This is a genomic window from Rathayibacter sp. VKM Ac-2929, from assembly GCF_022815495.1.
In the GTDB taxonomy this organism is placed as follows: domain Bacteria; phylum Actinomycetota; class Actinomycetes; order Actinomycetales; family Microbacteriaceae; genus Rathayibacter; species Rathayibacter festucae.
Map to the genome: position 1 here is coordinate 455322 of NZ_JALGRV010000004.1, position 112470 is coordinate 567791.

The window sequence follows — 112470 nt, forward strand, 5'->3', positions numbered from 1 at the left end:
CTTCCATCACCGAGAGCCGGGAATCCCCTGATGCCGAAGTACATGCTGATCTGGCGCGCGACCGACGAGTCGCTGGCCGCGATGATGAACACCGATTTCAGCCAGATGCTGGAGTCGATGGGGCGCTTCAACGACGAGCTGATCCGGGCCGGAGTGCTGCTGGCCGCGGAGGGGCTGGACGACCCGAGCCAGGGGGTCGTCGTCGACTTCAGCGGCGAGACCCCGGTCGTCACGGACGGGCCCTACGGGGAGACGAAGGAGCTGTTCAACGGCTACTACGTCCTCGACGTCGCCTCGATCCAGGAGGCGGTCGAGTGGGCCAAGCGGGCGCCGATGACCGGCGGCGGCAAGGCCGAGATCCGCCGGATCCCCTCGATCGACGAGTTCCCGCAGGACAACGAGTACGTGCAGCGGGAGCGCGCCTGGCGTGAGCAGACCGGCCAGCTCTGACGCGAGGGCCGCCGTCGAGACGGTCTGGCGGATGGAGTCCGCCCGCATCGTCGGCGCCCTCGCCCGCTACACCGGCGACGTCGATCTCGCCGAGGATCTCGCCCAGGAGGCGGTCGCGGAAGCGCTCGTCTCCTGGGCGGTCGGCGGCGTGCCGGCGGAGCCCGTCGGCTGGCTGCTGACCACGGGCCGGCGCCGCGCGATCGACGCGTTCCGCCGGCGCGGGGCGCGCGACGCGCGGTACGCGCTGCTCGCCCGCGATCTCGACGAGGCGGGCCCGGGTCCGGATGCGCTCTTCGATCCCGACGCCATCGAGGACGACGTGCTCGCGCTGATGTTCACGGCCTGCCATCCGCTGCTGGCGAAGGAGGCCCGGATCGCGCTGACGCTGCGGCTGGTCGGCGGGCTCACCACGACCGAGATCGCGCAGGCGTTCCTCGTTCCGGTGGCGACGATCCAGGCCCGGATCACGAGGGCGAAGAAGACCCTCTCCGCCGCCCGGATCCCGTTCGCCGTCCCCGACGCGGAGGAGCGCCCCGCCCGCCTGGGCTCGGTGCTGCAGGTGGTCTACCTGATCTTCACGGAGGGCTCGTCCGCCACCGCCGGGGACGACTGGATGCGCACCGACCTCGCCGACGAGGCCCGGCGCCTCGCGCGGGGACTGGTCGCCCTCGCACCCGAGCCCGAGGTGCTCGGGCTCCTCGCCCTGCTCGAGCTCACCGCCGCCCGGTTCCCCGCCCGGCTCGGAGCGGACGGGCGCGCGATCCTGCTCGAGGACCAGGACCGGCGGCTCTGGGATCGGAGCGCGATCCGGCGCGGGCGCGCCGCTCTCGCGCAGGCCGTCTCGCCGCGCGGTCTCGGCGCCTTCGGTCTCCAGGCGTCGATCGCCGAGTGCCACGCGGTCGCCCCGTCGGTCGCGGAGACCGACTGGCGGCGGATCGTGGTCCTCTACGAGGCGCTCGGTCGGCTGACGCCCTCGCCGATCATCGAGCTCAACCGGGCGGTCGCCGTCGCGATGGCGACCGGACCCCGGGACGCGCTCGCCCTCGTCGACGACCTCGACGCGCGCGGGGTGCTCGCCGGCAGCCACCTCCTCCCCGCGGTCCGCGGAGAGCTGCTCGCCCGGCTCGGCCGCACCGCCGACGCGCGCGCCGAGTGGACGCGGGCGCTCGCGCGGTGCACGAACGCGGCGGAGCGCACCGTCCTCGAGGAGAAGATCGCCTCGCGGTAGAGGATCGCCGACCAGGCGAGGGGCCGGACGGTCGCTGCACGCACGTGCTTAACGGGGGGTACCCCGGTCCGCGGGCGATCGAAGGGGATGCGTCACACTGAGCCCGTCGAGGATCGCGTCCCCATGCCCTTCGACCGGACCGCGGCGACGCTTCGCGGCACCGATGCCGGCCCGGCTCCCTCCCCGGCCGGCACTCCTTCCGATCCCTCGTCGGACCGACCGCTGCGGAGCGCCCCATGACTGAGCACGACCACACCGCCATCGACCCGACCGGCCCTTCGCGGCGCCGCGTCGCGCAGGCCGCCGGCTGGTCCGCGCCCCTCCTGATCGCTGCAGTCGGCGCTCCTGCCGCTCATGCGAGTGCGACTCCGCCTGCGGCGTTCGAAGGTCTCACGGGATTCTGGGGTGCCGTCTCCACGGAGCGCAGGATGTTCGACACCACCTTCACCGTGGTCAACACCGGCACGAGCAATTACGACTTCAACTCGATGACGATGTTCAGCCACAACTCCGCCGAGAGCGGCGACCAGGGGGCTCTCGTCATCATGGGCCTCAGTGGGTACATCCAGACGAACGAAGCCACGTACACCGGTCGATTGAACCGCTCGGCCGGGATCCCCTGCGTGCTCTACAGCCAGGAGGAGTCCGGCGTCATCGTTCCCGGCGGACAGCTCGTGATCGATGTCTCCCTGGGGCAGGCCCCCGGCAGCGTCGTCGAACTCGTCCCTGTCCTCGCCCCGTTCGCCATCTTCAACACCAGACCCGCACCGACCAGTTTCCCGACCAAGGTCTTCCGCTCCTGACCCTCGGATCCTGCCCGACGCCGGACGCCGCACTGCTGATCCGCGGGCTGGGAGTGCGGATCAGCGTCGACACCGGCGCCCTCTCGACGACCGACCGGGGTGCGCTCGAGGCGCTCTGGCGTCGCGCACGTCTCGCAGACCTCGACACGACGGCGGAGAGCTCCTTCTCGATGGCCGGAACAACGGATCCGTTCGAGCACAGTGCCGCCCTGGCGATCGCGGAGGTGACGCTGCGGGCGATCGAGGCCGCGCAGGGCTCGCTCCTGATGCTGCACGCCTGCGCTCTCGCGGACCCGACCGGCGCGGCGATCGTGCTCGTCGGACCCTCCGGCCGCGGGAAGACGACGGCCGCGGCGACCCTGGGCCGCTCCTACGGGTACCTCACCGACGAGACCACCGGCATCACTCCGGACGGGCGGATCCTCCCCTACGAGAAGCCCCTCCTGCTCCGCACCGCGGAGGGCATGCCCAAGCGGCCCTTCTCCCCGGACGAGCTCGGCCTCCTCCCCGCACCCGCCGACCCGCGGCTGGCCGCGCTCGTGATCCTGGACCGCGACCCGTACCTGATCGGGCCGGCCCATCTCGAACGCCTCGACCTGGCCGACGCGATCCCGCTCCTGGTCCCGGAGACGAGTGCCCTGCCGGCGCTCGAGAACGGCGTCCCGATCCTCGCCCGCCTCGCCGCCGGCATCGGCGGCGTGCACCGGGCCCGCTACCGCGATGCCGAGCAGCTCGTCCCGATCACCGCCGGGCTGCTCGCGGCGCCGCCCGCTCCGGACGAGAGCTGGCGGGAGGTCGAGGACCGGAACGCGGTCACGGACGGGCAGCGGGTCGTCGTCCTCGCCGCCGGCACAGTGCACGTGCTCGACGGGATCGCCGCGACCATCTGGCAGCACCCGCACCTGCGCGGCGACGCGCTCACCGCGGCCGTCACCGCACAGCACGGGCACGCCGACGACGCGCCGGATCGTGTTTGTGACGCGGCGGCGTCCCTGGTCGCGATCGGGCTGCGCGACGAGGCGTGAACACCAGCTACTGCTCCGCGGGCCGCGCGAAGAGCCGGGTCACAGTGCCGAGCCGGCGAGCTCCGCGCGGACGATCGCCGCACCGGCGGTCAGCGCGCTCAGCTTCCCGAGCGCGACCCCGCGCGGCAGGGGAGCCAGGCCGCAGTTCGAGCTCGGCAGGAGATCCGCCGGGTCGACGAACTGCAGGGCCTTGCGGAGGGTGTCGGCGACCTCCTCCGGGGTCTCGACGGTCTCGCTCGCCACGTCGATCGCGCCGAGCATGACCTTCTTGCCGCGGAGGAGCTCGATGAGCTCCATCGGGACGCGGGAGTGGTGGCACTCCAGCGACACGATGTCGATCGTGGAGCGCTGCAGCAGCGGGAACGACGTCTCGTACTGGCGCCATTCCGGCCCGAGGGTCTGCTTCCAGTCGGTGTTGGCCTTGATCCCGTAGCCGTAGCAGATGTGCACGGCCGTCTGGGCGCGCAGCCCCTCCGCCGCCCGCTCCAGGACCGCGACCCCCCAGTCCCGCACGTCGTCGTGGAAGACGTTGAAGGCCGGCTCGTCGAACTGGACGATGTCGACGCCGGCGGCCTCGAGCTCCCGCGCCTCCTGGTTGAGGATCGCCGCGAACTCCCAGGCCAGCTCCTCCCGGCTCCCGTAGTAGCGGTCGGCGAGGGTGTCGATCATGGTCATCGGACCGGGGAGGGCCCACTTGATCGGCTGCGACGTGTGCCGGCGGAGGAACGCCGCGTCGTCGACGAACACGGGCCGCTCGCGGCTCACGGCGCCGACGACGGTCGGCACGCTCGCGTCGTACCGGTCCCGGATCCGCACGGTCTCGCGGTTCACGTGGTCCACTCCGGCGAGGTGCTCGATGAAGGTCGTGACGAAGTGCTGCCGGGTCTGCTCGCCGTCGCTGATGATGTCGATGCCGCGCCGGTGCTGCTCGTGGGCGGCGATGCGCAGGGCGTCCTGCTTGCCCTCGACCAGCTCGTCGCCCTCGAGCTTCCAGGGGGACCAGAGGGTCTCCGGCTCGGCGAGCCAGGAGGGCTTGGGCAGGCTGCCGGCGATGGAGGTGGGCAGGAGAGTGTTCACGGGTGGCGATCCTTCTCTGATCAGCGGGCGGGGGTCCGGTGCTTCGACACCCAGGCGTCCAGCAGCTCCCGGTGCGGCTCGATGAAGTGCTCCGCCGTGTACGCGCCCTGCTCGACGGCGAGCCGATCGCGCTCGGCACGGTCGTAGTCGATCTGCGTCCGCGAGTAGTCCTGCTGCTGGAGGCTCGGCCGGAAGACGTCCGCCGCGGCGGAGTTCGTGTTGTAGATCTCCGGGCGGTAGATCTTCTGGAACGTCTCCATCGTGCTGATCGTGCCGGCCAGCTGGAGGTTCGAGTGGTCGTTGAGCAGGTCGCCGCGGAAGTAGTACGCGAGCGGCGCGACGGAGCCGGGCGCCAGGAAGTACCGGACCTGCAGCCCCATCCGGCCGAAGTACTCGTCGGTCAGGGACCGCTCGTCCTGCCGGTACTCGACGCCGAGGATCGGGTGGTGGTTCGAGGTCCGGTGGTAGGTCCTGCTCGTCGACACGCTGATGCAGATGACGGGCGGCGCGGAGAAGCGCTCCCGATAGGCGTCGGAGTCGAGGAAGCTCTGGAACAGGGCGCCGTGCAGGTCGCCGAAGTCGTCGGGAACGGTGAACTCCGTCGCGCCCTTGTTCGCCGCCGGCAGCCGCACGCTGAAGTCGAAGTCGCGGACGTAGGACGAGAAGTTGTTGCCGACGATCCCGTGGTGGCGCACGCCGGTCAGCTTGTCGCAGATCGTGACGTCGAGGACCTCGAGGAGAGGGAAGTCGCGGACCGCCTCCTCGGCGGGGAACCGCACCTCGACCGAGACGATCTCGAGCTCGACGGCGTAGCGGTCCCGGCCGGGGTTGTCCCAGTGGGCGAGGTCGTTGAACCGGCGGTCGATCATCGTCAGGGCGTTGCGGAGGTTCTGCCGGCGGTGCTCGCCCCGGGCGAGGTTGGCGAAGTTCGTGGTGGCCCGGGAGCTCGACGACGGCGAGTAGTGCTCGTCGAAGCAGGTCGTGGTGATCCTGAAGGTGACGTCGTTCGCCATGAGCGCCCAATCCGATGATCAGCAGGCCGCACCGGCCCTGGTGGAAGCGTGCGGGACCAGAGTGCCCGTCACTGGGAGGCATCGAAGAATCCGGCGCGACTATGCCGAGGTATAGTCCCGACCTATGGCACGTCGAACGGGCGGGATCTCGCTCCAGCAGCTCCACTACTTCGTCGAGGTCGCCTCCGAGGGCTCGATCTCCGCCGCCGCCGATCTGCTCTACGTCGCCCAGCCGACCATGTCCGCGGCGATGAAGGACCTCGAGACCCGGGTGGGACGCGCCCTCCTCGTCCGCGTCGCGCGCGGGGTCACCCTCACCACCGAGGGCACCGAGTTCCTCGGCTACGCCCGGCAGGTCATCGAGCAGGTGGCGCTCCTCGAGCAGCGCTACCTGGGGCGGCCGCCGTCGCGTCGCCTGCTCGGGGTGTCCACGCAGCACTACTCGTTCGCCGTCGACGCCTTCGTGCGGATGGTCCGGGGCACGGAGGGGGAGAAGTACGAGTTCTCGCTGCGCGAGACCCGCACCCGCGACATCATCGAGGACGTCCGCACTCTCCGCAGCGAGCTGGGGATCCTGTACCGGAACGACTTCAACCGGGACGTCATCGACAAGATCCTCCGGGACGCGGGGCTCGCCTTCCATCCCCTCTTCCTCGCCCTGCCGCACATCTTCGTCTCGCGGAGGAACCCGCTGGCCTCGCGCGAGCGGGTCACCCTCGCCGATCTCGCCGATCTGCCGCGGCTCACCTTCGACCAGGGGGCGGACAACTCCTTCTACTTCGCCGAGGAGATCCTGTCCACGCTGTCGAGCGACCGGGAGATCCGCGTGTCGGACCGGGCGACGATCTTCAACCTCATGATCGGCCTCGACGGCTACACCATCTCGACCGGGATCATCAGCGACGACCTCGACCCCGCCATCGTCGCCGTCCCGCTCGACGTCGACGAGCGCATCGAGATCGGCTGGATCGGGCACTCCGCCATCCCCCTCACCGAGCAGGCCCGGCGCTACCTGACCGAGGTGCGGGCCGTCGTGACCGAGGGCGGCCTCGACCTGCTCGGCTGAGCGGGGCTCGGCGGCGGCCCCGCCCAGCGGCGGGGACGAGGAACAGGCCTCCGTCCTGCAGGATCGGGTGGACCATCACGCCAGCGACGAGGTCGAGCGTCAGCCGGTCTGGAGCAGCTCTCGGTCCGACGCCGCGTCGATCGCGTCGATGTAGCGCGAGATCGCGTCGCGGTTCTGGATCAGGAAGTCGATCTTCTCGCTCATCCGGTCGCGCTCGGTCGTGAGCAGGTCCCGGAGTCCCGGCTCGGCGTTCTCGACCACGATCGTCTGCGGCTTGTCGAGGCAGGGCAGGATGTCGACGATGATCCGGGTCGGGATCCCGGAGTCGACGAGGCCGCGGATCTTCTTCACGCGGTCGACGAGGTAGTCGTCGTAGTCGCGGTAGCCGTTGTCGAGGCGGGTCGGGCGGATGAGGTCGTGCTCCTCGTAGTAGCGGAGCATCCGCGCCGCGACGCCCGTCTTCTTCGAGAGCTCTCCGATGCGCATGTCCGTCTCCTCCTGATCGCTTGACCTTCACACTAGTGCGAACGTTCAGGATGGAGGGAGGACTCAGCAGAAGGACGGACGGACATGAAGATCGGCATCATCGGCGCGGGAATGATCGGCACCACACTGGCGCAGCGGCTCGGCGAGGCCGGCCATGACGTCGGCATCGCCAACTCGCGCGGCCCCTCGACGATCAGCGCAGCGGCGCTGAGCGGGGGCGCGAAGGCCGTCGAAGCGCGGGACGCTCCTCTCCTGGCCGACGTCCTGATCGTGACGGTCCCGATCAGCCGCATCCCCGATCTCGCGCCGCTCGTGCGCGCCGCGCCCGCCGGCGCGGTGATCATCGACACCGGCAACTACTACCCGCTGCGCGACGGACGCATCGCTGAGCTCGAGAGCGGCCAGGTGGAGAGCCTCTGGGTGCAGGAGCAGCTCGGGCGCCCGGTGCTGAAGGCGTGGAACGCGATCACCTCGCAGTCCTTCAGCGAGCACGCCACGGCCGCGGGCACGCCCGATCGCATCGCGATCCCCGTCGCCGGGGACGACCCCGACGGCAAGCGCCTCGCGATGACCCTCGTCGAGGAGACCGGTTTCGACGCCTTCGACGCGGGTCCCCTCGCCGACTCCTGGCAGCAGCAGCCCGGCACCCCCGCGTACTGCACCGAGCGCACGGCCGCCGAGCTGCCGGGCTCTCTCGCCGCGGCCGATGCCGCTCGCTCCCCCCGCCGGCGGGATCTCGCGATCGCCGTCGTGACCGAGCGCGCCGAGGCGGAGGGCTCGATCAGCGCGGACTACCTCGTGCGGCTCAATCGCGCGATCTACTGAGCACCGATTCCGCGGATATCGCTTGACATTGCCACTGATGTCAAGGTTGAGCATGGAGTCATGACCACCTCCACGCGCCCGCTCGCACAGCCTCCGCACTCCGACCGGCTCAGGAAGGGGGACGGGCTCGTCATCGGTCTGCTGATGGCGTCAACGTTCCTCGTGCTGCTCAACGAGATGCTCCTCGGTGTCGCCCTGCCGACCCTCATCGCCGATCTCGAGATCAGCCCGGCGGCCGGCCAGTGGCTGACGACCGGCTACCTGCTGACCCTGGCGGTCCTCATCCCGGCCACCGGCTTCGTGATGCGGCGCTTCCACCTCCGCACGATCTTCCTGACCGCCCTCTCGGTCTTCATCGTCGGAACGGCTCTCGCCGCCGCCGCTCCGGGCTTCGAGCTCCTGCTCGTCGGGCGGATCGTGCAGGCCGTCGGAACAGCGGTCTTCGTGCCCCTGCTGATGACCACCGCGATCCGGCTCATCCCCGAGTCGCGGCGCGGCCGCATCATGGCGATCGTGACGGCGGTCCCGGCCATCGCTCCGGCCGTCGGCCCCGCCGTCTCGGGCCTCGTGCTGACCTACCTGCCTTGGCGCTGGCTCTTCCTGCTGGTGCTCCCGCTCGCGGTGCTCGCCCTCGTCGCCGGCGCGCTGAAGCTGAGGAACATCACCACGCCCGAGCGCGCCTCTCTGGACCTCCTCTCCCTGGTCCTGTCCGCGCTCGGCTTCGGCGGACTCGTGCTCGGGCTGTCCCTGATCGGCGAATCCGTCTCCGGTCACGCGCCGATGCCTCCGCTCCTGCCCCTCGTGATCGGGGTCGTCGGGGTCGGCGCGTTCGTCCTGCGCCAGGTGGCGCTGCGCCGACGAGGGAACGCGCTCCTGGACCTGCGCATCTTCCGCAGCCGCACGTTCGTGGTCGCGGTGGTGATCATGCTGTTCGTCGCGATGAACGGCTTCGGCGTCGCCCTCGTCCTCCCGTTCGTCCTGACCGGAGCGCTCGGGCTGAGCACCCTGTCGATCGGCCTGTTCCTCCTCCCGGGAGGCGTGATCATCTCGGTCGTGTCCGCGCTCGGCGGCCGTGTCTACGACCGCTTCGGTCCGCTGCCCCTGACGATCCCCGGCGCCGTGATCTGGACGGCGAGCATCTGGTTCCTCAGCACCCTCACCGACGCCGACAGCGTGTGGATGTACCTGACCGGCTACCTCGTGATGACGGCCGGGCAGGCGATGATCTGGGCGCCGGTGACCACCCTCGCCCTCTCCTCCCTCCGCTCGGAGCTCTACCCGCACGGCAGCGCCGCCTTCACCACGGTGCAGCAGCTCGCGGGCGCCGCGGGCGGCGCGGTGCTGATCTCCGCCTACACGATCGGCTCGAACGCCGCGGACGCAGGGCAGCTGAGCGTCGCCGAGACCGTCTCCGCTGGGCAGGCCGCCTTCATGACCGGCGGGATCCTCGCGATCGCAGGGCTCATCGGAACACTGTTCATCGGACGCCGGCGCCGCGCCGACCAGCCCGAGACGGCATGACGCGATGCGGTCGGCAGGGGAGGAGGGCTCCCCGGTCGTCGACGGGGCGTCTCACGCCGGGCAGTACGGTCGGACGATGACGCCCTTCACCGTTCCCCTGGCCGAGCGGTACTTCGACGACTACCGTCCCGGACTCGGAGGCACCTCCGGGCCGATCGAGGTGACCGAAGCCGAGATCATCGCCTTCACCACGGCGTTCGACCCGCACAGCATGCACACCGACCCCGAGGCCGCCCGTGCGGGCGACTTCGGCGGCCTGATCGCCAGCGGCTGGCACACCACGGCGATGACGATGCGGCTCCTGGTCGACACCTTCCTCAACGAGCGCGCCAGCATCGCCTCGCCGGGAGTGGACGACCTGCGCTGGCACCTCCCGGTGCGCCCGGGCGACCGGCTGCGTGGCCGCTTCCTCGTCCTCTCCGCGCGCCCCTCCACCTCACGACCCGACAGGGGCCTCGTCCGCATCGGCATCGAGCTGCTCGACCAGCACGACGAGACGGTCATGTCCCAGACCCTGCTCGTCCTCCTCCGCCGCGGACCCCGCGGCAGCTGATCCCGCGCGATCGCTCAGGAGATCTGCGCGGCCTCGTGCTGCGCCTCGCGGGGGCGGTGGCCGGCTCGGCGCTCGGTGAGGAGGAAGACGACGAGGAGGACGACTCCGACCAGGATCACGACGATGTTGCCGAGCTGGGCGAGGGCGGAGAGGGCGCCGCCGGCCGGGTAGGTGCCCTGCATGAAGATGCTGGGGTCGGTGCTGGCGTGCAGCAGGATCGGCGCGATGATCGTGCGGGTCACGCGCATCGCGAGGTACATGCAGAAGCCGAAGAAGAACGTGTAGAGGATCTGCAGCAGCGTCGGCAGGAGCGGCTGGCCGACGAAGAGGTTGGTGGCGTGCAGCAGGGCGAACAGGGCGGCGGAGACCAGTCCGACGGCGATCTCGGAGCGACCCGACGAGCGCATGATCCGCACGACGTAGCCGCGGGTGAGGAGCTCCTCGGAGAAGCCGATGACGAGTCCGGCGAGCAGCCAGGCGGCCACCCAGTCGAACCCGGCCGCGGAGTAGTCGATGCTCGCGAAGCGCATCACGTTGAAGAGCAGGACGACCGCGATCGCGATCCACATCCAGCCGCCGCCGCGAGGGGACTGCCGCTCGAACGTGCTCCGCAGCCAGCCGAGGCTCGCGCCGAAGCCGACCAGGAGGAGACTGCCGATGAGGACCGGGACGACGATGAGGACGACGACGTAGCTCGCGGAATCCGCGTCACCGATGAAGGGCACAAACGGAGCCATCAGCAGTGAGGCCGGCTCGTAGATCGCGAGGTAGCCGACCGCGAGGATCAGAGCCTTCCACCACCGCCCGTGGTCCCAGAACCGCGCCCACGCCGACCGTTCCACCGTGCTGTTCATCGCTCATCCCCCCGGATCGAGACCAGTAGACCACACACGACGACCGCTCGAGGGCCGCCCGCTCGTGGCGAGGAGCTCGGTCGCTTCCCGGAACTCTGCTCACCGACGCCGCCCGAAGGACCGGGGTCGCCGGCTACCCGGGTGACGGCGAGCAGCGCTGGCCGGCCGTCCACGCCCGGGACGCCGCCTCGCTCTTCCGGATCGCGCTCGAGTCCGTGCCGGGCGGCACCGCCTGGCACGCCGTGGCCGACGAGGGCGACCGCGTGCTCGACATCGCCACCGTGGTCGGGCGCCGCCTGGGGCTGCCCGTCGAGTCCGTGCCGGACGACACCTTCGGCCCCTTCGGGCCGATCCTCGCGATGGACCAGCCGTCCTCCAGCGCACGCACCCGACAAGCGGTCGGATGGGAGCCGACGCACTCGAGCCTCCTCGAGCACCTCGAGGCACTGCAGTCCTAGCCGATCGCTCCGCGCCGATGGAACGTCGGGATCTCGTCTCGGCAGGGAGGGAGCGCCGGCTGCATCCTCAGCCGAAGAGATCGTTCCGCGACCGTCGCGATCCGGTCGTCACACTGGCAGGCTGAGGCCGGACGTGGAGGGAACCGGTGATCACCGACGCTGAGCTTCGTGAGGCGCTGAGCCCGGTCTTCGAGGAGATGCTCAGCGAGCACGAATTCGCCTCGCTGCGCCTCTTCTTCACGCGCCTGTTCATCGACGGCACAGAGCGTCCCCTCAACGGCGGCGAGAGCCTGGACGATGGCGACGTGCGCGTCCACCGGGAGATCCTCGGTGAACCGGGATCGGCCCGCGGGTTGCAGCGCGGCGTCGATCCTGCTGATTTCGCACTCGCGGTCCGGAGCGATCTCCAGGACTTCATCGCGGAGAGCTCGTTCGGGTGGGGTCAGCTCAGAGGCCCCCGATCTCTGCTCTGACCCGTCCTTGTGAGCAGGTGGGGTCCAGCAGGGGGTCGGGGCAGGAACGCGAGTGGAGGAGCGACGGGTGCTCGACGTCGGCGTCGGGTAGCTTCGGGATATGGATGAGGCCACTGAGCCGTCTGCTCGTGGGTGGCGAATCGATCTCAGCGACCCGCCGAGGCTTCTGGCAGGCGAAGAGGAAGCGGCTCTCGTGCACGCCTCGGAGGAGAGTGCACTTCTTCGCAGTCAGCTCTCGGGATCCGGTGAGTGGGAGAAAGTCCTCTCTGCTGCGCGCTCCGCTGCTTTTCTCGGTGCCGACGAGCACGAGCTCGCCGTCGCGACCGGGTTCACGCTCGAGGCCGTTCGGTCGATGCTTCGGGAAGCGTGAACCTCGGTCCGGATCGTCCCGTCGGGGTCGGCCCGCCAGGTCGGCCGGCGGCTCTGGTTCGAGCGTCGGCCTGCGGTGAGTCATGAGCAGTCCGCTGTCGAGTGCGTCAGGGAGGGCGCTAGCTGTCCGTCGCTCGGAGCGTCGCCACGAGCTCCTGCAGTTCGGCTGCGTGGGCCCGCTTCCACTCGCGGATCACAGGGGTCGCGAGCGGATCCGTGTCCTCCGACAGGGAGACGTACTCCAGCACGGCCACCTCGAGAACCGTGGCGAACACGTCGTCGTCCGGCTCCTTGAGAGTGCCGACCAGGGCGACGGTCGCAGTGTGAGCGATACCTGCTCCGGAGAGGGTGACCGTCCACGCCTGGACGGGAGTGTCGGCTGTCCGAGTCGCGTCATCGGTTCTCGCGTGAGTGATCTCGATCACTACTCCGCCTACTGCGCGCTGCACGGCCCGATCGTACTCAGCTGCTCTCTGCGCAGCCGAGTGTCCCGTGAAGGGATCGTCTGAATCGTCTGCGGGCCGAAACCGTCGCCGTCAGCGTATGGATGCAGTTCGCCGCAAAGGCGGGAGGGTCGGCTCACCGGACCGCTTCACCCTCACTCCGGTGCGTACGACGCGATGGTGAACGTCGTGCCTCCCGGCGTGAAGTCGCCCGCGAGACGGATGAGCTTGCGGTGGTCGAGCCAACCGTGGGCTCTCGACTCGGCGCGGTCCGTGGTCTCCACGGAGAGCTCGAACCGGCGCTCCTCCTTCACCTCGTGCACCCACTCGAGCACCTCCGCGACCGAACCCGCACCGGTGATCCGCTGCGGGTCGTGGCGCGCCGATTGCTCGATGTCGTCTCCGGTCCAGAAACAGACCCAGTAGATCGACGGGTCCTCCCGCGGTGCGTCGAAGTACGACTCGTCCCATTCGGCGTGCATTCGCCCTCCTCGCCGGTCCCACGCTAGCCCCGTCCTCGAGTCGGAGGCCGTCCCGTGTGGAGGTCGGTCAGCCAGGTGGCGTTCCGCCGCTCCAGGCGTCCCGAACGGGAACGGTCCACAGCCGGTCCTCACTCCCCGAAACCGGCTCCCGTCGGTTCTTCGGCGTTTCGGATGACAGAGAGCAGGAGCTCGTTCAGCTGTCCGGCGGCCGCCGCGCTGAGGCCGACGTCGCTCAGGTCATTGGTCGCCATCGCGACCGCGCGGGCCGCGGTGACCATTCGCCCCCCTTCTTCAGTGATGCGCACGGGGTTGCGTCGGCCCTTGCCTCGGATCCCGACGCGCTCGATCAGCTCTCGCCGCTCCATGCCGTCGAGGACCTCGGACATCGTCTGCGGGCGGACGAAGACCGCGCGGGCGATCTCGGCGGACGTCAGCTGCACTCCACCGGTGAGGCAGGAGAGGACGCCGAACTGCACCAGGCTCATGTCGTGCTCCGCGAGCCCGGCAGTGATCCGTGCGCCGATGATCCGCGCGACCTTGACCGCGTTCCAGCCGAGGACGGCGTCGAGTCCCTCGTCATCGCCCATCCCGATGTCCTCTCCCATGACGCAGAAGCAGGAACCTGGTTTAGGGTGACCTGCAGGAACCTGCTACCGCAGATCCTTCCTTGGAGTGTGCACCACTCCTCGGGCCACGTCGATTCGACAGGACACCCCATGACCCGCACGCCGATCCCCGACAACCGAGGCCGATGGGGCGCCGACGACGACCTCGGCACTCTCAACCTCATCGACGACGCCGCTCGCCGGCGTGCAGCGGAGGAGGTGCGGACCGGCCGTTGGGCCTCGCTCGCCCTGCCGGTCGCTCCCGCATCCATGCTCGGCGGGCCGTTCGCCCCGCCGTCCCCGCCGTCGCCGCCCGTGCAGCAGGCGCTGCTTCACACCGGTACGCCGCCGATGGGCATGTCCGAGGTGCTCGTCGTGACGCCGCACCACCCGGCGATGACCCACCTGGACGCGTTCGCCCACCTGCCTGTCGAGGACGGAGTCGTGTACCCGGGCCGGCCTGTCGGCGAAGCGGTCACCGCCGGCGGTGTGCAGCACGGATCCACCACGTCCTTCGCCGCGGGCATCGTCACGCGCGGCGTCCTCCTCGACCTCGCGCCGCAGGGACGGCTGCCCGCAGCGCACGCGATCATCGCCGCCGACCTCGACGCGGCCGAGGACCGCGCAGGCGTCGCTCTGCAGCCCGGTGATGCGCTGGTCGTGCGCAGCGGATGGGGCTTCTCCTGGAACTCGGAGGAGCAGGGGCCCGGCATGACCGTCGATGCAGTGACCTGGATGCACGACCGAGGTGTGGCGCTCTACGCCGGAGACGTCGGCGACAGCTTCCCGCCTCTCGACCCGGAGATCCCGATGCCGATGCACATGGTCGCGCTCGCGCGACTGGGCATGCCGCTCATCGACAGCGCGAACGTCGAACAGGTCAGTGCACTCTGCGCGGAGCTGTCACGCTCGTCGTTCCTGCTCAGCGTGGCTCCGCCCCGCCTGCTCGGACTCACCGGTGTTCCGGTGAACCCGATCGCCGTCTTCTGAGGATCCGGTACCCGCTTCCGACGAGGTTCGCGGACGCGACCCTGCGGCGGACGGCGTGCCGCGCTCCTCACCCTCCCTGGGTGAGGCCGGTGATCAGGTTGATGGCGACGGCGACGACGAAGGTGCCGAAGAAGTAGGACAGCAGAGCGTGGGCCAGGGCGATGCGACGTGACGGGGTGGAGGACTGGGTGATGTTGCTCGCGCTGTAGGCCATCCCGATCGAGAAGGCGGTGTAGGCGAAGTCGCTGTAGGACGGGTCCTCGTCCTGGTCGAAGTCGAAGCGGTGGCGGTCGTCGAGGTAGTACATGCGCGCGTATTTGAAGGCGTAGACGGTGTTGAGGAGCGCCCAGGCCGCGACGACCCCGACGACCGCGAGGATCGCGGCCGCGGATCCGACGGGGTCCTTCTGCTGGCTGCGGAGGAGTGCGATGACCACGAGGACGAGGCTGAGGAAGGTGGCGGCGATGATGAGCGAGTCGACCAGCTTCCGGGACCGGTCCTCGTGGCGGGCGAGGTCGCGGGTGCGCTCGGGGCCGGCCGGCCACGCCGTCGACCAGGCCCAGACGAGGAACACCGCCGCGGCGATCGCCCAGCCGAGCAGAGGCGACAGATCGGGGACACCGAGGAGCGCGGCGATCGCCGCGACGACTGCGCCGACGAGTGCGGCGACGCCGGCCTTGACGGACAAGTGGGACATGACGGTTCCTTTCTGATCGATGGTTCGTCGTCCGGTCGCGCAGTGCCGTGATGCCCCGCGCGGAGCTCGTCCGGGCCGGCTCACCCGGCCCGGGCTCGCGAGAGGGGGACGTAGAGGCCGGCGCGCTCGGCGCGGACGGCCGCGAGCGTGCGCGACGTGGCGTCCAGCTTGACCAGGATGTGCTCGAGGTGGGCGGCGACCGTGCGGGGAGCGACTCTCAGCGCCCGGGCGATCTCGAGATTGGAGCACCCCTCGATCACGTGGCCCAGCACCTCGAGCTCCCGCGGTGTCAGGCCCCGCAGGCCCGTCGCGGGGGAGAGCACGACGACTCCGCGGGTCACTGCGGCGAGTTCTCTCTCGCAGGCCAGCACGGTCACCCGCACGTAGCCATCCGGCGACTGCCGGCGTCCGCGGGGCCAGAGGAACGAGGCGTAGTTCCGCCCCTCGGCGAGGGCGTCCCTCGCGGCGTCGATCAGAGCCGAATCGGCGGCGAGCAGCTCGTCCGCGGAGAGGCCCGGAAGGGAGGCGACGCCGTGGTCGGGGAGGAGGACCACGCCTGCTCCGGCTCCGTTGACGACCGAGGCCGACGCGGCGAGCGAGCGGACGGGGTCGATGCCCGAGGTGAGCGTCGGCACGAGTCGAGCGAGGCGTCGGCGGACCGCCTGCGACGGCGGTTCCGCGCTCCGGAACAGCACCGTCATGAAGCCCACGTGCCGGCCCCCGTCCTCGAACAGGGCGACGGACAGGGTCTCGTGGAATCCCGCGGGGAGCAGGCACTCCGCCCAGGTCTGCAGGTCCCTCGGCGAGTAGGGGACGTCCGACAGGCTGAGGGGAGGCCGCTCGCGATCGGCGCCGGTCCTCTCGATGTCGAGCGCCATCTGCGGGCCGCTGAGGTAGCGGACGCAGGACTCGTCGAGGTCGGTGCTCGCGACCGAGCGGTACCCCGTGCCGTTCGGCTCGGCCAGTGCCAGCCACGCGCCGTCGAAGGGGATGTGCTGGTGCAGCTCGTCCAGCATCGCCTGCGCCCGCTCGCGGATCGGGCCGGGGCGCGCGGCCGTCTCGGCGAGCTGGAGCGCAGCAGTGCGTGACACGGGACTCGACCACCTCAGGACCGGGGGCAGGGGAAACGAAGGGATTGTCCGGAGACCGTTGCTACTGGAGTACCACCAGGAGCCCCTTCACGGGGACCCCCTCGAAGGAAGACCGCATCGGCAGGTCTGCCGATGGTGCCTCCCGGTCCGCGGGGCGTGAGATCGGCGTGTCGCCGGGTCGACCGACCCGCGGCGGCGTCGACGGAACGTCGCGCACGGGAGGGAAACGAGCATGAGAGCAGTCGTCTACGAGGGGCCGCGCACGGTCGCGGTGAGAGACGTCCCGGATGCGCGGATCGAGCGCTCCACGGACGTGCTGGTGCGCATCACGACCACGAACATCTGCGGGTCCGACCTGCACATGTACGAGGGGCGCACCAGCTTCGAGACCGGGCGGTGGTTCGGTCACGAGAACATGGGCGAGGTGATCGAGGTCGGCGACGGCGTCGACAAGGTCGCGGTGGGGGATCACGTCGTCCTGCCGTTCAACGTGGCGTGCGGGCACTGCAAGAACTGCGAGCGCGGGCTGACCAACTACTGCCTCACCGCTCAGCCCGTCCCCGAATGGGCCGGCGCGGCCTACGGCTTCGCCGACATGGGACCGTGGGCCGGAGGCCAGGCCGAGCTGCTGCGGGTGCCCTGGGGGGACTTCAACTGCCTCCGCCTGGGAGAGGACGCGGAGGAGAAGGCCGCCGATTACGTGATGCTCGCCGACATCTTCCCGACCGGCTATCACGCGACGGAGATGGCGGGGGTGAAGCCGGGGGACCAGACCGTGATCTACGGTGCCGACCCCGTCGGACTGATGGCCGCGCTGTCCGCCACCATCAAGGGTGCGAGCAAGGTCATGGTCGTGGATCGGCACCCGGACCGTCTTCGACTGGCGGAGTCCCTCGGCGCGATCGCCATCGACGACTCGAAGGTCGATCCTGTGGAGGCCGTCCTGGAGCACACGATGGGGCTCGGCGCCGACAACGGCTGCGAGTGCGTCGGCTACCAGGCGCACGACCCCGGCGGCGACGAGCAGCCGAACCTCACGCTGAACCGCCTGGTCCAGTCGGTGCGCTTCACCGGGCGGATCGGCACCGTCGGCGTCTTCGTCCCGCAGGACCCCGGTGGCCCCGACGAGCTCGCGAAGCAGGGGCGCATCGCGTTCGATGCGGGACTGCACTGGTTCAAGGGCCAGACCATGGGCACCGGGCAGGCGCCCGTCAAGAAGTACAACCGCCGGCTCCGCGATCTGATCGCCGCGGGCAAGGCGACGCCGTCCTTCCTCGTCAGTCACGAGCTGCCGCTCGAGCAGGCACCGGACGCCTACGAGCACTTCGACAACCGCGACGACGGCTGGACCAAGGTCGTCCTCAAGCCGGGAAAGGCGGCGTGATCATGGCCGGAAGAGCGGCTGCGGCAGTCGGAGTCGGCATCGCAGGGGTCGCGGTGGGCCTCGTCGCCCGTTCCCTCGTGAAGAAGGAACGGGAGTCCGACGGGGACGGGGCCCACCCGGAAGGGTGGAAAGCGGTCACCGTCCTGGGCGAGGCCCGGGACTTCGAGAGCGGCGGGTATCCCGAGCCGTTGGCGCGTCTGGCGGAGTCGCTCGAGATCCGGATCGATCCGGCCCCCGGGGACAAGGGCTTCGAGGTGCACGCCCGGGTCCGCGAGGGTGCCGATGCCGGGGTGGGCGACGACCCGGGCAAGGCGCTGCGCGCGGCTCTGCGCGACGCCAAGCAGATCTTCGAGACGGGCGAGGTGCTGCGGGCGACCCCGAGACCGCACGGAGAACGACCGCGCACCCTGCTCGGTGGCGCGGTCGACGAGGCAGAGGACGAGGCGAAGGGCGAGGGTGTGCTGTGAAGGCTCTGTGCTGGACCGGAGTGAACGAGCTCTCGGTCGAGACCGTCGAGGATCCCGGGATCCTCAATGCTCAGGACGCGATCGTCAAGGTGACCCTGAGCACGAGCTGCGGCTCGGATCTCCACCTGCTCGGCGGGTACGTCCCGACCATGCGAGCGGGCGACGTGCTCGGGCACGAGTTCCTCGGCGAGATCGTCGAGGTCGGATCCGCCGTCACGAAGCACCGGGTCGGCGACCGTGTCGTGGTCTGCTCGTTCATCAGCTGCGGGAAGTGCTGGTACTGCCGCAACGAGCTCTACTCCCTGTGCGACAACGGCAACCCGAACGCGGGGATCCCCGAGATGCTCTGGGGGCAGGCGCCCGGCGGCTGCTACGGCTACTCCCACGCGCTGGGCGGGTGGGCCGGCAGCCACGCCGAGTACATCCGCGTGCCGTACGCGGACCAGGGCGCCTTCCCCGTTCCCGACGGGATCAGCGACCAGCGGGCGCTCTTCGCCTCCGACGCCGCTCCGACCGGATGGATGGGAGCGGACCTCGGCGGCGTCCGGCCCGGAGACACCGTCGCGGTCTGGGGCGCCGGCGGTGTCGGGCAGATGGCGGCGCGCGCGTCGCTGCTGCTCGGCGCCGAGCGCGTCATCGTGATCGACCGCTTCCAGGAGCGGCTGACCCAGGTCGAGCAGGTCATCGGCGCGGAGACCATGAACTACGAGACCAGCGAGGTGACGGCCGAGCTCCGCGAGCTGACGGGCGGACGCGGCCCCGACGTGTGCATCGAGGCGGTCGGCATGGAGGCTCACCGCGACGGACCCGACTTCGCCTACGACCAGCTGAAGCAGCAGCTGCGGCTGCAGACGGACAGGCCCACCGCCGTGCGTGAGGCGATCTTCGCCGCGCGCAAGGGCGGCAGCGTCTTCGTGCTGGGCGTCTTCGGCGGCTTCGTCGACAAGTTCCCCCTGGGGGCGGTGATGAACAAGGGCCTCACGCTCCGGTCCGCTCAGCAGCACGGGCACCGGTACATCCCGATGCTCCTCGAGCGGATGGCGCGGGACGAGATCGTCACCGAGCACCTCGCCACGCACGTCCTGCCGCTGGAGGACGGTCCCGCCGGCTACGCCATGTTCAAGGAGAAGACCGACGGGTGCGTGCGGGCGGTCTTCCGCCCCTGAGCATCGAGGTGCTCCGGCGGTTCCGACGGAGGACGGTGAGGGAGGCGGGTGGTCGGCGAGGACCGCCCGCCTCCCTCGTCCGCCGAGGTTCAGCGCACCGTGGTGGCTGCGGTGTCGGCGTTGTTGCGGATCGACGGATCGGGGGTCCTGACCGAGAACGTCGTCGCGAGCGCGGTGCCCTTTCCGGTGGCGGTCGCCGTGACCGTGATCTTCTCGATGACGCTCTGCCCGTTGGTGAGCTTCGAGCGCTGGAAGACGACGAGGTTCCCGACGCGGGTGTACGTGCCGGTGGCGGACACGAACTGCGTGTTCGGCGGGAGGACGACCTTCGAGAAGACGCTGCTCGAGGTGGACGGCCCGGCGTTCGTCGTGGTGAGGGTGTAGACGGCGGTCCTCCCCTTGACCGCGGACGTCGGCCCGGCGAGGTCGACGCGCAGATCGGCGCGCGCGGTCACCTTCTGCGGCGACACGGTCAGCGTGCTGGTCGCCGTCGCGCTCCCGGTGGCGTTGGTCGCCTGGAGGGTGAACACGAAGATGCCCGCCGTGGTGGGCGTGCCGGAGAGGCGGCCGGTCGGCTCGAGGGTGAGACCGGGCGGGAGCGTCCCGGACTTCAGTGACACGGCCGGGGCGGGGAAGCCGGTGACCGTGTAGGTGTAGTCGTACGCCGAGCCGACCATGCCGGCCGCGACCGTCCCCGAGATGCCCGGCGCGACGGCCGCCGGTGTGATCGTGACGGAGTCGGCGAGCTGCGCGGAACCCGCGCTGCTCGAGACCTGGACGGTGAACGAGGACGTCCCCGCCGCTGTCGGGGTGCCGGTGACGCGACCGCTCGGGCTGAGGGACAGGCCGGGCGGAAGGCTGCCGGACAGCAGGGTGGCGGTCGGCGCCGGTGTGCCGGTGATCGTGTAGCCGAAGTCGTAGGCGGTTCCGACCGTGCCGGCGGGGGCGTCTCCCGAGAGCGCGGGAGCCACTGCGGTCGCGGCGACGCGGATCGTGTGCTGGGCGCCGCTGGTGCTGCCGAAGCTCGTCCTCGCCGCCACGGTGAAGGTGGAGTCGCCCGGCTCGGTCACCGCGCCCGACAGCTCGCCCGCCTGATCGAGGGTCAGGCCGGGCGGGAGGCTGCCGGAGGCGAGGGAGAACGTGGCGGAGGCGGAGTCCGCCGCGAACGTGTACGAGTAGGGCGCCCCGACCTCCGTGGTCGCCGGGGGAGCGTCCGCCGTGAGGGCCGGTCGGGCGCCGAGCGCCATGCTGTGGTAGCCGCCGGCGACGAGCGCGGTGGGGCGGGCGCCGACGACGCCGATGGGCTGATCGAGCTGCCCGTCCTCGTTGCTGCCCCAGCCGACGACGCTCCCGTCCTTCCGGAGGGCGAGGCTGTGTCGCGCGCCGCCGGACACCGCGACGACGTCCGTCAGGTTCGCCGGGACATCGGTCTGCCCGTACTCGTCCGACCCCCACGCGACGACGGTCCCGTCGCTCGTCACCGCGAGGCTGTGGTACCAGCCGGCCGAGATGCCGACCACGCCACTGAGGCCGGCCGGCATGCCCGTGACCTGCGCTCCGGTGCCCCAGGCGACCACCGTGCCGTCGTCCTTCAGCGCGAGGCTGTGATCGAAGCCGGTCGCGATGGCCGTGACGCCGGTGAGGCCCGCCGGGACGGCGTTGCTCGTCGTCGCATCCTGCCCCCAGCCCACGACGGTGCCGCTCTTCTGCAGCGCGAGGCTGAACTGCTCGCCGCCGGAGACGGCGACGACGTCGGTCAGGCCCGCGGGAGGGACGATCTCTCCCGATCCCTGGCCGCCCCACGTGATGACGGTCCCGTCGTTCTGCACGGCGAGGCTGTGGATCCATCCCGCGCCGACCGCGACGACCGGCTTCAGGTCGCCGGGGACAGCGGTCTGGCCCGACCGGTCGTTCCCCCAGGAGACGACCGTCCCGTCGTCCCGCAGGCCGACGCTGTGGAAGCCGCCCCCCGAGACGGCGACGAGGCCGCCCACGTCGGCGGGGACGTTCTTCTGGCCGTAGTAGTTCCAGCCCCAGATCGCGATCCCGCCCGCGGGCGCCGTCGGCGGTGTCTCCGCGGCGGCGGCGGGTCCGACGCCGGTGAGGAGCAGCGCGACCGTCGTGGTCACGGTGGTGAGCACGGCTGCCAGTCGCCGGGGAGTGCGGGACGGAGGGATGTCGGCGGTGGTCGGGAGGGAGGCGGAGCGCATGGGCGGCTTTCAGGTCGGGTGGGGCCGACCGTCATCGGTCGCTCTCGAACCGTGACAGCTGCCCGATCCGGGCCGCAACGTCCTCTAGCGGTCATGTCCGGAAGAGGGCGTCGGAGGAGGTCCGGTGCGGGCGGGCCTGCTGAACAGATTGACGACGTTGCCGTCCGGGTCGCGCACGAGGGCGGAGCGGTTGCCCCACGGCATGGTGGTCGGCGCGAGCACCACGTCCTCGCTCCCGGTTCCGAGCTCGGTGAAGGCGCGGTCCACGTCGGCCACCTCGAACTCGAGCAGGACGGAGTGGTTCGACGCAGGGGCGACGGCGCCGTGGAGCATCCCGACCGTCGCGGTGCGAGCGATGGCGAGGGTCGCGCCCGCTCCGGTGAACTGCGCGAAGACCGGCGCCGGGCGCTCGGCCGGCCGGCCGATGACCTTCTCGTAGAAGGCGACGAGGCCTTCGAGGTCGTCGGTGACGATGCGGAGGGAAGTGAACGACATGGAGCTCCTTCAGTGGTGCGGGTGAGGCCGGTGAGGGTGAGGCCGTCGCACCAGGCTCGTCGGTCGTCGCGACACCGTCCTGTCGGTGTTTCCGGCGATCGTCGGCGTCTCCGGGAGATCCGCGCGCCGGATCAGCCGTCGATGACGGACCGCAGCCGTCCGTACTGGAGCGCGAGGTCCTCGGCTCGGAGGGTGCGCTGCGGGGTCCGCTCCTCGGTCACCTCCACCGACAGCATGCGGTCGCCGCGGAACGCGCGGACACCCTCGCGCAGCCGGCACCAGGCGATCAGGTACCAGTGCTCCTCCTTCCCGATCGAGCCCAGCGGTTCGACCTCGCGCACGGACTCCGCACCGCTGCTGTCCCGGTAGCGGAGCCGGACGACCCGATCCGCTCGGAGGGCCGTCGCGAACTCCGCCGGAACGACCGCTTCCTCCTCGCTCTCGAGGAAGTGCACCCGCGAGGCGACCGCGCCGACACGGGCGGCCTCCCCGTCCGGCAGGACCGCGAGCGTCTTCCGGGCGGCGGTCCGGGCTGCGTGCCGGAAGGGACTGCCCTCCAGCGCACTGAGGCCGATCAGCACGGCGAGGGCCTCGTCGAGGGTGAGTCCCGCCGGGCCGAGGGTCGCGGTCGCGTCGATGACGTAGCCGCCCGTCCGGCCCGGCTCCGCCCAGATCGGCAGTCCGGACTGCTGCAGCGCGGACAGGTCCCGCTCGATGGTCCGCACGGACACCTCGAACCGCTCGGCGAGGCGCCGTGCGCTCCGCGGCCGCGGCGAGACCGCTCGCAGCTCCTCGACAAGCCCGTAGAGACGATCGGTGCGGTTCACCCGACCATCATCCGCCCCACCCCGTCGGTCTCGGACAGGGGGGGTCGAGAGGGTCCGGGACGAGGGAGTCGACGCTCTCGACCCCGAGAAGCTCCGCGCGGCGGCGCTCAACTGCTGCGGAAGCCGGCGCTACGCCTCGGGCGGCTGGTCGACGCCGCGGTCGGCGCCGCGCTTCTCGCGGCGCAGCTGCGCGCCGCCGCCCGCGATCAGCACGAGGGCGAGCGCGATGCTGCACAGGCGCAGCGGCCAGGGCAGATCCGGGAACAGGATCATCGGCAGGGCGGCGACGAACGTCGCCCCCACGAAGTACCAGACCGCGACGGGCGCAGCGGGATTCTCGTTCGAAGCCATCCCTCCACGGTAGCCGCGGGGCTCGGCGCGAGCCTCCCCCTCAGGTCGCAGACCTCTCGGAGGACGGGCGCGCCCCGCGGGACGCGGCCCGACCCGGCGAACGGGCGGCGCGCGACCCGCTCAGCGCCTCGCCCGCTCGCCGCTCACGGTCGTCCCTCCAGGAGGCGGGTCGTCCACCGGGCCAGCGCGGTGACGGCGGCGCGGGACAGCTCGGCGCCGGGCAACATGCTGGTGAAGCCGTGGAACGCTCCGGGCCAGACGTGGAGCTCCGCCTGGACTCCGGCTTCCCAGAGGCGGCTCGCGTAGGTGACCGTCTCGTCCCGGAACACCTCGGCGCTGCCGCAGTCGAGGTAGGCCTGGGGGAGTCCGGACAGGTCGCCGGCTCGTGCGGGCGCGGCGTAGACGGAGACGTCCTCGCCGCCGCGCCTGGCGCCGAGGTAGGCGTCCCAGCCGAACCGGGTCATGGCTCGGTCGGCGACGCCGATCCCGTCGATCTGCCTCGTCGAGACGGTCGAATCGCTGTCGTCGAGCATCGGGGAGATCAGGATCTGGGCCAGGATCGACGGTCCCCGGCGGTCGCGCGCGAGCAGGGCGGTGCCCGCGGCGAGTCCGCCACCGGCGCTCTGGCCGACCAGGACGATGCGGTCGGGGTCGACGCCCAGTGCGTCGGCGTGCTCGGCGGTCCAGACGAGACCGGCGTAGCAGTCCTCCACGGGGTAGGGATCGGGGTGCTCGGGGGCGAGGCGGTAGTCGACGGTGACGAGGACGACGTCGTGGGTGAGCAGCCAGTCGTCGTAGGAGTCGAGGTTCCCGAGGTAGTGGCCGAACATCATGCCGCCGCCGTGGATGGTGAAGAAGCAGGGGGCGGTGCCGGTGCGACCGGCGCGCTGGAGGATGCCGAGGTCGATCGGATCACCGTCGTGCCCGGGGACGGTGACGGTGCGCCGTTCGAGGCCGCGGGCGCGCAGTGCGTCGTCGAGCTCCTGCTCCGTCGTCTCCAGCTCGCGCATGCGCGGGAGCATCGCCGTGGTCAGGGTGAAGGGTCCGCGCTCCTGCAGCCGGTCGAGGAAGGTCGCGAGCTCGGGGTCGAAGGGCGGCGGCGTGAGGATGTCGGACATCGGTGGTCTCCTGGGTCGAGGTGGTGCGGGAACGGAGGGCGTCGGCGGCGACGAGCACCGCGGCGGCGAGAGCGAGGGTCAGGGCGGCGACGGTGATCGCGTCCTGGAAGCGGAGGAGGTCGGGCGGTGCGCTGACGGATCACGAAGCCGGTCCCCGCGAGGACCGCGGCCGCCGGACGCGACCGAGGAGGCGCCGGTCACCCGCTGCAGGCCCGTGGTCGACGGGTGCAGGCCGCGGCCGAGGGCGGGCAGGGCGACGGTGAGGATCGAGCTGTCGAGCATCCCGAGCAGGGACGCGGCCGACAGGCCGGTGAGGGCGACCCGCTCCTCGCGCAGGCGGCGTGGGGCCGTGCCTCGCGGGGCGGATCGGGGGCGTCGATCACCATGGGCGCACTCCTTCACGGGGAAGAAGTGGCGGATCACTCGATGCCGCGTGTGCGCACAGACCGCGGACGAGCGCGGACTGCTTTTTACCTCAGATGAGGAGAGAGTACACCCGGGCGGAGGCCCGGCGATCGGAACCCGGCGTCGAGCAGGGCGGCTCCGGCGTCGAGTGAGCGGTTAGGCCCCGGGCTCGGAGGAGCGGTTCAGCTGCGCGGCGATCGGCACGGTGCCGGCGACGACCACGTCGCCGGTGTGAGCGGTGGTGACGGTCTCGATCAGCACGATCTCGACCTCCTCCTCGGCCACGGGATTGTGCCGCACACCGCGGGGGACGACGAAGAACTCACCGGGAGCGAGATGCACGTCGGGCCGGTTCTCGAGCTGGATGCGCAGCCGGCCCGAGACGACGAGGAACATCTCGTCCTCCTCGTCGTGCGAGTGCCAGACGAGCTCGCCGAGGAGCCTGGCCACCTTCACGTACTGATCGTTCACCCGTCCGACGACCCGCGGCGTCCAGTGCGACGACACCTGGGCGAGCTCGGAGGAGATGCTGACGCTGTCCTGATCCATGCCTCCAGTCTTCCGGGCGGACCCGCGGCATGGTCTTCACTCAGGTCACCGACAACCGCCCTCGGTCTTGTCGCTGTCCACGAGCCGATCCTCCGGGCGGTCCTCGAGGCGGTCCTCGAGCGGGTCGCCTCGGCTCAGAGGGCTTCGAGCACGTCCAGCGCCCGCTGGACCCCGTGCTCGCTCCGCAGGAGGCGGCCCACCTCGGCGGCCCGCTCGCGGCGGGACAGGGCGTCGGTCATCGCGGGCACGAGGGTGCCGGCCGAGAGCCGGCGCAGCGGGACCGGGGCGGCGGCGAGGCCCTGCCGGTGCAGCTGCGCGGCCCAGAACGGCTGGTCGGCGGTGACGGGCACGACGACCGCCGGCACGCCGGCCCGCGCGACGGTGTGGGAGGTGCCGGCCCCGCCGTGGTGCACGGCGAGCGCCGCGCCCGGCAGCACCGCGTCGAACGGCGCCGACCGCACGGCCAGCACATCGTGACCGCGGGACTCCGCCGGCAGCGCGAGGCCGCCCCAGCCGGTGACGAGCAGCACCCGCAGGCCGTGCGCTCGCGCGGCGGCGACGATCGCGCCCCCGCGGGCCGCCGCGTCGCCGGCGGCCATCGAGCCGAAGGAGGCGACGAGGTACGGGCCGGCGGCGAGGAATCCGGCGACCCCCGGGTCGACGGCGGCCGCCGGATCCTCCCCGTGCCACGCCCCGGTCTGGTGCACCCGCTCCGGCCAGTCGTCGGGGCGCGGCAGCAGCGCGGAGCTGACGGCCATGAGCGTCGCGCGCGACGGCGAGCGCTGCTCCGGACGGCGACCGCCCGGCAGCTCGGCGGCGGCACGGGCGACGTCGGCCTCGAAGAGCCGCGCGGCACTGCGCGGCACGGCGTAGGTGTGCCGGTTGTAGGCGCCGAGGTCGCGGGTGGCCGTGGGGCCGCCGGCGGCGGGGAAGCGCTCGCTCGGGGTGGCCACCGGAGCGAACTCCACCAGCACCCGGGGCACGCCGAGCGCGTCCGCCGCCATCGGCGCGCTGAGGATCAGCGGGTGGTGGACCACCACGTCGGGCTCGAAGGCGATCGTCTCCCGCACCGCGGTGGCCAGCATCCGCCGCATTGCGGGCCGCACCTCCCGGCGCAGATGGTTCGCGAGCGCCCACGGGGTGCGGCCGGCGGGGGAGAGCATCCGCCGCGCGTCCAGGCCGAGCGCCACGGTGTCGACGCCCTCGGGGGCGTCCGCGTCGTCGGGCAGGGCCAGCAGGACCTCGTGACCGCGGGCGACGGCGTGCCGGGCGAGGGCCGCGAAGGGCTCCACATCGCCGCGGGTGCCGGCGGTGGCGAGCATCATACGCATCCCCCCAGTGTGGCCCGCAAGTCATCACCCCGCGTCGAGGGGCCGGGTAGCCTCGGGCGAGTGACTGATGGCAGTGAGCGGACGGCGAGCACCGCACCGCTCGCGATCGGCGCGGTCGTGCGCCGCCTCGTGCACATCTCGCGCCCGGTGCTCTGGATCAACACCATCGGCTCCGGACTCGTCGCCGTGTGGCTCACCGGCGCGCTGTTCGACCTGCGGGCGCTGCCGATCATCCTGTGGCTCACGCTGCCGTTCAACGTGCTGATCTACGGCGTCAACGACATCTACGACCAGGACACGGACGCGGCCAATCCCCGCAAGGGCTCGATCGAGGGCGCGAGGATCCGGCAGTCCGAGGTGCGGCTGATCGCCTGGGCCGTCGCGGCGACCAACGTCCCGTTCCTGGTCTACTTCCTCCTCGCGCTGCCGCCGCTCGCGAACGCCGCGATCCTGCTCTACGCCGGCGTCTTCGTCTTCTACTCCGCGCCGCCGCTGCGCTTCAAGGCGCGGCCCTTCCTCGACTCGCTGAGCAACGCGGCCTACGCGCTGCCGCTGGTCATCGTGCCCGCCGCCTTCGAAGTGTCGCCGGTCTGGCCGGCCGCCCTCGGGCTGATGGCCTGGAGTGTGGCCAAGCACGCCTTCGACGCGGTGCAGGACATCGTGGAGGACCGCGACGCGGGCATCACCACCACCGCGGTGCGGCTCGGGGCGCGCGGGACGGCCCTGTGGAGCGGGGCCTGGTGGCTCGTCTCCACAGTGCTGTTCGCCCTGGTGAGCGTGCCGGTCGCCGCGGTCAACCTCCTGATCGCCGGTGTCCTCGTCGTGCGCCTGCTGCGCGACCCGACGCCGGAGACCGGTCACCGGCTCTACCGCCTGTCGGTCGCCTTCCCGTACATCGCGGGCTCCTTCACCGGGGTCCTGCTGCTGGTCTCGATCGTGCTGGGAGGCTCCGCATGAGCCGCGTCGTCGTCGTCGGCGGCGGGATCGGCGGGCTCACCGCGGCCGCGCTGCTCGCGCGCGCCGGCCACCGGGTCACCCTCCTGGAGGCCTCCGCCGAGCTCGGCGGCAAGAGCCGCCGCCTCCAGCTGGGCGAGGACCGCATCGACACCGGGCCGTCCCTGGTGACGTTCCCGGCGGTGTGGGACGAGCTGCTGCGGCGCCTCGGCGACGGCGACCGCGCCCCCGAGCGCGTCCGGGACGCCGGCCGGCTCGACCTGGTGCGGATGCCCGAGGTGGGCCGCTACTACTACGACGGGGAGGAGACCTCGCTGCCGGTCGCGCCGGAACACCCCTGGTACCCGGCCTGGCGGCGCTTCTCCGAGCTGCACGCGCCCCTCGCCGACGACGTGACCGAGCTGCTGCTCGCCGACCCGCTCGACCGGGCCGCGCTCCCGGCGCTGCGCCGGCTGCTGGCCGTCTACGGCTCGCGGCTCACCACGCGCGCCTACCTCGACGGCCTGCCCTGGCTGCCGGAGGGGCTGCGCGAGATCATCGCGATCCACACTCTCAACGCGGGCGTCTCGCCCGCGCGCACCCCCGCCCTCTACGCGAGCATGCCGGCGATCATGGCCGAGACCGGGGCCTGGGTGCCCCGCGGCGGCGTGTACGAGATCGTGCTGGCGCTGAGCCGGCTGGCCGAGGCGGCCGGCGTCGAGGTGCGCACCGGCGAGGCGGTCATCCGCATCGAGCGCGGGTCGGTCACCACGGACACCGGGCACTATCCGGCCGACCTCGTCGTCAGCGCTCTGGACGCCGACCGGCTGGAGGTGCTGACGGGTCCGTCGCGGCTGCCGGCGCTGCCCCGCCTGCGCCCCCGCACCCTCTCCTGCTCGGCGATCGCGCTCTACGGCGTGCTGCGGGAGGAGCTGCCGGCGAGCATCGCGACGCACAGCGTGGTGCTGCCGACCCGGCCCGCCGCGCTGCACCGCAGCCTCGAGGCGGGCGACGAGCCGGCGGACACCATGGTGTTCGTCAACCAGTACCGCGCGGGCGAGGTGTACCCGAATCCGCACAGCACCCTCGGCGTCCTGCTCACCGCGCCCGCCGACGGCGGCCGGTACACCGCCGAGCACCCCTTCGTGCGGCGCGAGGTCGAGCGCGTCTCGCGGGCGATGAGGCTCGACGGGCTCCTCACCGACCTCCTCGACGAGCAGACGGTGCTCGATCCGCAGTACTACGGCGAGGGCGGCGAACCGCACGGCGCGCTCTACGGCGCGGCGCGGCCCTCCTGGCAGAGCGGGCCCTTCCACCGGCCCGCGTACCACGACCGCCTGCGGCCGTGGCTGTGGCGGGTCGGAGCGTCGGTGCACCCCGGCGGCGGGATCCCCGCGGTGGTGGGCGGCGCGATGATCGCGGTGACCCGGCTGCTGAAGTCGAACCCGGCCTAGCCGGCGGAGGGGTGCGCCGCAGCAGGCGGAGGCGGAGCCCTCTGCATGCTGGTCGAGTAGCGCCGCAGGCTCGTATCGAGACCCGCTGTCGCCTGACGTGTCGGTGATGGTGGATCTCGATACGCCCGCTGCGCGGGCTACTCGATCAGCATGGGTGCGCTGCCTGCTGCGTGCGGCTCCGCGCCCTGCATGCTGGTCGAGTAGCGCCGCAGGCGCGTATCGAGACCCAGCGGCAGCCGTGCGCCGGCGGCGCCGCGTCAGGCGGGCGTGAGCCGGAGGGGCGGGCGGGGCTGGATCGGCGTCGTCCCCGGTGCCGTCGGGGAGATCCACTGCACGACCGGGCTGGTCGTGGTCGAGCCCGGGCCGAAGGTGAAGGCGAAGTCGGCCGCACCGGCGACGGTCGGACCGGTGAGGTACGCGAACGCGGCGCTGTCCTCGTCGACGACGCTCCAGCCCGCGGGCAGGGCGATCGTCGACGCGTCGAAGAGCTCGGCGGGGATCAGCAGGAGTCCGGGGTAGCCGATCGCGTAGCAGTCGGCGGGCACCAGCAGCCGGAGCGTCGACGTCCCGCCGAAGACGGCGGGGTTCGTCAGCCACTCGAGCACGGGGAAGCCCCGCGGCCCGACCTCGATGGTCGACGAGACGGAGCCGGTGACCTCGCTCTCGGTCCAGGTGGCCGTAGTCGTCCAGTTGCCGGACAGCTCACCCCACTCGACGTTGAAGCCCTTGGTCCCCGCGCTCACGCCGTCGGGGGCGAGGATCGTGATCGTCCGGCCGTTGTCGTTGATCACCGTCCACCCCGCCGGCGCGACGACCGACTTCGCGGGGGAGAAGGCGTACTCCTCGAGGACGGTCAGGGTGAGACTGCCGGTCCCGCGGACGACCGGAGTGCCGCGTGAGGGCGACTCCAGGGTGAGGAACAGGAGGGACGACTCCGTCTGGACGCCCCTCGGGCCGTCCCAGGACAGGCGGGCCGTGAGCCCGGCGGTGCTCGCCGCGGCCATCGGCGCGGCCGTCGCGACCGCGACGACCGGGGTCGACCAGGCCGCCCCGAGCACGGTGCGCCTCGCGACGTCGGAGGGGCGGGGGTCGCGGACGCCGTGTGTGCTCATCGGGGCGAGTGTCGCAGTGGGGGAGTGTCCGCGGCAAGATCCTCTAGCGGACATGTCCGCTAGAGGACAGGGATGCGGGGCAACAGACCCGTGCCGCGGACCCGGCCGCTCGTCGATCCGACCGGTGTGCCCCGCCGTCCGCCCGCCGGCCCCTCATTCGGGTGCGGGGATGGTCCGGCGGAAGGTGATCACCTCGGAAGCGACCTCCCGCAGGTCGAGGGTCAGCGCTCGGGCCTCGTCGCGCAGAGCGGCGAACGCCGCGTCCGCGCTCAGGCGCAGGCTCACGCTGAGGAAGCCGACCGCCTGCAGGACCGGCACGTCGTCGTCGCCCACCTCCTCGAGCGCGCCGACCCAGGACAGGAAGGGGCCCGGCTCCTCGCCCGGCTCAGTCACGGCGGTCTCCGCCGCCGGCCGGGAAGGAGCTCCGGAGGGCGTTGCTCAGCTGCTGCACCGTTCCATGGTCGGCGATGCGTCGCCCGGGCGGGGACGGGGTTGCCGGGACCGGCGAGCAGGAGGTAGCCGACCGCCGCTCGTCCTGCGGAGCGAGGCGCTCCGCGCGGCCGCGCAGGTCGGGCCGGCTCCGCACTGCGGCGCCTGTCGGTCACGCCGGAGTGCGCGCAGCCGACGGGAACCCGCGCAGAGGCGGCGCCGCCAGGACAGTGAGCCCCCTCCTCACGGCCTCCGATCCGGATCCGGAACCCCGTGTGTCTGCAACCCAGACCTCCCGAGTCGCTCTGGGAAGCGCTCGGGGGGGCCAGGAGCGGGATGTCGCACCGATATCGACGAAGCGTGAGGATTCCGGCCCGTTCGGGCGTAGCCTCCGTTCCGACCCCATCAGGACCCCTTTCGCGTGGCCACGGCATCCATTCCGGATGCACCCGACGTCAGGATCCCCATGGGACGACTCGTCTACGACTCGCGGCTCGACGTGGACTTCGAGGACCGCCTCCTCGGTCACCTCCAGGTCGTCATCGGCACCAAGCTCGGCCGAGGCGAGAGCTTCTACCTCTCCTGGAAGGACCTGCCTGCCGTGGGCAGCGGTCGCACCTCGATCTGGCTGCATCCCGCCAGCGCGCTCCGTTTCCGGTACGCCAGTGTCGATCGCGTCGTCCTCAACCAGGCCTGGGTGCGGCGCTGGATCGCGGACTCCTACGCCCCGGGCGGGCTGCGCCTCACCGACGAGCCGGAACCCGAGGGGGACCGTCCGACGAGGACCGTGACTCCGGCATCGTCCCCGCGGGCGCCGCGGCTCTGACATCGTCCCGGGGACCGTCAGTCGCGCGCCCCGAGGGCGGACTCGGGTGTGCTGCCGTCCCAGGCCGCGAGCAGGCGGAGGCGGTCGGCGCTGTCGCCGTGCTCGTCGGGGTAGTAGATCACCAGGACGAGCCCGTCGACCGGCAGCTTCTCGCGGTGCAGGTCGAGGGGGCCGACCCGGGGGTGGTCGATCGTCGCGGTGCCGCCGCGGAGCGGGCGGACGTCGTGCCGGGCCCAGAGGGTGCGGAAGCGGGCGCTGGCGAGGGACAGCTCGCCGACGAGCTCGACCGCGCGGGGGTCGCTCGCGTCCTGGCCGAGGGTCTGCCGGGCGACGCCGACGAACGACTCGACCGCTGTCTCCCAGTCGCGGTGGAACAGGCGCTCCTCCGGATCGAGCAGCAGCGACCGCAGGCGGTTGTGGCCGGGAGCGAGCCGCGGCGAGAGCGACACGGCCGCCCGGTTCGAGGCGAGGACGTCGAAGTAGCGGCCCTCGACGAACGCGGGGACCTCGAGTGCGGCGAGGAGGTGGTGCAGCCGCGCGGGGACCTGCTCCGCCGACCGCGCGCGCCGCCGCACGCGGGGCTTCGGCGCGGCGAGGTCGTGCAGCCAGGCCGTCTCGACGTCGTCCAGCTGCAGGACCCGGGCGATGGCCTCGAGCACCTGCGCGGAGGGGTTGTCGTCGCGGCCGCGCTCGAGGCGGACGTAGTAGTCGGCGCTGATGCCGGCGAGGAGGGCGACCTCCTCCCGGCGGAGGCCCGGCACCCGCCGCCGCGTCCCCGGCGGCAGGCCCACCCGCTCGGGAGCGACGAGCGCGCGCCGGGCCTGCAGGTACTCGCCGAGCGCGTTCGCCGGTGCGTCGACATCCATGGGGCCGACGATACCCACCCCGTCGCCCGCGGAGAGAGGCCCTGCCACTCCCCGGATCCGCCGGGACCTGGCTGCCCCCGGCGGCGGCGACGACCATCGAGCCGAGCCGCTCACCGCGGACCCGTTCCCCCAGGAGGAGACACCATGGACATCACCGACCGCACCGTCCTCGTCATCGGCGGCACCTCGGGCATCGGCCTCGGCCTCGCCCGCCGCTTCGCCGCCGCCGGCAGCACCGTCGTCGTCGGCGGACGCGACACCGCCCGGGTCGAGGACCTCGAGACCGTCCGGATCGACGTCACCGACGCCGACTCCGTGACCCGGGCCAGGGACGAGGTGCTGGCGGCGCATCCCGGCCTCGACACGGTCGTCACCATGTCCGGGGTCCTGCTCCAGGAGGATCTCCGCGACCCCGCCCACTTCGCCACCGCGGAGCGGACCGTCGCCGTCAACCTGCTCGGCACGATCCGCGCCGTCGACGCCTTCACCCCGCACCTCCTCGGCCGGGGCGGCGGCGACATCGTCACCGTGTCCTCGGGGATCGCCTTCCTGCCGTTCCCGCTGATGCCCAGCTACGGCGCGTCCAAGGCGGGCGTCCACGCGTACACCGAGTCGCTGCGGGCGCAGCTGGCCGGCACGGGCGTCCGGGTGACCGAGCTCGTCCCGCCGGCCGTCGCGACCGCGGGCCAGGAGGCCGTCAACCCGGCGGCCCTGCCCCTCGACGCCTACCTCGACGAGGTCCTCGAGCTCCTGACGCAGGAGCCGACCCCGGACGAGATCGTCGTCCGGGCCGCGCAGCGACTGCGCTGGGCCGAGCGGGACGGCACCTACGCCGAGCTCCTCGCCGCCCGGTCCCGGGCGCTCGACACCCTGCCGGGGCGCTGAGCCGGCGCCGGGAGACCGGAAGACGGCGATCACGGGGAGGCGCGAGCGGCCCGGCAGTCCTATCGTGATGGAGGAGGTCGTCATGGTTCGATCGGCAAGCAGGAAGACCCGTCCGTTCACGCCCCGTCTGCTCGTGCTCTCCGTCGCGGTGATCGGCGGACTCGCCGGCGTGACGGGCTGCTCGACGGGGGCGGCTCAGGAGACGCAGGCGTCGACGGCGCCCTCGGCGTCCACGTCGACGGCCGCGTCCAGCGCGACGGCCGCACCGGCGAGCCCTTCCGCGTCCGCACCGTCGTCCGCACCGCCCGCGTCCTCGGCCGGCTGCACCCCGAACGACACCCCCGTCCCGGCCGGCGTCGCGACGGCGGAGATAGGCGACATCGACGGCGACGGCCGGGCGGACCAGGCGTTCTACGACGAGGACGGCGGCTTCGACTACGGCATCCGCACCGCCTCGGGCGCGACCTTCCTGCAGCAGGACACGCTGGCGGGCCCGGCGACCCACCGCGGCTGGACGGTCGCGGTGAGCCCGACCCTCGCGGCGACCGTCCTCAGCGACGGCAGGACCGCCGCGCTCTTCGCGTTCACCGACTGCGCGTTCGTGACGCCGGTCGGCGTCGACGGGGAGCCCTACCGATTCGTGCTCGCCGGGTTCGGCGACGCCGGAACGGGCGTCACCTGCGGTACGGCCGACGCCGACGGCCACCATTCGATCTCCGGCGTCCTCGCCGCGCGGGACGCCGATGGGCGCTACAGCATCACCTCGACGCAGGTGGAGCTCTCGGCCGACGGGCGCACCGCGACCAACGGCGCCGTCACGAGCGGCGGCGACGACCTCGCGCAGGACGACCCCGCGGTCGTCGCCGCGATGACGGCGACCTGCGACGGCGTGGCGAGCGTTCAGACCAGCGGGGAGTGACCGCCCGGAGTTCCGCTCGGTCCGAGCGGGGCGCCCGGACCGCGGAGAGCGACAGCACTCGACCACCTCGCCTCCGGCGGTGGTGTCGAGGCGTCACCGACGCGGCGCTCGAGGACGGCGCGCCTCGGTGGCATCGGGGGTCAGGCGGGGTCGTACCCGCCCTCCTCGTCCCACTGGTCGAGACCCTCGCGGGCGGGCGACCGGGGGGCCGGGGCGGGGCGCCGCCACGTCGACAGAGCGGCGTCGGCCCAGGCGGTGACCGACCCGGGTGCGGCGTCGTACGAGGCCCAGAACCGCGTGTGGCGAGCCGCCTCCTCCCGCAGATCGTCCGCGGGGAGGACCGGCACGGCGGTGCGCGGTCGAGGTGCCACCGGGAGGCGTGTCATCGGGGATCCGGTCGTCGGCGCCGTGCTGATGAGTGCGGTCATGGCCGGACCATACGCCCTTCTCGAGGCCTCGAACGGAGGAGCCGGGAACCGGTCGGCGCGGGTGACTCGAAGTCGGTCCGCCGCACTCCTCCGCGGCGGCTCCGGTCCTGGCTCCGGGTGCTCCGGTCCGCCTGGTGCTCACCGGTCGCGCTGCCGTCGGCAGCCCGCCGCCTCTGCGACGCGGGTCGGCCTCCGCCGCCTGCTGGGCGACACGTCAGGACGAGGTCTGAGCGCACCGCGGGAGCGGAGCACGGTCGGCGAGGGGCCGCGAGGACCCGCCCGTCGCGGGGCTCCGTCGTCGGGGCGTCAGTGGGCGTCGTCGTTGCCCATCTCGTGCACGATCCGGCCCTGGCAGCCGGCCTGCGTCCAGTCGTAGGGGCCGGTCGAGGTGAGGTTCGTGCCGTAGAGGGCGGCCATGGCCTCGCTGTCCTCCGCGAGGGGCTCGGAGCCCCGGTCCTCGGGCGAGCGCTCCCACCACAGCTTGAAGGTGTAGTCGAAGCCCTCCTCGCGCATGCAGCCGGCGATGCGCAGCTGCATGTCGACCCAGCTGACCGCGTTGCCGAGCTCGTCGCCGACGAGGCTCGCCGGGTAGGTGATGTCGTCCGGTGCGTCGGAGACGTCGTAGAGGCGGACGCCCCACTGGTCGTAGCGGTGCCCGTCGGGGGCGGCGGTCGGCGTCGCCTCCTCGAACGGCGTGCCCGGCTCGTGGGCGGCGGGGGTGATCGAGGGGAGCGGCGACGAGGCGACGTCGTCCTCGACGACGGGCGGGTCGGCCGCCCGCGCGGCGGCGAAGCGGTCGTCGTAGTCCTGGACGGCCGACGCCGTGGTGGCGGCGAGGACGGCGCCGAGGCCTGCCGTGAGGAGCAGTCCTCCCGCGGCGAGGGCGATCGTGGCGCGCAGCCGGGTGGTGCCTCGAGGGCGGGGATCCGTCATGTCGTGACCTGGCTTCCGGTGGGGCGTCGGGCGATGGACCAGCAGAGGGCGGCGGCGAGCAGGACGAGTCCTTGCGCGTTTCCCAGCAGCAGGAGAAGGAGGTCGAGGGAGGGCACCGAGGACACGAGCACGGGGACCGTGGCGCTGATGTACCAGAGCGCGTCTACCGCGACCGTCGGGAGGACCGAGACGGCGACCGCTCCCAGCACGGCGCCGGCACGGCGGGTCCGGTGGTGCAGGAGCAGCAGCAGAGCCAGCGCGGCGACGGCGGTCGCCGCGAACACCGGTGCCGTCGTCGCGAACGGCACCGGACTCTCCGTGACCAGGCGGGTGCTCGCCCACCCGCCGACGACGACGGAGGCCAGGACGAGCACGAACACGACAGCCCAGAGGGCGGTGGAGAGCGACCCCACTCGCGCGTCGAAGAGCATCTCCGCGCTTCCCTCGTGGAGTCGGGCGCGGCGCCACAGCAGATCCGCCCCGGCGCCCCGGACCGTGCGCGAGGCGATCTGCCGAGCCGTGCGGCGGGGAGCCTGCTCACTCTCCTCGGCCCACCGGGTGTGCTCGAAGAGGTCGGACGCGATCTCCTCCGCCCGCTCGGTCGCGAAGTGCGGATCCAGTCCGCGGGTGTAGAAGCGGCACCAGCGCAGCGCGGCGACCGTGGAGCGGCGCACCGCCGCCGACGATCGGGCGCTCACGCCGTTCCACCGAGGACGAACGGGGCGCGACCGGCAGCGCTCGAGCGGGCAGCGGCGGCCGCGTGGGCGACGGCGCGTCCCTCGCCGGTCACCTCGTAGCGGCGGCGCGGAGGGCGGCCCTGCGCGTTCGCCTCCGCCTTGTCCTCCCAGGACGACGAGACGAGACCGCGCTCCTGCATCCTCCCCAGCGCCTTGTAGAGCGTGCCGTGCGCGGTGAGCGGCCGGCCGTCTCCACTGGCGAGCGATGCGGCGAGAGCGAAGCCGTGCGTCGGCTCGCCCGCATCGATGAGCGCGTCCAGGAGGTCGAGCTCGAGGGGGAGGACCGCTCCCTGCTTCCGTCTGGGCATGACCGAAGAATAGGAAGATAGGGGAGGGAGGTCAAGGGCGGCGCGGGATCGCGGTCGCCCGACCGGCGCGCTCCTGCTGAGGTGACTCCGTGCGGAGCGTCCGTCAGCGCCTGCGTTCCGGCCAGGCCTGCCACGCCCGGCTCCAGGGCGCGGACAGCTGCTGCCCGTCGTGACTGGTCACCTCATGCACGCCCTCCTCGTTGGTGTAGCCGCTCGACATGCCCAGCTCACCACCGCCTCCGATGCGGTAGGCGACGGTGATGCCGCCGTCGTGAGCGGTGATGCTCTCCTCGTAGCGTCCCGCGACGACGTCGAGGACGGTTCGCTCGAGGTCGTCCGCGAGGGCGGTCCAGTCGTCGTCGCAGGCGTCGCAGCCGCAGACGGGGTAGTTGAACCGCTGCAGTGCTCCGGCGTGGAGGAGGACGCCGGGGAAGACGGTCCAGACGATCGTCAGCGGGGCGGCGTCGACCGATCGCGGGGTGACGCGGACGGCGCGGGCGGCCCAGGAGATCTCGGCTTCGTCCCGGGCCGCGAGGGCCGGGTCGTCCTCGATCGTGACGTCGTAGCTGCGAGCGAGGTACTCGAGCAGGGCGTCCGCGATCGTGTGGACGGGTCGGAACCGCTCGGTGTCGCGGGTGACGGAGTAGCTCTCGTCCGGAGGTGGTCCTCCTCGCCAGCGGTTCCCGTAGGGGATCGGCCGGCCGTCCTCGTCGGTGAAGACGCGGTCCTCGACAGCGGGTCGGGCGTAGTCCGTCATGGGGGAGAGAGTACGGCGGAGCGCCGACCGGATCTCTCGTGTTCTTCCGCAGTGGCTCCCGGCCCGGACCTGCGCTCCGATGGCGTGCTGAGCCGCGCTGCGCGGCCTGCGGCGAGCCCGATCGTCCGAGCTCAGCGTCACCTGCGATCGACGCGGGCCTCTCCCCGCATCGTGAGCCGGAGGATCAAGGTGAGGACGAGGCCGAGGATGCCGCTGACGAGCAGCGCTGAGACGGCGACAGCGGAAGCGCCGAACGACCCCTGAGCATCGTTGCTCGTGTCCACCGGCACGAACCAGAGGACGACGGCTCCGACGACGAACAGCATGCTGACGACAAGGGCGCCGATGCAGGTGTCTCGCCGCACCTTCTCCTGGGACCCGTCTCCTGACAGGTTGACGAGCCAGAGGACCCCGATCACGGCGGGAGCGCCGGCGAGGAGCGCAAGGAACACGGGTTCTCCTGGTCGGTCTAGTGGGCGTCGTCATTGCTTTCGGTGAGTTCCAGTGTCGAGGGGCCCCTCTTGAAGGTGCGGGCCGACTACTGGTCCCAGGAGTACGTCCCCTAGGGACGCGTGCAGCGTTCTCGAGTTGACGGTGCCGGCGCCCCGACCGTCCCGCCCCGCCTGTCCCGCTCGAGGTGAGTCGATCGTCGTCGTTGCGCCGTCGACGTTCATCGCGCTGATGCGATCGACACGATGGAACGCTGAGAGGTCCACCAGCTCCATCCCTTCAGCACGAAGTCGTAGCCGGCAGAGGGGGTCAACGACTGCGCCTGCTCCGTCACCCATTGATCGGACGCACCGTTCCCGCCCGAGAGGAAGAGGGTCCCGCATTCAGTCGTCTCGACCTCGAACTTCGGGGTGTAGCGGGCGTGGATGTCGACGACCTCCGTCACTGTGCACCGAGCCGACGAGATCGTGTTCTCCCAGAGGACGCTCCAGGCGGTGATCGGCGCTGCTACCGCCAGGACCACGAGCGCTGTGACCGCCACAGCCTTTCGTCGCATCGAATGGACCAACCTCTCGAGCCCTCGAGGGCTCGGTCGTTTCCCGATCGTAGGACAGACGGTGTTCTTCGTAGCGCTCGACCTAGGCATGTGGGTGCGAGCGGCGGTCCAGGTGGTGGGATTGTCCGCAGCCAGGATCGCGCTATGACTTCACTCTCCGAGGTTGGAAGCTGCTTCTCTACCATCGCCAGATCGTAGGCGCCGACAGAGCGGAAGAGCTTCCGCTGCCGTGACCGCGCTGCCACCGTTGTCGCCCCACGGACCGAGCTGGAATGAGCGCATCGACCGTCTCGCCGGCGAGCTGATCGGCGCCGAGTGCACTGATCACCGCCGACCAGGCCCGCAGGCGACCGCCTCGGAAAAGGGGGATCACGCGGGCGGATCGTGGGAGAAGTCGAGCGATCCGGCGAGGACGAGTGCGGCCACGTCGCGCACTCCGATGCCTTCCGCGAAGGCGTAGGCGCGGATGATCGCGAGGGCGTCCGCCGGTGTCGACCGGGTCTGGCCGATCACCATCCCGGTCGCCTGGTGCACTTCCCGGCGCGAGAGCGCGGGATCACGAGCGAGCCTCCCGTTCTCCGGCAGGGTGATCGCCTGATCGACCACGGCCCTGGCGAGCGCTCCCGAGAGTCGGCCCGCGAGCTGCAGCTGTTCGGCGTCGAGCCGCATCGAGGCGCTGCTGTACAGGGTGACCGCGCCGATGCTCGAGGTGCCGATGACCAGAGGGACGGCGAGGACCGTCCTCGTTCCTGCCGCCTCTGCGGAGAGCGCGAAGACGGGCCATGCGGCGAAGTGCCGCTCGTCGTCGACCTGCATCTCGACAGGGCGGTAGGCGCGGTACGCGCTCCAGGCGGGCCCTTCGCCGAGGTCGATCTGCGTCTCGTCGAGAGTCGCCGCTCGACGGCTGGTCGCCGCGAGAGTCTGCATGTCGAAGGGAGCGCCGAGCACGGAGGTGGCCGCGTCCTCGCCGGGCAGCATAGTGGTGATGGAGGCGAGGAGCCGGTCGATCTCCTCGCCGAAGGCGCCGCCCGGCCGACTGGTGCTCACAAGAAGAAGCCGGGTACGCGCGTGCACTCGCTCGTGCCGAGCTCCGTCCCGATCACGAGCTGCAGGGGAGCGAGGAGCCGGTCGTCGACGTCGGTCCCGCGGCCGGAGTCGTCCTGCAGCCTGCCCATGGGGGTCCCGCCGTCGTGTGCGCCCGGGAAGGGTGCGGTTCGCCACGCGAGGTCTCGGATGGGCTCTGAGACTAGCCCCGTTCCGCACTGCTCGCACCGATCCGGGACGATCGGTCGCGCAATCGCCCGGACGGAGACGCGCAGGGCTGTTTCTGCGGTGTCACCGGGATATTCGTGAAACACCTCTTCGGGGTCGTCCGAGGCGTACTGTGACGGATGCCGGCCGCGTCGCGGAGGTGCACGACCTCTCTCCCGCCGATGGGTGACATCGCTCGGCCGAGCGGGCTTCTCCTAGCGATCCGAGCCGCCATGACCCCGCGGGACGAGAATCAGCACGACTCCGTCCGTGCCCTCCAGGACCTGATCTCCGCCTTCTCCGGACCGCACTGGGTGCACCCCGCCTACGTCGAGCACGTCCTCGCGCACGCCGCGGACCTGCTCGACACAGCGCTGGCCATCGGCGGGCCCGAGCAGATGCGCATGCCGACGCTGATGTGGCCGCGCTCGGCCGTCTTCGAGATCCCGAACCCGCCACCGGTGCCACCCGCGGCCCTCTGAACGGCAGGCTCTCCCGCCCTCGCTCGTGACGTCCCGGTTGAGCCGGTGCGCAGGGCAGCGCGACCGACGTCCGAGCAGGGGAGGGTCACCAGCGCCGCCGGTCGCGAGTGTGGTGGAGTGGAGCGCACCGCCCGTCACATCCCCGAGGAGCCACCATGCACGTCGTCGTCATCGGCGGGAGCGGCCACATCGGCTCCTTCCTCGTCCCCCGGCTCGTCCGCGCCGGGCACGAGGTCACGACCATCACCCGCGGCACCAGCACCCCCTACACCGCCGGCCCGGAGTGGGAGCAGGTGCGGAACGTCGTCGCCGATCGGCAGCAGGAGGACGAGGACGGCGTCTTCGCCGCCCGGGTCCGCGATCTGGCTCCGGACGTGGTGATCGATCTGGTCTGCTTCACCGTCGACTCGGCGCGGGCCCTCGTCGAGGCGCTCCGCGGGCACGTCGGCCATCTGATCAGCTGCGGATCGGTCTGGCGCTACGGGCCCACCCTGAAGCTCCCGATCCGGGAGGGCGAGGGCACGCCCGCGATCGACGAGTACGGCCGCCAGAAGGAGGCGATCGCCCTCCTCCTGAAGGCCGAGACCGCCGCGGGCGGCCTGCGCACCACCACGCTGCACCCGGGCCACATCAGCGGACCCGGCTGGGCGCCGATCGGCCCGCTGGGCAACCTCGACCCCGCCGTCTGGGAGACCCTGGCCACCGGCGGAACGCTGCGCATGCCGGGCTCGGGCGCGGAGTCCCTGCACCACGTGCACGCCGACGACGTCGCCCAGGCGTTCGAGCTCGCGGTGGCTCGGCCCGAGGAAGCCGCGGGGGAGGACTTCCACATCGTGGCTCCCTCGGCGCTCACGGTCCGCGGGTTCGCGCAGATCGCCGCGGGCTGGTTCGGGCAGGAGGCCGTGCTGGAGAGCGTCGGCTGGGAGGAGTTCCGCCGCAGCGCGGGCGACGACCTCGCCGACGCGAGCTGGGGCCACCTGCACCGCAGCCAGTACTTCTCCATCGACAAGGCGACGACGCTCCTCGGCTACGCGCCGCGGTACGAACCGGAGGCCGCCGTCCTCGAGGCCCTCCAGAGCCTGGTCGAGCGCGGCGAGCTGACCCTCCCGGTCGCGCTCCGGCCGCGAGCGCACTAGGCCGCAGCATCCGGCGCGGCCGGGCTTCGCGCGGGTCTCGATACGCGCCCGCGGCGCTACTCGAACAGCGTGGGTCGGTCTCGGTCGAGCGTCTGCAGGGCATGAGCGATTCATGCTGATCGAGCAGCCCGCGCAGCGGGCGTATCGAGATCCACATGTGCACGGAGGCGCTGGTCTGGATACGCCCCTACGGCGCTACTCGACCAGCATGTGTCGACCAGTCTGCGTGTGCCCTCCCATGCTGATCGAGTAGCCCGCGGAGCGGGCGTATCGAGCAGAGGGGGCGCCTTCGGCGCCAGCGCAGGGCGGGGAAGAGACTGACGTTCATGCGGTGGTGGGTCTCGATACGCCCCTTCGGGGCTACTCGACCAGCATGTCTGCGGGCGTCTCTTCCAAGTAGATCCACCGCGTATTCGAGAGCCCTTGCTGCAGTCCGGCGGGCGCCCGCATCACTCGGTGGCGCGGCGGTCCTCGGCGAGGAGGAGCGCCAGCTCGTCGCGGCTCAACGACTCGACGGGTGCGTGCGCGGCCATGGCGAGGTAGCCGCCGTCCGCCGCTTCGTAGCTGCCGGCGCCCCCGCCGAGGAGGGCGGGACGCTCGCCCTCGTGCAGGAAGAGCAGGTAGGAGCTCCCGGGTACGAGCAGGGGCTCCTGCACGGTCGTGTAGCGGACCCCGTCCAGGACGCCGCCGGTCTGCGTGATGGTGAGGCGGTCTCCCGCCTCGCCCTTGTGGACGGCGGTCACCTCGAGCTCGACCTCCGTGACGGCGATGGCGCCCTCGAGACTGGCGGCGCGCTGCTCCTCCTCCGACGCCTCGCTCAGCGGGTTCAAGAGCGGATCGGTGCCCTCGTAGGTCGGATACAGGACGGCGTCGCGGGTCGAGACGGCGGTGCCCTCGATGATGCGATCGGCCTGCCCGACGAGCTGCGGCAGGTCGTAGGAGGGGTAGTCGACGGCCATCTGCGACGTCCGCTCGACGGTCGGCTCCGCGGGAGTGCCTGCACAGCCGGAGAGCAGAGCGGACGAGAGAACGGCCGCCGCGACCACCAAGATCCGGACCGCTGTCGTGGGCTGCATGCGGATCACCCTCTCACGGGAGATCCCTCGGGCTGCGGACGGGGCCGCCCGCGCTCTCCGACCCACTGGAGGTTGCCGAACGTGACGATCGAGACCAGGGCGACCATGAGGAGGTACGGAAGGACGCCCAGAACCAGCGACGGGAGGAAGCCGTCTGAACCCTCGAACTCGTCCACGCGCCGGTCCTCTGTTCTGCTCGTGGCCTCGGTCGTCCGAAGGGAAGCGGAACGCATTGAGGTGGAACAAGTCCTCGGCCCACATCCCGAAAGGGGAGGAGTCTGTCGCGGGTCAGCATCGAGCGCGACGGCTCCTAGGCTGAGCCGGTGGCTACCCCGGCATCGATCCGCCCTCTCGTGGGCGCTGCGCGCATCGCCGTCGGTGCAGCCGCGGTCGCGGTGATCCTCCACACCTACGCCTTGAGCATCGCGGCCGGCGAGCCGAATCCGTTCGACTACTTCGGCTACTTCACGAACCAGACCAGCCTCCTCGCCAGCGCGGTGCTGATCGTCGCCGGTTCGATCGCGCTCGCCCGCCGTCCGACCCCGGTGTGGCTGAGCCACGTCCGCGGCGCGGCGACGGCCTACCTGATCGTCGTCGCCGTGATCTACAACACTCTCGTTCCCGGTACCGGGACGGCCCCGCCCTGGGTCAGTGCCGTCCTGCACGTGGTGCTCCCCGCGCTCGTCCTCCTCGACTGGATCGTCGTCGCCGACCGCGGACAGCTCTCCTGGCGCCGGCTGTGGGTGGTCCTGCCCTACCCGATCGTCTGGGTCGTCGTCGTGCTCGTCCGCGGGGCGACCGACGGGTGGGTGCCGTACGGCTTCCTGCTCCCCGAGAACGGCGTGCCGTCGCTCGTCCTGCACGTCGCCGGGCTGACCTGCGCGGTGCTCCTCGCGGGCGCGCTCGTCTGGGCACTGAGCCGGCGGCGCGGAGCGGCCTCCCACCTGCCCGCGCGCTCGGTCGAGCGGTGAGCCCTCAGGATCGGCACGCGGGTCGACCCGGAATTGGCCTGCGCGTGCCTTCTTCCTCCGGTCCGGCCTCGGCCGCGACGTTCTCGCCTGGAGGACCATGAGCCGGCGGACCACCAGGACGGCCGCCTCCGACGCCGTCGCGTCGATCCTCGCGCTCATCGGAGTCGTCGGCGCCGTCTCCAGCGTCGTCCTCGCAGGGCTCGGCGCCGTGACGAACTGGCTCATCCTCCTCGGCTGCGCGGGCGACTACCGCAGCACGTTCCTCGAGGTGAACGACCCGCCCGTCGACTGCCTCGCCGGGCCGGCCTGGCCGCTCGTCCAATGGTTCGCGCTCGTCGGAGTCGGCGCGCTCCTGACCTTCTCCACCCTCGTCATCGGCGCCTACCGTCCCCGTGTCGCTGTCCCGGTCGGCGTCCTGCTCGCGGCGGTCACTGCGGTGGGTGCCGTGCTGACCCTGCCGGCCGTCGGCCCGTGGAGCGACCCTGTGCGGGCAGGTGAGCGACCCTTCGGCTACCGGTCACCCGCCCCGCGCGGTGCAGTGTCCAGCGGGGGAGTGCTGAGCGGTACGACTCCGCCGAGGAGGGATTCGTAGGCTGTTCTCATGATTCCTCGTCGACGACTCCGCCCACTGACGGTGCTGCTGTGCGCCGCCTCGGCCATGACGCTCACGGCGTGCTCCGGCTCCGACGCCGCGGTGCAGCGGAGCGAGGGCGTCACCGCGATGGTCGCCTCCGAGGCCCCCGACCTGGTGATGCAGGCGTCGATCGCCGGAACTCTCACGACGACCGACGAGGGCTGCCTGGCCGTGCAGAACGACGGGACGGCCCTCCCGCTGGTGTTCCCGGTCGGCTCGCGCCTCAGTGGCGACGGCCGGACGATCGACGTCCCTGGTCGAGGAGCGCTGACGACGGGCGACGTCGTGGAGGGCGGCGGCGGCTACCTCACGCTCGAGGACACTCCGGACGAGTGCACGTCGGACGGCGACCCCGTCGAGTCGGTGATCTGGCAGAGCCTGCCCGACTGAGAACCGGCAGAGGGCTCCGCCTGCAGCAGTCCCACCCGCGGACCGCGGCGGGGTGTGCCCCCTGTGGCTCATCGGTCGCCCGGCCGGTAGTGTCGTGCCGCCGTCGGACGGATGGCATGACGAAGGGGTGTCGTTGTGGTGGATCCGCGCAAAGCAGCGAGGGAAGCGCGTACCACTCGGCGGCGCGCGGAGCGGGACGAGAGGAACGCCCAGGCCCGGGCTGAGCGGGATGGGGTCGCCGCGTACGAGCAGATGTTTCGGGAGCAGGCCGAGTGGGAGGCAGAGGACGAACGGCGTGCCGAGGCGAATCGGGCGAGGCTGGATGTCATCCGGGACGAGTTCAAGGGCGAGAGCTTTATGCGCCTCTACGAGCGGGCGCGGCGGGACTTCGCTGAGCTCGGCGACATCGTCGTCTCTTGGAACGAACGGGCTAGCAGTATGCGCTTCGAGCGCGGAGACGAGATGACCCAGGTCATAGTCGAGGTGGCCGAGGACCTCCCAGACCGAGCCGGCGAGCTGGTGCAGAACATCCTCATCAATCTCCAGTTCTCTCTCGAACATCTCGCGATGGCCCTCGCTGTCCACGAGCAGGGCAGGCTCACCGCCGCGCAGAAGACGGGAGTTGGTTTTCCGGCCGCATTGAAGGAAGAAGTCTGGGTCCGGCGCCGGGTACACCTGCTCAGCGAGAGCGCCCGCGCCGACGTCCTTTCCCTTCAGCCCTACGCCGGAACACCGGAGGCTCCCGAGACTCACGTACTGGCTCTTCTATCGGAGCTCGCAAAGACCCAGCGCCATCACTCAGAGCTGCTCACGACATCCACGACGGGCACGCAGGGCTTCTCGCCTGCAGACGGCGTAATGCTGCATGTTTCTGAAGCTCACGTCACCGGCCAGACGGTAGCCGGCATCGGATCTGCCGTAGTTCTCGAATTCGCCAATGACGTAGATCTCGATAACGTCGCCGTACTCCGGCATGCGACAATTCGCCTCGACGTCCCCGGTTTGACGTCCGACGGGGAGAACGCGATGTTGCTGCTCGATCACCTCGTCGGCTGGGTCCTCGACCGGGTCTTCGTCTTGCTCACACCTCACCTCCGCTGAGGGGACCAACGGGCCTTCTAAGATTCGAACTCCGGGTTGTCGCCCCCCGGACTTCTGCCGCCGTTGCTCGGATTTTGCTGCGACCCGCTCGGCTGTAGGGATGTAATTCAGGGCAGACGACTGAGCCGCACGCCCCGCGCGCTCGGCTGGTGGCGGGCGGCCCGGGCCGGCGGACGGAGGCGTACCTCTTCACTGCGCAGCCGGGGCAGTCCGACGACGTCGACTTCGTGCATCAGGGCGAGGAGTTCGTCTTCGTCACCGAGGGCACCGCGATGCTGACCTACGCCGACGGAGCGTCTCACACGGTGTCTGCCGGCGAGTCGATCACGATCGAGACGTCACGCCCGCACCGCTGGTCGGTGCCGGCGGACGCTGGAGGCGCGGCACGGTACCTGCTCGTGACCACTCCTCCAGGTGCCCCTGCGGGCTGAGGACGAGCGCCGGCGCCGGGAGGCGATCATCGCTCGTCCCCTGTGAGGACAAGCCGAGGCGCCGCCGCATCGCAGGGCGCGCTCGTCGGCGCTATTCGACGTACTCTCCCTCGATCCCGAGCGCTTCGATGTCCGTCCCCGTGCCGGAGGCGATCGTGTCCCCCGTGGGTCCATCGCAGACGAGTGTGTAGACGTCCCAGGTCTTGGCCACCGTGCCCGAGAGCGCGCCCCAGTTCTGGATCGTGTGGTGCACCGTCAGTACGTAGACCGGACGGTCGGCAGAGATCTGCACGTCCGAGGCCAGACTCGGCAGGGCGACCCGCAGATCTCCGTAGGACAGGAGGGCTGCGTAGACAGGGCTCTTCTCGGCGCCGACGTCGACGACCGCTCGTGCGGAGCCGACCAGCTCGGCGACGGGCACCAGAGGCTGAGAGCCGTCGTACGGTTGAAGTGCAGGGAAGTTCTCCACGCGTTCTGCGGATGCTTCTTCCCGTGAGACGGCGGGCTCAGCAGTGGCGGGTTCAGTGCGAGCGGTCTGCTCGGGAGTGCTCGGACCGTCTCCGCCGTCCTGCGCAGCCGAGACGCCCATCGTCGTCGCCACTGCCGCCGCCGCAAGCACGGCGCCGGCGATGCCGAGCGTGATCCTCGTGACTCTCATCAGTACCCCGTCTCCCAGAGCGACGCCGCACGCTGGCTCGCCGTCCGTCCGACAGATACGTCCCGGCTCAACCACACGGCCTTCGTGGTGGCGACGGGCCGGTCGACGTCTCTCCTGCCTGGACCGTACTGCCGAACCGGTCCCTCCTGCGACCTTTCTCCACGATCGGACCGGCCTGCGCGAAGCGACCTGACGGGGGAGCGGCGTCCCGCCGAAGGAGCGGACATCAGCAGGGTCCTCCTCAGGGGTGGAGCCGGTCGCCGTCACCGGTTCTCGGACCGGGCGCTCGTGCGAGCGCTCCTTCCAGTGGAGTGGTGATCACCCCGCGAAGGGAGTGAATCTGTGAGGAGCAATATCTGTCGGTGGTCGACTCGCGGCGAGGTCGAGCGATCTCGGCCATTCGCTGGCGAACGAGCTCGGTTCTCTCGACGAATCGGACGGTCGGGATCACGTCGGGAAGACTGCTTCTCCGCTAGGTTTCCCGAGTGACGACCGAAAGCTCTCCTCCCGCTCAGAGCGCTTCTCCCAGCGGCCGAAGGACGATGACCGAGAGCCAGCAGCGCTCGAATCGAGTGGTGACGATCGTCGGATTCGTCCTCGCGTTCATCGGCTTCCTCAATGTGGCGGGACTGATCCTCAGTCTTATCGCGCTGATCCGATCCCGGCGAGCGGGTCAGAGGAACGGCCTGGCCCTCGCTGGTGTGATCATCGCGGCAGTGGGAGTGGCCTTCATCGCGGTGCTTCTCGCCGTCCTGGTCCCGATCCTCGTGGATGCGGCACAGACGTGTTCGCGCTTGGGCGAGGGGGTCCACGTCGTGGGCGGCTCCACCTACACCTGCACGGGGACGTCGTTCTCCGTCTCCTCGCGGCCGTGAGAGGGCGCGCCCCGCACCCGTGGAAGAACCGTCAACCGGTCGATTCCGCTGCGTGCCTCCTGCGTCTCCACTCGTCCGCGAGGATCGCGTAGACCGCTGAGTCGATCCAGGTCTCGCCGCGTCTCTCGCTCTGCAGGAAGAGGGCCTCGCGCCGCAGTCCCAGCCGCTCCATCGCGTGCACGGAGCCGCGGTTGTCGGCTGCGGCGCGTCCGATGATGCGGTGCAGGCCGAGCGACCCGAACCCGACGTCGAGGAGAGCGCCGCCCGCTTCGAGCGAGTAGCCCAGGCCGGCCGTGTCCGGGTGGAGGAACATGCCGATCTCACCCTGCTGCCCGTCCGCCGATCGGACGAGGACGGCGTCACCGACGAGCTCCGCCGTCGCCCGGACCTCGATGCCGTAGAAGCGGCGGTGACCCGGCTCGCGCAGCTCCCACTCGGCGTCCCGCTCCTCGAACCAGGAGGCGTACTGCCCCTCCGCGAGCGGACCGTGACCGAGGAACCGGGAGGCGCGGGCGTCACCCCGGTACGCCGTCACCGCCGCCTCGTCCTCCCGGGTGAGTCGCCGGAGCCGGAGTCGTCGTGTGAGCAGATCGACCGTGCCGTCCATCCGCCCAGGGTAGGTGACGGTGAGGTCGGGCCCGCGGGACAGCGATCCGCCGGGACCAGCGTCGGCGCTCGGACTCACCGGTGACCGTTCCCCGCTACCCGATCGCGATGACCCGCTCGGCTTCTCGCTGCCTGTCGTCCACGACGAAGCGGCCGCCCGCGAGGTGTCGGCGGCCGCTTCTCGGGCGGGTCGTGCTCAGGCGCAGCGGGCGAGGTACTGCTTCACATCGGCGCGCGTGAGGGTCTTCAGGGCGTCCAGATCGTGGGTGCGCAGGTACGCGCGGGCGGCCGAGGTGGCCTTCGCGACGGTCAGCGTCGAGCGGTCGAGGCAGGGGGCGGGGTCGAGCGGGTTCGCGCGCGCCGTGCGGAGGTCCGCGTCGATGCCGGTGACGGCCTGGTCGAGGCTGGTGATGACGATGCGCGCGGCGCCGTCCTGGGTCGGGCTGTTGGGCCACCACTCCTTCGGGTCGCCGGTGCGGTCGTCGAAGGAGACGTTGTAGAAGTCGAGGTCGAGGCCACGGATCGTGTAGTCGCCGTTCGCGTCCGTGCGGGTCTCGACGTAGCTGCCGTACGGCGGCCGGTTGAAGGCGGTGACGGGGACGGAGACCCCGTCATCGGTGTCGACGTGGCCGCTGATCGTGGCTCCCAGCGGGAGCACGTACTCGGGCAGGGCGAGGGTCTTGCCGGCGCTCACGGAGAAGACGGTGCCCGCGGCGTTCGGTCGGTCCGAGCCGAGGTTGCGCTGGACGTGGAGGCCGTCCTCGACGAGCGCGCTGACCGTGTAGGTCTCGTCGGGCACGACGGCGGCCTCGAAGGCCCCGGCCGCGTCCGTCGTCGCGACGACGAGCGGCTTCACCTCGCTGGTGCTGGTCGGGCGCAGAAGCACCTCCGTGCCGACGGCCGCAGGCGTGTCGGGCGTCCCCTCGAGCAGGAGCCGCCCGGTGATCGTGCCCGCGGGCCCCTGATCGGCGGCGGACGCGGGAGTGGCGAGTGCGGAGGCGGCGACCAGGACGGCGGCGGCGAGAGCGAGCGTGCGCCGGACGGCGGCGCGCGGGAGCGAAGACATGTGATCCCCTCAGCGGGGGCGGCGTGCCCCCATCGCTGCCGACACTAGAGGGCGGGTGAGACGGACCGCGAGCACGCCCTGAGCCGGACTCGGTCGTCGGGGACCCCGCCTCGGTCCGTAGGCTCTGCTCGTGAGTACACGCGGTCCGCTGCTTCGTGACGCGTTCGCGTGGGAGCTGTTCCCCTGGTTCTCCCTCGTGCTGCTGCTCGCTGTCGTCGCGTTCCCGCTGATCCGACTCCGCGATCCCGACCGCCGCCGCGACGCGCAGCTCGTCCTCGCTGCCCGCCGGGGCGCGCGAACCGTCTCCGTGATCCTGGGCGTGATCGGAGCCTGCGCACTGACCGCCGTCGGCGCGCTGGTCGTGGCGGCGGGGATCCCCGAGGGGTGGGGATTCCTCCTCCTCGCGATCGGCACTCTCGTTGCGCCCGCCGTCAGGGTCCACCTCGTCGGCAGACGTCGTCCGTAGGCCGGTGGGCCGTCGCCCGCTCCGGTCCCGTCTAGGCTCGCCCGTACCGCTCGCCACCGGGGAGGATCGATCGTGACGCGCAGCTCTCGCGCCGTGCCGCTTCTGGCGGGCCTCGCGGCCGCTGCACTGCTCACCGGCTGCGCCCCGACCCTCTACGGCCCCGGTGACGCGACCACGGAGGTCGCCGAGACGACCGCGCGCGAGACTGCCGCCGCGCTGGCGGATCGGATCGGCACCGACCGGCCCGACGATATCGACGAGGTCGCGAGGGAGGCCGCTGCCGAGGGCGCCGACCTGGTCGGGATCGAGTCCTTCGACGCGCCCGAGCTCGACGATGCGTTCGGTGCCCTCACCACGCGCACGGTCGGCGTGGACGGACAGCCCTACTGCTTCCGGATCGAGTTCGACTTCTACGGCCGGCACAGCGTCGACGGCGTCACCGTCTTCGGCACCACGACCGGGGTGCAGGACGTCGAGTGCGATGCGTCGACGCCGAGCGTCACTGCGCCGCCCGATACGCGCGAGGTCGTCGTGCCGGCCTCGAACGCGGAGGAGGCCGCGGTCGAGGTGCTGACCGCGCTGCCCGAGGACCCGGGCACGATCGAGGACATCGCCGCCGCGATCAGCGAGCGTCTGGCGACTCCGACGGGACCTCGGGAGGTGGCCGCGCAGCCGACGGTCGTGCTGCGGGGCACGGACGTCGGAGTGGCGATGGGGCACGCCGAGGACTGCGTCCTCGTCAAGCGCGAGGCGGGCGCCGTCACCCGCGTCGTGGTGGCGCCGGTGCTGCTCCAGCCGGGCGAGCTCGGCTGCACCGCCGACACGGCTCTCAGCCCGGCCGAGTCGCTGCGCCCCCCGCACTGACCCGGCGTCGAGACGTCGAGCGCGACGCGACAGGAGGCGGCGTCAGCGCGACACGCGTCGACCGGCCCGCCGGTTCTCGATCGCGAGGATCACGGCGGCGAGGAGCGCGCCGAGGACGGCGCCGATGGTGTTCATGAACCAGTCGTTCGTGTCGCAGGAGCGGCCGATCGCCGGGACGCTCGCCTGGACCAGCTCGATCAGGGCGGACAGGCCGGAGACGGCGGCGGCGACGAGCACGGGGCGGCCGACCGCCACCGCTAGCAGCAGGGCCCCGGGGAGCAGGAGGGCGATGTTCGCGAGGGTGTCGATGCCGTCGAACGGCACCGAGAACTGCACGGTGCAGAAGACCAGCGGCGTGCCGTCCGGCGGGTACATCGTCAGCGCGATGCCCGCGAGGAAGGCCACCGCGGCGAGGACGAGGAGGGTCCTCCTCGCGCCGCGCCGGTGCAGCAGCCAGGCGAGCGCCGTGACCAGCGCGACCGCGATCCAGAAGCCGATCGGCACGAGCGCGGCGTGCTCGACGAGGAAGGTGCTGATCATGGCGCTCTGCTCTCGGGTGGCGGGGTGGCGGGATCGGAATCAGCGGGCGGAGGGACGGAGGCGCGATCACCGACGGCGTCGACGTCCGGGGGAGACGTCCGCGCAGCCCGCATCGAGCCCTCGGCGGAGGCCGGCCCCGGAGGTCGGCTGTGGAGGCCGGTCCCGGAGGTCAGCTCCGGGGCCGGCGCCGGAGGTCAGCTGCGGAGCGGAGAGCCCACGACGTCGAAGCGGTGGCCGCCGAAGGCGCCGCTGAGCAGCGGGCGCGCCCGCTCGATCGCGGCCTGGACCTGGGGGAGGGCCAGGGAGGCCCGGTGCGCCTCGGCGCTCTCCCACAGCTCGACGACGAAGACGGTGTCGGGCTGCTCGTCGTCGACGCCGACCTCGTAGGCCAGGCAGCCGGCGCCGACGAGGGCGGCGTTGTGCTCGGTGAGGAGGGCGACGAGCTCGTCGCGTCTGCCGGGTGCGGCCCCCAGGGTGCCGACGTTCGCGAAGGTCATGCCGCGAGGCTACCGGTATCGGCGCCTCCGCTCCCCGCCTCGATCCTCCGCGCCGGTGCTGGGCGGCCGACTCCGGCGGCGGCCGTCGCGACCGCTGCGACGGCGAAGGCGACCGTGGCGCCCGGCCCGTCGAGGAGCGCTCCCAGGCCCACGGCGCCCACGGCCTGACCCGCGATCAGCACCACGAAGAGCAGTGCCGTGCCGGTCGCCGCGCGGTCCGGGTCCAGGGCGGTGGTCCAGGCGATGAGCGCTCCGGTGCCGGCGGTGTAGCCCCAGCCGAAGAGGAGGCACGCCAGGAGGGCGAGCGGCGAGGAGGCCGTGAGCGCCAGGCCGAGGGTCCCAGCGGCGGCCGTCGCCGTGGTGATCGTCCAGGCCGTGCGCGGCGGCAGGGCGCTGGTCCATCGGGCGGTGGCGATCGCGACGGTGCCGCCGATCCCGAGGACGATCCACGCGACGACCGACTCCGCGGTGCTGCTCCCGCGCTCGACCAGCAGGGTCCTGCCGAAGTTCCAGCCTCCGGCGGATCCGGCGCCCAGCAGCGCCGCCGCCAGGATCGCCCCGCGATGCGCGCCCAGCCAGGCCGTGGAGAGCGCGGTCGGGGTCTCGCGGCGCGGGGTGGCGCCGTCGAGCACGGCGACCGCGAGGGCGGCCGCGACCACGACGACCGCCGCGACCACCCACACCGTGCGCCAGCCCGGGAGCAGCGTCAGGGCGAGGGCACCCGCTCCGACCAGTCCGGGGCCCGTCCCGGAGTTCACGATCGTCTGCGCCCGCGCCTGCAGTCCCGGGCGGACGCCCCGTCGGAGCACGTCGACCAGTGCGGGGGAGGCGAGTCCTGCGCCGACGGAGCTCACGACGGCGGCGATCGCGAAGGGGACGAACTCGTGGCTGAGCGCCATCCCGAGCGCGCCGGCGCCCGCCGTCGCACCGGCGGCCAGCACGAGGACGCGGGCCGCGCGGGAGGCGAGCAGGAAGCCCGCGACCGCGCCGAGGCAGTAGGCGAGGGAGGCGCCGGCCGAGACACCGCCCGCCGTGGCCGCGTCGAAGCCCAGCTCGGAGCGCATCTCCGGCAGCAGGAGACCGTAGGCGAAGCGCACGAGACCGTAGGTCGCCGCGATGAGCCCGGTGGCGGCGAGGACGAGGGGGGCCGGAGACGAGAACGAAAACGTGCGTTTCATATTGAGAGTCTAGGCTGGAGGTATGTCCATTCCACTCCGAGCCGCTTCGATCAGGCCCCGCACCGAGGCGAAGCTGCTCGACGCGGCCGAGGAGCTCTTCTTCAGCCGCGGGATCGCCGCGACGCCGATCGACGCGGTGCTGGCACTGGCCGGCGTCTCGGCCGCCACTCTCTACCGCGGCTACTCCAGCAAGGAGGCGCTGGTCGCCGCCGCCCTCGCCCGTCGGCAGGCGGCCTGGCTCGAGACCTGGGAGGCCGAGATCGAGCGGGCGGACTCGGACCGGGAGCGACTGCTGGCCGTGCTCCCCGCACTCGAGCGCTTCCGGGAGCGGCCGCACGGCGCCCGCTGGTGCGCGTTCCTCGCGTCGTCCGCGGAGTACCTCGACCCGCCGGCCGAGCTCGCCGACGCTGTCCGCGCCGACACGGAGTCCCTGCGCGGACGGCTGACCGAGCTCGCCGAGCCGCTGGTGGGGGAGGAGGCGCCGCGGCTCGCGGAGGAGCTCCTGCTCGTCGTGACCGGTGAGCTCGCCATGCGGCTGCGCGGCGGCCCGCTCGGTGGGACGAGCGCGGCCGGGCGCGTGGCGGACGCGGTGGTGAGTGCGCACCTGCAGGATCAGGGCCTGCGGGCGGGGCGGTAGCCGCACGGAGGGCGTCGCCGCCGTCGGGGTCGACGCAGCTGCCGAGGACGCCGGCACTGGCGACCGCGACTGCCGAGCAGCGAGGCGTCGACGACAATCACACGCTTCCGGAACAAGATCAAACTGACATGATCTCGATCATCGCCCAAAAATGGCAGTCGGCCCTCCTCAGCGCCAGCCTGCAGCCCCTCATCCGCATGCCGCCCGATCACCGACGTCTACGAGTGGACGACGAAACCCGGCGACGAGACGGCCGGAGACATCCTGGCCTCGCGCGATTTCCCGCTGATGGCCAAGAGCTTGCAGGGCGCGACGCGGTTGGAGCACCGGGAGCGCGGATCGGTGTACTCCACTGCCCGGTGCATGGCGTCCTGCTTGAAGGACTCCGGCACCCGCCAGTGGGTGAACCGCACCGGCGAGAACGACACCCGGCCGGAGTTCGATCCGGGCGCCTTCGTCCGCTCCACCGGGACGCGCTACAGCCTGTCCAAGGAGGGCGCCGGCAGCGCCGGCCCCCTCGTCCTCGCCCTCACCGCCGCGACCGTCGAGGCAGCGGAGGAACTCGCGGCCGTGTCGCCCGGCGGCCGGATGCAGACGCCGATGCTCGGCGTCCTCGATGAGGCGGCGAACGTCTGCCGCTGGCGCCACCTCCCCGACCTCTACAGCCACTACGGCTCCCGAGGCATCCCGATCATGTCGGTGTTCCAGTCCTGGTCGCAGGGCGTCAGCGTCTTCGGGCGGGAGGGCATGGACAAGCTGTGGTCGGCCGCGAACGCGAAGATCTACGCGGGCGGAATCTCCGAGACGGGGTTCCTGCGGATGGTGTCGGAGCTGATCGGCACCTACGACCGGGAGACGACCTCCGCGAGCATGAACAAGGGCGTGCGCTCGACCACCAGCGCCTTGAAGCGCGAACTGATCCTCGACGTCGCCGAACTCGCGAACCTCCCCACGCCGAAGAAGGGACGCAAGATCGGGCGGGCGATCCTGATGTCCTCCGGCTCCCGCGCCGCCATCCTGCGCACCCTGCCGTGGTTCGACGGCCCCAAGCCGCTCGTCGCCGCGATCAACGCTTCCCTCGCGAACCACCGACCTGGCGCAGCGCCGGCGCCGACACCCACGCCGGCCTCTGAGCAGGGACACGACCTCACGCCGGTGACTCCCGCATGAGCGGCTACGACGACGACCCGTTCGGCGCCGACGAGCCCGCCACCGCGGCCAGGAGCGTCGACCTCGAGGCGGGGGAGGAGCCGACGACGCACTTCGGATCCGCGGACGAGTTCGTGCGCAAGCAGCTCATCGGCACCTACCGGCGCCGAGTCATGGCACAGGGCTCCGGCGGCAGTTCGCGGTGGAAAGCGGCCTGGTGGGAATCGAAGGAAGCGCAGCAGCGCATCGAAGCGCTGTGGCGGGCGTGGGAGGCCGCACGCGCCGACCCGAAAGCAGGGATGAGCGCGTGGTGGATCAACCACTGCGACCCGCACATGAGCGTCCTGCTCTCCCCGGACGGGCCGTTCGCAGACTCCACCGACGAGAACCGAATCGGGGAGGCACTGCCCTACGAGGCACCGATCGAGGGCGCGTTCCCGCCCGACCTGCAACCGCCGCTGTACACGCAGCGACTGGGCAAGGAAGGCGTCTGACGCGGCGAGTTGGGGGCGGGAGAACCGAATACGACGGCCTAGGCCGTGGCGAATGACTCCAAGGAGGGCGCCGGCACCGCCGGCCCCCTCGTCACCGCACTCACCGCGGCCACTCTCGGGGCGGCGACCGACCTCGCAGACACCTCGCCCGGCGGACGGCTGCGCACTCCCCTCGTCGGGATCCTCGATGAGGCCGCGAACGTGTGCCGGTGGCGGGACCTCCCCGACCTCTACTCGCACTTCGGCTCCCGCGGCATCCCGATCATGTCGGTGTTCCAGTCCTGGTCGCAGGGCGTCGCCGTGTTCGGAAAGGAGGGCATGTTGAAGCTGTGGAGCGCATCGAACGCGTTCCTCTACCTCGGCAGCGTGAAGGAGAACGACTTCCTCCAGAACGTCTCCGAGCTCGTCGGGGACTACGACCGCGAAACGACCTCCGCCAGCTACAACAAGGGCGTCCGCTCGACCTCGACCGCGTTGAAGCGCGAACGGATCCTGACCGTGGACGAGCTCGGAGCGATGCCCCGCGGCCGCGCCGTGATGCTCTCCACCGGATCCCGAGCCGCGCTGCTGCGCACCGTGCCCTGGTACGAGGGCACGAAGGAGAAGGTCGCAGCGATCAAGGCCTCCATCGCCGCCCACGACCCCGCGACCGCGCCGGCACGCGGCGACGAGCCGACTCCTCTCGTAGCGACGGCCGCGCAGCCGGTCGCGACCGGCGCCGAGCCGGTCGTGGCGAGCGTCGAACCGGCTCCGACGATCGACCTCGCCGCCTCGATGCGGACCCTGATGGAGAACGAGGACGCCAAGCGGACGCAGGCGCAGCGTGACTGACGACGATCCGCTCGCGGGCGAAGACGTGCAAGAGGCTGCGGGCCTCCCGGCCGCCGTCGACGGGGACCGAGACACCGCGGCTGCGTCGCTGCTCGGCGCATTCGACGTCGACGCGATCGCCGCGAGAGAAGTCGCGGACGTCATCACCGGGATCATCGCCGGGATGACGAAAGAGGCCCTGGAACGAGCGCTCACTCCCGAGCGGGTCGAGTTGATGCAGGCCCGCGCCGAAGCGGCCGTGCAGCGCTCGTTCGAAGAGGACTCCTCCCCGACCCTCGTTTACGGATCCGCGGACGAGTGGCTGAGGAAGTACTGGCGGTACACGTACCGCCGCCGCGTCTCCACCAAGGGTCAGGGCACCGGACGCTGGCGCGCCGACTGGTGGACCATCGATGAGGCCGTGCAGCGCATCGAAGCGCTCTGGCGCAGCTGGGAAGCGTCCCGCCTCGACGCAGGGCTCGGGATCAGCGCCTGGTGGATCAACCACGCCGAGCCACACATGGCGGCCCTCCTGTCCACCGACGGGCCGTTCACGGGTGCGACGGACGAGAATCTCCCGGGTGACCCGCTGCCCTACTTGGAGCCACCCGCCGGCATGTTCGATACCGACAAGCAGCCTTAGCTCCGATCCGCGCGGCGTGAACCACTATTTGATTAATCGGGGCGGACATCGCCGTCCGTTGTCCGTCCAGTCCCCGTTATCAACGCCCGAGGTTGCCCACAACTACCGATCGGCTCGGGTGCTCGGCATGATTCGAAACCGATCGGGGCGAGGCCACCTGATGGCGGACTTCGGTAGGTGAGACACCTAGACCTACTGCTAGTCGAAGTCGGTCGTGGTGCTGAGAGGGGCCCATCGAGCGATCTCGGCGAGGCGGTCGCGCAGCGCGTCTTGGACGCCATCGACCGCGTCCGAGCCCAGCAGCAGCCGGAACGGTGCGGAGTCGGCGCGGACGACCTGCACGATCGCGCGCGCGGCGCGGTCGGGGTCACCGGGCTGGGTGCCGTGAGTGGTGTCGTTCTCTTTGCGACGCCTACCCGCCGTCTCGGCGTAGTCGTCGATGATCGTCCTCGACTGGGTGAGCGAGCGGCCGGCGAAGTCGGTCCGGAACCCTCCGGGTTCGATGACGACGACGCGGACGCCCAACGGTCCCACTTCCCGGTAGAGGGCGTCCGAAACCCCCTCGAGGGCGGCTTTCGTCGCGGAGTAGTACCCGGAGGCAGGACCTGAGCGCGGAGCTGCGATGGAGGACACGTTGACGATGGTGCCCGCGCGACGCGCGCGCATCTGCGGGAGGACCTGCATGATCAGGTCGACCGAAGAAGTTCGTCGCGAACAGCGCGTCGACCTCGTCGGCACCGGCTTCCTCGACCGCGGCCCGGAAACCGCGGCCCGCGTTGTTGACCAGTACATCGATGCCGCCGAACCGCGCCGACGCCGCCTCGACGGCGGCGGTGACCTCATCGTGGTCAGTGATGTCGAGGCGGACGGCGAGCGCTGTGTCCGGATGCGCGGTGACGAGGTCGCGCAGGCGGTCAGGATCGCGGGCCGTGACGACAGCATTGTCGCCACTTCTCAGGACCTCTCGAGCGAGGGAGGCGCCGAGGCCGGAGGAGGCGCCGGTGATGAGCCACGTGGTCATGGTGTCGTCCTGTCTGATTCACAGAGCGCCTTGCTGATGGCGTGCGCGGGGACCACTCAGTATCGTTCGTGCGGCTGTGTCAGGCCGACGGGCGAACAAAGTCATGGCCCTCGTCTGGCGACGGGAACGGTGCGTTCAGTCCGTCTCCGGGCCACGGCAGTAGACGCAGTCAGGCGAGCACGGTGCTTCCACCGGCGGTCGATCAGCAGCACGTCCGACCAGGGCCGGTCGGACCGGTGATGCCGGTGCGAGCCGCGCCAGTACCGCTGGAGCACTCGGGCTCATCTGCGTGCCCGCGCCCGCGCGAGGATCGCGTACAGGGAGATGGCGATGACCAGGATGCCTCCGTTCACCATCTGGGAGACCGCGGGCGGCACGTTCAAGAAGGGCATCGCGTTGTTGAGGAGCGAGATGAAGATCGAGCCGAGTAGTGCTCCGATGAAGGAGCCGCGCCCGCCGGTCATCACAGCGCCGCCGAGGAACACCGCGGTGAAGCAGGCGAGCGAGTAGCTGCTGCCGACCGCGTTCGATCCGACTCCTGTCTGCGAGGCGAGGAAGACGCCGGCGACGACGGCACCGAGGGCGCAGAGGATGAGGGCGCGCGAGCGGATCGCGTTGACGTTCCAGCCGATGCGGCTGCTCGCCTCCTCGTTGAAGCCGGCGGCGCGCAGCGCGAGGCCCGAGGTGCTCCGGGTGAGCCAGATCTCGAGGCCGATGGCCACGGCGACGAGTACCGCGAACGGGGCTGGGATGAAGGCGACGCCCAGGCTCGCGAGTGATCCGAGGTCGGGAGCGATGATCCCGCCTGATTGGGGGCGGAGCACGATGGCGGTGCCGGCGACGATGCCCAGGGTTCCGATCGTCGCGACGACCGAGTTGACCTTCAAGCCGATCACCATGAGGGCGTTGAGTCCGCCGATGGCCAGCGCGATAGCGAGGAGGACGAGCACCGTGACGAGGATCGGACCGCCCTCGAGGCTCGGCAGCGTGAAGGACATGGCCACGACCGTGAGACTCATCGTCGAGCCTATGGAGATGTCGAATCCTCCGGAGAGCAGGGCGAGCTGCTGGCCCAGGGCGACGATCGCGAGGGGGAGGGTCGCGAGGAGGAGGTTCGCAAGATTGCGCGAGCTCCAGAAGACGTCGGAGTTGATGCCGGTGTAGATCGCGACGACGGCGATCAGGGCGACCAGGATCAGAACGGGTACGTTGATCGGGAGTCGGGCCTTCCACTTCTCGAAGAAGGTGGGCTTGCGGATCGTGCGGGTGGCGGCGGTGTCGGTGGTGTTGACGAAGCTGCGCACGATGGCGGCCTCGGAGGGCGGATCGATGATCTCCTCGACGATCTGTCCGCGCGACATCACGTAGACGCGGTCGCAGAGTCCGGCGAGCTCGCCGGCGTCCGAGGAGTTGACGACGACGGCGACGCCCTCCTCGGCGGCGCTGACGAGCATGCGGTAGATGTCCATGCGCGCTAAGGCGTCGACGCCCTGAGTGGGCTCGTCGACGATGAGGACTTTCGGCTTCTTGAGCGCGGGCCGGGCGAGGACCGCCTTCTGCTGGTTGCCGCCGGAGAGGGCGCCGATCGGCTGGTAGGGCGAGGCGGCGACGATGTTCAGTTGCTTCGAGGCGGCCGCGAACGCCGTTCGGAGGCGTCCTCCCGGCGCGGTACCGACCGGTCCGGCATCGGAGCCGAGCTGGGTGGTGACGTTGTCCATGACTGAGAGGGGGGCGAAGACGGATTCGATCGCGCGATCACCGCTCTGGAAGCTGATGCCGGCCTTCAGGGCCGAGGAGGGGCTGGGCGAGGACAGTGCGGCGTCGTCGATGAGAATCGTCCCGCTGTCGTATTCGAGGCCGATGACGCCGCGGAGGAGGGCGCGCTGCCCGTTGCCCTCGGCGCCGGCGAAGCCGACGATCTCGCCGCCGCGCACGGAGAAGGACACGGGGCCGTAGCTCGGTCCGGTGAGATCGACCGCCTCGAGGCGGTTCTTGTCACTGGGAGCTGCGAGCCGGTCGGGGAACTTGAGGTCGGCGGGAACGCCGACCATCAGCTCGACGATCGTGTCGACGTCCCAGTCGTCGGCGTCATAGGTCCCCTGGATGACTCCGGAGCGGATGACGGTCAGGCGGTCCGCGAGACGCCGGACTTCGGCCAGGCGGTGGCTGACGTAGATGATCGCCATGCCGTCCTTTCGGCACAGCTGGATGAGGTGCTCGAGGTGCGCGGCGAGGTTCATGTCGAGGGCGGCGGTCGGCTCGTCGAGGATGAGCACGTGCGGCTTCTGGATCATGGCGCGGACGACCTCGAGGAGCTGCCGGGAACCGGGGCCGAGGTCGTCGACGATGTCGGTCGGCGCGAAGGGTGCCGTGTACGTCCCGAGGATCGACACGAGATCGTCGGGGCAGGGCTTCCCTATCGCGTTGTAGGAGAGGGCGATGTTGTCGGCGACCGAGAGCTCGTGGACGAGCGAGGTGTCCTGGTAGGCGGTGCCGAGGCCGAGGATCCGGGCGCGCTTCACGCCGCTCCCGGTCGAGAGCTCGCCGCCGATGCGGACCTCACCCGAGTCGGGGGTGAGCACGCCGGAAGCGACCTTGATCAGAGTCGACTTGCCGGAGCCGTTCTCGCCGACCAGAGCGTGGACCTCGCCGGGACGGCATTCGAAGTCGACCTGGTCGAGGGCCTTCACGCCCGGGTAGGTCTTCGTGACTCCGCGGAGGGAGAGCGCGGGGACCGTCAGGTTCGGCGCTTCCTGCAGCGGTGTCGACAGGGTGTCGGCCATGGGCGGGACCTTTCAGGACGTGGTGGTCGAGGACCGGAGTGGGGTGGTGCGGGGTCCGATGATTCAGAACCCCGCACCAGATGGGGTGCAGGCGACGCCTGGTCAGTTGGCGGCGAGCGCCTGCGAGATCTGCTCGTTGGTGAGGAGGCTCGAGATGATGGCGTCGGCGGGGATGTCCTGCCAGTCGGTGTCGAGGACGTCGCTGGTGGGCGCCATCGGCAGGTCGATGGTCACCTCTGAGGAGACGTCCTCGCCGTGGGCGAGCTGCATCGCGGCGGTCACGGCGAGGCGGCCGAACCAGACGTGTCCGTTCGAGACCCAGGAGTCGAGCTGCACGCCGGCGTCCTGGGCGTTCTGCACTGTGGTGAGCCAGGCGTAGGTCGAGACGCCCGAGATGACGGCCGGCGGGGTCTCGCCGGCGTCGATGAACGGCTGGACGAGACGGTCGGCGGAGAAGTCGTACACGATTGCGCCGGGGACCTGGCCGGAGGCCCGGAGGGCGTTGGCGGCCTGAGCCTCGCCCTGCGAGTTCCAGTTGGTGAATCCGCCGGGGAGCTCGGTCCAGCCCGCCGCGTTGAAGGCTTCCCGCGCGCACGGCTGCCAGGCGCCGGCGTTGTCGTTGCCGGCGATGCCGGTGAAGAGCATGTACGTCGACGGCTCGGTGATCGAGCTCGTCAGCGCCTCGACGCCGTTGGTGTAGGTCTGGCAGAGGCCGGTGGGGAAGTCCGTCGTCAGCAGTGTCGAGGTGTCGTCGGACACCGGCGTGTTGACGTTGATGATGGTGATGCCGGCGTCGGCGGCCTCCTGCAGCGCCGAGTTCATGGCCCCGCCGAGGGCGAGGTCGACGATGATCACGTCGACGCCCTGGGTGATCAGGCTCTGCACGTTCGAGATCGACGCGGCGATGTCTCCGTTGGAGATGCTGTAGTGGATCTCGCTGACCTCGGGGTAGGCGAGCAGCTGCGCGGTCGTCTCGGCGCGGTTGACGTTGGTGTAGGCGTTCGCGGTCACGAAGATGGGGATGCCGACCTTCAGCGATCCGTGTCCGGTCTCGCAGACGGGCTGACGCAGGCACTCCTCGAAGAGGGCCTGGTTCTCGTCGCTCAGCGGTTCGGAGGCGACGGCGAGGGCATCGGCCACGATCGGGTCGAGATCGGAGACGGGGACGTCGGTGAGGAACGCCTTGCGGATGGTGGCCGCGAACTGCTCCTGGTCGACGTTCTCGGGGGTGATCGTCGTGGTCTCGTCGGACACCTGGGCCGCTTCGCCACCCCCGCCGCTGCTCGTGGTGGTCGAGCAGCCGGTGAGGATCAGGGTGAGCGCTCCTCCGAGAGCGAGGGCGCTCAGGGCGAGGCGACGGCTGCGTCGTGCCTGCCCGAGAGAGGTGAACTTCATTGTCGGGTCTCTTCTCTAAGGGGGGTGGGGATGTCGTGGTGGGGAAGGAGGATCCTGCGATCCCGAGGTGATGTGGACCGCGGACTTCAGGACGTCGTACGGCGGAGGCTGCCGAGTCGGCGCGCTCCGGTGTGGAGCGCCCGCCAGATGGCGATCGCGGCGACGGCCACGACCAGGGACACGCCCTGGAAGATCGTTCCGACTCCCGTCGGGAGTCCCGCGATCGCGATGACCTGGTCGAGGAGCTGGAGGAAGACGCTGGCGGCGATGACGGGTGCGACGCTGCCCGGCCCGCCGTTCATCGCGACGCCGGCGATGGCCGCCACGGTGACTGTCGCCAGCTGGTAGGGGGTGCCGATCGAGGTGTCAGGAGTGCCGATGAACGAGGCGACGAGGACGCCGGCGAGGCCGTAGAGCAGCCCCGCCAGAGCGAACACGCCGAGCTCGATCGCGAGCACGTGCGCGCCGAGGGTGCGTGCGGCTCGCCGATTGGCGCCCACCGCTCCCACCATGCGTCCTGCCCGGGTGCGGGAGAGGCTCAGCCCGAGCAGAACCGCGACGACGATCGCGAGGAGGAAGCAGACGTTGACGTTGAGGAAGGAGGTCCGGGCGAAATCGGTCAGCGCGGCGGGAGCGGCTCCGGTGAGCGAGAAGGACACGCCGGTCCAGAGCCCGATCGCACCGGACGCGATGCCCAGGGTGCCGAGCGTCACGATCAGCGAGTTCAGCCGGAGGACGGAGATCAGCACGCCGTTGACCAGGCTGAACGCCACAGCGACGGCGAGTGCCAGAGCGATCACGAGCGGGAGGTTCGCGCCGGGAACTCCGTAGCGGACGACGATCCCGGCCGAGATCGCGATCATGGCGGGGACCGAGAGGTCGAGCCCGCCGATCATCAGGATCAGCATCTGCCCGAGCGCCGCCAAGGTCAGGATGCCCGCGAGCGCGGTGACCACCGAGATGGACGGCCCGCGCATGCTCGACGGCGCGAAGGCGGCTGCGACGAGGATCAGCAGGGCCAGGGCGGCCCAAGCGGCGAGGTAGCGCGTCGGCAGTCGGTATTTCAGGTCAGTCAGCCAGCGCTTGTTCGTCCGGGGGACGGTCGGGACGGCAGCGAGTTCGATGTCGAAGCTGCGATCGTGCTCGGCGAGTGGCACCGGTGCCTCCATCGGTATGAGGGGAGTCGACTCCCCACGGCTGGGGGAGCGGAGTAGGTCTCTGCACAGCGCTGAAGCCGTGCCGGGTTCTCCCGTTCATCACGAAGCTTCGCTGCCTGACGTTGAAGTTATCCCGCACTGTGGGACTTGTCAACGAGTTTCGACATCATTCTTCACCGATGTGCCGAGCGTGGTGCCCGCCGTGGATTGCGGTCAACGCTGTCGCGCTGCGCAGTGATGCGGGCAGCGCTGACACCTACCCGTCAGAGAGCGACGGTCATCTCGTCTCGGATGGCCGGGCCAGGGTGGCGACTACTGCGGCGAGGGACTGGTCGTCGCCGACGTTGCCTGCGAACACGATGTAAGGGATGTTCGCGGCCGGTCCGTCAGCCGGCGCCCAGAGGGAGACCAGACCGGGCAGCATCGGGCCGCGCACGATCGCATGTCGGATGGCGAGACCGAAGGCGGCCACGTCACTCGAGGTGATCCCGCCTTTGGCGATGACATAGCGAGGTGCCCGTGCTGCCAGGATGCGCTGCACGATCAGGACCACTGCAGCAGACACTCGGCGCGAGATCTCCAGACTCTCCTCCCGATCGCTCGTCCGCACGAGGGTGCGACTGGTGTGCACGACGACATCTCCACGCCCGAGTGCGTCGATCGCTTGGCTCACGATCGAGTCGATCTGATCACCGGCTCGGTCGCCGTCGAGCACTGCGGCGATATCCACCTCGAGAGTCGCCTCGACCTGGCCGCCGTTCTCGAGGACGAGGAGTTGCCGCGAGGTGAGACCGACGTGAGAGCCGACCACGATCAGCCCGCCGATAGAGTCGCTCCCGGCCAACCCATAGACCTCGTCAGCCGTCAAAGGGGGATGAATCTCCTGCCCGACCCGAGCGCGAACGAATGGGGGGCCGACTCTGTACAGCAGAGTGGCGCCTCGTTGCTCCGCGCGGTCGAGCCCGAGTGCGAGCAGACGCAAGTCGTCCTCGGTCACGGCGTCGACGACGACATAGGTTCCGCCTGTCAGGCCGGCAAGAGCCTGAGCGACCGCCTCGGGCCCTGACCGCACGATCGAGAGATCGAGCAGAACGACGTCCTCGGCGGCTACGCGGCCTTGGGTCTTCTCGGTCACGTAATCCCGGAGATCGGAGCTCTGGTACCCGAATGTGGCGTCACGAGCGAACTCCGTCTCGGAGACCGGGATGAGGTTATCGGCGTCGCGCATGTAGTGCACTCCGCCGACGGTGATTCTCCCCGCGTCCGGGAAGGCGGGGACCAGCACGATCGCATCGATCTCCGCGCCCGTGAGTTCTCGTAGGGCATCTGCGATGACGTCCGTCTCGAGCGGGAAGTGGCCTCGGAGGGTGGAGTCCCCGCGGCTGACGAAGGCGAGACGGAGTCCGAGGTCCGAGGCGACGAGGCTTGCATTGCGCACGATCTCACGGTTGCGGCGAGCAGTGGTGACGGCGTCCAGACTCCGTGTGTTCGTGAGCACGTAGACGGCCGGACGTCCGAGACTCAGAGCCCAGTGGAAGTCGCTCGGATCCCACTGCGTGAGCACTGGCAGGTCGGCGACCGACTGGGTGCCGGTGGGGTCGTCATCGAGGACGATGAGCACACGAGCCGATGTTTCTATCGCGCTGCGCACGTCGCCGGCGCTCACAGGCACATCCACGGGGTAGTTGGCCAACGCGGCTGACTCTTTGATCATGGTCGATCCTTCCCGCTGAGAGGCTGCGCTGCTCGGTCAGCGGACTGCGCTGACATGAACGGCCGAGATGACGCAGGGGCGGTCACTCCGATTGCTCCATGCGTGCTTCACGCCGCGGATGACCGTCGTGTCGCCGGCCTGCAGGAGCTTCTCGCCCGCGTCGACGAGGAGATGGACCTCGCCGTACATCACCGAGACGATGTCGATCGTGTCCGTGATGTGCATGCCTGGTGCGTCACCCGGTTCAGGAACTACTCCGGACTGGGCGAGGAGCCGGGCGTAGCCGGCCTGGTAGTCCCACTCGCTGTCGGGGGCGAACGCCGTGATGTCGTAGCCGTATCCGTTCGGGGGAGGCGGGATGACCGAGGCGTCTCCGGGCCCGTTGGGTGCGGTGACCGGCGTGGGGACGCTGAGGCCCTGCCAGAGCTGGTTGCGGGTGTAGCCGTCGCCGACCAAGCGGTCGGTCGTCGGCTCGTCGCTGAGGAACACCGATCTTCCGTCGCCGTCCACGCCGGTGACGATGAGGCGCGAGCGCAGCGAGCGGTGCTCGCCGGGCTCGGGAGCCGCGGAGGCGCGGATCTCGTGTGCGAGCGCTGCCTCGACCTCGGCGTTGTCGACGAAGATCCGCTGATCGGTGAAGTGCCCGTCGACGATGGTGATCCGCGAGGCGGCCTTCACCTCGAGGACGACGCCACTGTGCAGTGTCCACCGGCCGATCGATTCGAAGAAGACGGTTCCGCCGTCCTCCTCCCAGGCGTTCACGAGTTCGTGACCCAGCGAGACGACCCGGTCGAGCATGGCGCTGAAGGCGGAGACGACCTGCTCTCGGCCGCGGATCTCGGACCCGCTGTTGAACGTCAGCGTCATGTCCTCTGCGTAGTAGGAGCCGAACAGGTCGGGATCGTTCGCCTCCATCGCTGCGTAGTACTCGGTCAGCAACTTCGTCGTTTCCGGACGCGCGCGCACGGCGACCCTGCCTTTCAGGAGTGGAGGGGAGAGCTGTCAGCGCTCGAGGGGGAACGACGTGTACACGAAGGTCGCGGGTGCGCCGGAGGTGTTGCGCAGGTCGTGCATGCTCGCCGGCAGCACGATGCTGTCGCCGGGCGCCAGCGAGACCTCGCCCTCCTCCAGCACGATGTCGAGCAGACCCGTCGTCATCGTGATGATGTGGAGGGAGTCGTCGAAGTGCAGGTCGGCGGCCCACTCCGTCGAGACACCGCTGAAGGGCGCGATCGTGAGGATCCGCACCACTGCCCCGTTCGGCGGCGCCGGGAGGGAGCCCTCGCGCCGCGGGTCGGTCGCGTCGTCCAGACGGGCCGGGATGCTGTCCTGGCGCCAGATCTCCTGCAGGGTCACGTGCGCCGAGGGGCGGACGATCGGCAGATCGAAGGCGTCGCCGACAACGGTCGATCGGCCGTCGTCGTCGAGCCCGACGAGCACGCGGCGGTGGGTCGAGTCGCTCATCACAGACCCACCGTCTGGCCGCCGTCGACGACGAGCGCATGGCCGAGTGTGAATCCGCCCAGGTCGGAGCAGAGCCAGAGGATCGCGGAGGCGATCTCCTCCGGGCGACCCATCCGGCCGATCGGCTCCTGCGCGATTACTCGCGCGCGGCCCTCCGGGGTGCCGCCGGAGAAGCGGTCCATCATCGGGGTCTCGATGATTCCCGGGCAGATCGCGTTGATCCGGATGCCGCGGGCTGCGTAGTCGAGTGAGGCGGCCTTGGTCAGCCCGATCAGGCCCCACTTGGTGGCGCAGTAGGCCGCCTGACCGCTGATCCCCACGACACCGGCTCCGGAGGAGATGTTCACGATCGCGCCGCCGGTCTCGCCCATCGCGATCACTTCGTGCTTCATCGAGACGAAGACGCCCCGGAGGTTGATGCTCATGAGGCGATCCCACTCCTCGTCGCTCGTCTCGGCGAGCTCCTTCGGCGGCTGCTCGACTCCTGCGTTGTTGACGCCGAAATCGAGCCGACCCAGGACAGCCGTGGTCGAGGCGACGGCCGCCTCGACGGACGCGCTGTCGGACACGTCGCACACCGCGGTGTGAGCGCGGCGACCGGCGGCCTCGATCAGTGCGGCGGTTGCTCTCAGTGACTCCTCGTTCAGGTCGGCGACGGCGACGTCGGCACCGGCCTCGGCGAAGGCGACCGCGGTGGCGCGACCGATCCCCGATCCGCCGCCCGTGACGAAGGCGACCTTTCCTGCGAACTGCTCTGTGGTCATGGCGGGGTCCTTCTCGGATCGGAGGCGGCGCGCGTCAGTGCGCGCCGCCGGAGCACAGGGGGAGTGTCAGACGGCGAGTTCGGCGACGCGCTGAGCGAGCAGGTCGACACCGATGCGCGGGCTTGCGAGGACGGTAAGTCCGGTCTTCTCCTGGAGCGCGGGCGCCAGTCGCGACATCGAGGCCTGGGCCAGCACGATCAGGTCGACCGTCCGCGCGAGGTCGAGCGCCTGCTCGAGGATCATCGCGTCGTGCTCCTCTCGGTCGCCCGCCATCAGCGTGTCGAACGCGCCGGCGCAGAGACGCTGCTCGAGGGCGACCTCGCGGCCGATCCCGTCGGCCGCTGCCTGGATGAGGTCCGACGTCGGCCCCAGCGTCGTGGGCACGGTGGCCAGGACGCCGATGCGGGTGCCCTGCTGGGCGGCCAGCAGGGCCATCGCCTCGTCGATCTTCAGGACGGGCGTGTGCACGTTCTGCGCGGCGACGTCGAGCGCTGGGCCGAGGGAGGAGCACGCCGAGAAGATGATGTCGGCGCCCGCGTCCTCGGCTGCCTTGGCGAGGTGCACCATGCGGGCTTCGCTCTTGGGGGAGATGCCCTGCTCGCGGACGACAGTGGCGAGGACGTCCGAGTCGACGAAGTGCAGGACTTCGGCATCGGGGATGAGCTCGGCGATGAGATCGTTGATCACCGGCTCCACTGAGACGAACACGAAGCTCGTGTGCAGGATCGCGATCTTCTTCGACATGGTGATCTCCTTCGATTCACAACGGGATGACAATATCCCGCAGTATTGGATTCTGCAACTCGCCGACGGCAGGGCGACCGCTTACTAGGACCGGGTAGGACTGCCCCGGACGCCCGCGATCAGAGCTGGATGTAGACGCTCTTGGTGTAGAGGTAGGTGTCGAGGTGCGCGGCGGTGCCCTTGGCTCCGTATCCGCTCGTCTTCGTGCCGCTGAACCCGACCATCGGGTCGACGAGTCCGTAGCAGTTCACCCACATCGTTCCGGTGTGCACTCCGCGGACGACGCGCAGCGCGGTCGAGATGCTCTGCGACCAGACCGCTCCGCCGAGGCCGTACTCGCTGTCATTGGCGATGGCGATGGCCTCATCGACGTCGTCGAAGGGCAGGATCGACAGCACCGGGCCGAAGATCTCCTCCTGCGCGATGCGCATGCTGTTGGACACTCCGCCGAAGACGGTCGGCTCCATGAAGTAGCCGTTCCCCATTCCTTCGGTCAGCCGGTTGCCGCCGGAGAGGAGCTCGGCTCCCTCTGCGACGCCGATCTCGACGTAGGACAGCACGGTGTCCAGCTGGGACTCCGAGATGACCGGCCCGAGGGCGGCGGAGTCGTCGAGGCTGTGCCCGACGCGGAGCCCCTCGACGTAAGCCAGTAGGCGCTTCGTGAACTCGTCGACGATCGAGCGCTGCACGAGCACGCGGGTGCCGGCGTAGCAGATCTGCCCGGAGTTCGCGAAGACGCCCATGGCGACAGCCGGCACCGCGGTGTCGAGGTCGGCGTCCACGCAGACTATGTCGGCCGACTTGCCGCCGAGCTCGAGCTGGAGCTTCTTGATGTTCGAGGTGGACGCCTCGATGATCCGGCGACCAGTCTCGGTCGAGCCCGTGAAGGCCACCCGGTCGACGTCGGTGTGCGCCGCGAGCGCGGTTCCCGCCTCGCTGCCCCTGCCGGTGACGACGTTCACGACGCCGGCGGGGACGCCGGCCTCGAGGAGGATCTCTGCGACACGCAGCACCGACAGCGACGCGTACTGCGCGGGCTTCAGCACGGCCGTGCAGCCGCTGGCGAGGACCGCGCCGATGATCCAGAGCTGGCTGTTCAGCGGGCCGTTCCACGGAATGATCCCGCCGATCACGCCGACCGGTGCCTTGAAGGTCATCGTGGCGACGTCGCCGGGCAGGCCGTTCATCAGCGTCTCGCCCGAGATGGTCAGCGCCTGGGCGGCGAAGAACGCGAGCATCTTCTTCATGGTCGCCTTCGAGGCGCGCACTCGGGCGATTGGCGTGCCCATGTCGAGCGACTCGATCTGCGCCAGCTCCTCGAACCGCTCCTCCAGAACGGCAGCGACGCGGTGGAGCAGCGCCTGGCGCTGATAGGGGGTCCAGGCGCTCCACTCGCCCTCGAACGCGGCGCGGGCGGCGGCGACTGCGCGGTCGATGTCGGAGGCGTCGCCCGACGAGAAGCGCGCGAGCACCTCTCCGCTGGAGGGGGAGACGGTGGACAGGGTCTGCCCCGAGGCGGCGGGGACCAGCTCGCCGTCGATGACGAGGAAGTGCTCGGGACGCTCGAGGAAGCGGCGCGCCTCGTCGCCGAGGGGGAAGTCGCCGTGGGTGGTGGTCATGACAGTCCTTTCACAGTGGTCCGGAGCATCCAGTGATCTGGAGCGTCCTGTGGTCTGGAGCGTCGCTCAGTCGAAGAGGAAGACGCCTTTGCCGATCTGGCGGCGGTCGAAGAGGTCGTAGGCGCGCTCGGCGTCCTCCAGCCGGAAGTCGTCGGTGAACAGGGACTCGACGTCCAGGCCGCGCTCGGCGACGAAGAGGGCGCACTCCTCCTGCTGGTTCTTGCTGAAGGTGAGGGAGCCGAGGATCGTCTTGTGCCGGTGGATGAGCTCGTCGCTGTCGAGGTCGAACGAGCCGAAGACGCCGACCATGCAGGCCGTGCCCCACGGACGGACGGACTGGATCGCCTGACGGCGCACGGCCGAGACGGCGCTGCACTCGATCGCCTTGTCCGCCCCCGCGCCGTCGCGGGTGAGGGCGCGGATCGCGGTCACGGCGTCGGTCGCACTCGAGTCGACCAGGTGGTCGGCGCCGAACGACGCGGCCATGGCGAGCCGGGAGGCGTCGACGTCCACCGCGATCACGCGAGCGCCGAGCGCCTTGGCGAGCATCGTGCAGCTGAGCCCGACGGGACCCTGCCCGAAGACCACCACGGTGTCGACGGCTGTCAGCTCGACGCGCTGCAGGGCGCCCCACGCGGTCCCCGTGCCGCACGAGATCGCCGCTCCGGTGGTGAAGGAGAGCGAGTCGGGCAACCGGATGAGCGTGTGCGCGGGGACCTTCATGAAGTCCGCGTGCGCGCCGTCGCCGTCGAGCCCGCCGAACACCGTGCGTCCGTTCGGGCAGTACTGGGTCCAGCCGGAGCGGCAGAACCGACAGGTGCGGCAGCCGTCGTAGTGGTGCACCATGACGCGGTCGCCGACGCGGGCCTCGCTCGGGCGCACCGCGTCGCCGACGAGCTCGACCACTCCGCACGGCTCGTGGCCTTCGATGACCTGCTCGGACGCGGAGCGGCGCGGCCCGCGGAGGTGGTGCAGGTCGCTTCCGCACATCCCCGACGCCTTGACACGGAGGACCACCTCGTCCGGTCCGGGAACCGGATCGGGGTAGTCGCGCAGCTCGAGCTCGCCTTCGCCGAGGAACACCACGGCCTTCATGCGCGGGTCTTCTCAGTCATGTCGGGATCTCCTTCGATCGTGCGGGAACGGTGGCGAGTCACGCCGGGACGGCGTCGCGGTAGAGGCCCGCGGCACGGGCCCGCTGGACGGCGAGCTCGATGACGAGCGAGAGGGCGGGAGTGTCGACCCCCGCGAGGTCAGCGAGTTCGAGAGGGACGCGGAAGAGCGCGTCCACCTCCATCGCGCGACCGGACAGCAGATCCTGCACGACGCTCTGCACGTGGTGCGACGTCTTCAGGTGTGCGACGCCCGCGCCGGTGTCGCCCGGGTCACAGCCGAGAGCCCGTGCAACGGCACCGGCCTCAGCGGCCATCGACTCGGCGAGAGCGGCGACGGTGGGGGCGGCGAGAGCGTCCTGCATGGCCGAAGCGGTGAGCACGCCCAGCGAGCCTCCGATCATGTTCATCGCGAGCTTCTTCCAGACGGCGTCCCGGATCGACGCAGTGGCCGACACCTCGAGACCGCTGCCGTCGAACGCCGAGGCGAACGCAGCGAGACGAGGGTCGTCCCGCCCGTCGGGCCGGCCGATCACCAGCCGGTTGCGCGGGTTCTCGGCTTGGATGACGCCGGGTGCGACGGCCGTGCAGGCGGTGTAGGCGACGGCTCCGACGATCTGCTCGGCTGCGAGCTGCGTGCCGAGAACGCCGCCCGGATCGAGGCGGGGGAGGGGCGTCCCCTCGAGGGGACCGCCGTGTGAGCGGAAGTACCACCACGGCACCCCGTTGGTCACGAACAGCACGACGCCGTCGGCCGCGAGCAGGGGGGCCAGGTTCTCGGCGATGCTCGGCAGGGCCGGGGCCTTGACCGCGACGACGACGACGTCCTGCGGTTCCAGATCCTGCGGTCGGTCGGTGGCGAGCGGATGCGAGAGCAGCGTCCCCTCGCGGGTCTCGACCCGCAGCCCGTTCTCGCGGACCGCGGCGAGGCTCTCTCCACGGGCGATCAGCGACACCTCGACCGCGCTGGACGCGAGACGCCCGGCGAGGTGGCCGCCGACGGCGCCCGCGCCGTACACGCAGACCTTCATGCGCGTGCTCCTCCGGTCATGCCTGATCCTCGAACTGCCGGCGCTTCGCGGTCGCCGCGCTCAGAAGGAACGAGATGTCGTTCCCGGTCGAGACGTAGCTCGCCCCGAGGTCGAGGTACTTCTCGATGAGCTCCGGCCATCCGCCGAGCCCGCCGATGCCGATCGCGGTGCCGGAGGCCTTGCAGGCGGCGATCACCCGCAGGTAGGCCTCGTGCACGGACGGATGGTCCATCTGCCCGGCGACGCCGAGCTCGACGCTGAGATCGTTCGCGCCGACCAGCAGCATGTCGACGCCGTCGACGGCCGCGATCTCCTCCACGGCCTCCAGGCCCACACGCGACTCGATCATCGCGACGACGAGGGAGGCGCCGTCGATCTCGCGGATGACCTGCTCGGGCGGGTAGGTCCGGTAGTTCAGCTGGGGCGCCGCACCCGCGAGCGAGCGCTCGCCGACCGGCACGTGCTTGACGGCGCGCACCAGCGCACGCGCCTCCTCGGCCGACTGCACGCCGGGCAGGATGATGCCCATCGCCCCCGAGTCCATGACTCGGGCGATGAGGGGAGCGTCGAGTCCGGGGACCCGGACCAGGGGAGTGACTCCGAGGGCGTTGCAGGCCATGCAGATCTGGCCGGCGTCCTCGAGGGAGACGCTGCTGTGCTCCAGGTCGATGTAGACGGAGTCGAACCCCGCCGTCGCGGCGATGGAGGCGATGTCGACGGTCCGGACGAGCCGGACGGTCATCGAGTACACCGTCTCGCCCTTGCTCAGCTTGTCTTTCGCGCGGTTGACGAGGATGCGGGGGACGTCGTCGTTCATGGTGGGGTGATCTCCTGATCGGGGTTCTCAGCCGAAGGGCGTCGGCAGAGTCTGCGCTTCGTCGTCGAAGCCGTACTCGGATTTGACCTCGAGGTACTCCTCGAACCCGAACCGGCCCATCGAGCGGCCGGTCCCGGACTGCTTGTAGCCGCCCATGGGGGCGTAGGAGTCGGTCGCCGCGCCGTTCCAGCTGATGCGGCCGGCACGGAGGCTGTTCGCGATGCGCCGGGCGTCCTCCGCCTCCCCGGCGAAGACGAAGCCGGCGAGGCCGTAGGGGGAGTCGTTGGCGATGCGCACGGCCTCCTCCTCGTCGCGGTAGGGCAGAACGGCCAGCACGGGTCCGAAGATCTCTTCGCGGGCGATCGTCATGTCGGGGGTGACTCCGACGAACACGGTGGGCTGCACGAAGTATCCGCGCTCCAGGCCCTCGGGGTGATCGAGGCCGCCGGTGACGAGCTGCGCGCCCTCGTCGAGGCCGCTCCGGATGTGCGCGCGGACGGAGTCGCGCTGGGCGGCGCTGACCATCGGACCCATGGTGGTCGACTCGTCGAGCGGGTCACCGAGGACGAAGCGCCGGGCCTCGTCGACGAGGAACGGCACGACCTCGTCGATCCGGCTCTCGTGCACGAGCATCCGCGTCGGGGCGTGGCAGGACTGGCCGGCGTTGAAGAAGCCGCGCTGGATGTTCCAGCGGGCGGCCTGCTCGAGGTCGGCGTCGGGGAGCACGATGTTCGCCGATTTCCCGCCGAGCTCGAGGCACACGCGCTTCACCGTGGCGGAGGCGGCGGCGCCGACCTGGGCGCCGGCGGCCGTGGAGCCGGTGAACGAGATCATGTCGACGTCGGGGTGGCGCGAGAGGGTGTCGCCGACCTCGCGGCCCGGGCCGTTGACGAGGTTGAACACGCCCGCGGGCACTCCGGCCTCGTGCATCACCCGGGCGAGGAGTGCCCCGCTCGCGGCTGAGACGACGCTGGGCTTGGCGACGATGGTGCAACCGGCGGCGAGGCCGTAGATCGCCTTGATCACGCCGGTCTGCACCGGCCAGTTCCACGGCGAGATCAGAGCGCAGACGCCGATGGGCTCACGGCGCACGATGGCACGGCCGACGCGCGACTCGAAGGGGTAGTCGCGGAGGATGTCGCGCGCCACCCGCATGTGCTCCGCGGGGCCGGCGACCTGGGCGCGATTGCCGACCGGGATCCCGACTTCGCGAGCGATGAGCTGCGAGAACTCCTCCTCGTACGACTCGTACACCTCGATCACTCGGTCGATGAGGGCGATGCGCTCCTCGACCGAGGTGACCGAGAAGGTATCGAAGGCGCGGCGCGCGGCGGCGACCGCGAGATCGGCATCGGCTGAGCCGCCGAGCGCGACGCGTGCGAACGGCTCCTCACGCGTCGGGTCGATGAGGTCGGTGGTGCGCGGGGTGATCGGCTCGACCCAGCGGCCGTCGATGTAGAGATGCGGGTACTGCTTCATGAGCGTGGTCCTCCTCGGGACGGGCGGGACGTGGCGGGGGCGGCTGCAGCGGGCGTCAGCTGCTGTGGGTGTAGCCGCCGTCGCAGGCGATGGTCTGGCCCGTGATGAACGCCGATGCCGCGGCGGAGAGGAAGATCATGATCCCGACCAGGTCGGTGGGGACCATTCCGCGGGGGATGCACTGCCGCGAGGCGGCGCGCTCGCGCACGGCGACGGTCGGGTTGACGGTGCGCTCGACCTCGGTCGCGACGCTTCCCGGGCGGATGCAGTTGACCGTGATGCCGAAGGGGCCGAGCTCGCGCGCCAGCGAGTTGGTCATGCCGATGACCGCCGACTTCGAGGTGACGTAGTGCAGGTAGTCGACGGTGCCGTTGGTCACGGCGTCGGAGGAGACGTTGATGATGCGGCCGAATCCGGCGTCGCGCATCGGGGCGGCCACGGCGCGGGCGCAGAGGTAGCTCCCGGTGATGTTGACGTCGAGCACCTGCTCCCACTTCGCCAGGGGGATCTGATCGAACGGGGCCTTCTCGATCGTCGCGAAGATTGAGGCGTTGTTGATCAGCACGTCGACCCGGCCCCACCTCTCGAGGACGGACGCGACCATCGCGGTCACCGACGGCTCGTCCGAGACGTCCACCCGGACCGCGAGAGCACTGCCCCCGACGCTCTCGATCTCGCCGACCACCGACTGCGCCTTCGCGAGGTCCAGGTCGGCCACCACACTGAGCGCGCCTGCCGCCGCGAACTGGCGGGCGAGCTCGCGGCCGATGCCCTGAGCGGCGCCGGTGATGATCACCACTCGTCCCTCCACGCTGAAGTCGCGAGCGGAGGCGGGGACTCCCGAGTCCTGAGGGGTGTGAGTGAGCGGAATCGTCGTCATCGTCAATCCTCGGAGGGCTGGTGTGCGAATGGAAGAGGTCTCTAGCGCCGTTCCCTTCCGCGCACCGCCTCCGAGTCGGAGACGGTTCGGAAGCGACCTCGCTTCTGCCATTGAACATATCCCGTCATCTGGGATACTGTCAATCAGCGGCACCTCGGCTCCCGGAGCAGGAGGGGGCCGGACATCGCAGACCATCGGCTCTCGCCGGGGGGTGCATCGATTCGTGAAGGAGCAGACATGCGCGTGAGCAAAGCAGCGGACACCGACGTCGAGAAGGTCGGCACCATGCGCGAAGGAGTACTGGAGCAGAAGCACCTGCTGTTCGGCGAGGACGGCTCGCCGAACAACTACGACCTCAACATGGGTCAGACCGGTGGCGGCGGATGGCGCACCCCGCGTCACCGCCACACCTTCGATCAGATCCGCTACGTGATCAAGGGGAAGCTCCCCTACACCGAGACCGAGGTCCTCGAGGAGGGCTGGGTCGGCTACTTCCCCGAGAGCGTCCACTACGGACCCCAGGAACGCGCCGAGGGCCTGCGCACGATGGTGCTGCAGAGCGGCGGCGCCAGCGGCGGCGGCTACCTCAGCGTCGCTCAGCGCGAGGCCACCAATGCCGAGCTCAATGAGAAAGGCGAGTTCAAGAAGGGCCTCTACTACTTCACCGACGAGAACGGCGTGGAGCAGAGCGTCGACGGATCTCAGGCGATCTTCGAGCACGCGATGGGCCACCCTCTCGAGTTCGCGCCCCCGCGCTACACCGACGTGATCGCGATGGACCCGGAGGCCTACGCCTGGACACCCCAGGGTGCCGAAGGGGTCGAGGAGAAATGGCTCGGCCGCTTCACCGAGCGCGACCTCCGCATCGGCTTCCTCCGCCTGGAGGCAGGAGCCGTCTACGAGGCCGGCCAGTTCGACTCGATCGAGATCCTCTTCCAGATCGACGGGAAGGTGACGGCCAAGGGCGACACCTACGGACCCGAAACCGGGTACGAGTTCCTCGCCAATGAGGGCCCCGTCGCGCTCGAGGCCGTCGAGCCGACGACCTTCCTGCGGACGGTCTTGCACCGCTTCTGAGGGGAAGTCGCACGATGACGGTGCCGCGGGGTCTCACGACTCCGCGGCATCGTCATGTCGACCGAGCCGCGATCCGCCTCGACCTCAGAGCAGGACGTCCGCGTCGCCGAGTCGCTCTGAGATGGTCTCGGCAGCTTCCCTGACGGCGAGGATCGCCTGCCCCATTTCGACGTCGCGGCGCTCGTTCTCGTCCCACGCCACTCCGACGCTCCCGAGGACGGTCTTCCGCTCGGTCAGGATCGGCGCAGCGCAGCCCCAGACTCCCGGGTTGAACTCTCCGCGGGTGACGAGATAGCCGTCCTTCTTGATCTGGCCCAGCGCGGCTCGGAACTCGCCCCAGTCGCTGCCGAGGCCCGCGGCCTCGATCTGCGCGCTCTGGCGCGGGTAGATCGCCTTGAGGCGATGGTGCGGGAAGTGGGCCATGATCACCTTCGACACCGCGCCCTGGAAGAGCGGACGCCGCTGCCCCCGACTGAAGCGGTTCGCCGGGCTCAGGGGGGCGCGGTACTCCGCGACGCACAGGACCGAGTCGCGGAAGGCGGTGCACAGCAGCGCCGAGTGGCCGATCTTCTCGACCAGATCTTCGAGCACTCCGTGACTGGCGAGCAGCAGGGGGTCGGTCTGGCGGATCTGCAGATCCATCTCGATGATGCGAGGGCCGAGCCGGTAGTAGCCGTTCTTCACGGCGGTGAGGAGGCCCGCGTCGTGCAGTGTCTTGATGTACCGGTAGCCGGTCGAGCGTGAGGCGTCGAGCGCCGTGATCAGGTCGGCGGTCGACCACACCGGCTGCTCCTCGGTGTAGAGCTCCAGGATCGCCAGCATCCGAGCCAGGCTGCCGGCGCCGTCGGAGGAATCAGAGAGGGCGTTGAACGACGGAGCCACCTGTGTCATGCCGGTCTCCCTACTTTCCTGCTGGAAGTCTCACAGTATCGGATGCACTCACGAGCGATTCTGGCCGTGCTGCGGGGCGATCCTCCCTCGCGCGAGCGGCACGTCGACCGTCGATTCCGCCACTGGCAGCCTTGAGGCACCAAGGCAATCGCAGATATCCTGAACTGCGGGATCTATTTAGCAATATCTAGCTGAGCTCGCTCCCCGACCGAGAGGCAGCGCATGTCGTTGCAACGATATTCCGACCGGATGTTCATCGGAGGAGAGTGGTGGGCGCCCTCGTCGCCCGACCGTATCTCCGTCGTCTCTCCCGTGAGCGAGCAGGAGTTCGCCTCTGTGCCCGCCGCCGATGTCGAGGCGGTCGACCGAGCCGTCGGCGCCGCCCGCGAGGCCTTCGACTCCGGGCCGTGGCCTCGACTCCCGCTCGCGGATCGCGTCGCGGTCCTCCGCCGCCTGGAGGAGGGGCTGCTCCGGCACGGCGACGAGCTCGCCCGGTTGATCACCGATGAGATGGGCTCGCCCATCACCCAGTCGCGAGCGATCCAGGTCGGCAACGCGAGCGCCGTGATCGCGGCGTTCCTCGACCTGGCCGACAGCTACCCGTTCGAGACTGAGCGGACGACCGATCGAACGCGAGCGCTGGTGACCCGAGAGCCGGTCGGCGTCGTCGCGGCCGTCGTCCCGTGGAACATGCCGCTCGTCGCCGCGGTCCAGAAGATGGTGCCCGCGCTGCTGGCCGGCTGCACCGTGATCCTCAAGCCCTCGCCCGAAACTCCGCTCGACGCGTACTTCCTCGCGCAGCTGCTGAGCGACGCCGGGCTGCCGGCCGGGGCGTTCAACGTCTGCGTGGCCGAGCGGGAGGTCAGCGAGCACCTCGTCACACACCCCGGAGTCGACAAGGTCGCCTTCACCGGATCCACCGCCGCCGGCAGGCGCATCGCGTCGCTCTGCGGCCAGGCCCTTCGCCGGGTGACGCTCGAGCTCGGCGGCAAGTCGGCGGGGATCGTGCTCGACGACGCCGATCTCGAGCGCACCGTCGAGAAGCTCCGGCTCGGGTCGTTCCGCAACAGCGGCCAGGTCTGCAGCCTCAAGACGCGCCTCCTGGTGTCGGAGCGGCGCCTTCCGGAGTTCACCGAGCGTCTGGTCGCGATGATCGCGTCGATGCCCGTCGGCGATCCGCTCGACGCGGCCACTCAGATCGGGCCGATGGTGAGCCGCCGGCAGCGGGACATCGTGGAGTCGTACATCGCGAGCGGACGCGAGCAGGGCGCGAAGCTCGCTGTGGGCGGCGGCCGGCCAGCCGGCTTCGACCGAGGCTGGTACGTCGAGCCGACGGTCTTCACCGGAGTCGACCCCGGCATGCGGATCGCGCAGGAGGAGATCTTCGGCCCGGTCCTGTCAGTGATCGCCTACTCCGATGAGGATCAGGCGATCGCCATCGCCAACGACTCCACGTACGGGCTGAGCGGCGCCGTGTACACGGCGGACATCGAGCGCGGAGTCGCTTTGGCGCGACGGCTGCGCACCGGCACCGTCGAGGTCGACGGCAACCCCGCGGGAGTGGTGGCACCCAATGGCGGATTCAAGGCGAGCGGGATCGGGCGCGAGAACGGTCGTGAGGGCCTGGACGCCTACACCGAGATCAGGTCCATCGGCCTTCCCCTCCGAAGCAGCGGCGAGTGACTCCCGCCCTCTCGGACGATCTCGCTCGTCACTTCGCCCACCTCGCTGCCGGGATCGACCCGGCGGCCCTGCCTGCGGAGGCGGCGGAGGCCGCGAAGAAGAGCATCCTCGACACGATCGGAGTGAGCCTGGCCGCCTCCGGTCTCGAACCCGCAGCTCGCAGCGTCCTCGCGCTCGTCCGCGAGGGGTCCGGCTCCGAAGCGACAGTGCTCGGCTACGGGGGTCGAGCGGCCTCGGCGGACGCGGCGTTCGTCAACGGAGCGCTCGCGCACGCGCTCGACTTCGACGACCAGACCCCGTGGGGCCAGCATGCCGCGAGCTCGATCGTGCCCGCGACGCTCGCGCTGGCAGAGCGCGTCGGCGGCGTGTCCGGCGCGACACTTATGACTGCCGTCGCTGTGGGTCAGGACTTCTTCGCTCGGCTGCGCCGACACGTCGGCTGGCGGAAGGACTGGAATCTGTCGTCGGTGCTCGGCGTCTATGCGGCGACGGCGGCCTCGGGCCGGGTGCTGGGGCTCTCGGCTGAGCGCATCGAGCACGCACTGGGCATCGCCAGCATGCATTCGAGCGGGGTCATGAACATGATCGCCGGCAGCGGGAGCGACCTGCGCGGGATGTACGCCGCGTTCTCGGCGCGGGGTGCGGTCACCTCGGTGCTCCTGGCGCAGCGAGGACTCTCCGGCGTCCCGGAGCTGTTCGAGGGGGAGTCCGGGGTGCTCGCGACGTACTTCCGCGGCGAGTACGACCGAGAGGCGATCCTCCGCGACCTCGGCACGGATCTCCGCGGCTGCGGCACGCTCTACAAGCTCTGGCCGTCCGTCGGGACGTCGCACAGCCACATCCACGCGACGCTGCAGCTGATTGACGAACTGGGCATCGCGGCCGACGGTATCGAGTCCTTGCGCGTGCACGTGGGGGACTACCACGCCGTGATGTGCAGGCCGCTCGCCAGCAGGAGGAATCCGTCGTCGGTCGCCGATGCGAAGTTCAGCCTGCCGTTCCTGGTCGCACTGGCGGCCGTCAGGGGTGGGGTGGGCCTGCGCGACTTCACGCAGGAGAGTCTGCGCGACCCGGCCGTCCTGGCGATGGCGCAGCGGGTGACGCCGGTTCCGGATCCCGCTCTCGACTGGAAGGACGTGCTTCCGGCGGGGCGGGTCGAGATCGTCACGCGCGATGGGCGCACGGCGAGACGGGTCGGCGCGAGCGTCCCTGGGAGCAGTCGGAACCCACTGACCTGGGAGCAGCTCTCGGTGAAGTTCGCCGAGTGCGCTGCCGCCTCTGCGTCGCCGCTCAAGGCGTCTCGGGTCGACCGCGCGGCCGAGCTCCTCCGCACCCTCGAGTCGGTGACTGACGTCCGCGACATCCTGAGGCTGTTGGCCACCTGACGCCGAGGAGGCAGCGATGGGCGCAGCCGAGGCCGAGGGCGTTCCGCGCAGCGACCCGAGGGTGACCTCGCGACGCAGGGGGGCTCTGTCAGACCCCTGCCTAGCCGCTCCGATCCGACCTTGACTTCGAGAGTGAAAGGGCCGTGAACCGGCACGACCAGACGGTCGCGCGGGTCCGGCCGGCCTGAGAAGAGAAGGACGAACGAGTATGAGCACAGCACAGCGATTCACGGGGAAGGTCGCCTTCGTGACCGGAGCTGCTAGCGGCATCGGACGGGCGACCGCGCTCGCCTACGCCCGGGAAGGCGCGAAGGTCGCCGTCGTCGACCTGGCGGGTGACGGCCTGCAGGGCGTCCGCGAGGAGATCGCGGCCGCAGGCGGAACGGCGATCGCGCTCGAGTGCGACGTCGCGGACGCCGAGCAGGTCGCGGCGGCCGTCGCGCGCACGGTCTCCGAGCTGGGAGGCCTGCACGTCGCCTTCAACAACGCCGGGATCGAGCAGCCGAACACCGCTTTGGCCGAGACCGAGGTCGATGACTGGGACCGCCTGTTCGCGGTCGACGTGCGAGGGGTGTTCCTCTGCATGAAGCACGAGATCCAGCACATGGAGGCGCACGGCGGTGGTGCGATCGTCAACACGACCTCCGGGGCCGGCGTCGTCGGCATCCCCGAGCAGGCGGGCTACTCCGCCGCGAAGCACGCGGTCATCGGGCTGTCCAAGTCAGCTGCTCTCGAGTACGTGGGCGCGGGCATCAGGGTCAACGCGGTCGCGCCCGGCGTGATCGACACGGCGATGATCGAACGCGTCACCGACGGCGACTCGGAGTCGATGGTCGAGCAGGAGCCGATCGGGCGTCTCGGCCGCGCGGACGAGATCGCCGCCGCCGTGCTCTGGCTGAGCAGCGACGAGGCGTCCTTCACCGTCGGGCACACGCTCGTGGTCGACGGCGGGCAGACCGCCGGCTGAGAGGACGATCCGCGGGAGAGGACGGAGAGGTCGCACTCGATCACGAGCAGCGGCCACTCCGTCCCGGACCGGTGCGAGGGAGGCATCGGGTTCGGCGGGGATCCGACTGTCAGAGCCCTGTCTGCGCCTCGAGGTCGGCCGGGTAGCGACCGCCGACGATCCCGGACGACAGCGCGGACAGGGTCGCGAGGTCCTCAGGAGCCAGCACGATCGAGGCCGCGCCGAGGTTCTCGACGAGCCGGTGCTTCTTCGTCGTGCCGGGGATCGGCACGATCGACTCGCTGCGGGAGAGCAGCCAGGCGAGCGCGACCTGCGCCGGTGTCGATCCGTGACGAGACGCGATCCGGGTGACCGCGGTGAGGAGCCTGAGGTTCTGCGCGCGGACCTCCTCGGCGAACCGCGGGATCCGGGCGCGGAGGTCGTCGTCGTCGAAGGTCGTGGCAGTGTCGATGGTCCCGGTGAGGAACCCCTTCCCGAGCGGGCTGTAGGGGACGAAGCCGATGCCGAGCTCGGCACAGGCAGCGAGCACCCCCTCCTCGGGCCGGCGCCACCACAGCGAGTACTCGCTCTGCACGGCGGTCACCGGCTGCACGGCGTGGGCACGGCGGATCGTCGCCTCGGCCGCCTCGGACATGCCGTATCGCGCGACCTTGCCGGCGTCGATCAGATCGCGCACGGCGCCCGCGTAGTCCTCGACCGGGTGGTCCGGATTGATCCGGTGCTGATAGTAGAGGTCGAGGCGCTCGACACCCAGACGGCGCAGCGACCCTTCGACAGCCGTGACGATCTCCTCCGGGCGGAGCATCCGCCCGGAGGGCCGTCGCGTCTCGGGATCCACGTGCATCGCGAACTTCGTCCCGATCGCGACCCGTCCGCGGAAGGGGGCGAGCGCCTCACCGAGGAGCTCCTCGTTCCGGTGCGGTCCGTAGATCTCGGCCGTGTCGAAGAAGGTGACGCCGAGCTCGACGGCGGTTCGCAGCACGTCGATCACGGCTTCTCGATCCGGGCGGCCGCTGTAGCCGCCGGTCATGGTCATGCAGCCGAGGCCGATGCTCGACACCGCGAGGTCACGACCGAGGGTGCGTGTGTTCGCGGACGGGGGAGACGTGGCGGGATTCGTCATCGTGGAGGTACCTCGCGGGGTGTGGAGAGAGTGGCGGTGGATGTCGAGGCTATGGGGACTGGCGCCCGCGAGGGAGGCTCTGTCACTGCACGCCTCATCGAGGCGACCAGTGGTATCGGCGCCGCTTGTCTGTGCGCCGGCTGAGAACTTTCGAACGGTCCTCGCGGACGGGGGTGACCTCCGCGACATCAGGAATCCCCGCCGATGCGCCGAAGTGGTGGTGTCGCGGCGCTCGAGAAGAGGGGGGTTCTGCGGGAACCCGTCTTGCTGGACCCCTCCCGGGCCGCTCCGCGACCGCACTTCACTGAGAGCTCAGCCCACCTGAGCTAGACCCCGATCCCCCGACCGAGGAGACGTCATGAGCGATCAGAACACGACCACACCGGAGACCGAGGACCGCGGACCGCGCGGACTACGCCGTCGCCACCTGCTCGCGTTGGCCGGCGCGGGCGGAGCGGCCGCACTGGGCGCGGCCGCCCTCGGCGGACTGGTGCCCGATGGCGTCGGCGAGGCCCAGGAGGGGCGCACTGCCACGGAGGACTGGGACAAGACCTTCCCGCGCGACCCCGACGTCGACCACGAGAAGGTGACCTTCACGAATCGTCTCGGTCTCACGCTCGTCGGCGACCTCTACTCACCCCGAGGCGTCAGCGCCTCGACGCCGTCCCGGGCGCTGATCGTCGGCCACCCGTTCGGCGGCGTGAAGGAGCAGACCTCCGGGCTCTATGCGCAGACCCTGGCGGCACGCGGCTTCGTCACCCTCGCTTTCGACGCGTCCTACAACGGCGAGAGCGGCGGGACGCCCCACTTCATCGCCTCGCCCGAAGCCTTCGTGGAGGACTTCAGCGCGGCCGCCGACTACCTCGGACTGCACCGCCTCGTCGACGCTGACCGTCTCGGCGTCCTCGGAGTCTGCGGCAGTGGTGGATTCTCGCTCGCCGCGGCACAGACCGACACCCGGATGAAGGCCGTCGCGACCGTGAGCATGTACGACATGGGTAGAGACCGTCGGCAGGCGCTCGGCGACACGATGACGGAGGAGCAGCGCCGCGAGCAGGTCGACGTCATGAGCCGCCAGCGCTGGGCGGAGGCCCGCGGCGAGGAGACCGAGTACGTGCTCGGCACTCCCGAGACGATCACCGCCGACTCGCCCGCCGTCGCGCGAGAGTTCTACGACTACTACCGCACCCCGCGCGGGCAGCACCCCCGCTCCACGACCGAGATGTCGCTGACGAGCAACGGCGCGCTGATGCGGTTCCATCCGTTCGAGAGCATCGAGTGGATCTCGCCCCGCCCGATTCTCCTCGTCCATGGAGAGGTCGCGAACTCGCGCTACTTCAGTGAGGACGCCTACCAGCGGGCGGCGGAGCCGAAGGAGCTGTACATCGTGCCGGGAGCGGGCCACGTCGACCTTTACGACCGCGTGGACCTGATCCCGTGGGACCGGCTCGCCGACTTCTTCACGCAGAACCTCTGACCGGCGTCGCCCTCGTCGCGGAGAGATCGAGGGTCGCAGCTCAGCGGGACGTCGTCTCGTACCGCGCCGTCGGAGTCGGTCACCCGCACCGGCGCCACCCCTCCGAGGGGTTGGGACAGACCCTCTCAGCGGGCCCGGACGCGGTTTAGCGTGGTGCAGTGGGCCGACGCCGATCAGCCCGGAACGACTCGATCAGTCCGACCGGACACGGCGGTACCGATCCACCGGCGGGAGAACGCGGTATGGACCCGTCCGCGGCCGTCCGTGCGGCAATCGGTGCCCTGCCCCCTCGCCGCACTCGTTGCACGGAGAACTCACCGCGCCGGGCTCGCGCCCAACGACATCCCACCACTCTCTACACGAAGGACACCATGCGCACTGTCAACGCCTACGCAGCACCGTCGGCCACCGAGCCGCTGATCAAGACCACCATCGAACGGCGAGACGTCGGCCCGACGGACGTCATGATCGACATCAGCTATGCCGGCGTCTGCCACTCCGACATCCACACTGTTCGCGGCGAATGGGGCCCGATCCAGTATCCGCAGGTCGTCGGCCATGAGATCGTGGGGCGCGTCTCCCAGGTCGGCTCCACGGTGACGAAGCACGCCGTCGGCGACCTCGTCGGGGTGGGCTGCATGGTGAACTCGTGCGGCAAGTGCGTCTACTGCCTTCGCGGGGACGAGCAGTACTGCGCCGAGGGCAACATCCAGACCTACGCGGGCGTCGACCCCGCCGACGGCACGATCACCCAGGGCGGGTACTCCCAGGCGATCGTCGTCGACGAGGACTTCGTCCTCCGCGTCCCCGAGAGCCTCGACGAGCAGAAGGTCGCCCCGCTGCTCTGCGCCGGCATCACCACCTACTCGCCGCTGCGGCACTGGAACGCTGGCCCCGGTACCCGTGTCGCCGTCGTCGGTATGGGCGGTCTTGGCCACATGGCCGTCAAGATCGCCCACGCCCTCGGCGCCGAGGTGACCGTGCTCTCGCAGACCCTCTCGAAGAAGGAGGACGGGCTGCGTTTGGGCGCCGACCACTACTACGCGACGAGTGACGACGCGACGTTCACCGACCTCGCCGGAACCTTCGACCTGATCATCAACACGGTCTCGGCGAAGCTCGACATCGGCGCCTATCTCGGCCTGCTCGACATCGACGGCACCATGGTCAACGTCGGCGCCCCCTCCGAGCCCCTCTCCGTCCCCGCCTTCGCCCTCATCCCCGCCCGCCGCAGCTGGGCGGGGTCGGCGATCGGAGGCATCCGCGAGACCCAGGAGATGCTCGACTTCTGCGCCGAGCACGGCATCGTCCCTGAGACCGAGCTCATCCGCGCCGACGAGATCAACGACGCGTACGAGCGCGTCCTGCGCTCCGACGTCCGCTACCGCTTCGTGATCGACGCGGCCACGCTCGCGTGACCCGGACGTCGAGGAGGGGCGAGCGAGCGAGCTCCTCCTCGACGGCAGCCTCCGGCATCAGGATCCGGGAGAGGTCGTCCGGGAGGGTGTCCTGCCCAGGCAGGTACCAGCAGAACCCTTCACGCGCTGCCCTGGTGCTCGTACCGTGACAGCCATGGATCACCGAGTCGAGGTACGCGAATTCCTGGCCACGCGCCGTGGACGGATCACACCGGAGCAGGCCGGAGTCGAGCCCACCGGCGGACGGCGCAGGGTCGCCGGTCTGCGCCGAGACGAGGTCGCGCGACTCGCGGGGATGAGCGTGGACTACTACACGCGTCTCGAGCGGGGGAATCTCTCGGGTGTGTCCGACTCCGTCCTCGACGCGATCTCGCGGGCTCTGCAGCTGGACCAGGCCGAGCACGACCACCTCCACGATCTCGCCCGGACCGCGAACGAGGCCGGCCTGCGTTCGCGCAGACGACCCGCCGCGGCAGTGAAGGTCCGACCCGAGGTGCAGTATCTGCTCGACGCGATCACCGGTGCTCCGGCGTTCGTCTCGAACACCCGAATGGACATCGTCGCGGCGAACGCGCTCGGCTTCGCCCTCTACTCGGAGATGTACAAGAGCAGCGCCCGGCCCGCGAACCACTCCCGATTCATCTTCTTCGACCCGCGCGCGCACGTCTTCTATCCCGATTGGGAGCGGGCCGCAGACGTGAACGTCGCGATCCTCCGCCGTGACGCCGGACGCAACCCGCACGATGAGCGACTCGCCGCCCTGATCGGCGAGCTCTCGATGCGCAGCGATGATTTCCGTGCGCGGTGGGCCGAGCACAACGTTCGCAGGCACTACACGGGCCTGAAGCAGTTCAACCACCCCGTCGTCGGCCTGCTGGAGCTGACGTTCCAGGCGACCGAGCTGCAGGACGACCCGGGTCACTCGATCACCGTCTACCCGGCAGTGCCGGGCAGCCCGACCGACGACAAGCTGCGGCTGCTCGCCACCTGGGCTGCGACCGAGGACATCGCGCGCCTCGCCCCCAGCTCTGCGAGCTGAACGCGCTCCCGCCGGCGAGCGGACAGCTCCCGTCTTCCGCGGCGCCGCCCGCCCCGACCCCGATCTCGAAGGATGCAATGACCTCCACCATGCCGGTGTTCCTCCCCGATGCGAGCGATCGCGCCGAGCCGCGGAAGATGCCGTGGCTCGCCCTCGCTCTTCTGGCCACGATGGGGTTCGTCCTCGTCGCGGCCGAGACGATGCCCGCAGGCCTCCTGCCTGTGATCGCCGACGGAATGGGCACCAGCGAGGGCACTGTCGGTCAGTTCATCAGCGTCTGGGCACTCGGCACGGTGATCGTCACGATCCCCGCGATCAGCCTCACCCGCGGACTCCGCCGCAAGCCGCTGATCCTCGTGACCATCGCCTGCCTCATCGCCGCCAACACCGTCACAGCCCTCTCGAGCGACGTCGTGCTGTCGCTGGTGTCCCGCTTCTTCGCGGGCGCGTTCACCGGGATCATCTGGGGCATGCTCGCCGCCTACGGCCGCCGGATCAGCCCCCGGAACCGCTCGGGGCTGGCGCTGTCGGTCGTCTCGGTCGGCGCTCCCGTCGGCTTCGCCCTCGGCACACCCCTCGGTGCGTGGCTGGGGACGACGTTCGACTGGCGCTGTTCCTTCGGCGGGCTGAGCCTGATCGCGCTGATCACCTTCGTGCTGATCGCCCTCTTCGTGCCGGACGCGCCCGGCCAGCCGAAGACCGCGGCGGGGAGCCTGCCGCTCGCCCGCGTCTTCGCGATGCCCGGCGTCGCGATCGTCTGCCTGACGATCTTCGTCTGGATGCTCGCGCACAACACGATCTACACCTACATCGCGCCGTTCCTGCGCGAGGGCGGCTCGGGCCTCGCCCCGGACCTCGTGCTGCTGGTCTACGGCGTCTCCTCGATCGTCGGAGTCGCGATCACGGCGGCGGCCATCGACCGCTATCCTCGCGGCCTGCTGCACGGCAGCCTCGCGCTGTTCATCGTCGCGGCGCTCGTCCTGCTCCTGGGCCGCGGCGCCCCGCCGGCCGTCCTCGCAGCGAGCGTGCTGTGGGGCGTCACCTTCGGCGGCGCTTCCGCGCAGCTCCAGTCGGCCCTCAGCCGCTCCGGTCGCGAGAACTCCGACGTCGCGAACTCGTTCCTCCCCGTCGCGTTCAACCTCGCGATCTTCGCCGCGGGGGTGCTCGGCGCGGTGCTGCTCGAGAGCGTCGACGCCCTGGCCCTCGCCGTGCTGATGGCGGGGCTCGGAGTGGTCGCTCTGCTGATCACCCTCTACGGCCGCCGGTCCGCGTTCACGGTCGACCACCTCGACGCGCGCTGACACTCCTGGACAGGAGTCTGCCGATGACAACCGCCCCAGGCGCCCCGACGCCGATCGTCCTCGAGATCGACGGGGTCGAGGTCTCCGGGCGACTCGATGCCAGCGCGACGAGTGAGTCCCTCCTCGCCCTGCTCCCGCTGACACTGTCCTTCCGCGACATGGGTGGGCAGGAGAAGCTCGCCGACCTCGGAGTGGCTCTCAGCCTCGACGGCGCACCGCCGCGCAGCGATGCTCAGCCGCTCACGATCGGCTACTACAGCCCCACTCGGAACCTCGTGCTCTATTACGAGCACGTCGGCACGTTCTCCGGGATCGTGCCGCTCGGAGAGTTCGACGACCTCGGCCCCGTCGAAGACCTCGCCGACGGAACCCGCGTCACCCTCCGACACGCCCGCTGACAACCGTCAGCGCGCCGCCCGAAAGACAGGAGTCACCCATGAAGGCCGCCTATATGTTCGGCGCCGGCGATGTCCGCATCATCGACGCACCCGACCCGGTCCTGCAGGAGGCGACGGACGTCGTCGTGCGCATCGTCCGCGCCTGTGTCTGCGGATCCGATCTGCACCCGTACCACGGGATGGAGAAGAGCTCCGAAGGAGTCTCGATGGGTCACGAGTTCATCGGCGTCGTCGAGCAGATCGGTGCGGAGGTCCGCACGCTGGCGGTCGGCGACCTCGTCATCTCTCCGTTCTCCTTCTCGGACGGCACCTGCGAGTTCTGCCGGGAGGGGCTCTTCACCTCCTGCGTGCACGGCGGCTTCTGGGACATGCCCGGCATGGGCGGCGGGCAGGCGGAGGCCATCCGGGTGCCTCTCGCGGACGGCACTCTGGTGAAGGTTCCCGGCGTCGACGAGTCGTCGCCGTTGCTGACCTCGCTCCTGACCCTGTCGGACGTGTACGGCACCGGTTGGCACGCCGCCACCAGCGCCCAGGTCTCGCCCGGCGACACCGTCGCGGTGATCGGCGACGGAGCGGTGGGGCTCATGGCCGTGCTGTCGGCGAAGCAGAAGGGCGCGGAGCGCATCATCCTGATGGGCCGTCACACGGCTCGCACCGATCTCGGCATCGAGTTCGGAGCCACCGATGTCGTCGCCGAGCGCGGCGAGGAGGGCATCGCGAGGGTCAAGGACCTCACCGGCGGTGTCGGAGTGCGGAAGGTCCTCGAGGCCGTCGGTCACATGCCCGCCTACGAGCAGGCGTACAAGATCGTCCGGCCCGGCGGTGTCATCAGCCGCGTCGGTGTTCCGCAGTACGAGGACGCTCCCGTGGGCTTCGGGAGCCTCTTCGGCGGCAACATCACCCTGACCGGTGGGCCCGCCCCGGTCCGTGGCTACATCGAGCAGCTCATGCCCGCGATCCTCGACGGGAGCATCGACCCGGGCAGGGTGTTCGACCGCACCGTGGCACTCGACGAGGTCCCCGACGCCTACCGCGCCATGGACGACCGCCAGGTGCTCAAGGCGATGATCACCTTCTGATCACGCTGCGACCCCGCACCGAGTGGGACCGCCTGCTCCCCTCACCTCCGGAACGATGAAGGAGAACATTGTGAACATCGAACCCTCCCTCCCGACGACCAAGAATCCTCCCGAGCAGTTCGCCGGCGACGTCTGGCTCGACATGATCGCCGTCCCGCATGAGGACGGCCAGCACATGACCGTCGCCACCGTCCGCTTCGCCCCGGGCGCTCGGACCGCATGGCACTCGCACGCCCGCGGGCAGTACCTCCGAGTGACCGAGGGCGTGGGCCGGTTCGGGACCCGCGACGGGGTCGTCATCGAGGCCCGCCCCGGAGAGACCGTCTACACCCCGCCCGGCCAGGAGCACTGGCACTCGGCGCCCCGCGACCGCTTCATGGAGCACATCGCCATGACCGAGAACGGAGACGATCCCGCCACGACCACGACCTGGCTGGAGCACGTCACCGACGCCGAGTGCTTCGGCGCCGATGCGTGAACGCCGCAGACCCGCTCACCGGAAGGACGTCGTCATGACCGCCCACGAGGACGCTCTCGCGGAATTCGCGATCCTGTTCCCTGCACGACCCGACCCGGACGGCACCTCGCTCGGTGCGACCGACCCGGAGTTCTTCGCCTTCTACCGGGACTTCGCGTTCGGCGAGACGCTCGGGCATGTCGACCTCGATCGGCGAGAGCGGCTTCTCTACCAGCTCGCGGCCTGCATCGCGGTCGGGGCGGCGGGTGAGTTCCGGGTGCTTCTCGGCGTCGCGCTCGAGGTCGGAGTCCCTCCCGTCCAGGTGAAGGAGGTGACCTATCAGGCCGTCGCCTACGTCGGCAGCGCGCGGGGGATCGAGTTCATCGCTCTGAGCAACGAGATCCTCACCGCGCACGGGATCGCCCTGCCCCTCGAGGGACAGTCGACCACCACTCCCGAGACCCGGCGCGAGGCAGGGCTCGACGTGCAGACACGCATCTTCGGACCGGAAGTCGTCGACGGCCTCTTCGCCGGGCCGGCCGACACCCGGCGCTTCTCCGAGTTCCTCGCCGGCCACTGCTTCGGCGACCACTACACCCGCACCGGTCTCGATGTGAAGCAGCGCGAGCTCGTCACCTTCGCGCTGCTCGCGGCACTCGGCGGTGCCGACAGTCAGGTCAAGAGCCACGTCACCGCGAACCTGAAGGTCGGGAGCACCCGGGGCGACCTCCTCGAGGTTCTGACCGTGCTGGTCGCGTACATCGGCTACCCGCGCACCCTCAACGCGCTCGCGCAGGTGAACGCGGCCGCACCCGCCGAGACCTGACGCGACGAGTCGGCGACAGCGACGCGATCGTCCAGCGGGGCGCTGCCGTGACCCGTCACGGCAGCACCTCGCTGGATTGCTGGGTGAGGACTTCGATGGGGGAGTGACACGAACGGCCGTTCGATCGTCACGATCCTGAGGAGGAGCCATGAGAAACGACCGCCGTTGCCAGAGAACCGTTGCCGGACCCGGATCCCGCCGCAGGACTCCTGTCCTCCTCGCGTCACTGGTCGGTCTCGTCCTGTCCGTCTCCGGGTGCAGTGCTTCGGACGGCAGTGCCGAACCCGCGATGAACGGCTCCTCGGTCCCCGCGGGCCCGTCGTCCGGCGCGCCGACCGGTCCGACGTCGGCCCCGCCCACGGAGTCCGCCCCGGCCACCGCTGCAGCTCCCACGACGACCGCGCCGTCCGACACCCGGACCTCTCTCACGCTCCGGTTCGGCGACCGCGAGATCCGGGCCACCCTGGAGGACTCCGCCGCCTCCCGCTCTCTCCTCGCTCAGTTGCCGGCGACCCTCGACTTCAGCGATTACGGCGGGCAGGAGAAGATCGCGACGCTCTCCGCGCCGCTCGATCTCACCGGTGCCACGGATCGGGCGGCAGCGCCCGCCGGAACCCTCGGCTACTACGCGCCCGACCAGGGCCTCGTCCTCTACTACGAGAGCGTCGGGGCGTACTCCGGCATCGTGCCGCTCGGCGTCTTCGACGACGTCGACGCGCTCCGAGACGCGAGCGACGGCTCTGTGGAGGTCCGGGTTCAGTGAAGTGAGGGGTTCTGAGAGAACCTCTCAGAAACCCTTGGAGGCCCTTTAGCGTCGGCCTTGTCCACAACCGACTTGGAAGGTTCACTGACGATGGCCACGACGACGCCCACCCGCTTTCCCCCGAACAGGCTCTCGGGCGCCGCCCTCGCTGGCGCCGCCGCCGCAGCGCTGGTCCTGGTACCGGCAGCACCTGCCGCCGCCCATCACGGCTGGGACGGCTTCGACACCGACCACCTGGTGTACATCGCGGGCACGGTCTCCTCCGAGGGCAGCTGGGGCGAACCGCACTCGTACTTCGACACGACCCTCGACGGCGAGCTCCCCGCCGACACCCCGGAGCTGACGATCCCCGAGGAGCTGCAGGGCCCCGAGGACAGCGTCCGCGTCGAGGCTGCGCTCGCGTACTCCGGCTCGCAGGACGAGCTCGAAGTGACCATCGCTCCGCCCGCCTACACCGGCAGATGGGGACTCGATCGGCCGCTCGAGATCGGAGAGCGATTCCAGGGAGTCGGCTACATCGACCGGACGGACGACGCCCTGTTCCGCCCCGTCGCCTTCTGGTACGGAGACGACGACGTGCCGGTGAACCAGGTGCTCGGCGACATGCTCCCGGTCCGCGCACCGCTGCCCGAGTCGTCTGGCGCGGAGTCGACGCCTGCGCCCGCCTCGACATCGACCGCGGCCGATCCGATGGAGGACGCGGAGGAGTCCCCAGGGTCCGACGCCGAAGCGGCGTCCGGACAGAACGGTGTCGCGACGACAGGCGTCTGGGTGGCGTTCGGCGCCGTGGTCCTCGGCGCGGCCGTGGGCGGGCTGCTCTACCTGCGACGCCGCGCCGGGCAGAGCTGAGCGGCTCGCAGATGCCGCAGTGGCTCGAGACGGCGTTCGCATGGCTCCAGAGCACGGCGGTCGGAGAGGCCGTGCGGGGCACTCCGTTCCTGTACCCCACGCTCGAGAGCATCCACATCGTCGGGATCGCCCTGCTGATCGGCCCGGCCTTCGCCTTCGATCTCCGCCTGCTCGGAGTAGGGCGCCGTCTCGTCTCCGTCACCACGGCCGCCCGCTCGCTCCTGCCGGTCTCCCACGTCGGCCTGGCGGTCGCCCTCCTCACAGGAGTCGCGCTGTTCAGCGCACAGACGACCGTGGTCGCCGGCTCCGCCGCCGCGCCCTGGAAGCTGGGACTCCTGCTCGTAGCGGGGCTGAACGTCCTGGTGTTCCACCGGGGCGCCTACCGCCGGGTCGAGGACTGGGCGGAGGCCTCTCCTCCGCCCGCCGCTCTGGTCGCCGCCGGCTTGTCGCTGATCGCCTGGACCGGGGTGGTCTTCGCCGGACGATTCCTGGCATACACCTGAGTGCACGGCCCGGGAGGGAGGCTCTGTCAGCCCCTCGCTCACTGAGAGAGGCCCCGGATACCGTCGCTGATGAGCGGCACCGGAGCCATCGACCGTCACACCCCCACTCGGCCTCACAGGACGGCGTTCGCGTTTCCCATGGCGCGGACGTCGCGTGAAGGCCCCGGTGACGAGAGCATCGTGTCCCAGTCCGCGGGAGAGACCCCTATCCCTCTCGCGGCGGCTCGGACAGGGGCTCCGGTGCCGCCGCTCGCGTTCCTCCGTCCCTAAGGAGACTCATGACGACGTCCCGGCAGCCCCGCCCGTCCATAGCCGCTCTGTGGGTGCTCGTCGCAATTGCGGCAGCAGTCTTCGGAGTACTGGCGATGGGGTCGATCGGCCAGAGCGTGGCCTCTGCGTCCTCAAGTGAATCCACCACTGGTGAGATGATCTGGCGCATCACCGACGAGCGATGCTGACCGTGACCGACCTCCGAGAGACCTCCTCCCTGTCGCGCCGGAGAGCACGCGAGGTGGTCGTCGACGCATGCTGCCTCGGCGACGCAGAGCTCGATGCGCACATCGACGACCTCTGGGCGGCGAAGTGCGACCCGGACTCGATGCGTCGCCTTCTCGCCCGCTTCCGACTCGAGGTCGATGCCGCACGACTCCTCCTCGCTGCCGCTGCTGAGCCCGCCTGGTGGTCCACGGTGACTGCAGAACGACTCGAGGACGCCTGCAGGGCAGCACGGATCTGGGCGGAGGGCGACCCGATCTGCTCCGAGCTCGAACGACGCTTCGCCTCGCTTCTCAGAAGCGTCTTCGGGATCGAGATCGCGGCGATCCCGCGCGGCCATCGAGTCCCCTAGGGCACGCCGTTCCCTTCCCCTCCATCGTTCCTTCATCAGAATCGAGACGCTCATGACCAGAACGCCCGTCCGCGTCGTGCTTACCGCCGCCGCTCTCGCACTGGGCACCGTTCTCGCTTCGTGCACCGCGCCGTCGACCACTCCGGACGCTCCGACCAGCGCCACGGCCGAGCCGACGGTCGCGCCGCTCTCGCTGGGCGAGCCCGAGGTCGTCACCAACGGACTCGAAGCACCCTGGTCCATCGTGTCCCTCCGCGGTGTTCCGCTCGTGAGCGAGCGGGACACCGCGCAAGTCCTCGAGCTGGGTGCCGACGGCTCGAGTCGAGTGGTCGGTGGCATCGACGGCGTGCTCGCGCGGGGCGAGAGCGGCCTCCTGGGCCTCGCCGTCTACCAGGACCGCCTCTACGCCTACTCGACAGGCCGCGACGGCAACCGCATCCAGCGCTTCGAGGTGACGGGAGAGGCCGGTGCTCTGCAGCTCGGCCCCGCAGAAACGCTGCTGGACGGACTGCCGTCAGCGAGCTACCACGACGGCGGGCGGATCGCCTTCGGCCCCGACGGCATGCTCTACGCCACCGTCGGCGACGCGGGCCGCTCGGAGCGAGCGCAGGACCTCGACTCGCTCGGCGGGAAGATCCTCCGGATGACGCCGGACGGCACGGTCCCGGACGACAACCCGTACCCCGGCTCGCTCGTCTACAGCTCCGGCCACCGCAACCCTCAGGGCATCGCCTGGGCCGAGGACGGCACGTTCTTCGCGACGGAGTTCGGCCAGGACACCTGGGACGAGCTCAACATCATCACGCCCGGCGCGAACTACGGCTGGCCGACGGTGGAGGGGATCGCGGAGGACGACCGCTTCGTCGACCCGGTGCAGCAGTGGGGGCCCGACGAGGCGAGCCCGAGCGGGATGGCCGAGATCGGCGGCACGCTCTTCCTCGCCAATCTGCGCGGCCAGGTGCTGCGTGCCGTGCCGGTCGACGCGCCCAGCACCTCGACCGACCACGCGGTGGGGGAGTTCGGCCGGCTGCGCGACGTCACCGTCGCCGAGGACGGGCGGCTGTGGGTCGCGACGAGCAACACCGACGGTCGCGGCGACCCGGAGACCGACGACGATCGGATCCTCTCGTTCTCTCTCGAGAACGACTGACCTCCGAATCGCTCGTCCGAGGGCGACGAGGGGGGCTCTGCCTGAACCTGTCTCCCGGTGGGTGCGGCTGCTTCACTCGAGGAGACGACGTGAGTGAGGACTCCTATGACGCACACGACCCCGACCACGCCCGACGGCTCCATGCAGGCCTGGACCAGCGCAGAGGGCGTGCCGCTGCAGCGCGCGACCCTGCCGATTCCCGTCCCGCAAGCCGAGCAGCTGCTGATCCGGGTGCGTGCCGCGGCCCTGAACAACGGCGACCTCACCGCAGCGGGGGAGGAGCACGTCGCCGGCTTCGAATTCGCCGGCGAGGTCGTCGCCGTCGGAGCCACCGCTCCGGCCGATCTCCTCCGCCGCCGGGTCTTCGGAATCGCGGAGGGGACGCTCGCGGAGTACGTCGTCGCCCACCACCGCCACGTGCTCGTGACTCCCGACGCGCTGAGCGACGTCGACGCCGCCGCGACGCCCACGGCCTTCACGACCGAGTTCGGCGCCGCTGAGACGGCGGCGATCGGGGAGGGATCCACCGTGCTCGTCACCGGCGGAAGCTCGGCACTCGGACTCGTCGCCGTGCAGGTCGCGAAGGAGCGCGGGGCGCGGCGCGTCCTGGCGACCACCAGATCGGAGGACAAGATCCGCGCACTCGCCGACGCCGGTGCCGACGCGGTGCTCCTCACCGCCAACGACGGCATCGCCGCGGCGGCCCTCGAGGCGACCGACGGAGTCGGTACCGACGTGGTCCTCGACCACCTCGGCGGCGATGCGCTGGATTCCGCCGTCGCAGCCGCCCGCGACGGCGGCACCGTCGTCAGTGTGGGACGGCTGGCTGGTGGGACCGGCGCTCTGGACCTGTTCGCTCTCGCCCGCCGCCACGTCCTTCTCCGGTCGGTGTCGTACGGGCTGACCCCGCCCGAGGTGCTGGGCGATCTCCTCGACGGCCTCGCCCGGACGCTGCTGCCCGCGATCGTCGCGGGTCGGCTCCGGCCCGTGGTCGCGGCGACGTACGACTTCGAGCGCGCGCCCGACGCGCTCGGGCACCTGCGCACCGGCAGGTCCGCCGGGAAGGTCGTCGTCACCCTCGGCTGACCGGCCGTCGGTCAGTCGACCCGGTAGCGACGGACCTTCTCCTCGTCGAGGAGGACGCCGATGCCGGGACGGTCGGAGGGATGGAGGACGCCGTTCGAGACCACGAGGCGCTCCGAGGTGAGGGTGTCGGTGAGCGTGGTGTAGTAGTCGAGCTCCGCGGGCTCTCGGACGACGGCGGGATGCGCCGAGCCGAAGCAGAGGGACGCGGCCGCTCCGATCATGCTGTCGGCCTGGCTGCCGAGGAGGGTTCGGGCTCCGAGAGCTCGGGCGAGGGCGACGATCTGGGCCGATTCCGTGAATCCCGTCCGCGTGGTCTTGATGCTGATCGCCCGGGCGCCGCCCTCGAGGATTTCCGCGGCGGTGGCGGCGAGGGTCGGTGCGCTCTCGTCCGCCATGATGGCGGCCGTCGTGTGAGTGCCGAATCGGCGCCGACCGAGGCGGTCCTCCGCGGGCGTCGGCTCCTCGATCAGCGTCACGCCGAACTCGGCCGCCGCGTTCATCATCTCCACGGCCTGCTCCGCCGTGTAGCCGTGATTCGCATCGACGTAGACCGTCGCCTGCGGGCCGACGGCCTCTCGGACGGCCGTCACGCGGCTCAGGTCGTCGGCGACGTCGTCTCCGACCTTGACCTTGAAGCTGCTGATGCCGTGGGTCTCGGCCGCCGCTCGGGCCTCGCGAGCGCTGTCGGCGGGCGAGCCCATCGACAGGATGCGGGTGACTCGCATCGGCCGCTTCTCGCCACCGAGGAGCTTCCACGCGGGAAGCCCGCTGAGCGTGCCGCGGAGGTCGTGGAGAGCGATGTCGACGGCCCCCAGCGCGGTGTTGTTGCCGGCGATCCAGGCCAGCGCTTCGTGGTGCGCGTTGACGGCGAAGGGGTCCTCGCCGACGAGGATCGGTGCGATCCATTTCTGCACTGCCGCGACGATGGACTCCTGCGACTCTCCGTAGACGAACGACCTCGATACGGCCTCGCCGATGCCCGTGGCGCCGACGTCGGTGCGCACGAGGATCAGCACGTGCTCCGCCCGGTCGAGGACGCCCGAGGACGCCTCGATCGCGTGGTGGTAGGGGATGGTCGTCGGGATCGTCTCGACGGCGGTGATCGTCGGCATCTCTCCTCCTTCAGAAGGTCGGCTCGGGGGCGCGGAAGTCCCGCTGGTTCACGGAGCGTCGGACGGCGAGAGGTCGGTGACCAACGGCTTGCCGGCGGTTTCGCGCAGGAAGAGGGAACCGATGAGTGAGGGCACGGCGCATCCGATGATCAACCACATCGGCGCCATGGTGCTGCCGGTCGTGTCCACCAGCCATGTCGCGACGTACGGCGTCGGGCCCGCGATGAGTGCGGTGGAGAGTCCCAGCGCCAGTGCGTATCCGCTGTAGCGGATCGAGGTCGGGAAGGTCTCGAGCAGCGGTGCGGACTGCGCTCCGATCGCCGTCCCGTTCATCGTCCCGAGCAGCACGAGACCGAGCACCGCCAGCGCCGCGTTGCCGGACGTCAGCATCGCGAAGGTCGGCCACGCGAGCACGAGTTGCAGGAGGCAGAGGGCGAACAGGATCCGGCGTCGACCGATGCGGTCCGAGAGAGTGCCGGAAAGGGGCACGAAGAGGAAGGTGAAGAGCACCCCGGCGAGCACCGCCATCAGGGCCTGCCAGCTCCCGAAGCCGAGACTGTTCTGGAGGAAGGCGGGCATGAACGTCATCAGCATGTACGCCGGGACGCTGGCCGGAAGGTTGATGAAGGCCGTTCGGCCCAGCATCCTCCATCCGCGCGCTGTGGTGAGCAGAGTGCGCAGCGGGTTCTCGCGGGCAGTGCTCAGAGCAGCGAGCCGCTCGAAGACCGGAGACTCGTCGACCCGGGACCGGATGACGAGAGCGACCGCGCCGAGTGGGATGGCGAGAAGGAACGGTAGCCGCCAACCCCAGGCCTGCATCTGCTCGGCGGGGATGCCGATGGCGAGTGCTGCACCGACGAGAAGAGCCAGGATCTGTCCGCTGACGACTCCCCAGTGGAGGAAGCTCGTCTGCAGTCCGCGACGATCGTTCGGCGCGTACTCCCCGACGAGTGTCGCTGCTCCCGGCATCTCCCCTCCGGCCGAGATCCCCTGAAGGAGCCGCATGAGCACGAGGAGGACCGGCGCCAGCGGCCCGATGGCGTCGAAGCCGGGAAGGATGCCGATCACTGCCGTCGAGAGGCTCATCAGGATGATGATCGCGACCAGCGCCTTCTTCCGTCCGACACGATCGCCGATCGGACCCCAGATCAGGCCCCCGAGCGGTCGTGCGAAGAAGGCGATGGCGAAGACGACGAAGGTACTGAGAAGGGCGGCAGTGCGATCGTCGGACGGGAAGAAGACCTCCGCCAGGTACGGAGCCATCGCCCCGTAGATCACGAGCTCGAAGTACTCGATCGCGGACCCCACCGAAGCGGCGAGCGTCACTTTTCTGAGGGTCTGCGGCTTCGTTCTGATCGTCCCCGTAGGAGAAACCCTCGCCGGTTCCGTCGCGGTCGTCAGCATGTTCTTGGTCATCCGTTGCCTCTCCATCGAGTGCGTCCGAGCCTCCACTGCAGCCGCGGCTCTCCCGCGGTTGGTGGGCTTGCACGGGAACGTTATCCCACAATGCTGGATTAGTTAAGCCCCCCCCTCCGCAGCTCCAGCGCCAGAAGTAGACGAGCAATACGGTGCCTCCAGCGCGGACGGGCCGGGTGACTGCGGAGGGACTGTAAGTGCTCCGACGCCGGAGCACGCCACGGAGTGGCTTAAGGTCGCTGCGTCCCCGGCCTTCACCATCGCGATGACCGAGCTCGCCCCGACTGCGACGTCCGGCTCGCAGGCCGGCGCCTAGGAGCACAGGTGAGGCGTCGCGGGTAGCGACGTACCGATGACAGCACCGACAGGGTCGTGCTCGTCATGGTCGCACCGTGGCACTGGTCAAGGGCGAGTCAGGGGTCACGGGCGACTTCAGGTCGCCTCCGGCGATTGCAAGTCTCGGACACCCAGGCCGTGCCCGCATTCCTGGCAGCGTACGTCGGCGACGAACGGATGACCGCACTGCACGTGCAGGATCGTCCGACGGGTCAGGTCTGGAGCGCCGTAGCGGTCACCCCAGCGCTTGAGCACCAGGATCACCTGACCGAGATCGTTCCCCTTCTCGGTCAACTCGTAACCGCGAGGACGACCGCCTGCGCCGCCCGGAACCGGTCGCACGATGCCCTCCTCGGTGAGACGTCGCAATCGGCCGGCGAGGACGTCTCGAGGAATCCCGAGCGCTCGGATCATCTCCGTGTACCGGTGCGCCCCAAGCGCGAGCACTCGGACGATGTGCAGCGACCAGCGATCGCTGACCGCGTCGAGAGCAACACTCAGCGCATCCGCGTTCGGTTTGATCTCCAAACCGCTTTCGGTACTATCAGAATGGTTTGCCATTCAAACCACGATAGCTGGAGGATGCCATGAGCGGATACCGCTCGAAGGACGGTTCGACTCGGACACTGCACCGGGCGTGGATCGCGCCGACCGTCACGGCGCTCGTCGTCGGCATGGCTTTCGTGGCCGTCTACGTCGGCCTGCAACGAGCTCCGGAACCCTTTCGAATCCCCGTTGCTGTAGTGGGGGCGAGCCTGCAGGACCAGGTTGCGACAGGGCTCGGCGAGAGAGTCGACATCTCGAACGTGGATTCACTCTCGGCCGGCCACAGCCTCGTCGAACGCGGCTCTGCCGTGGGTGTCATAGCGGGCGACGGGGCGGGGAGCATGCAACTCGACTACGCGAGTGCAGCGGGTCTGAGCGAGTCCGGCGCCGTCCGCTCGATGGTGCAGGGGATCGCGGCGGCAGCTCACCTCACGTTGGCTGAGCGGGATATCGTGCCACTCGTTCAGTTCGACAGCCGTGGTCTCGTCAGCTTCTACGTCGTCTTCGGTGTCACGCTCTCCTCATTCATCCTCGCCCAGTCGCTGAGCGCCAATGCTGCACGCGTGCGTCTCCGACACCGACTCGTGATCCTGAGTGCGTTCGCGGCACTGATCGGGATCGCGGCCGCCACGCTCGCCGGCCCCGTCTACGGCGCGGTGACGACTCCCTTGCCCGAGCTCGCGGGTGTCCTCGTGCTGCTCTCGGCAGCGAGCGCGTTCGGCACGAAGGCTCTTGTCACCTGGCTCGGTCCACCCGGCATCGGCATCGCCGTCCTGCTGCTGACGGTCGCCGGGAACGCGACCAGTGGTGCCTCGATCGGCTTCGATCTGCTGCCGGGATGGGCGCAGTTCCTGTCCGATGTCCTACCGCAGGGTGCGGCGGTCCGCGCCCTCCAGTCTGCAGGGTACTTCGACGGCAGCGCGGTCTCGCAGTCCGTTCTCGTCCTCGCCTGCTGGGCGATCATCGGCTCCGGGCTCATAATCGTCCATGGCGCGAGAACCGCCGCCGTCGCACGGAGAGGTGATGATTCTGGAAAGCCCGCTCATCTCGCCACGGCGAACTGAGACGCCCCTTCGCCGTTCGGACCGCTCCGGTAGCGCGGTGCCGCTCCGAGGTCGTAAGGGAGCGTTGCTCCGTCGTGCTCATCGGAGGACGGTCGAAGTTTCCTCGGGGACCGGGGTGCCAGGTCCAGGGTGGTAAGTAAGCAGAGTTGGTCGGGGCCGTACGGAGGTCGCCACGGCGCGGAATGACGCGAGGCCGGAAGCGGACCATTCGCAAGGGCTCGCCCCGTCACCGATTCGCCTTGCCCCCGCCTCGGTCGGCCGGCGGAAAGGTCGACTCTCGGACCACGAGTCGCGGAACCGCGAGCGGACGGGGCTCAAGGCTGCGCCCAGCCGACATCGCAAGCAGATCGCGCACGCTCCGTTCTCCGAGGGAGGCGTAGTCGACATGGAGGGTTGTGAGCGGAGGATCCATGTAAGCCGCTTCTGGAATGTCATCCATCCCGACCACGCTGATGTCCTCGGGCACACGAAGGCCCCTGCGCTTCAAGGCGAGGATGCTTCCGAGAGCCATCTGGTCGTTCGCCGCGAAGAGGGCGGTCGCTCCTCCGAGGTCGCCTGATTCGGCGACGGCGCGGTGTCCGGACTCAGCGGACCAGTCCCCGTAGGCCCGAGCGACCAGCTGTCCTGCGGAACCCACGACGGCGTCCTCGAAGATGCGATCGCGGAGGCGGGCGGCAGGCCAGTTCTGAGGTCCACCGACATGAGCGAACCGCGTGTGTCCGAGGCGGCGCAGATGATCGACCACCGCTGGGATGCCGGATGACCGCGCCTCGAGATCCGATGCGGTCGCCTCGCTGTCAGAGGCGAAGAACACCGGTGCGCGGAACTCGGCAGCATGAAGGACAGCATTCATCTCGTCCGTGGAGACGAGCACCAGGACACCCGCGAGTGAATGCTGCACGAGCGCGTCGACCCCCGCCTGGATCGCCGAAGGATCGCGGGTGTCCACCGAGACGAGGTCGAGCACCATTCCTTCTCGCCGCGCGGCATCACTGGCGGCTTGAGCGATCCTGCTCGGTCCGACCTGCGTCAGGTCGTGCGAGATCGCCCCGATCCGCATCGACCGCCCCGACTTGAGGCTCCGGGCAGTCAGGTTCGGCCGGTAATGCAGCTCCTCGAGTGCGCCCACTACCCGATCTCGCGTCGCGGGGCGGATCCCCTCGAAGCCGGCGAGGAACCGGGTGACGGTCTGGTGAGAGACCCCTGCCTTCCGCGCCACGTCATAGATCGTCGCAGGCCGCGAGGAGTTCCGGTCGGCCTCTCCTCGTGCACTCATGATGCCGACACGATACCGGGGGAGAACGTCGGAGGTGGCCGCTCCGATCCTGTGAGGGTTGACACGATCTCCAGACGCACCGATGATGATGAACCAGTGAATGTTGTCGACAACATTCCGGAAGGATCTTCGATGGTGATCAACCTGCCCGGTGTGCTGTACGGCGCAGCCTTTTACCCCGAGTACCTGCCTGAGGGCCGGCTCGACACTGACCTCGACCTGATGGTGGAGGCCGGCCTGACGGTCATCCGAGTGGGCGAGTCCGTGTGGTCGACGTGGGAGCCTCGCTCGGGAGAGTTCGAGCTGGAATGGCTGCAGCCTGTGCTGGATGGAGCGCACGCGAGGGGAATCCATGTCGTTCTCGGCACGCCCACCTACGCCGTGCCGCCGTGGTTGCAGGTCGCGCATCCTGAGATCGCCCTCGTCACCGCCTCAGGTGAATCGTTCCCCTGGGGATCGCGTCAGGAGATCGACTACTCGAGCCCCACGTTCCGCATCTACGCGGAGCGCGTCATCCGAGCGATCATCGGGCGCTACGCCGGTCACCCGGCCGTCATCGGCTATCAGGTCGACAACGAACCGGGCCTTCACCTCTTTCACGGTCAGGCCGTGTTCGAGGGCTTCCTCGCGTGGCTCGAGAAGACGTACGGAACCGTCGACACGCTCAATCGCGAGTGGGGCCTCACCTACTGGTCCCACAGGCTGGACGAGTGGTCGGAGCTCTGGCGGCCGGCAGGGAACTCGTCCCCGCAGTACGACCTGGCTTGGAGGAGGTACCAGGCGGAACTGACCACCGAGTTCATCGCCTGGCAGGCCGGCATCGTCCGCGAGTACTCCTCCCCGGAGCAGTTCGTCACGACGTGCATCGCCTACGCGCGTCCAGGAGTCGACGACCGCGAGGTCGTGCGCGCACTCGACGTCACCGCCGGGAATCCCTACTACTCGATGCAGGATCACCTCGATGCGGGGCAGGTTCTCGAGCCTGACGTCCCTTGGTTCACGACGGGTGTTCCGGGACTCCTCGGTCAAGCCGACAGGTTCTACTCCTCGCGACAGGAACGATTCCTCGTCACGGAGACGAACGCACAGGCGATCGGCGGCTCGCACTTCAACCAGCCGCCTTACCCCGGCCAGCTCAAGCAGGCCGCCCTCGCCCTCGTCTCCCGCGGCGCATCGATGGTCGAGTACTGGCACTGGCACACTCTGCACTTCGGCTTCGAGACCCACTGGGGCGGAGTCCTCCCGCACAGCCTCGAGCCCGGCCGCGTGTTCAGAGAGGTCTCCGAGATCGGTGCCGAACTGCGCGCGATCGGAACCTCTCTCACCGGGTACTCGCCTGATGCGGACGTCGCTCTCCTGTGGTCGAACGACAGCGGCTACGCGTTGGACTTCATGCCCACGTTCCCGGATGCGCAGGGAGCTCCGGGCCGTGATTCGTACGAGCACATCTTCCATGCTCACTACCGCGGCGTCATCGACGGTGGCGCCCAGGCCCGGATCCTTCATTCGGAGCAGGCTCTCGAGTCCGGCGCCGGCGTCCTCGCCGCCACGCACCCGGTGCTCGTCGCGGCCGGCCTCTACGTCGCGAGCGATGAACTGCTTGATCTGCTGCGCGACTACGCGCACGCAGGAGGACATCTGATCGTCGGTGTGCGCACCGGCTTCGGCGATGGAGAGGCTCGAGCGCGGACAGAGCAGATGCCCGCACGTCTCGCCGCCGCGTCGGGAACCCACTACGACGAGGTGTCGAACCTGCGGGCGCCGATCTCGCTCGTGCCGACCTCTGAACTTCCTCTCTCGGACGGTGCCCGAGCCGAGCGCTGGGTGGACGGGCTCCTCGCCGATTCCGCGGAGACCCTTCTCGGCTACGACCACCCGCGCTTCGGCGACTTCGCCGCTGCCACGAGCCGAGTGCACGGCGCAGGACGGATCACCGTTCTCGGGACGTCACCGTCGCCCGCCCTGGCCGCTGACCTCATCCGATGGGCCGTCCCGGAGCCGATTGCGGACCGGCTGACCACCTCCCACGAACTGCCCCTCACCGTCTCGTCCGGCGTCAACGGCGCCGGGGACCGCGTCTGGTTCGTCTTCAACTGGGGGTGGCGCGAGATCGAGTTCCCTCTGACCTCGTCGCTCCGCGACGCGGTGACCGGAACCGGACTTCCCGCGGGCACGACGATTCGCCTGGGCCCCTGGTCCACCCGCACGTTCGTGGACGCGGCGGATTCCTCATCCACATCCCACCACTAAGGAGAAACACATGCAGCGCAGATCAGCAATGACGCTGGCGATCATGGGAATCACGGTTCTCACCCTCGCCGGCTGCGTCGGATCAGACGACACGGGACCGACCGCAGCCGTCACCGAGGAAGACATTGCACAGGCCATGGAGACCCCCACAGAATTGACCTTCTGGACGTGGGTTCCGGGCATCGAAGACGAGGTCGCTCTCTTCGAGGAGAGGTATCCGGCGATCGACGTCACCGTCGAGAACCTCGGGCAGGGGACGACTCAGCATCAGATCCTCCGCACTGCCCTGGAAGCGGGTGAAGGCGCACCGGATCTCGCTCAGATCGAGTACCAACTGCTCCCGTCGTTCGTCTTGACCGACTCGCTCCTCGATCTGGCACCCTACGGCGCAGACGAACTCGCAGGCGATTACGTCGACTGGGTATGGAATCAGGTCTCACCGGGCGAGGAGGTCTGGGCCATCCCGCAGGACATCGGGCCGATGGGGAATCTCTACCGCGAGGACATCCTGACTACCGCAGGAATCACCGAGCCGCCGGCCACCTGGGACGAGTACGCCGATGCTGCAGAAGCCGTCAAGTCCGAGACCGGCTCGTACATCTCCAACATGGGCGCCGCCCAGGCAAATCAGTTCATCGCGTTCTTCTGGCAGCGCGGAGTGCAGCCCTTCTCCTACGACGGGGCCGAGACCGTGTCGATCGACGTCAACGGTCCAGAGGCGAAGGAGATCGCGGACTACTGGACCGACCTCATCCAGCGCGATCTCGTCTCGACGGACGCGGATTTCAATGACCAGTGGTACCAGGGACTAGCGAACGGCACGTACGCGGGCTGGCTGACGGCCGCTTGGGGCCCTCTGTTCCTCGAGGGAACCGCGGGCGCCACGTCTGGGCTGTGGCGCGCAGCTCCGCTGCCGCAGTGGTCCGCTTCCGAAGACGTCTCCGGCAGTTGGGGCGGCTCCTCGAACGTCGTGCTCGCCACGACTGAGAACCCGATCGCGGCCGCCGAACTCGCGAAGTTCATCAATCACGATCCGGAGTCGACTGCGCTGCTCGCCTCGCAGCAGTTCCTGTTCCCTTCGACCACCGACATGCTCGAGAATCCTGACTTCACGGGAGCCGAGCCGGAGTTCTACGGCGGGCAGAGGGTGAACGAACTGTTCGCCGACATCGCCGGAACGGTGGACACCGACTTCCAGTGGCTGCCGTTCATGGAATACGTCCAGGCCAGCTTCGAGGAGAACGTCACTCCTGTGCTTTCGGCCAAGGGGGACCTCGCTGATGCTCTCGACGCGTGGCAGGACGACCTCGTCACCTACGCGGAAGCACAGGGATTCACCGTCGATTAGAACGTCGGGCGGGCACCTGACGGCCAGGTGCCCGCCCTCCACCACTTCTTGTGCTCCAAGGAAGGTCCGCACATGACCACAGCAATCCGCCCGTCGGTCACCGGTGACCCACAACGCACTCGGAAACGAGCAGGCAGTGCCCGAAGACGTCAGAGCGCAGTCGCCTGGCTCTTCGTCTCGCCTTTCCTGCTCGTGTTCACCGGGATGCTCATCGCGCCGCTCGTCTATGCGGGCTACCTCAGCCTCTTCGAGACCACGCTCGTCGGCGGTCAGACTTTCGCCGGGCTGAACAACTATCTTCGTGCACTTCAGGATCCCGAACTCATCGGCAGCGTGGGCCGCGTCATCCTCTTCTTCGTCGTCCAAGTGCCCGTCATGCTCGGTCTTGCGATCATCCTCGCTCTCGTGCTCGATAGCAGGCTCGCCCGCGGGTCGAGCGTCGCTCGGCTGCTCATCTTTCTGCCCTACGCCGTGCCTGCTGTCGTCGCCACCCTCATGTGGGGCTATCTGTACGGACCCAACTTCGGACCCATCACCCAGGTGACCCGCTTCATGGGCCTCGGATCCCCGGATCTGCTCAGCCCTGAGAACATTCTCGGATCGATGATGAACGTCGTCACATGGGGGTTCGTCGGATACAACATGATCATCCTCTACGCTGCCCTCCGCGCGATTCCCGTCGAGCTCTACGAGGCGGCTGAGATCGATGGTGCCGGGCAGTTCCGCATCGCCTTGAGCATCAAACTGCCAGCGCTTCGCCCTGCACTCGTTCTGACGCTCATCTTCTCGGTGATCGGTACCTTCCAACTCTTCACGGAGCCCAGCCTCCTCAACACGATTGCGATCGACGCCATCTCGAATTCGTTCACGCCGAACTACTACGCCTACAACCTGGCTTTCATCAACCGTGAGCCCAACTACGCGGCCGCTATCGCGTTTCTCCTGGGTCTCCTCATCGCTGTCATCTCGTTCATCATCCAATCCTCGTCTCAGCGCGCAGAGCGTCGTGAGGGGATGGCGCGATGACGGCTGTACGCGCTCTCGGAAGCGCTGGATCGCCGACGATAATTCGTCGAACGGGCAGGCGTCGCAGCACACTCATGACGATCCTTCTTTGGCTGTGCGTTCTCTACTTCATCCTTCCGCTCTGGTGGCTGGTGATCTCGTCGACGAAGGACAATGCCGGCCTCTTCTCGACTTTCGGACTCTGGTTCGGAGGTGACTTCGCGCTTTTCGACAACCTGCAGCAGCTCTTCGCCGCCCGCGACGGGATCTTCGGCCGCTGGCTGGTCAATACCATTCTCTATGCAGTGATCTCCGCCACGGGGGCCACATTCCTAGCAGCGATGGCCGGTTATGCGTTCGCCAAGTTCCGGTTCCGAGGTGGCGACGCCGTCTTCAGTACGATCTTGGGTTCGATCATGATTCCCCTCACCGCCTTAGCTCTTCCCACCTACTTGGTGTTCTCGCGCATCGGAGTGGTGAACACGCCCTGGGCGGTGATAATACCCTCGCTCGTGAGCCCGTTCGGTGTGTACCTCCTCAGGGTGTACGCGGCCGACGCGATTCCGGACGAGCTGCTCGAAGCGGCGCGAGTCGACGGAGCGAGTGAGGCACGAATATTCTTTCGGATCGCACTTCCTCTCCTCTCCTCCGGAGTCGTGACGGTCTTCCTCTTCTCACTGGTGGCGACATGGAACAATTATCTCCTTCCGCTGATCATGCTGCAGTCGTCCGACCTTTATCCCTTGACTGTCGGACTCGCTCAACTCCAGTCATCAGCGACTGCGGGTGGCGGCTCTCAAGCGCTCTTCTCGACGGTCATCGCGGGGTCGCTGGTCTCAGTCGTGCCGTTGATCGCCTCCTTCGTCTTCCTACAGCGGTACTGGCAGAGTGGGTTGACCGCCGGTGGCGTCAAGGCGTGATGCGACACGACGGATCACGCGATCTCGGGTCGGCTTCTCCGGCCCTCGCACTCGGGGCGATCGCCGATGAGTCGGCCAGGGCCGGGCCGAGGCCTGCTCCGGACGGTCGGCGCAGTGACATCCGTCGCCACCCGCGAATTCGGGTCACGGGCCGGTCATGCATTCGACCTTCGGCGGGGAGGGGGCCGAAGAGGCCTAGCGTCGGCCGCCAGCCCCGGAACCGGTTCGCTGACAGCCCGATCGACCGTTCTGCCAGTCCTGATCGGCGAATGGATGGCGAACCGGACACGTTCGCCAGCCGAGAGTCGTCCTCTGTCGTGACCGGTACCGGCGCACCTTCTCCGTCGTCTCGGCGGCGATGCACTGGGTCGAGTGAAAGACCGGCGGTGCGGGGCTAGACCCCGCCCGCTGGGGACGTTGGAATGGTCGTTGTGCCGCCCTTACTTGCGAGGGCGCCTGCTCCGTTCCGGGCACTGGGAGAGTGACCTGCGTCGGAGCGTCGGGCTCTCTTCGTTCTCCCTCCAGTTCAGGTGAGGGCCGGAGGACTTGGACCCCGGCGCTTGTCGACACCGCAAGGACCGCCCCTTCGGCGAGACCAGGAACGGATGCTCTCGGTGGCCTGCAAGGTCTCGTCGGAGGGTGTGGCGACCGCGGTCCGTTCGACATCGGGATAAATAGGATCTTATTCATCAGATATGGGAGTGCACCGACCTCGTTCAATGACAAGGAGCGCCTGATTCTCGAGCGGATCTCCGGAACATGGAGCCTTCGAAGCGCATGCATGCACCTGCTGACTCAGCGATGCCCGACAATCGTCGGCAGATTTGTACCAGAACCGCTGCAGGTGGCGTCTAGATCGCCTCCCCGGGTAGGTCGACGATGAACACCAGCCAGGTCTCGTGCCGACAGTCCCGTCGAAGTCGACGGAACGGCTGCGGGCTTCACCGACCTGAATCCGGGCCCACGCCTCCGCACTCGCTTCGAAGGAACTCGACGATGACCACTCCTCCCACAGCTTCAACGACGATGCACCGCGCTGTCGCCGAGCCGCTCTCAGGCGTCCGCCTCGAGACCGCCGATGTGCCGACGCCCGCGGCGGGCCAGGTTCTCGTGCAGAGCGTCCTGGTCGGCATTTGCGGCTCCGACATCCACGCGATCGCCGGGCACCACCCGTTCCTCGCCTCGACCTACCTCCCCGGCCATGAGGCGACCGGTGTCGTCGCTGCGCTGGGCGAGGGGGTCGAGGGCGTCGAAGTCGGTCAGCGTGTGCTCCTCAAGCCCAACGTCGCCTGCGGCACCTGCCTGAACTGCCGCGCCGGGCGCTCGAACGCGTGTGAGCGGCTCTCCTGGATCGGCTGCGACCCGTCCGGGCACTGGGCCGGCGCGATGGCCGAGTACTTCGTCGCCCCCGCCGGCAACCTCTATGCCGTCCCCGACTCCGTCGACGACGAGACCGCCGCGCTCGTCGAGTGCCTCGCGACGCCCGTCCACGCCGCCCGTATCGCGGGTGATCTCGCCGGAGCGCGCGTCGTCGTCCTCGGCGCCGGCACCATCGGTGTCCTCTGCGTCGTCGCCGCGTTGAACGCGGGTGCCGGCACCGTCGTCGCCACCGATCTCGACGAGGGCAAGCTCGCTCGCGCGACGCGCATCGGAGCGCACGGCGCGGTGAAGGCATCGGACGCTGACGCGAACGAGCAGGTCGCCGCGGCCCTCGGTGGGCCTGCCGACGTCGTCCTGGACTGCGTCGCGAACGAGCGCTCCTACGCGCAGGCGGTGTCTCTGCTGCGCCGCGCCGGCACTCTCGTCGTCGTGGGCGTTCCCGCGCGCGACGCCGTGCTGCCGATGCCGATCATCCAGGACTTCGAGATCCGGGTGCAGGGCTGCGCGGCCTACACCGAGGCCGATGTCGAGACCGCGATCTCCATCGCCGTCGACGGCGGTCTGCCGACCGCCGAGGTCGTCTCGGGCCGGTACTCGCTCGAGGACATCTCCGACGCGTTCACCGCGGCCAACGCGGACAGCACCGGCAAGCTCCTCGTCTCGCCCCGTTCGTGACGGGAGGCGACGTCCTCGTCATCGGCGAGGCCCTCATCGATGTCGTCCTGGACCGGGACGGGACCGTCTCCGAACGGGTGGGCGGTTCGCCCTTGAACGTCGCCGTGGGCCTGGGCCGGCTCGGGCATCGGGTGCGGCTGCTCACCTCGATCGGGGACGACCCCCGGGGAGTGGCGATCCGCTCCCATCTCCTGCAGTCCCATGTCGAGGTCGACCCTGCGGGTCGTCGCGACGGCGCGACGTCGACGGCGACCGCGACCATCACCGCTGACGGTTCGGCCGAGTACGACTTCGACCTGCGCTGGGACCTCCCCGAAGCGCCATCGACCGCGCAGAGGCTCCCTGCTGTCGTGCACACCGGCTCCCTCGGTGCGGTGCTCGCGCCGGGTGACGAGGTCGCGCTGCGCCTCGTCCTCGACGCGCGCGACGAGTCGCTGGTGTCGTTCGACCCCAACGTCCGCGCTGCTCTGATGCGCCCGCACGCGCAGCAGCTCGTCCGGACGGAGCGCTTCATCGCCGCGTCCGACGTCATCAAGCTCAGCGATGAGGACGCGGAGTGGCTGTACCCGGGGTCGTCCCTCGACGAGGTCGCCGATCGTCTGCTCGCGTCCGGGCCCGAGCTCGTCGCGATCACGCGGGGAGGTGCCGGCGCGGTCCTGCCCACGCGCCGCGAGCGAGTGGAGCAGACGGCGGATTCGACGGGCGTCGTCGACACGATCGGAGCGGGCGACTCCTTCATGGCCGGTCTTCTGCACGGACTCACCGCACATCTGGACGCAGCCGGTCTGCAGCGGTTCCGGGCGGGTGAGGTGCTGACCGGTGCCGCTCTCACGGCGCTCGGCAAGACCGCGCAGTCCTGCGCCGCCATCACGGTGCGCCGGCGGGGTGCCGACCTGCCGTGGACACGGGACCTCGTCGGGACCTGATCCCCGGAGAAGCCCCGGCTCGGTCTGCCCGCGGGCCGGGTCCTGCGCAGACGAAGAAGAGGGAGGAGCTGACGCTCCTCCCTCTTCTTCGTGTCGGGTGTCGGAGAGTCACCCTTCGTCGGCGGCCCTCAGGAAGCCGGCGACGGTTTCAGCGGCTCCCTGCAGGAGCAGCGAGTCGAGCGCGTCGACGTAGGCGTCGACGAACCGCGGCTGGTCGATCAGATCGCCGAACACGTCGCGATCGCGCAGGAACGACAGCCGGTCCTCGTGCTGCTCGCGTGCCGCCCGGGTGAGCTGCTCGGCCAGCCGGTCGACGACGACGATCGGCTCGCCGTCCTCGTCGATGCCCTCCGCGTAGCGCGCCCAGCTCGCGACGATCCCTGCGGAGAGAACGATGCTGCCGCCGGTCTCGAGGTTCGCGAGGACGACGGGGAGCAGCCACTTCGGGATGCGGTCGCTCGACTCGGCGCACAGGCGTGCGAGGGTGTCGCGCACCTCCGGGTTCTGGAACCGCTCGATGAGCGTCGACTTGTAGTCCTCAAGGTCGATGCCGGGGACCGGCGGGAGGGTCGGCGTGGCTTCGTCGTCCATGTAGGCGCGGAGGAACCGGGCGATGCGCGGGTCGGCGGTGGCCTCGTGCGCGAAGCGGTAGCCCATCAGGTAGCCGAAGTAGCACAGTCCCTGGTGGCTGGCGTTGAGCAGCCGCAGCTTCATCAGCTCGTACGGTTCGACGTCCTCGACGAGCTGCACTCCGGCGTCCTCGAACGGGGGCCGGCCGAGCGGGAAGTCGTCCTCGAGCACCCACTGGAAGAACGGCTCGGCGACGACCGGCCAGGCGTCGTCGATCCGGTGCACGTCCCGGACCTCGGCCCGGTCCTCGTCGCCGGTGACCGGGGTGATGCGGTCGACCATGCTGTTGGGGAAGTGCACGGCCTCGGTCATCCAGTCGGCGAGGTCGGGGTCGATGAGGCGGGCGTAGGCGGTGAACATCTTCTTGGCGACGTGGCCGTTGCCGGCGATGTTGTCGCAGGACATCACGGTGACGGGCTCGATGCCTCGTTCTCGTCGGCGCTGCAGCGCGGCGCTCACGAGGCCGAAGACCGTCTGCGGCGCCCGCCCTTCGCCGGCCGCCTCGACGTCAGCCCGCACTGCGGGGGTCGTCTCGTCGAACTCGCCGGTGATGCGGTGGAAGTTGTAGCCGCCCTCCGTGACGGTGAGCGAGACGATCCGGGTGGAGGGGGCGGCCATCTTCTCGATGACCGCCTCCGGATCGTCGACCGCGAGGAGGTACTCGATGATGCTGCCGATCACGCGCGCTTCGCGAGTGCCGTCGGGGTGCTTGAGCACCAGGGTGTAGAGACCGTCCTGCGCGTCCATGACCTGCTTCATCCGGCGGTCCTGCTCGAGGACGCCGACGCCGCAGATCGCGAAGTCGCGGGCCTCGCCCTGCGCGAGGAGCCGGTCGATGACCATCGCCTGGTGGGCACGGTGGAAGCCGCCCACCCCGAAGTGGACGATGCCGGCGGTCAGGCCGTGCCGGTCGTAGGTGGGGACGGGGACCTTCGGGTGCGCCCACTCGTCGGCGAGGGAGCGCAGCTCCTCGGCGCTCACTTGACCGCTCCCAGCGAGAGGCCCTGGACGAGCTTGTCCTGAGCGGCGAAGCCGGCGATGAGCACAGGCAGCGACACGGCGACGGCTGCGGCGCACACCTGGGCGAGGAACAGGCCCTGGCTGGTGACGAAGCTGGTCAGGAACACCGGGGCGGTGAAGGCCTTCGTGCTGGTCAGGACGCTCGCGAAGAGCAGCTCGTTCCAGCTGAAGATGAAGCAGATCAGCGCGGTCGAGGCGAGGCCCGGGCCGGAGATCGGGACGATGATCCGGCGGAAGATCGAGATCAGGCTGGCGCCGTCGATCGCGGCGGCCTCGAGGATCTCGACGGGGATCTCGGAGAGGAACGAGCGCATCATCCACACGGCGATCGGGAGGTTCATCGAGGTGTAGAGCACGATGAGCAGCCCGATGCTGTCCAGCGCTCCGATCTGCTTGGCGATCAGGTAGATCGGCAGCAGGCCGGCGACCATCGGCAGCATCTTGGTGGAGAGGAAGAAGAACATGACGTCCGACCACTTCTTCACCGGCTTGATGCTGAGGGCGTAGGCGGCGGGCAGGGCGAGCAGGAGCACGAGGGCGGTGGAGACGACGCTGGCGGTGGCGCTGTTGATCAGCGGGGGCCAGGGGCTGGCGCCCGAGTTCGCGCCGAAGAAGTTCGCGTAGCCGTCGAGGGTGAGCGGGGCGAACAGCGACGGCGGGTTGGTCGCGGCGTCGGTCTCGCTGTGCAGGCTGGTGAGGATCATCCAGAGCACCGGGGTGACGAAGAGGAGCCCGATGACCCAGGCGAGCAGGCCCAGGAGGGAGTTCCCGACGCGGGTGCGGGTGCCGGACCCGGCGATGGTGAGCTCGGGGCGAGGCGCTTTGCGGCGCGTGATGAGGGCGGTCATCGGTTCTCTTCTTTCAGGAGTGTGGAGATGCTGCGCAGCGCGAAGGTGGCGATCGCCATCGTTCCGATGAGGACGACGACGCCGGCGGCCGACGCCGCTCCGTAGTTCTGTGCCTGGAAGAACTGCTGGTAGATCGTGTACGGCAGGTTGGCGGTGCCGAGGCCCCCGGAGGTGATGGTGAAGACGGCGTCGAAGTTCTGCACGATGTAGATCGAGCCCAGCAGTGCTGCGAGCTCGAGGTAGCGACGCATGTGGGGGAGCGTCATGTGGATGAAGATCTGCCAGGTCGTCGCGCCGTCGACGCGGGCGGCCTCGAGGACGTCCAGGGGGCGGCTCTGCAGGCCGGCGAGCAGGATCAGCATCATGAACGGCGTCCACTGCCAGATGAGGGAGGCCTCGACGGCGACGAGGGCGTTGCTGCCGATCCAGTCGGGCTGCGGGGCGGTCGCGCCGAACAGGCCGAAGAACCAGTTCAGGGCGCCGTTGAGCAGGCCGTACTCGGGGTTGTAGAGCGCGTGCTTCCAGACGAGGGCGGCAGCGACGGGGACGACGAGGAACGGCGCGATCATGATCGTGCGCACGATGCCGCGTCCGAAGAAGGTGCGGTCGAGCAGCAGCGCGATGCCGAGGCCGAAGAGGAGGCTGACGAGCACGACGGTCACGGTCAGCAGGATCGTGGTGACCACCGCTCCGCGAAGGGCCTCGTCGGAGAAGACGGTGATGTAGTTCGAAAGCCAGGCGAACCCGATGTCGTTCGGGTAAAGCGCCTCCCAGTTGAACAGGGACACGATGATCGTGATGAGGAACGGCACCTGGGTCACCGCGATCACGAAGATCAGAGCGGGGAGCAGGGGAGCGCGGCGGGCCCAGTCGCCGGCTCGCGCGAGCGTCGTCGCGCGGTCCTTCTGAGGCCTGCGGCGGAACGGATGAGCGGATCCGGTCACAGTCGGCGCGTCGGAGCGCGGTTCGGTCATGGTCATCGTGACGTCCTTGTCTCGCTGGAGGAAGCGTGCGGGGAGGGGCGGCGGCCGCCGCGCGCCGTCCCGCGACGCCGGCGGC

The 112470-nt window shown here is 70.1% G+C and carries 118 protein-coding genes and 1 pseudogene; 59 read left to right on the forward strand and 60 right to left on the reverse strand.

Annotated elements, in window-relative coordinates; all coding sequences use genetic code 11:
• Positions 1-30 precede the first annotated feature (30 nt).
• The 4 genes from MT355_RS14680 (at position 31) to MT355_RS14695 (ending at position 3506) form a co-directional block, all read left to right on the forward strand.
• The gene (locus tag MT355_RS14680) at positions 31-450 is read left to right on the forward strand and encodes a YciI family protein (RefSeq protein WP_123704001.1); all 420 of its coding nucleotides are present in this window, start codon (positions 31-33) and stop codon (positions 448-450) included.
• A gap of 31 nt (positions 451-481) precedes the next feature.
• A complete protein-coding gene (locus tag MT355_RS14685; RefSeq protein ID WP_243600287.1) occupies positions 482-1678 on the forward strand; it encodes an RNA polymerase sigma factor in 1197 nt (398 codons plus the stop codon).
• Positions 1679-2106: 428 nt separating this feature from the next.
• On the forward strand, positions 2107-2481 hold the full coding sequence (locus tag MT355_RS14690; protein WP_243600078.1) for a hypothetical protein: 375 nt from the start codon (positions 2107-2109) through the stop codon (positions 2479-2481).
• Between the two features lie 53 nt (positions 2482-2534).
• Positions 2535-3506, forward strand: a complete 972-nt coding sequence (locus tag MT355_RS14695) for a hypothetical protein (RefSeq protein ID WP_243600079.1) — start codon at positions 2535-2537, stop codon at positions 3504-3506.
• A 39-nt stretch (positions 3507-3545) separates the two neighbouring features.
• On the opposite strand, the gene MT355_RS14700 is transcribed toward MT355_RS14695, so the two are convergent.
• Together MT355_RS14700 and MT355_RS14705 are read right to left on the reverse strand one after the other, a co-directional pair.
• The gene (locus tag MT355_RS14700; protein WP_243600080.1) at positions 3546-4583 is read right to left on the reverse strand and encodes a methionine synthase; all 1038 of its coding nucleotides are present in this window, start codon (positions 4581-4583) and stop codon (positions 3546-3548) included.
• A 20-nt stretch (positions 4584-4603) separates the two neighbouring features.
• Positions 4604-5596 carry a putative oxygenase MesX gene (locus tag MT355_RS14705; RefSeq protein ID WP_243600081.1) on the reverse strand — a complete coding sequence of 331 codons (993 nt, stop codon included), beginning with the start codon at positions 5594-5596 and terminating at the stop codon, positions 4604-4606.
• Positions 5597-5720: 124 nt separating this feature from the next.
• Between MT355_RS14705 and MT355_RS14710 the strand changes: the two genes are divergently transcribed.
• Positions 5721-6662 carry a LysR family transcriptional regulator gene (locus MT355_RS14710; protein ID WP_123703993.1) on the forward strand — a complete coding sequence of 314 codons (942 nt, stop codon included), beginning with the start codon at positions 5721-5723 and terminating at the stop codon, positions 6660-6662.
• Between the two features lie 99 nt (positions 6663-6761).
• Here the strand turns inward: MT355_RS14710 and MT355_RS14715 are convergent, their stop codons facing one another.
• On the reverse strand, positions 6762-7148 hold the full coding sequence (locus MT355_RS14715) for a MerR family transcriptional regulator (RefSeq protein WP_127886746.1): 387 nt from the start codon (positions 7146-7148) through the stop codon (positions 6762-6764).
• 84 nt (positions 7149-7232) lie between these two features.
• Between MT355_RS14715 and MT355_RS14720 the strand changes: the two genes are divergently transcribed.
• The 3 genes from MT355_RS14720 to MT355_RS14730 all read left to right on the forward strand — a co-directional run bounded on the left by MT355_RS14720 (position 7233) and on the right by MT355_RS14730 (position 10047).
• Entirely contained in the window at positions 7233-7973 is a 741-nt protein-coding gene (locus MT355_RS14720) for an NADPH-dependent F420 reductase (protein ID WP_243600082.1), read from the forward strand.
• Between the two features lie 60 nt (positions 7974-8033).
• Complete coding sequence (locus MT355_RS14725; RefSeq protein ID WP_243600083.1) at positions 8034-9494, forward strand: DHA2 family efflux MFS transporter permease subunit; 1461 nt, start codon at positions 8034-8036, stop codon at positions 9492-9494.
• A gap of 76 nt (positions 9495-9570) precedes the next feature.
• Complete coding sequence (locus tag MT355_RS14730) at positions 9571-10047, forward strand: MaoC family dehydratase (RefSeq protein ID WP_243600084.1); 477 nt, start codon at positions 9571-9573, stop codon at positions 10045-10047.
• Positions 10048-10061: 14 nt separating this feature from the next.
• On the opposite strand, the gene MT355_RS14735 is transcribed toward MT355_RS14730, so the two are convergent.
• Complete coding sequence (locus tag MT355_RS14735; RefSeq protein ID WP_243600085.1) at positions 10062-10901, reverse strand: CPBP family intramembrane glutamic endopeptidase; 840 nt, start codon at positions 10899-10901, stop codon at positions 10062-10064.
• A 215-nt stretch (positions 10902-11116) separates the two neighbouring features.
• Between MT355_RS14735 and MT355_RS14740 the strand changes: the two genes are divergently transcribed.
• The 3 genes from MT355_RS14740 to MT355_RS14750 all read left to right on the forward strand — a co-directional run bounded on the left by MT355_RS14740 (position 11117) and on the right by MT355_RS14750 (position 12202).
• Complete coding sequence (locus MT355_RS14740; protein WP_243600086.1) at positions 11117-11359, forward strand: nucleoside-diphosphate sugar epimerase; 243 nt, start codon at positions 11117-11119, stop codon at positions 11357-11359.
• Positions 11360-11505: 146 nt separating this feature from the next.
• Positions 11506-11832: a hypothetical protein gene (locus MT355_RS14745; protein ID WP_243600087.1), complete on the forward strand. Its 327-nt coding sequence runs from the start codon at positions 11506-11508 to the stop codon at positions 11830-11832.
• Between the two features lie 100 nt (positions 11833-11932).
• Positions 11933-12202 (forward strand): hypothetical protein, encoded by a 270-nt coding sequence (locus tag MT355_RS14750; protein ID WP_243600088.1) that lies wholly within the window; start codon positions 11933-11935, stop codon positions 12200-12202.
• 118 nt (positions 12203-12320) lie between these two features.
• On the opposite strand, the gene MT355_RS14755 is transcribed toward MT355_RS14750, so the two are convergent.
• From MT355_RS14755 to MT355_RS14765, 3 genes are all read right to left on the reverse strand, one after another.
• On the reverse strand, positions 12321-12650 hold the full coding sequence (locus MT355_RS14755) for a hypothetical protein (RefSeq protein ID WP_243600089.1): 330 nt from the start codon (positions 12648-12650) through the stop codon (positions 12321-12323).
• Between the two features lie 149 nt (positions 12651-12799).
• On the reverse strand, positions 12800-13126 hold the full coding sequence (locus MT355_RS14760; RefSeq protein ID WP_243600090.1) for a hypothetical protein: 327 nt from the start codon (positions 13124-13126) through the stop codon (positions 12800-12802).
• Positions 13127-13254: 128 nt separating this feature from the next.
• Positions 13255-13713, reverse strand: a complete 459-nt coding sequence (locus MT355_RS14765; RefSeq protein WP_243600091.1) for a MarR family winged helix-turn-helix transcriptional regulator — start codon at positions 13711-13713, stop codon at positions 13255-13257.
• Between the two features lie 129 nt (positions 13714-13842).
• Between MT355_RS14765 and MT355_RS14770 the strand changes: the two genes are divergently transcribed.
• The gene (locus MT355_RS14770; RefSeq protein ID WP_243600092.1) at positions 13843-14721 is read left to right on the forward strand and encodes a cyclase family protein; all 879 of its coding nucleotides are present in this window, start codon (positions 13843-13845) and stop codon (positions 14719-14721) included.
• 67 nt (positions 14722-14788) lie between these two features.
• On the opposite strand, the gene MT355_RS14775 is transcribed toward MT355_RS14770, so the two are convergent.
• Both MT355_RS14775 and MT355_RS21635 read right to left on the reverse strand, forming a co-directional pair.
• Positions 14789-15418, reverse strand: coding sequence for a DUF1345 domain-containing protein (locus MT355_RS14775; protein ID WP_243600093.1), 630 nt, complete (start codon positions 15416-15418; stop codon positions 14789-14791).
• Positions 15419-15498: 80 nt separating this feature from the next.
• Positions 15499-16509, reverse strand: coding sequence for a LuxR C-terminal-related transcriptional regulator (locus tag MT355_RS21635; protein ID WP_243600094.1), 1011 nt, complete (start codon positions 16507-16509; stop codon positions 15499-15501).
• Between the two features lie 232 nt (positions 16510-16741).
• Here MT355_RS21635 and MT355_RS14785 point away from each other — a divergent pair, with 232 nt between their 5' ends.
• The 3 genes from MT355_RS14785 to MT355_RS14795 are packed head-to-tail and all read left to right on the forward strand — an operon-like array spanning position 16742 to position 19526.
• On the forward strand, positions 16742-17893 hold the full coding sequence (locus MT355_RS14785; protein ID WP_243600095.1) for a glutathione-independent formaldehyde dehydrogenase: 1152 nt from the start codon (positions 16742-16744) through the stop codon (positions 17891-17893).
• Between the two features lie 53 nt (positions 17894-17946).
• Complete coding sequence (locus MT355_RS14790; RefSeq protein ID WP_243600096.1) at positions 17947-18360, forward strand: hypothetical protein; 414 nt, start codon at positions 17947-17949, stop codon at positions 18358-18360.
• Positions 18357-19526 carry a zinc-dependent alcohol dehydrogenase gene (locus MT355_RS14795; protein ID WP_243600097.1) on the forward strand — a complete coding sequence of 390 codons (1170 nt, stop codon included), beginning with the start codon at positions 18357-18359 and terminating at the stop codon, positions 19524-19526. The genes MT355_RS14790 and MT355_RS14795 overlap by 4 nt, the downstream gene beginning before the upstream one ends.
• Positions 19527-19615: 89 nt before the next feature.
• On the opposite strand, the gene MT355_RS14800 is transcribed toward MT355_RS14795, so the two are convergent.
• The 7 genes from MT355_RS14800 to MT355_RS14830 all read right to left on the reverse strand — a co-directional run bounded on the left by MT355_RS14800 (position 19616) and on the right by MT355_RS14830 (position 26812).
• On the reverse strand, positions 19616-21736 hold the full coding sequence (locus MT355_RS14800) for a putative Ig domain-containing protein (protein WP_243600098.1): 2121 nt from the start codon (positions 21734-21736) through the stop codon (positions 19616-19618).
• An 84-nt stretch (positions 21737-21820) separates the two neighbouring features.
• On the reverse strand, positions 21821-22231 hold the full coding sequence (locus MT355_RS14805) for a VOC family protein (protein ID WP_243600099.1): 411 nt from the start codon (positions 22229-22231) through the stop codon (positions 21821-21823).
• A gap of 131 nt (positions 22232-22362) precedes the next feature.
• Complete coding sequence (locus MT355_RS14810) at positions 22363-23058, reverse strand: YafY family protein (RefSeq protein ID WP_243600100.1); 696 nt, start codon at positions 23056-23058, stop codon at positions 22363-22365.
• Between the two features lie 129 nt (positions 23059-23187).
• Entirely contained in the window at positions 23188-23409 is a 222-nt protein-coding gene (locus tag MT355_RS14815; RefSeq protein ID WP_243600101.1) for a hypothetical protein, read from the reverse strand.
• 143 nt (positions 23410-23552) lie between these two features.
• Complete coding sequence (locus MT355_RS14820) at positions 23553-24527, reverse strand: alpha/beta hydrolase (protein WP_243600102.1); 975 nt, start codon at positions 24525-24527, stop codon at positions 23553-23555.
• Positions 24528-25088: 561 nt separating this feature from the next.
• Complete coding sequence (locus MT355_RS14825) at positions 25089-25481, reverse strand: cupin domain-containing protein (RefSeq protein ID WP_243600103.1); 393 nt, start codon at positions 25479-25481, stop codon at positions 25089-25091.
• 134 nt (positions 25482-25615) lie between these two features.
• Positions 25616-26812: a glycosyltransferase gene (locus tag MT355_RS14830; RefSeq protein ID WP_243600104.1), complete on the reverse strand. Its 1197-nt coding sequence runs from the start codon at positions 26810-26812 to the stop codon at positions 25616-25618.
• Positions 26813-26872: 60 nt separating this feature from the next.
• Between MT355_RS14830 and MT355_RS14835 the strand changes: the two genes are divergently transcribed.
• Both MT355_RS14835 and MT355_RS14840 read left to right on the forward strand, forming a co-directional pair.
• A complete protein-coding gene (locus tag MT355_RS14835; RefSeq protein ID WP_243600105.1) occupies positions 26873-27769 on the forward strand; it encodes a UbiA family prenyltransferase in 897 nt (298 codons plus the stop codon).
• Positions 27766-29199: an NAD(P)/FAD-dependent oxidoreductase gene (locus MT355_RS14840; protein ID WP_243600106.1), complete on the forward strand. Its 1434-nt coding sequence runs from the start codon at positions 27766-27768 to the stop codon at positions 29197-29199. Before MT355_RS14835 ends, MT355_RS14840 begins: the two co-directional genes overlap by 4 nt.
• A 257-nt stretch (positions 29200-29456) precedes the next feature.
• On the opposite strand, the gene MT355_RS14845 is transcribed toward MT355_RS14840, so the two are convergent.
• Positions 29457-30311 carry a hypothetical protein gene (locus MT355_RS14845; RefSeq protein ID WP_243600107.1) on the reverse strand — a complete coding sequence of 285 codons (855 nt, stop codon included), beginning with the start codon at positions 30309-30311 and terminating at the stop codon, positions 29457-29459.
• Between the two features lie 153 nt (positions 30312-30464).
• Positions 30465-30704 carry an ANTAR domain-containing protein gene (locus tag MT355_RS14850; protein ID WP_123737003.1) on the reverse strand — a complete coding sequence of 80 codons (240 nt, stop codon included), beginning with the start codon at positions 30702-30704 and terminating at the stop codon, positions 30465-30467.
• Positions 30705-31206: 502 nt separating this feature from the next.
• Here MT355_RS14850 and MT355_RS14855 point away from each other — a divergent pair.
• Positions 31207-31566, forward strand: coding sequence for an ATP-dependent DNA ligase (locus tag MT355_RS14855; protein ID WP_243600108.1), 360 nt, complete (start codon positions 31207-31209; stop codon positions 31564-31566).
• Between the two features lie 17 nt (positions 31567-31583).
• On the opposite strand, the gene MT355_RS14860 is transcribed toward MT355_RS14855, so the two are convergent.
• Complete coding sequence (locus MT355_RS14860) at positions 31584-32432, reverse strand: helix-turn-helix domain-containing protein (protein ID WP_243600109.1); 849 nt, start codon at positions 32430-32432, stop codon at positions 31584-31586.
• Positions 32433-32576: 144 nt separating this feature from the next.
• On the opposite strand from MT355_RS14860, the gene MT355_RS14865 reads away from it, so the two are divergent.
• Both MT355_RS14865 and MT355_RS14870 read left to right on the forward strand, forming a co-directional pair.
• Entirely contained in the window at positions 32577-33317 is a 741-nt protein-coding gene (locus tag MT355_RS14865) for an SDR family oxidoreductase (RefSeq protein ID WP_243600110.1), read from the forward strand.
• Positions 33318-33399: 82 nt separating this feature from the next.
• Positions 33400-34236: a hypothetical protein gene (locus MT355_RS14870; RefSeq protein ID WP_243600111.1), complete on the forward strand. Its 837-nt coding sequence runs from the start codon at positions 33400-33402 to the stop codon at positions 34234-34236.
• A gap of 140 nt (positions 34237-34376) precedes the next feature.
• Here MT355_RS14870 and MT355_RS14875 read toward each other — a convergent pair whose 3' ends face one another.
• The 9 genes from MT355_RS14875 to MT355_RS21345 form a co-directional block, all read right to left on the reverse strand.
• A complete protein-coding gene (locus MT355_RS14875) occupies positions 34377-34664 on the reverse strand; it encodes a hypothetical protein (protein WP_243600112.1) in 288 nt (95 codons plus the stop codon).
• 306 nt (positions 34665-34970) lie between these two features.
• Entirely contained in the window at positions 34971-35597 is a 627-nt protein-coding gene (locus MT355_RS14880) for a hypothetical protein (protein WP_243600113.1), read from the reverse strand.
• Positions 35594-36295 carry a hypothetical protein gene (locus tag MT355_RS14885; protein WP_243600114.1) on the reverse strand — a complete coding sequence of 234 codons (702 nt, stop codon included), beginning with the start codon at positions 36293-36295 and terminating at the stop codon, positions 35594-35596. The genes MT355_RS14880 and MT355_RS14885 overlap by 4 nt, the downstream gene beginning before the upstream one ends.
• Entirely contained in the window at positions 36292-36642 is a 351-nt protein-coding gene (locus MT355_RS14890) for a PadR family transcriptional regulator (RefSeq protein WP_243600115.1), read from the reverse strand. Before MT355_RS14890 ends, MT355_RS14885 begins: the two co-directional genes overlap by 4 nt.
• A 103-nt stretch (positions 36643-36745) precedes the next feature.
• Positions 36746-37399: a DUF6226 family protein gene (locus MT355_RS14895; RefSeq protein ID WP_243600116.1), complete on the reverse strand. Its 654-nt coding sequence runs from the start codon at positions 37397-37399 to the stop codon at positions 36746-36748.
• Between the two features lie 137 nt (positions 37400-37536).
• Positions 37537-37851 carry a hypothetical protein gene (locus MT355_RS14900; RefSeq protein WP_243600117.1) on the reverse strand — a complete coding sequence of 105 codons (315 nt, stop codon included), beginning with the start codon at positions 37849-37851 and terminating at the stop codon, positions 37537-37539.
• 218 nt (positions 37852-38069) lie between these two features.
• A complete protein-coding gene (locus MT355_RS14905; protein WP_243600118.1) occupies positions 38070-38390 on the reverse strand; it encodes a hypothetical protein in 321 nt (106 codons plus the stop codon).
• Between the two features lie 384 nt (positions 38391-38774).
• On the reverse strand, positions 38775-39452 hold the full coding sequence (locus MT355_RS14910) for a GAF and ANTAR domain-containing protein (protein WP_243600119.1): 678 nt from the start codon (positions 39450-39452) through the stop codon (positions 38775-38777).
• On the reverse strand, positions 39449-39580 hold the full coding sequence (locus tag MT355_RS21345) for a hypothetical protein (protein ID WP_279392414.1): 132 nt from the start codon (positions 39578-39580) through the stop codon (positions 39449-39451). Before MT355_RS21345 ends, MT355_RS14910 begins: the two co-directional genes overlap by 4 nt.
• Before the next feature lie 309 nt (positions 39581-39889).
• Here MT355_RS21345 and MT355_RS14915 point away from each other — a divergent pair, with 309 nt between their 5' ends.
• The gene (locus MT355_RS14915) at positions 39890-40138 is read left to right on the forward strand and encodes a hypothetical protein (RefSeq protein WP_243600120.1); all 249 of its coding nucleotides are present in this window, start codon (positions 39890-39892) and stop codon (positions 40136-40138) included.
• Positions 40139-40293: 155 nt separating this feature from the next.
• A complete protein-coding gene (locus tag MT355_RS14920; protein WP_243600121.1) occupies positions 40294-41274 on the forward strand; it encodes an NAD(P)-dependent oxidoreductase in 981 nt (326 codons plus the stop codon).
• A 449-nt stretch (positions 41275-41723) separates the two neighbouring features.
• Here the strand turns inward: MT355_RS14920 and MT355_RS14925 are convergent, their stop codons facing one another.
• Both MT355_RS14925 and MT355_RS14930 read right to left on the reverse strand, forming a co-directional pair.
• Entirely contained in the window at positions 41724-42350 is a 627-nt protein-coding gene (locus tag MT355_RS14925; RefSeq protein WP_243600122.1) for a hypothetical protein, read from the reverse strand.
• A 5-nt stretch (positions 42351-42355) separates the two neighbouring features.
• On the reverse strand, positions 42356-42526 hold the full coding sequence (locus tag MT355_RS14930; RefSeq protein WP_243600123.1) for a hypothetical protein: 171 nt from the start codon (positions 42524-42526) through the stop codon (positions 42356-42358).
• A gap of 147 nt (positions 42527-42673) precedes the next feature.
• Between MT355_RS14930 and MT355_RS14935 the strand changes: the two genes are divergently transcribed.
• The 5 genes from MT355_RS14935 (at position 42674) to MT355_RS14955 (ending at position 45877) form a co-directional block, all read left to right on the forward strand.
• On the forward strand, positions 42674-43321 hold the full coding sequence (locus MT355_RS14935; RefSeq protein ID WP_243600124.1) for a Pr6Pr family membrane protein: 648 nt from the start codon (positions 42674-42676) through the stop codon (positions 43319-43321).
• 97 nt (positions 43322-43418) lie between these two features.
• Complete coding sequence (locus MT355_RS14940; RefSeq protein WP_243600125.1) at positions 43419-43913, forward strand: hypothetical protein; 495 nt, start codon at positions 43419-43421, stop codon at positions 43911-43913.
• Between the two features lie 9 nt (positions 43914-43922).
• Positions 43923-44345 (forward strand): hypothetical protein, encoded by a 423-nt coding sequence (locus MT355_RS14945; RefSeq protein WP_243600126.1) that lies wholly within the window; start codon positions 43923-43925, stop codon positions 44343-44345.
• 135 nt (positions 44346-44480) lie between these two features.
• Complete coding sequence (locus tag MT355_RS14950) at positions 44481-45446, forward strand: hypothetical protein (RefSeq protein ID WP_243600127.1); 966 nt, start codon at positions 44481-44483, stop codon at positions 45444-45446.
• 149 nt (positions 45447-45595) lie between these two features.
• Positions 45596-45877, forward strand: coding sequence for a cupin domain-containing protein (locus MT355_RS14955; RefSeq protein WP_243600128.1), 282 nt, complete (start codon positions 45596-45598; stop codon positions 45875-45877).
• Between the two features lie 91 nt (positions 45878-45968).
• On the opposite strand, the gene MT355_RS14960 is transcribed toward MT355_RS14955, so the two are convergent.
• Positions 45969-46610, reverse strand: coding sequence for a hypothetical protein (locus tag MT355_RS14960; protein ID WP_243600129.1), 642 nt, complete (start codon positions 46608-46610; stop codon positions 45969-45971).
• Positions 46611-47110: 500 nt separating this feature from the next.
• On the opposite strand from MT355_RS14960, the gene MT355_RS14965 reads away from it, so the two are divergent.
• On the forward strand, positions 47111-47410 hold the full coding sequence (locus MT355_RS14965; RefSeq protein ID WP_243600130.1) for a hypothetical protein: 300 nt from the start codon (positions 47111-47113) through the stop codon (positions 47408-47410).
• Between the two features lie 31 nt (positions 47411-47441).
• Here the strand turns inward: MT355_RS14965 and MT355_RS14970 are convergent, their stop codons facing one another.
• Positions 47442-48017 (reverse strand): GNAT family N-acetyltransferase, encoded by a 576-nt coding sequence (locus MT355_RS14970; protein WP_243600131.1) that lies wholly within the window; start codon positions 48015-48017, stop codon positions 47442-47444.
• Between the two features lie 195 nt (positions 48018-48212).
• Entirely contained in the window at positions 48213-49082 is an 870-nt protein-coding gene (locus MT355_RS14975) for a carboxypeptidase-like regulatory domain-containing protein (protein ID WP_243600132.1), read from the reverse strand.
• Between the two features lie 130 nt (positions 49083-49212).
• Between MT355_RS14975 and MT355_RS14980 the strand changes: the two genes are divergently transcribed.
• Together MT355_RS14980 and MT355_RS14985 are read left to right on the forward strand one after the other, a co-directional pair.
• Positions 49213-49548 carry a hypothetical protein gene (locus tag MT355_RS14980; protein WP_243600133.1) on the forward strand — a complete coding sequence of 112 codons (336 nt, stop codon included), beginning with the start codon at positions 49213-49215 and terminating at the stop codon, positions 49546-49548.
• A 72-nt stretch (positions 49549-49620) separates the two neighbouring features.
• Positions 49621-50412, forward strand: coding sequence for a hypothetical protein (locus MT355_RS14985; RefSeq protein WP_243600134.1), 792 nt, complete (start codon positions 49621-49623; stop codon positions 50410-50412).
• A 42-nt stretch (positions 50413-50454) separates the two neighbouring features.
• Here MT355_RS14985 and MT355_RS14990 read toward each other — a convergent pair whose 3' ends face one another.
• The 3 genes from MT355_RS14990 to MT355_RS15000 form a co-directional block, all read right to left on the reverse strand.
• Positions 50455-50952: a VanZ family protein gene (locus tag MT355_RS14990; protein WP_243600135.1), complete on the reverse strand. Its 498-nt coding sequence runs from the start codon at positions 50950-50952 to the stop codon at positions 50455-50457.
• A 194-nt stretch (positions 50953-51146) separates the two neighbouring features.
• Positions 51147-51449, reverse strand: a complete 303-nt coding sequence (locus MT355_RS14995) for a putative quinol monooxygenase (RefSeq protein WP_243600136.1) — start codon at positions 51447-51449, stop codon at positions 51147-51149.
• Complete coding sequence (locus tag MT355_RS15000; RefSeq protein WP_243600137.1) at positions 51446-52627, reverse strand: MFS transporter; 1182 nt, start codon at positions 52625-52627, stop codon at positions 51446-51448. The genes MT355_RS14995 and MT355_RS15000 overlap by 4 nt, the downstream gene beginning before the upstream one ends.
• A 22-nt stretch (positions 52628-52649) precedes the next feature.
• Between MT355_RS15000 and MT355_RS15005 the strand changes: the two genes are divergently transcribed.
• The 5 genes from MT355_RS15005 to MT355_RS21640 all read left to right on the forward strand — a co-directional run bounded on the left by MT355_RS15005 (position 52650) and on the right by MT355_RS21640 (position 56360).
• The gene (locus tag MT355_RS15005) at positions 52650-53264 is read left to right on the forward strand and encodes a TetR/AcrR family transcriptional regulator (protein ID WP_243600138.1); all 615 of its coding nucleotides are present in this window, start codon (positions 52650-52652) and stop codon (positions 53262-53264) included.
• Positions 53265-53627: 363 nt separating this feature from the next.
• Positions 53628-54434, forward strand: coding sequence for a type IV secretory system conjugative DNA transfer family protein (locus MT355_RS15010; RefSeq protein ID WP_243600139.1), 807 nt, complete (start codon positions 53628-53630; stop codon positions 54432-54434).
• A complete protein-coding gene (locus tag MT355_RS15015; RefSeq protein ID WP_243600140.1) occupies positions 54431-54907 on the forward strand; it encodes a DUF4913 domain-containing protein in 477 nt (158 codons plus the stop codon). The genes MT355_RS15010 and MT355_RS15015 overlap by 4 nt, the downstream gene beginning before the upstream one ends.
• A 45-nt stretch (positions 54908-54952) precedes the next feature.
• Positions 54953-55738 (forward strand): TraG/TraD/VirD4 family protein, encoded by a 786-nt coding sequence (locus MT355_RS15020; protein WP_243600141.1) that lies wholly within the window; start codon positions 54953-54955, stop codon positions 55736-55738.
• Positions 55731-56360: a DUF4913 domain-containing protein gene (locus MT355_RS21640; protein WP_243600142.1), complete on the forward strand. Its 630-nt coding sequence runs from the start codon at positions 55731-55733 to the stop codon at positions 56358-56360. Before MT355_RS15020 ends, MT355_RS21640 begins: the two co-directional genes overlap by 8 nt.
• Before the next feature lie 198 nt (positions 56361-56558).
• On the opposite strand, the pseudogene MT355_RS15030 reads toward MT355_RS21640, so the two are convergent.
• From MT355_RS15030 to MT355_RS15100, 15 genes and pseudogenes are all read right to left on the reverse strand, one after another.
• Positions 56559-57381: pseudogene (locus MT355_RS15030) on the reverse strand (oxidoreductase).
• A gap of 281 nt (positions 57382-57662) precedes the next feature.
• A complete protein-coding gene (locus tag MT355_RS15035) occupies positions 57663-60164 on the reverse strand; it encodes an ATP-binding cassette domain-containing protein (RefSeq protein ID WP_243600143.1) in 2502 nt (833 codons plus the stop codon).
• A 102-nt stretch (positions 60165-60266) separates the two neighbouring features.
• Positions 60267-61559, reverse strand: a complete 1293-nt coding sequence (locus MT355_RS15040) for a substrate-binding domain-containing protein (protein WP_243600144.1) — start codon at positions 61557-61559, stop codon at positions 60267-60269.
• Between the two features lie 86 nt (positions 61560-61645).
• Entirely contained in the window at positions 61646-62716 is a 1071-nt protein-coding gene (locus tag MT355_RS15045; protein WP_243600145.1) for an ABC transporter permease, read from the reverse strand.
• Between the two features lie 277 nt (positions 62717-62993).
• A complete protein-coding gene (locus MT355_RS15050) occupies positions 62994-64430 on the reverse strand; it encodes a four-carbon acid sugar kinase family protein (RefSeq protein WP_243600146.1) in 1437 nt (478 codons plus the stop codon).
• A gap of 36 nt (positions 64431-64466) precedes the next feature.
• Positions 64467-65396: a nuclear transport factor 2 family protein gene (locus tag MT355_RS15055; protein ID WP_308197401.1), complete on the reverse strand. Its 930-nt coding sequence runs from the start codon at positions 65394-65396 to the stop codon at positions 64467-64469.
• 36 nt (positions 65397-65432) lie between these two features.
• Positions 65433-65894: a hypothetical protein gene (locus tag MT355_RS15060; RefSeq protein WP_243600148.1), complete on the reverse strand. Its 462-nt coding sequence runs from the start codon at positions 65892-65894 to the stop codon at positions 65433-65435.
• The gene (locus tag MT355_RS15065) at positions 65894-66658 is read right to left on the reverse strand and encodes an SDR family NAD(P)-dependent oxidoreductase (RefSeq protein WP_243600149.1); all 765 of its coding nucleotides are present in this window, start codon (positions 66656-66658) and stop codon (positions 65894-65896) included. The genes MT355_RS15060 and MT355_RS15065 overlap by 1 nt, the downstream gene beginning before the upstream one ends.
• Before the next feature lie 66 nt (positions 66659-66724).
• Positions 66725-67402 (reverse strand): aspartate/glutamate racemase family protein, encoded by a 678-nt coding sequence (locus MT355_RS15070; RefSeq protein WP_243600150.1) that lies wholly within the window; start codon positions 67400-67402, stop codon positions 66725-66727.
• Positions 67403-67521: 119 nt separating this feature from the next.
• Positions 67522-69021: an aldehyde dehydrogenase gene (locus MT355_RS15075; RefSeq protein ID WP_243600151.1), complete on the reverse strand. Its 1500-nt coding sequence runs from the start codon at positions 69019-69021 to the stop codon at positions 67522-67524.
• A 66-nt stretch (positions 69022-69087) separates the two neighbouring features.
• Positions 69088-70116 (reverse strand): zinc-binding dehydrogenase, encoded by a 1029-nt coding sequence (locus MT355_RS15080; protein ID WP_243600152.1) that lies wholly within the window; start codon positions 70114-70116, stop codon positions 69088-69090.
• A gap of 58 nt (positions 70117-70174) precedes the next feature.
• Positions 70175-71164, reverse strand: a complete 990-nt coding sequence (locus MT355_RS15085; RefSeq protein WP_243600153.1) for a ketopantoate reductase family protein — start codon at positions 71162-71164, stop codon at positions 70175-70177.
• Between the two features lie 16 nt (positions 71165-71180).
• Positions 71181-71981 (reverse strand): HpcH/HpaI aldolase/citrate lyase family protein, encoded by an 801-nt coding sequence (locus MT355_RS15090; RefSeq protein WP_243600154.1) that lies wholly within the window; start codon positions 71979-71981, stop codon positions 71181-71183.
• A 27-nt stretch (positions 71982-72008) separates the two neighbouring features.
• Positions 72009-73460 (reverse strand): aldehyde dehydrogenase family protein, encoded by a 1452-nt coding sequence (locus tag MT355_RS15095; RefSeq protein ID WP_243600155.1) that lies wholly within the window; start codon positions 73458-73460, stop codon positions 72009-72011.
• Positions 73461-73515: 55 nt separating this feature from the next.
• Complete coding sequence (locus MT355_RS15100; protein WP_243600156.1) at positions 73516-74340, reverse strand: SDR family NAD(P)-dependent oxidoreductase; 825 nt, start codon at positions 74338-74340, stop codon at positions 73516-73518.
• A gap of 237 nt (positions 74341-74577) precedes the next feature.
• On the opposite strand from MT355_RS15100, the gene MT355_RS15105 reads away from it, so the two are divergent.
• A complete protein-coding gene (locus MT355_RS15105; protein WP_243600157.1) occupies positions 74578-75417 on the forward strand; it encodes a hypothetical protein in 840 nt (279 codons plus the stop codon).
• Between the two features lie 84 nt (positions 75418-75501).
• Here MT355_RS15105 and MT355_RS15110 read toward each other — a convergent pair whose 3' ends face one another.
• On the reverse strand, positions 75502-76308 hold the full coding sequence (locus MT355_RS15110) for an IclR family transcriptional regulator (protein WP_243600158.1): 807 nt from the start codon (positions 76306-76308) through the stop codon (positions 75502-75504).
• Between the two features lie 249 nt (positions 76309-76557).
• Here MT355_RS15110 and MT355_RS15115 point away from each other — a divergent pair, with 249 nt between their 5' ends.
• The 3 genes from MT355_RS15115 (at position 76558) to MT355_RS15125 (ending at position 80343) form a co-directional block, all read left to right on the forward strand.
• Complete coding sequence (locus tag MT355_RS15115; protein WP_279392501.1) at positions 76558-77991, forward strand: aldehyde dehydrogenase; 1434 nt, start codon at positions 76558-76560, stop codon at positions 77989-77991.
• A complete protein-coding gene (locus MT355_RS15120; RefSeq protein ID WP_243600160.1) occupies positions 77988-79376 on the forward strand; it encodes an MmgE/PrpD family protein in 1389 nt (462 codons plus the stop codon). The genes MT355_RS15115 and MT355_RS15120 overlap by 4 nt, the downstream gene beginning before the upstream one ends.
• Positions 79377-79584: 208 nt before the next feature.
• Positions 79585-80343, forward strand: coding sequence for an SDR family NAD(P)-dependent oxidoreductase (locus tag MT355_RS15125; RefSeq protein ID WP_243600161.1), 759 nt, complete (start codon positions 79585-79587; stop codon positions 80341-80343).
• Between the two features lie 109 nt (positions 80344-80452).
• Here the strand turns inward: MT355_RS15125 and MT355_RS15130 are convergent, their stop codons facing one another.
• Complete coding sequence (locus tag MT355_RS15130) at positions 80453-81466, reverse strand: aldo/keto reductase (RefSeq protein ID WP_243600162.1); 1014 nt, start codon at positions 81464-81466, stop codon at positions 80453-80455.
• Positions 81467-81824: 358 nt separating this feature from the next.
• Between MT355_RS15130 and MT355_RS15135 the strand changes: the two genes are divergently transcribed.
• The 13 genes from MT355_RS15135 to MT355_RS15195 all read left to right on the forward strand — a co-directional run bounded on the left by MT355_RS15135 (position 81825) and on the right by MT355_RS15195 (position 94659).
• Positions 81825-82943: an alpha/beta hydrolase gene (locus MT355_RS15135; RefSeq protein WP_243600163.1), complete on the forward strand. Its 1119-nt coding sequence runs from the start codon at positions 81825-81827 to the stop codon at positions 82941-82943.
• A 371-nt stretch (positions 82944-83314) separates the two neighbouring features.
• The gene (locus MT355_RS15140; protein WP_243600164.1) at positions 83315-84361 is read left to right on the forward strand and encodes an NAD(P)-dependent alcohol dehydrogenase; all 1047 of its coding nucleotides are present in this window, start codon (positions 83315-83317) and stop codon (positions 84359-84361) included.
• 154 nt (positions 84362-84515) lie between these two features.
• On the forward strand, positions 84516-85400 hold the full coding sequence (locus MT355_RS15145) for a helix-turn-helix transcriptional regulator (protein ID WP_243600165.1): 885 nt from the start codon (positions 84516-84518) through the stop codon (positions 85398-85400).
• Between the two features lie 77 nt (positions 85401-85477).
• Entirely contained in the window at positions 85478-86701 is a 1224-nt protein-coding gene (locus tag MT355_RS15150; RefSeq protein ID WP_243600166.1) for an MFS transporter, read from the forward strand.
• Positions 86702-86724: 23 nt separating this feature from the next.
• Positions 86725-87099 carry a cyclophilin-like fold protein gene (locus MT355_RS15155; protein ID WP_243600167.1) on the forward strand — a complete coding sequence of 125 codons (375 nt, stop codon included), beginning with the start codon at positions 86725-86727 and terminating at the stop codon, positions 87097-87099.
• A gap of 38 nt (positions 87100-87137) precedes the next feature.
• Positions 87138-88178, forward strand: coding sequence for an alcohol dehydrogenase catalytic domain-containing protein (locus tag MT355_RS15160; protein ID WP_243600168.1), 1041 nt, complete (start codon positions 87138-87140; stop codon positions 88176-88178).
• 70 nt (positions 88179-88248) lie between these two features.
• Positions 88249-88656: a cupin domain-containing protein gene (locus MT355_RS15165; protein WP_243600169.1), complete on the forward strand. Its 408-nt coding sequence runs from the start codon at positions 88249-88251 to the stop codon at positions 88654-88656.
• Between the two features lie 34 nt (positions 88657-88690).
• Positions 88691-89461, forward strand: coding sequence for a carboxymuconolactone decarboxylase family protein (locus tag MT355_RS15170; RefSeq protein WP_243600170.1), 771 nt, complete (start codon positions 88691-88693; stop codon positions 89459-89461).
• A gap of 289 nt (positions 89462-89750) precedes the next feature.
• Positions 89751-90224: a cyclophilin-like fold protein gene (locus MT355_RS15175; RefSeq protein WP_243600171.1), complete on the forward strand. Its 474-nt coding sequence runs from the start codon at positions 89751-89753 to the stop codon at positions 90222-90224.
• 90 nt (positions 90225-90314) lie between these two features.
• On the forward strand, positions 90315-91073 hold the full coding sequence (locus tag MT355_RS15180; protein ID WP_243600172.1) for a hypothetical protein: 759 nt from the start codon (positions 90315-90317) through the stop codon (positions 91071-91073).
• Between the two features lie 71 nt (positions 91074-91144).
• Positions 91145-91576 (forward strand): hypothetical protein, encoded by a 432-nt coding sequence (locus MT355_RS15185; RefSeq protein ID WP_243600173.1) that lies wholly within the window; start codon positions 91145-91147, stop codon positions 91574-91576.
• Positions 91577-92475: 899 nt separating this feature from the next.
• Positions 92476-93573, forward strand: coding sequence for a sorbosone dehydrogenase family protein (locus tag MT355_RS15190; RefSeq protein WP_243600174.1), 1098 nt, complete (start codon positions 92476-92478; stop codon positions 93571-93573).
• A 105-nt stretch (positions 93574-93678) separates the two neighbouring features.
• A complete protein-coding gene (locus MT355_RS15195) occupies positions 93679-94659 on the forward strand; it encodes a zinc-binding dehydrogenase (protein WP_243600175.1) in 981 nt (326 codons plus the stop codon).
• Positions 94660-94670: 11 nt separating this feature from the next.
• On the opposite strand, the gene MT355_RS15200 is transcribed toward MT355_RS15195, so the two are convergent.
• From MT355_RS15200 to MT355_RS15210, 3 genes are all read right to left on the reverse strand, one after another.
• Complete coding sequence (locus MT355_RS15200; protein ID WP_243600176.1) at positions 94671-95771, reverse strand: mandelate racemase/muconate lactonizing enzyme family protein; 1101 nt, start codon at positions 95769-95771, stop codon at positions 94671-94673.
• Between the two features lie 48 nt (positions 95772-95819).
• Entirely contained in the window at positions 95820-97187 is a 1368-nt protein-coding gene (locus tag MT355_RS15205) for an MFS transporter (RefSeq protein ID WP_243600177.1), read from the reverse strand.
• A 432-nt stretch (positions 97188-97619) separates the two neighbouring features.
• Positions 97620-98084 (reverse strand): helix-turn-helix domain-containing protein, encoded by a 465-nt coding sequence (locus tag MT355_RS15210; protein ID WP_243600178.1) that lies wholly within the window; start codon positions 98082-98084, stop codon positions 97620-97622.
• Positions 98085-98110: 26 nt separating this feature from the next.
• Here MT355_RS15210 and MT355_RS15215 point away from each other — a divergent pair, with 26 nt between their 5' ends.
• On the forward strand, positions 98111-99133 hold the full coding sequence (locus MT355_RS15215; protein WP_243600179.1) for a hypothetical protein: 1023 nt from the start codon (positions 98111-98113) through the stop codon (positions 99131-99133).
• Between the two features lie 226 nt (positions 99134-99359).
• Here the strand turns inward: MT355_RS15215 and MT355_RS15220 are convergent, their stop codons facing one another.
• Positions 99360-100409: a LacI family DNA-binding transcriptional regulator gene (locus MT355_RS15220; RefSeq protein ID WP_243600180.1), complete on the reverse strand. Its 1050-nt coding sequence runs from the start codon at positions 100407-100409 to the stop codon at positions 99360-99362.
• A gap of 132 nt (positions 100410-100541) precedes the next feature.
• Here MT355_RS15220 and MT355_RS15225 point away from each other — a divergent pair, with 132 nt between their 5' ends.
• From MT355_RS15225 to MT355_RS15250, 6 genes are all read left to right on the forward strand, one after another.
• The gene (locus MT355_RS15225) at positions 100542-102659 is read left to right on the forward strand and encodes a beta-galactosidase (protein ID WP_243600181.1); all 2118 of its coding nucleotides are present in this window, start codon (positions 100542-100544) and stop codon (positions 102657-102659) included.
• A gap of 10 nt (positions 102660-102669) precedes the next feature.
• On the forward strand, positions 102670-104007 hold the full coding sequence (locus tag MT355_RS15230) for an ABC transporter substrate-binding protein (protein WP_243600182.1): 1338 nt from the start codon (positions 102670-102672) through the stop codon (positions 104005-104007).
• Between the two features lie 72 nt (positions 104008-104079).
• Positions 104080-105033: a carbohydrate ABC transporter permease gene (locus tag MT355_RS15235; RefSeq protein ID WP_243600183.1), complete on the forward strand. Its 954-nt coding sequence runs from the start codon at positions 104080-104082 to the stop codon at positions 105031-105033.
• Positions 105034-105107: 74 nt separating this feature from the next.
• Positions 105108-105932 (forward strand): carbohydrate ABC transporter permease, encoded by an 825-nt coding sequence (locus MT355_RS15240; RefSeq protein ID WP_243600184.1) that lies wholly within the window; start codon positions 105108-105110, stop codon positions 105930-105932.
• A gap of 996 nt (positions 105933-106928) precedes the next feature.
• The gene (locus tag MT355_RS15245; RefSeq protein WP_243600185.1) at positions 106929-107987 is read left to right on the forward strand and encodes a zinc-binding dehydrogenase; all 1059 of its coding nucleotides are present in this window, start codon (positions 106929-106931) and stop codon (positions 107985-107987) included.
• Positions 107984-108913: a carbohydrate kinase gene (locus MT355_RS15250; protein WP_243600186.1), complete on the forward strand. Its 930-nt coding sequence runs from the start codon at positions 107984-107986 to the stop codon at positions 108911-108913. Before MT355_RS15245 ends, MT355_RS15250 begins: the two co-directional genes overlap by 4 nt.
• Before the next feature lie 108 nt (positions 108914-109021).
• Here MT355_RS15250 and MT355_RS15255 read toward each other — a convergent pair whose 3' ends face one another.
• From MT355_RS15255 to MT355_RS15265, 3 genes are read right to left on the reverse strand one after another with little or no spacing between them, the layout of a single operon-like run.
• Positions 109022-110524, reverse strand: a complete 1503-nt coding sequence (locus MT355_RS15255) for a mannitol dehydrogenase family protein (RefSeq protein ID WP_243600187.1) — start codon at positions 110522-110524, stop codon at positions 109022-109024.
• Positions 110521-111411 (reverse strand): carbohydrate ABC transporter permease, encoded by an 891-nt coding sequence (locus MT355_RS15260; protein WP_243600188.1) that lies wholly within the window; start codon positions 111409-111411, stop codon positions 110521-110523. Before MT355_RS15260 ends, MT355_RS15255 begins: the two co-directional genes overlap by 4 nt.
• Complete coding sequence (locus tag MT355_RS15265; protein ID WP_243600288.1) at positions 111408-112385, reverse strand: carbohydrate ABC transporter permease; 978 nt, start codon at positions 112383-112385, stop codon at positions 111408-111410. Before MT355_RS15265 ends, MT355_RS15260 begins: the two co-directional genes overlap by 4 nt.
• Between the last annotated feature and the right edge of the window lie 85 nt (positions 112386-112470).

Coding starts and splice junctions, on each gene's coding strand:
- MT355_RS14680 (WP_123704001.1), top strand. CDS start 31: ATGCCGAAGTACATGCTGATCTGGCGCGCGACCGACGAGTCGCTGGCC.
- MT355_RS14685 (WP_243600287.1), top strand. CDS start 482: ATGGAGTCCGCCCGCATCGTCGGCGCCCTCGCCCGCTACACCGGCGAC.
- MT355_RS14690 (WP_243600078.1), top strand. CDS start 2,107: ATGTTCGACACCACCTTCACCGTGGTCAACACCGGCACGAGCAATTAC.
- MT355_RS14705 (WP_243600081.1), bottom strand. CDS start 5,596: ATGGCGAACGACGTCACCTTCAGGATCACCACGACCTGCTTCGACGAG.
- MT355_RS14710 (WP_123703993.1), top strand. CDS start 5,721: ATGGCACGTCGAACGGGCGGGATCTCGCTCCAGCAGCTCCACTACTTC.
- MT355_RS14715 (WP_127886746.1), bottom strand. CDS start 7,148: ATGCGCATCGGAGAGCTCTCGAAGAAGACGGGCGTCGCGGCGCGGATG.
- MT355_RS14720 (WP_243600082.1), top strand. CDS start 7,233: ATGAAGATCGGCATCATCGGCGCGGGAATGATCGGCACCACACTGGCG.
- MT355_RS14725 (WP_243600083.1), top strand. CDS start 8,034: ATGACCACCTCCACGCGCCCGCTCGCACAGCCTCCGCACTCCGACCGG.
- MT355_RS14730 (WP_243600084.1), top strand. CDS start 9,571: ATGACGCCCTTCACCGTTCCCCTGGCCGAGCGGTACTTCGACGACTAC.
- MT355_RS14735 (WP_243600085.1), bottom strand. CDS start 10,901: ATGAACAGCACGGTGGAACGGTCGGCGTGGGCGCGGTTCTGGGACCAC.
- MT355_RS14750 (WP_243600088.1), top strand. CDS start 11,933: ATGGATGAGGCCACTGAGCCGTCTGCTCGTGGGTGGCGAATCGATCTC.
- MT355_RS14760 (WP_243600090.1), bottom strand. CDS start 13,126: ATGCACGCCGAATGGGACGAGTCGTACTTCGACGCACCGCGGGAGGAC.
- MT355_RS14765 (WP_243600091.1), bottom strand. CDS start 13,713: ATGGGCGATGACGAGGGACTCGACGCCGTCCTCGGCTGGAACGCGGTC.
- MT355_RS14770 (WP_243600092.1), top strand. CDS start 13,843: ATGACCCGCACGCCGATCCCCGACAACCGAGGCCGATGGGGCGCCGAC.
- MT355_RS14775 (WP_243600093.1), bottom strand. CDS start 15,418: ATGTCCCACTTGTCCGTCAAGGCCGGCGTCGCCGCACTCGTCGGCGCA.
- MT355_RS14785 (WP_243600095.1), top strand. CDS start 16,742: ATGAGAGCAGTCGTCTACGAGGGGCCGCGCACGGTCGCGGTGAGAGAC.
- MT355_RS14800 (WP_243600098.1), bottom strand. CDS start 21,736: ATGCGCTCCGCCTCCCTCCCGACCACCGCCGACATCCCTCCGTCCCGC.
- MT355_RS14805 (WP_243600099.1), bottom strand. CDS start 22,231: ATGTCGTTCACTTCCCTCCGCATCGTCACCGACGACCTCGAAGGCCTC.
- MT355_RS14815 (WP_243600101.1), bottom strand. CDS start 23,409: ATGGCTTCGAACGAGAATCCCGCTGCGCCCGTCGCGGTCTGGTACTTC.
- MT355_RS14820 (WP_243600102.1), bottom strand. CDS start 24,527: ATGTCCGACATCCTCACGCCGCCGCCCTTCGACCCCGAGCTCGCGACC.
- MT355_RS14825 (WP_243600103.1), bottom strand. CDS start 25,481: ATGGATCAGGACAGCGTCAGCATCTCCTCCGAGCTCGCCCAGGTGTCG.
- MT355_RS14830 (WP_243600104.1), bottom strand. CDS start 26,812: ATGCGTATGATGCTCGCCACCGCCGGCACCCGCGGCGATGTGGAGCCC.
- MT355_RS14840 (WP_243600106.1), top strand. CDS start 27,766: ATGAGCCGCGTCGTCGTCGTCGGCGGCGGGATCGGCGGGCTCACCGCG.
- MT355_RS14845 (WP_243600107.1), bottom strand. CDS start 30,311: ATGAGCACACACGGCGTCCGCGACCCCCGCCCCTCCGACGTCGCGAGG.
- MT355_RS14855 (WP_243600108.1), top strand. CDS start 31,207: ATGGGACGACTCGTCTACGACTCGCGGCTCGACGTGGACTTCGAGGAC.
- MT355_RS14860 (WP_243600109.1), bottom strand. CDS start 32,432: ATGGATGTCGACGCACCGGCGAACGCGCTCGGCGAGTACCTGCAGGCC.
- MT355_RS14865 (WP_243600110.1), top strand. CDS start 32,577: ATGGACATCACCGACCGCACCGTCCTCGTCATCGGCGGCACCTCGGGC.
- MT355_RS14870 (WP_243600111.1), top strand. CDS start 33,400: ATGGTTCGATCGGCAAGCAGGAAGACCCGTCCGTTCACGCCCCGTCTG.
- MT355_RS14875 (WP_243600112.1), bottom strand. CDS start 34,664: ATGACCGCACTCATCAGCACGGCGCCGACGACCGGATCCCCGATGACA.
- MT355_RS14880 (WP_243600113.1), bottom strand. CDS start 35,597: ATGACGGATCCCCGCCCTCGAGGCACCACCCGGCTGCGCGCCACGATC.
- MT355_RS14890 (WP_243600115.1), bottom strand. CDS start 36,642: ATGCCCAGACGGAAGCAGGGAGCGGTCCTCCCCCTCGAGCTCGACCTC.
- MT355_RS14895 (WP_243600116.1), bottom strand. CDS start 37,399: ATGACGGACTACGCCCGACCCGCTGTCGAGGACCGCGTCTTCACCGAC.
- MT355_RS21345 (WP_279392414.1), bottom strand. CDS start 39,580: ATGGGCAGGCTGCAGGACGACTCCGGCCGCGGGACCGACGTCGACGAC.
- MT355_RS14915 (WP_243600120.1), top strand. CDS start 39,890: ATGACCCCGCGGGACGAGAATCAGCACGACTCCGTCCGTGCCCTCCAG.
- MT355_RS14920 (WP_243600121.1), top strand. CDS start 40,294: ATGCACGTCGTCGTCATCGGCGGGAGCGGCCACATCGGCTCCTTCCTC.
- MT355_RS14925 (WP_243600122.1), bottom strand. CDS start 42,350: ATGCAGCCCACGACAGCGGTCCGGATCTTGGTGGTCGCGGCGGCCGTT.
- MT355_RS14940 (WP_243600125.1), top strand. CDS start 43,419: ATGAGCCGGCGGACCACCAGGACGGCCGCCTCCGACGCCGTCGCGTCG.
- MT355_RS14945 (WP_243600126.1), top strand. CDS start 43,923: ATGATTCCTCGTCGACGACTCCGCCCACTGACGGTGCTGCTGTGCGCC.
- MT355_RS14970 (WP_243600131.1), bottom strand. CDS start 48,017: ATGGACGGCACGGTCGATCTGCTCACACGACGACTCCGGCTCCGGCGA.
- MT355_RS14975 (WP_243600132.1), bottom strand. CDS start 49,082: ATGTCTTCGCTCCCGCGCGCCGCCGTCCGGCGCACGCTCGCTCTCGCC.
- MT355_RS14990 (WP_243600135.1), bottom strand. CDS start 50,952: ATGATCAGCACCTTCCTCGTCGAGCACGCCGCGCTCGTGCCGATCGGC.
- MT355_RS14995 (WP_243600136.1), bottom strand. CDS start 51,449: ATGACCTTCGCGAACGTCGGCACCCTGGGGGCCGCACCCGGCAGACGC.
- MT355_RS15000 (WP_243600137.1), bottom strand. CDS start 52,627: ATGAAACGCACGTTTTCGTTCTCGTCTCCGGCCCCCCTCGTCCTCGCC.
- MT355_RS15005 (WP_243600138.1), top strand. CDS start 52,650: ATGTCCATTCCACTCCGAGCCGCTTCGATCAGGCCCCGCACCGAGGCG.
- MT355_RS15010 (WP_243600139.1), top strand. CDS start 53,628: ATGGCGTCCTGCTTGAAGGACTCCGGCACCCGCCAGTGGGTGAACCGC.
- MT355_RS15015 (WP_243600140.1), top strand. CDS start 54,431: ATGAGCGGCTACGACGACGACCCGTTCGGCGCCGACGAGCCCGCCACC.
- MT355_RS15035 (WP_243600143.1), bottom strand. CDS start 60,164: ATGGCCGACACCCTGTCGACACCGCTGCAGGAAGCGCCGAACCTGACG.
- MT355_RS15040 (WP_243600144.1), bottom strand. CDS start 61,559: ATGAAGTTCACCTCTCTCGGGCAGGCACGACGCAGCCGTCGCCTCGCC.
- MT355_RS15050 (WP_243600146.1), bottom strand. CDS start 64,430: ATGATCAAAGAGTCAGCCGCGTTGGCCAACTACCCCGTGGATGTGCCT.
- MT355_RS15060 (WP_243600148.1), bottom strand. CDS start 65,894: ATGAGCGACTCGACCCACCGCCGCGTGCTCGTCGGGCTCGACGACGAC.
- MT355_RS15065 (WP_243600149.1), bottom strand. CDS start 66,658: ATGACCACAGAGCAGTTCGCAGGAAAGGTCGCCTTCGTCACGGGCGGC.
- MT355_RS15070 (WP_243600150.1), bottom strand. CDS start 67,402: ATGTCGAAGAAGATCGCGATCCTGCACACGAGCTTCGTGTTCGTCTCA.
- MT355_RS15075 (WP_243600151.1), bottom strand. CDS start 69,021: ATGACCACCACCCACGGCGACTTCCCCCTCGGCGACGAGGCGCGCCGC.
- MT355_RS15080 (WP_243600152.1), bottom strand. CDS start 70,116: ATGAAGGCCGTGGTGTTCCTCGGCGAAGGCGAGCTCGAGCTGCGCGAC.
- MT355_RS15085 (WP_243600153.1), bottom strand. CDS start 71,164: ATGAAGGTCTGCGTGTACGGCGCGGGCGCCGTCGGCGGCCACCTCGCC.
- MT355_RS15090 (WP_243600154.1), bottom strand. CDS start 71,981: ATGAACGACGACGTCCCCCGCATCCTCGTCAACCGCGCGAAAGACAAG.
- MT355_RS15095 (WP_243600155.1), bottom strand. CDS start 73,460: ATGAAGCAGTACCCGCATCTCTACATCGACGGCCGCTGGGTCGAGCCG.
- MT355_RS15100 (WP_243600156.1), bottom strand. CDS start 74,340: ATGACGACGATTCCGCTCACTCACACCCCTCAGGACTCGGGAGTCCCC.
- MT355_RS15105 (WP_243600157.1), top strand. CDS start 74,578: ATGCGCGTGAGCAAAGCAGCGGACACCGACGTCGAGAAGGTCGGCACC.
- MT355_RS15110 (WP_243600158.1), bottom strand. CDS start 76,308: ATGACACAGGTGGCTCCGTCGTTCAACGCCCTCTCTGATTCCTCCGAC.
- MT355_RS15115 (WP_279392501.1), top strand. CDS start 76,558: ATGTTCATCGGAGGAGAGTGGTGGGCGCCCTCGTCGCCCGACCGTATC.
- MT355_RS15125 (WP_243600161.1), top strand. CDS start 79,585: ATGAGCACAGCACAGCGATTCACGGGGAAGGTCGCCTTCGTGACCGGA.
- MT355_RS15130 (WP_243600162.1), bottom strand. CDS start 81,466: ATGACGAATCCCGCCACGTCTCCCCCGTCCGCGAACACACGCACCCTC.
- MT355_RS15135 (WP_243600163.1), top strand. CDS start 81,825: ATGAGCGATCAGAACACGACCACACCGGAGACCGAGGACCGCGGACCG.
- MT355_RS15140 (WP_243600164.1), top strand. CDS start 83,315: ATGCGCACTGTCAACGCCTACGCAGCACCGTCGGCCACCGAGCCGCTG.
- MT355_RS15145 (WP_243600165.1), top strand. CDS start 84,516: ATGGATCACCGAGTCGAGGTACGCGAATTCCTGGCCACGCGCCGTGGA.
- MT355_RS15150 (WP_243600166.1), top strand. CDS start 85,478: ATGACCTCCACCATGCCGGTGTTCCTCCCCGATGCGAGCGATCGCGCC.
- MT355_RS15155 (WP_243600167.1), top strand. CDS start 86,725: ATGACAACCGCCCCAGGCGCCCCGACGCCGATCGTCCTCGAGATCGAC.
- MT355_RS15160 (WP_243600168.1), top strand. CDS start 87,138: ATGAAGGCCGCCTATATGTTCGGCGCCGGCGATGTCCGCATCATCGAC.
- MT355_RS15170 (WP_243600170.1), top strand. CDS start 88,691: ATGACCGCCCACGAGGACGCTCTCGCGGAATTCGCGATCCTGTTCCCT.
- MT355_RS15175 (WP_243600171.1), top strand. CDS start 89,751: ATGAACGGCTCCTCGGTCCCCGCGGGCCCGTCGTCCGGCGCGCCGACC.
- MT355_RS15180 (WP_243600172.1), top strand. CDS start 90,315: ATGGCCACGACGACGCCCACCCGCTTTCCCCCGAACAGGCTCTCGGGC.
- MT355_RS15190 (WP_243600174.1), top strand. CDS start 92,476: ATGACCAGAACGCCCGTCCGCGTCGTGCTTACCGCCGCCGCTCTCGCA.
- MT355_RS15195 (WP_243600175.1), top strand. CDS start 93,679: ATGACGCACACGACCCCGACCACGCCCGACGGCTCCATGCAGGCCTGG.
- MT355_RS15200 (WP_243600176.1), bottom strand. CDS start 95,771: ATGCCGACGATCACCGCCGTCGAGACGATCCCGACGACCATCCCCTAC.
- MT355_RS15205 (WP_243600177.1), bottom strand. CDS start 97,187: ATGACCAAGAACATGCTGACGACCGCGACGGAACCGGCGAGGGTTTCT.
- MT355_RS15210 (WP_243600178.1), bottom strand. CDS start 98,084: ATGGCAAACCATTCTGATAGTACCGAAAGCGGTTTGGAGATCAAACCG.
- MT355_RS15215 (WP_243600179.1), top strand. CDS start 98,111: ATGAGCGGATACCGCTCGAAGGACGGTTCGACTCGGACACTGCACCGG.
- MT355_RS15220 (WP_243600180.1), bottom strand. CDS start 100,409: ATGAGTGCACGAGGAGAGGCCGACCGGAACTCCTCGCGGCCTGCGACG.
- MT355_RS15225 (WP_243600181.1), top strand. CDS start 100,542: ATGGTGATCAACCTGCCCGGTGTGCTGTACGGCGCAGCCTTTTACCCC.
- MT355_RS15230 (WP_243600182.1), top strand. CDS start 102,670: ATGCAGCGCAGATCAGCAATGACGCTGGCGATCATGGGAATCACGGTT.
- MT355_RS15235 (WP_243600183.1), top strand. CDS start 104,080: ATGACCACAGCAATCCGCCCGTCGGTCACCGGTGACCCACAACGCACT.
- MT355_RS15240 (WP_243600184.1), top strand. CDS start 105,108: ATGACGATCCTTCTTTGGCTGTGCGTTCTCTACTTCATCCTTCCGCTC.
- MT355_RS15245 (WP_243600185.1), top strand. CDS start 106,929: ATGACCACTCCTCCCACAGCTTCAACGACGATGCACCGCGCTGTCGCC.
- MT355_RS15260 (WP_243600188.1), bottom strand. CDS start 111,411: ATGACCGCCCTCATCACGCGCCGCAAAGCGCCTCGCCCCGAGCTCACC.
- MT355_RS15265 (WP_243600288.1), bottom strand. CDS start 112,385: ATGACCGAACCGCGCTCCGACGCGCCGACTGTGACCGGATCCGCTCAT.